Origin of the sequence: Streptomyces sp. NPDC000348, from assembly GCF_042898795.1 — a bacterium.
Lineage (GTDB): Bacteria > Actinomycetota > Actinomycetes > Streptomycetales > Streptomycetaceae > Streptomyces.
In genome coordinates this window covers 1-111,942 of the sequence record NZ_JBIAZD010000011.1, presented here as the reverse complement: position 1 = coordinate 111,942, position 111,942 = coordinate 1, and the positions used below count along the sequence as shown (strand labels likewise).

The window sequence follows — 111,942 nt, the reverse complement described above, 5'->3', positions numbered from 1 at the left end:
CGCCGGCGATCCCGGCGGAGACGACCAGGCCGTAGGGCCGGCCGTCCAGGGCGGCGGCGGTGAGCGCGCCGGCCGTGGAGGCGGCGGCGAGCGCCGGGCCGACCCCGGCGGCGAGCAGGTCGGGTCCGCCGGGGACCCGGAGCACGGTCGCCCCGGGAAGGGACAGTTCCCGTACGGGTCCCGGGAACGCCCCGGCCACCGCGTCCCGTTCGACGGGGACCGCGGTGGCGACGAGGGCGCGTGCCGACGACGTGATCAGTCGTCCTTCTTCTTCAGCCGGAAGGACCACAGGCCCGTGGTCTCGCTCTCGCCCTCCTTGATCGACACCAGGGTCGAGTCGCCCTGGGCGCCGTACTGGGCGTTGAAGAACACGCTGCCCGGGATGGCCTGGTAGGTCTTCTTGCTGGACTCGACCAGCGGCTGACCGTTCATCAGGATGGTCCAGCCCTTGTCGGCGATGTCCGGGTCGACACCGAAGCGCACGGTCTCGGTGGGGTCGACGGAGATCTCGTCGATGCCCTTGTCCTTCAGGCACTCGTTGAGCGTCTTGGTGTTCAGGGCCTCGCCCTCGCCACCGCAGGTGGCCTCCGCGCTCACCGAGTCGCTGCCCACCGTGATGGTGGCCATCGACGTCGGCTTGTCACAGGCGGCCAGGACGAGCAGTCCGGCGGATACGGCGCCGACGGCGGCGACGGCACGGCGGCGTCGCACAGCGCGGTGTGTCAGAGCGGCTGCGCCGCGGGGCAACGTGGTCATGGGGCGAAGGCTATCTGGCGCGTCCCCCGCACTTCCCATGCGGGGGTACGGCGTGGCCGCGCTGTTACGCCACTCGCGTCCGCCCCGCGTTCCCCTGCCTGGCCGAACGGATCAGCCCGCGGACCGTGGTCAGCCAGCCCGCGGCGACGATCGCCGCGCCCACCGCCAGCCCCAGCGAGCCGATCAGCGGCATCGCGATGCCGACCGCGCCGCCCAGCACCCACGACATCTGCAACAGCGTCTCCGAACGCGCGAACGCCGACGTCCGCACCAGCTCCGGCACGTCCCGCTGGATCAGCGCGTCCAGCGACAGCTTGGCCAGCGCCTGCGCGAACCCGGCGACCGCGGCGAGGCACGCCACCAGGACCGCGCCGAAGAACGCGGCGGCCAGGATCGCCGCGCTCACCACGCACGCCACCACCGTCACGATGATGATCTCCGGGGCGCGCGACCGCAGCCACGCCCCGACCGCCGTGCCGATCGCGTTGCCGGTGCCGGCCGCCACGCCCACTATGCCGAGCGACACCGCGGCGCTCTGCCCCGTCATCGGGTGCTCGCGCAGGAGGAAGGCGAGGAAGAAGATCAGGAAGCCGGTGAGGCAGCGGATGGAGGCGTTGGCGGCGAGGGCGTGGGTGACGGCCGGGCCGACCGTGCGCAGCCCGGGGCGCTTCTCCGTCCTGCGGTGCGGGCCGTGCAGGTGCTGTTCGTCGGCGGCGAGCAGCGCCACGTCCTCGCCCTTCGCGGAGTCCACCTTCGGCGGCAGCCGGAAGGACAGGAACATCCCCGTCACGAAGATCACGAACGCCCCGTACAGCGGCCAGCGCGGTCCGATCTGCTGGAGGCCCGCGCCGATCGGCGCGGCGATCCCGGTCGCCAGCAGTCCGCCGAGCGTCACCCGTGAGTTCGCCTTCACCAGGGAGAAGGCGGGCGGGAGCAGCCGCGGTACGACCGCGCTCCTGACCACCCCGTACGCCTTGGACGAGACCAGTACGCCCAGCGCCGCCGGGTACAGCTCCAGTCCGCCGGTGACGACCGCGCCGGACAGGACCAGCGCGAGCAGCGCCCGGGCGAGCATCGCACCGGCCATGGCGGCGCGGCGGCCGTGCGGGAGGCGGTCGAGGAGCGGGCCGATCACCGGGGCGAGGAGGGTGAACGGCGCCATGGTGATGGCGAGGTAGAGGGCGACCCGTCCGCGCGCCTCGTCGGTCGGCACCGAGAAGAACACCGTGGACGCCAGCGCGACCGTGATCATGACGTCGCCGGCGCCGTTCACGCCGTGCAGTTCGATCAGCTTGCCGAGCCCGGACTCCCCGGCGCCGTGCGCGTGGGTCACCCGGCGGATGCCCCGCGCGGTTCCGGTCACCGGCAGGTGCAGGGCCCGTCCGAACGCGCGGAGGCGGCCGCCCGCCCGGCCCGTCCCGAAGCGTCGGCCGCTGCCCCTGACCCCTTTCGGCCCACCGGTCCCGGTGGCGCCCTGGGGTGTCCTCGCGGTAGCCACGACGCCATAGTGCCCCGAGAAGGGGGTGTGTAATGCCGTATCACCGCGGACTCCGCCCGGGGTGCGGCTGTACGGCGGAACGCGGGAGGCCCGTCGGAACCCGTCCCCGGGGCCGGTCGGCCACCACCGGAAACCGGCGCGCGGGACTCCGTAACAACCGTCGGTGTAGGCCCAGCGCACGCGAGAAGGTAGCGTGCGTATCTCAGCCATCCCGCAGAATGGATGGAGGCGCGCCCGAGCACGTTGCGGCGCGGACGTCGACGCGGTCCCGCTGTCCGCTCCGTCCGCCCCCCGCGCTGGGAGTGGCGCACTCGTGAGACGGCGTAGGAGAGAAGCGATACCTGTGAGCGCAGCGACAACGCGAAGCCGCACCCCCGACCGCCTGTGCGCCGAGGCCGTCGACCTCGCCCGCGCCGCAGCCGAGGAGGCCGCCGCGCCCGGGGTCGTGGGCGAGCACGAAGGCGTGGTCTCCGAGGGCGACCGCGTCGTCACGCACTTCTTCGGGTGCCACGAGCTCGGCTACCGGGGCTGGCGCTGGGCCGTCACCGTCGCCCGCGCCTCCCGCGCCAAGGTCGTCACGGTCGACGAGGCGGTGCTGCTGCCCGGCCCCGACGCGGTCCTCGCACCGGAGTGGGTGCCGTGGAGCGAGCGGCTGCGCCCCGGTGACATGGGCCCCGGCGACCTCCTCCCCACCGACGCCGAGGACCTGCGCCTGGAGCCCGGCTTCTCCGGCGAGGACGAGCCGCCGCCGAGCTCCGCGGTGTCCGGCGAGATGGCCGACCTGGTGGAGGCGGAGGACGCCGAGGTCACCGAGGGCACCCCGGCCCACCTGGCGGTGGCCCCGTCCCGCGGCACGATCGCGGCGGTCGCCGAGGAACTCGGCATGCGCCGCGCCCGGGTCCTGTCCCGCTACGGCCTGCACACCGCCGCCGACCGCTGGGAGGAGGCGTTCGGCGCGAAGACCCCGATGGCGCAGGCGGCCCCCGCGTCGTGCGTCTCCTGCGGTTTCCTCACTCCGATCGGCGGCTCGCTGGGCCAGGCGTTCGGGGTGTGCGCCAACGAGTTCTCCCCGGCCGACGGCCGCGTCGTCTCCCTGGCCTACGGCTGCGGCGGCCACTCCGAGGCCGCGGTCATGCCGAAGCCCCCGCAGCCGGCCCCGCCGGTCATCGACGAGACCCGCGTCGACCCGTTCCCCCTCCGCCCGTCCCCCGACTCCGGCTCGGTCCCGGCGACGGAGGACACGTCGGCGGCGGACCTCGGGCACTCCTAGCGCCGCCCGGGGGCGGCACGGCTCGGACGCGTACCGCCCTCAGGGCCTAGCCCGGGGCGGTACTCGGCTCCCGCAGGGCTTCGGGCGCCTGCTCGGGGCGTGGAACGGGTTCGGTCACGCGTCCTCGAAGACCTCTTCGGCCTTCGGGGCGGTGAGGGCGCGGGCGAGCCAGAGGCGGAGGAGCTCGGGGTCGGTGCAGTCCGTGATGCGGCTGCGGACGTCGTCGGAGATGTCGAGGCCGCGCTGCTCCAGGACGAACAGGATGTCCTCGGCACGGTCCTTGACGCGGGCCTCCTGCCGGACTTCGCGCTGGACTTCCTCGCGGACTTCCTGCCGGACTTCGCGCTGGACTTCCTCGCGGACTTCCTGCCGGACTTCGCGCTGGACTTCCTCGCGGACTTCTTTTCGGACTTCTTCCCGAACCTCTTCGGCGAGGTAGGACTTGTAGAAGGAGAGGTCCACGGCCACCAGATTCCTCCAGAGGTTCTTGGCCGGGCGCTTGGCCAGGCCCTGTGCGGTGAATTCGACGAGGGGCTTCGCGATGTCTTCGGGTGCGTCCCGGAGTGCTGTGGACAGGGCCTTCAGTATCGCATCGACGTCCGGTTCGGCAGCGTGTGTGATGGCCGCCAGACTGGCCAGGACCAGGTCGGCGCGGGCTTCTTCCGGGTCGGTGATCACGGGCATGTTGTGCGGTCCGGCGACCAACGGCTGCACGGTGAGGGTGGGCAGCTGGGGCGGTCCGCAGCTCACCGGCTGCTGGGCCCACCTGGCCGTGGTGTGGTCCTGGCAGACGACCAGGAGGGCCGTGGGCAGCCGGTACTTCGTCCACAGGTACGCGGTGTAGTACGCCCAGCTCGCCGGCTTGTCCGGGTGTTTCCTGCCCTGGGCCTCGACGGCCAGGAGGAACGGGCCCTGCTCGGCGGTTTCCAGCCGGAGGAGCGTGTCGACCCGGCGTTCGACGGGGTTGGTCTCCGTCAGGTCGGTCGGCAGGGCTGTGGCCTTCACCGGGGTGGGGATGTCGACTCCGAGGAAGCGCGAGACGCGGCTGAAGAGTCCGGGGTCGTGCTGGAAGATGCGGTGCATCGCCTCGTGGGGCGGGCTGACCATGGGTTTCCTTGTGGCGTCAGGGGTGGGTGGCGGCTGCTGTGCGGCAGTCGCGGCAGTGGGTTTCGGTTTCCGGGGCGCGGAAGGCGCGGTCGCAGCCGTCGCAGGTGCGGAGGCCGTGACGGGCGGGTGGCGGGTCGGCCGGGGCGCGGTACGGGGGAGGGGGCGGCAGCTGCGCCGTGAGGCGGTGGGCGAGGAGGGCCGCCGGGCGGCGCAGGGGTGCGTCGGGCAGGTCGGTGGTGAGGGCGTGGCGTACGGCGGTGGGGGTGGCCTCGCGTTCCAGCCAGGCGGCGACTCCGGGGGCCAGGTGCTCGGTGTCGGTGGCGGAGAGCAGGAGGCGGGGGTCGTGGCGGCGCAGGCCGGTGAGGAAGTCGGTGGCCTGCTGGAGGAGCGCGGGGGCTGCGGCGCGGGTGGGCTGGGGGACGGTGGGGAGGGCCTTGCGGGGGCGGGGGCCGTGCGGGTGGGGCGTGCGCTCCGGCGCGGGTCGGGGCTGCGGGGCGGGGCAGCCGGTGTCGGCTGTCCGTCGCCGGTGGCCGGGCTGGTTGCAGGAGATCGTGCGGGTGACGATGCGGCCGGTGGGGGTGCGGACGCGTTCGCGGCGCAGGTAGCCGTGGGTCTCCAGCTCGCGCAGGGCGTCGCTGATGCGTTTGGTGCCTTCCTTGAAGCGGGCGGCCAGGCTCTTGATGTCCACGGGGGTGCCGGTGGGCAGGGACTGGATGTGGCAGCCGAGGCCGATCGCGAGGAGCGAGAGGTCCGGGTGCTGGGTGAGGTGGTTGCCGATCACCACGAAGCGGGTGGTGTGGCGGGTGTTGTCGTGGATGACGCCGCCGGTGCGGTGACGCGGACGGGTCGGATTGCCGGCGGGGGCTGACTGGGCGCGCGGGGGCGCGCTAGGGTTTTGGGTATCCATCGGGAAGGTGCTTCTTCCTTGGTGGTCAGGCCCTCGCACCGGGATGCCAGTCCCGGCGGGGGCCGAAGTCTTTTTCGGTCGTGTGCGCTGAGCGTAGGGGTGCCGGGGGGCCGGAAATCCAGCTGAGCCGGTGATGTTCACCCGCCCGAGTGATCGCGTGCCTCGGGCGGGAAAGGGTGGGGCTTGGTGGGGTTCTTTCCCCCAGGTTCTTGAAGGGGTAAGGCGCCGACGGCGCCGGAGCCTCAGATACCGGGTTCCGGTGGCGTAAGGGGTGATCCGGGTCCGCGCGGTGGCCGGCAAGTGGGTGTCTTGCTGAAAACCGTGAACAGTCGGCGAGGGAATGTCACGTGGGTGCTCGGATGAGCGGCGTGTGGACAGTGGCGGCCGGAGTGTGTACGGATCGGGGAACGCGTGGTGTCCAGAGACGGGCCGGCCGTCACCTTCCCGCGCCCCGCACCGGGGCGCGGGGCGCTGACGGTTCCGGCGGGGTGAGACGCAGTTCGGCCCAGACGGTCTTGCGCGGGAAGCGCTCCTCGGACACGCCCCAGCGGTCCGCGAGCGCGTCCACGAGAAGGAGGCCGCGGCCCGATTCGGCGTCGGGGGAGGGCGGTCGGTTCTGGGGCAGTCGGTCGCCCCGCGTATCGGTGACCTCGATACGGAGCGTGTGGTCCACCACGTAGAACTCGAGACGGAAGTCCCGGCCCGGCACGCGACCGTGGGTGACGGCGTTGGCGGCCAGTTCGGCCACGACGTGGCGTGCGGCCTCCGAGTCGTAACCCCAGTCGCGGAGGTGGGCGTCCGTGAGGAGACGGGCGAGGCGGGCACTGCGCGGGGTGGCGGACAGCAGGACGCTGAAGTGGAGGAAGTGCGCGGCGGGTTCGGCGGTTCGTTGGTTCACATCACTCAGCGTGGCCGGATCCGCATACCGTGGAATGTCACTTGGCGCGTACGTACAGTCACTGTCCGGTGGTTGTCCGGTGCTGTCGGGGCTGTGCCGACGGTTGGTACGGGTAGGGCGCCGGGTGCGTCACGGACGGTTCCGAGGGAGAGGTGCGGCATGACGGCGGTCGAGGCGGAGGCGGGTCGGCTCAAGGAAGAGGCGGACGAACCCGGTTGGGAGGTGGACCCGGACGACGAGTGGGGCGTCGCGGTCATCACGACCGTCGGGCGGCAGCTGAAGCTGCGGCGCGAGGCGGCGGGGATGCGGGCCGCCGAGTTCGGCAGGGTCGTCGGGTACGGCGAGGACATGGTCTACAAGATCGAGGGCGGCAAGCGGATCCCTCGCCAGGAGTTCCTGGACAAGGCGGACGAGGTCCTGGGCGCGGGTGGGCTGATCGCGGCGGCCTGGGAGGACGTGAAGAAGGTCCGGTATCCGAAGAAGGTTCGGGCGCTGGGGAAGTTGGAGGCGAAGGCGGTCGAGATCGGGCTGTACGAGTGCAACAGCATCCACGGCCTATTGCAGACGCCCGAGCACGCGCGAGCACTGTTCGAGGCCTGTCAGCCGCCGTACTCGCCGGACGACGTGGAACGTATGGTGACTGCGCGCATGGACCGGCAGTCCGTTTTCGAGCGAGACCCGGCGCCTGCGATCCACTTCGTGATGGAAGAGGCACCGCTGCGACGTGAGGTCGGGGGCACAATGGTGTGGCACCGACAGCTCGAACGTCTGCTGGAGCTGGGACGGTTGTGGAACGTCACGCTTCAGGTGATGCCGACCAAGAGTGACGCCCATCCGGGACTGGACGGCAGGATCGAACTGCTGAAGTTTGTAGACGGTACAGCCGTGGGACGTGGCGATGGGGCGTTCAACGGTCGTCCCGTCTCCGAGCCCCGGCAGCTCCGGATTCTCGAGCTGCAATTCAGCGCCATCCGGGCGCAGGCTCTCACTCCCCGGGAGTCACTGGCCTTCCTCGAGCATCTGCTGGGAGAAACATGATTCGCAAGGCATCTACCGGTGACGCCTCCGACCTGGTGTGGTTCAAGAGCAGTTACAGCAGCGGCACCAACGGTGAGTCCTGCGTCGAACTCGCCCTCACCCCCGGCACCGTGCACGTCCGCGACTCCAAGGACACCGAGGGCCCCCGCCTCGCCTTCACCCCCGACACCTGGTCCCGCTTCGTCCCGTACGCGTCCGAGGGCTGATCGCCGAAAGCGACCCCGAGGGCCGGCGCGGGGCCGTTCTCGGGGTCGCTCGGGTGGTGCTGGGGGACCGGGGTCAGACCGTCACGCCGTTGGCGCGCAGGAACTTCGCCGGGTCCACGGCGGAGCCGTAGTTCGGGGTGGTGCGTATCTCGAAGTGCAGGTGCGGGCCGCTGGAGTTGCCGGTGTTGCCGGACAGGGCGATCCTCTGGCCGGTCTTGACGATCTGGCCGGGCTTCACGTGGACCTGCGACAGGTGGGCGTACTGGGAGTACGTCCCGTTGCCGTGCCTGACCACGATCGCATTGCCGTACGCGGGGCCGTCGCCGGCGCCGTTGCCGCCGGCCTTGACGACGGTGCCGCCGTGCGCGGCCATCACCGGGGTGCCGGTGGGGACGGCGTAGTCCTGGCCGCTGTGCTTGGAGGCCCACATGCCGCCGTTCTGGGCGAAGCTCGCGGACAGCTTGTAGCTCTTCACCGGGGAGACCCAGGACGCGGCCTTCTTGGCGGCGGCGGCCTGCGCCTGCACGGCGGTGGTGGTGCCGGACGCGGCCGTGGCGTCGGCGGCGACCGCGACCCCGGCTCCCAGGACGACCGTGGTGCCCAGACCGGCGGCCAGCACGGCCGCGCGGGTGCGGGTCAGGGACGTACGGGGGAGACGGGACGTGACGCGCTGAAGCATGGAAACCTCGTGGGTGAGGGGACGGGGGAGCCATCGGCGGAACGGGTCCGTGCCGTGCTGGCCGTTCCTTGGTAACGGCTCCCGCCCAAAAGCCGCAAAGGTGTGACCTACGACGAAAGGTCGTACTTCGGGCGTGAGATGTGCGTCTCTTGACGGGTGGCTCCGGATGGGGCGAAACCCGCCATTTCAAGCCGATCGGTCAGCTCTGCGCACTAAATGTCCCTTTTGAGTTCAACCACTTTTGCACTATCCCGGGTAGTACCGCATGTTTCCCCTGTGCCGCTTGTCACGGGGAGGCCGGCCCGGGGGCCCGGCGGATGTGGCGTGCGTCTCCGGTCCCTTCCTCCCGATGCCGACGGGCGGCGGGACGTGGACGCCTCGTCCCCGGGGTGTCGCGGAGCGGTACCTTCGACCTCACGCCGATGTGGGCCGATGAGGAGAGTCAACGTGAGCAAGTTCGTGCGGCCCGCCGCCGAGGGCGCCGACCCGTTCGGTACGGCGCGCCTGCGGCGCGGGGTCCTGGACGCCTGGGTCACCAGCCCCGCCCGCTTCCGTGAGGACGCCAACGCCGAGGAGGACCTCGTCCTCGGCGGCTACCGGGACCGCCTCGTCGTCGAACTCGCCCAGAACGCCGCCGACGCCGCCGCCCGCGCCGGCGTACCGGGACGGCTGCGGCTCACCCTGCGCGACGGGGTCCTCGTCGCCGCCAACACCGGGGCCCCGCTGGACGCGGCCGGCGTCGAGTCGCTGTCCACCCTGCGGGCCTCCGCCAAGCGGGACGCGCCGGAGCGGGCCGTGGGCCGGTTCGGCGTCGGCTTCGCCGCCGTCCTCGCCGTCACCGACGAGCCCGCCGTCGTCGGCCGGCACGGCGGAGTGCGCTGGTCGCTGGCCGAGGCCCGCGAGCTCGCGGACGGCACCGCCCGGCACAGCCCCGGTCTGGGGGACGAGATCCGCCGCCGGGACGGCCACGTGCCGCTGCTCCGGCTCCCGTTCGCCGCCGAGGGCACCGCACCCGCTCCGTACGACACCGCCGTCATCCTCCCGCTGCGCGACGCCGCCGCCGACCTCGCCGAGCGGCTGCTGCACGCCGTCGACGACGCCCTGCTGCTCGCCCTGCCCGGCCTGGAGGAGGTGGTCGTCGAGATCGGGGACGCCGAGCCCCGCACCGTGAGCCGCCGCGACGAGGACGGTCTCGTCGTGGTCGAGGACGGCAGGGAGGGCACCACCCGCTGGCGCACCGCCGTCGCGCACGGCCCGCTCACCCCCGACCTGCTCGCCGACCGGCCGGTCGAGGAGCGGCTGCGCCCGCACTGGTCGGTCACCTGGGCCGTCCCGGTGGACCCCGACGGCGGCCCCGCCCGGCCGCGCACCGCCGCCGTCGTGCACGCGCCCACCCCGAGCGACGAGCCCCTCGGCGTGCCCGCGCTGCTCATCGCCTCCCTCCCGCTGGACTCCACCCGCCGGCACGCCGCCCCCGGCCCGCTCACCGACTTCCTCGTGCAGCGCGCCGCCGACGCCTACGCCGGGCTCCTCGCCGACTGGCGCCCGGTGGCCGCCGGGATCATCGACCTCGTGCCGGGCCCGCTCGGCAAGGGCGAACTGGACGGCGCCCTGCGCCGGGCGATCCTCGAACGGCTGCCCCGTACGTCCTTCCTGCCCCCGGCCGCGCCGGGTGACCCGGAGACCGACGAGCTCCCCGAGTCCCTGCGGCCCCGGGACGCCGAGGTCGTCGAGGGCGCGGGCGCCGACACCGTACGGGTGCTCGCCGAAGTCCTCCCCACCCTCCTGCCCGCCGGTCTCGAACGCCGCGCGGAGCTGCGCACGCTGGGCGTGGCACGGGTCCCGCTCGCCGACGCGATCGACCGGCTGGCCGGTCTGGAGAAGTCCCCCGACTGGTGGCGGCGGCTGTACGACAGCCTCGCCGGGGTCGACCCGGACCGGCTGTCCGGGCTGCCCGTGCCGCTGGCCGACGGCAGGACGACGATCGGGCCCCGGCAGGTGCTGCTGCCCACCCCCGACTCGGCCTCCCCGGACGCGGAGCTCCTCGCCCGGCTCGGGCTCAAGGTCGCCCACCCGGACGCCGCCCACCCCCTCCTGGAGAAGCTCGGCGCGCTCCCCGCCACCCCGCGCGCCGTCCTCACCACCCCGCAGGTGCGGGCCGCCGTCGCCGCCTCGCTCGACGACGAGGGCGGGGTGAACTGGGAGGAGGACGCCCCGGACGCCGAGGAGCTCGCCGACACCGTGCTCGGCCTGGTGCGCGACGCCGGGCTCGAACCCGGCGACGAGCCCTGGCTGGGCGCCCTCGCCCTGCCCGACGAGGACGGCGAACTCTCCCCGGCCTGCGAGCTGGTCTTCCCCGGCGGTCCGTTCGCCCAGGTCATGCGCGAGGGCGAACTCGCCGCCGTGGACGGCGAACTGGCCGACCGGTGGGGCGGACAGCCGCTGGCCGCCTGCGGGGTGCTGGTGGACTTCGCGCTGATCCGCGCCACCGACGTCGTCCTCGACCCCGACGAACTGGAGCCCCGCGAAGGGGACTTCGCCGAACCCGACGACGCCGGTCTGCTGGACGCCGTGGACGTGTGGAGCGAGGACGTCCTCGACCGCTTCCCGGACAGCCCCGTCCCGCCCGTCGCCACCGAGATCGTCGCCGTGCGCGACCTGGACCTCGTGGACGACGACCGCTGGCCGCAGGCCCTCGCCCTGCTGTCACGGCCCCCGCTGCGCGACGCGCTCGTCCAGCCGGTGCGGATCCTGCTGCACGACGGCACCCACGAGACCGTACGGCCGTACACCGCCTGGTGGCTGCGCGGGCACCCGGTGATCGGCGGGCGGCGTCCCGCCGGACTCCGCGCGGCCGGCGGCGACCCGCTGCTGCGGGGCCTGTACGACGAGGCCGACGCGACCGGGTTCGAGGACGAGCAGGTGCTGCGGGCGCTGGGCGTACGGACCTCGGTGGCCGCCCTCCTCGACGAGCCCGGCGGCGCGGCGGAGCTGCTGGACCGCCTCGCCGACCCCGACCGCCCCGTCACGGCCGCCCAGCTGCACGCCCTGTACGGCGCGCTGGCCGAACTGGACCCCGAGCAGGTGACCCTGCCGGACGATCTGCGGGCCGTGGTCGACGGCCGGGTCGAGGTGGTGGACGCCGCCGACGCGGTGGTCGTCGACTCGCCCGACCTGCTGCCGTTCACGTCCGGTGTGCCGCTGCTGCCGGTGCGTCCGGCGCGGGCCGCCGAGCTGGCCGAGCTGTTCCAGGTGCGGCGGCTGAGCGAGTCCGTCACCGGCGAGGTGGACTCCGAGGGCACGGAGCACGACGTACCTGAGCCGGTGCGGGTGCTGCTGGGGCCGCGCACCCCGGCCGCGTACGTCGAGCACGAGGAGCTCGTCGTCGACGGCGTGGAGATCGACTGGCGGCTGACCGACGACGGGGTGCTGCACGCCTCGACCCTGGAGGGCGTGGCCGCGGGCCTCGCCTGGGCGGCGGGCCAGTGGCCCCGCCGCTTCGAGGTGGCGGCACTGCTGGAAGACCCGTCCCGCACCGAGGAGTTGGCGCGGGACCGGTGGTTCGACTGAGCCCCGGAGATTGCCGCACGAATTTTCCACCTCTCGTACAACCATGTGATCGAGTGGTGCATCTGATCATGTGAGTCAACAGACTCCGCGATCATTCGGGGCCCCGGCCGACGACGAGCCGTACGAAACGACCAGCGCCGGGGCCTCCATCTCCAACGTGGGGAACACATGCGTATACGCGCCACCGTGGCCGCCGTCTCCGGCGCCCTGGCCCTGTCCGCCCTCGCCGTCCCGGCCGCCCAGGCCGACGACTCCGAAGGCGACACGAAGATCTCCAACGTGGTGGTCAACGGCGGCAAGTCCGTCGTCGTCGGCGCCACCACCGCCAAGAAGGTCACCGTCTCCTTCACCGTCACCGACAACTCCGGCGCCGACTGGGCGCAGGCCATCCTGTACCACGGCCCGAGCATCGAGGAGTCCGACAGCGGAGCCGTCGCCGACAGCAGCGACGGCGAGGCCACGTGCAGCAAGGTCAACGCCACGACGTCGACCTGCAAGTCCACCTTCACTCTGAAGCCGAACTACAACCTGGTCAACTCGGTCGCCGGCACCTGGAAGGTGTGGGCCCTCGCCGCGGCCAAGGACGCCGACTTCACGCAGAAGGACAACGCCAAGAGCTTCAAGGTCCAGCGCGCCTCCAAGCTCACCGCCAACGCCTCCCCCGAGCCGGTGAAGAAGGGCAAGACCATCACCGTCACGGGCAAGCTGTCCCGCGCCAACTGGGAGACCGGCAAGTACGCCGGCTACAGCGGCCAGTCGGTGAAGCTGCAGTTCCGCAAGAAGGGCTCCAGCAGCTACAGCACGGTCAAGACCATCAAGACCGACTCCAAGGGCGAGCTGAAGACCACGGTCAAGGCCTCCGCCGACGGCTACTACCGCTACTCCTTCGCGGGCACCTCGACCACCCCGGCGGTCAACGCGACCGGCGACTTCATCGACGTGAAGTAAGCGAGTAGCAGCGTTCCCCGCGCCCTCGGCGTGCGGCCGCCCGCGCCTTCCAGGCGTGCGGCACCCGCACTCCGGGGGCGCGGGGCCGCGTCGACGGGCGGCTCCGCAGCGCGGGCGCGAGCGGCCACGACGGACCCGCAGCCGCCCCGCTACGCGGGGACCCGCCGGTCCACCCACCGCCACAGCACTTCCAGCACCCCGGCCGCGAGGACCGCGATGCCGGTCGCGGCCCACGGCATCGCCATGCCGACCAGCCTCAGCGCGAAGAACTCCTGGAGCCACGGCACCACCAGCACCACCAGGAACGCCCCGCCCATCGCCGCCACCAGACCGACCCGCCACCAGGTGTACGGCCGGGCGATGATCGCCAGCACCCAGATCGAGATCAGGAACAGCGTCAGCGTCGCCGCGCTCGTCTCCGCCTCCAGCGCACCCTCCCCGGTGTAGTAGTCCCGCGCGACCAGGTACGACGCGAAGGTCGCCAGCGCCGCCAGCACCCCGCCCGGGATCGCGTACCGCATGACCCGCCGCACGAAGTGCGGCCGCGCGCGCTCCCTGTTGGGGGCGAGGGCCAGGAAGAACGCCGGGACGCCGATGGTCAGCGTGGACAGCAGCGTCAGATGGCGCGGCAGGAACGGGTACTCCACCTGCGAGATCACCACCAGCACCGCCAGCAGCACCGAGTACACCGTCTTCACCAGGAACAGCGTCGCGACCCGGGTGATGTTGCCGATCACCCGGCGCCCCTCCGCCACCACCGACGGCAGCGTGGCGAAGCTGTTGTTCAGCAGCACGATCTGCGCGACCGCCCGGGTGGCCTCCGAACCGGAGCCCATCGCCACGCCGATGTCCGCGTCCTTCAGCGCCAGCACGTCGTTCACGCCGTCCCCGGTCATCGCGACCGTGTGGCCGTTCGACTGGAGCGCGCCCACCATGGTCCGCTTCTGCTGCGGGGTGACCCGCCCGAACACCGTGCTTTTGTCCAGCGCGTCGGCCATGGCGTCCCGGTCGGCGGGCAGCCGGCGCGCGTCCACCGCCGTGCCGGACAGGCCCAGCTTGGACGCGACCGCCCCGACCGACACCGCGTTGTCCCCGGAGATGACCTTGGCGCGGACGTTCTGCTCGGCGAAGTAGCGCAGGGTGTCGGCCGCGTCGGGGCGCAGCCGCTGCTCCAGCACCACCAGCGCGGCCGGCCGTACGCCCTCGGCGGCCTCGGGGGCGTCGACGTCCACGCCGTCGCGGGCGCGGGCGAGCAGCAGCACCCGCAGCCCCTGCTCGTTCATCCGCCCGGTCTCGGCCAGCGCCGGGTCGCCGGGGTCCAGCAGCACGTCGGGCGCGCCCAGCAGCCAGGTGACGGACCCGTCGGGGCCCTCGTCGAACGTCGCGCCGCTGTACTTGCGGGCGGAGGAGAAGGGGAGGGTGTCGGTGAGGCGCCAGTCCTCGGTGTCCGGGTACGCGTCGATGAGCGCCTGCAGGGAGGCGTTCGGGCGGGGGTCCGCCGCGCCGAGCTCGCCCAGCACCTTGCGGATGTACGTCTCGTCGCCGTCCCCCAGCACCCGCAGCTCGGTGACGTCCATGCCGCCCTCGGTGAGCGTGCCGGTCTTGTCCAGGCAGACCGTGTCGACGCGGGCCAGCCCCTCGATCGCCGGCAGCTCCTGCACCAGGCACTGCTTGCGCCCCAGCCGGATCACCCCGATCGCGAAGGCGACGGAGGTGAGCAGCACCAGCCCCTCGGGGACCATCGGCACGATCCCGCCGACCGTGCGGGCGATCGAGTCCTTCAGCTCGTTGTCCTTGACCACCAGCTGGCTGATCACCAGACCGGTCGCGGTCGGGACCATCATCCACGTCACGTACTTGAGGATCGTGGAGATGCCCGAGCGCAGCTCGGAGTGGACCAGCGTGAACCGGGACGCCTCCTCGGCGAGCTGCGCCGCGTACGCCTCGCGTCCCACCCGGGTCGCCTGAAAGGAGCCGCCGCCCGCGACGACGAAGCTGCCGGACATGACCCGGTCCCCGGGCCGCTTCACCACGGGGTCGGCCTCGCCGGTGAGCAGCGACTCGTCGATCTCCAGGCCGTCCGCCCCGACGCACACCCCGTCGACGACGACCTTGTCCCCCGGCCCGACCTCGATCAGGTCGTCCAGCACGATCCCGGAGGTGCCGATCTGCGCCGCCGCCCCGTCCCTGCGCACCGTGGGCCGTACCTCGCCGATCACCGCGAGGGAGTCCAGGGTCTTCTTCGCCCGCCACTCCTGGACGATGCCGATGCCGGTGTTGGCGAGGATCACGAAGCCGAACAGGCTGTCCTGGACGGGCGCGACCACCAGCATGATCACCCAGAGCACGCCGATGATCGCGTTGAACCGGGTGAACACGTTCGCGCGGACGATCTCGGCCAGGGACCGGCTGCTGCGCACCGGCACGTCGTTGACCTGCCCGCGCGCCACCCGTTCGGCCACTTCCGCGGCCGTCAGCCCGGTCACCGGTGAGGTGGTCCTGGTGGGTGGCACGGCATCGATCCGGTCGCCCGCCTCGAGATGCGTCATGCAGTCGACGGTACGTGCGGAATTGGCGGTCCACCCACCCGATGGGGTGAAGATCCGACCTGGGGAGGACGGCCGTGGTGCCGTGGTCGTACGGCGGTGGCCGCGGGGGCGGTTGGCCTCAGTCGGCCGACGGGGCGGGGGAGCGGCCCGGCTCCGGCGCCCCGGCCGCCCGCTTGATCGCGGCGTCGCGCCTGCGGACGTACCAGATGCCGATGAAGCCGAGCCCGCCGCCGGCCAGGCAGGTCCACAGCCACCAGGTGTGGCCGTGGTCGTCGAACCAGCCGTAGAACGGCAGCTGGACCAGGAACAGGGCGAACCAGACGATCGTGCCGCCGATGATGGTGGCGACCACGGGGCCCTCCAGGGGCTCCGGCGCCTCGTGCTTGGGGGATCCCGAAAAAAGCCCGGCCATGCGGACAGCTTACGAGGGACCCGGCGCGTGACGGGGACCGCACGGGCCACGTGATGGAGACCGCACGGGCCACGTGACGGGGACCGCACCGGGCCACACGGGTCTACGCGCGGAGATAGCGTGGACGACGTTATATGTTCATACTGAATCCGTTTGTCTCTGACCGCTTTCATTCGTAGAAAACACCAAAGGGCTTCGGGGGGCGCCCGCCGGTGATGAGGTCCCGCATGTCCCCGTCGGCCACCACCAAGGCCCCCACCCCCGAGCAGCCGGGGTCCGGTGCCGGATCCGGCGCCCTCGACCGCTACTTCCGGATCACCGAGCGCGGCAGCACCCTGTCCCGCGAGGTCCGCGGAGGTTTCGCCACCTTCTTCGCGATGGCGTACATCATCGTGCTGAACCCGATCATCCTGGGCAGCGCGAAGGACATGTACGGCAACCAGCTCGACAACGGTCAGCTGGTCACCGCGACCGCCCTGACCGCGGCGTTCACCACGCTGCTCATGGGTGTCATCGGCAACGTCCCGATCGCGCTGGCCGCCGGTCTCGGCGTGAACTCGGTCGTCGCGCTCCAGCTCGCGCCGCGCATGTCGTGGCCGGACGCCATGGGCATGGTGGTGCTGGCCGGCTTCGTCGTGATGCTGCTGGTCGCCACCGGTCTGCGCGAGCGCGTGATGAACGCCGTGCCGCACGGTCTGCGCAAGGCCATCGCCATCGGCATCGGCCTGTTCATCATGCTGATCGGCCTGGTCGACTCCGGGTTCGTCACCCGTATGCCGGACGCCGCCCAGACCACCGTCCCGCTCCAGCTCGGCACCGGCGGTCACCTCACCGGCTGGCCGGTCCTCGTCTTCATCCTCGGCGCGCTGCTGACGCTGGCGCTGATCGTGCGCCGGGTGCCCGGCGCGATCCTCATCTCGATCGTCGCGATGACGGTCCTCGCGGTGATCGTCAACGCCGTCGCCGACGTCCCCTCCTGGGGCCTGACCACGCCCACCTGGCCCGGCAACCCGGTCGCCACCCCCGACTTCAGCCTGATCGGCGAGGTCAGCCTGTTCGGCGGCTTCGGCAAGGTCGGCGTGCTGACCGGCGTGCTGTTCGTCTTCACCGTGCTGCTGTCGTGCTTCTTCGACGCGATGGGCACGATCATGGGCGTCTCGGACGAGGCCAGGCTGACCGACGCGCAGGGCCAGATGCCCGGCATCAACAAGGTCCTGTTCATCGACGGTGTCGCGGTCGCCGCGGGCGGTGCCAGCTCCTCCTCGGCCACCACCGCCTTCGTGGAGTCCACGGCGGGGGTCGGCGAGGGCGCGCGGACCGGCTTCGCCAACGTCGTCACCGGCGGCCTGTTCGCGGTGGCGCTGTTCCTCACGCCCGTCGCCACGATGGTCCCGTCCCAGGCGGCCACCCCGGCGCTGCTCGCGGTGGGCTTCCTGATCCTGGCCGGTTCGGTCAAGGAGATCGACTGGGCGGACCACACGATCGCCATCCCGGCCTTCGTGACGATGGTGATGATGCCGTTCACCTACTCGATCACCAACGGCATCGGCATGGGCTTCATCGCCTTCGTGGTGATGCGGCTGGCGGCCGGCCGCGGCCGGGAGGTCCCGCCGGCGATGTACGTGGTGGCGGCGGTGTTCGCCTTCTACTACCTGATGCCGGCGCTGGGCCTGACCTGATCCCGCGCCAGGGGCTCACGGAGCCCCGTGGGACTCCCGGGTCCCACGGGGCTCAGGTGGCCTCGTAGAACCTCTCCGTCTCCTCGACGGCGGTCCGGAACCGCTGGTCGAAGTCATCGCGCATGAGCGTCCGGACGACATAGTCCTGGACGCTCATGCCGCTTTTGGCGGCATGTCCACGGAGTCGTTCGAGCAGGTCGTGGTCGATGCGCAGGCTGAACACGTCGGTTCCCATGCGCACGAGGGTCGCTGCACACCATGGTGAGGCACGCCACGTTTCGCGGATGGATCACTCGTACGGGTGATCCGGTATGACAGTGGCGGGAGTCACGGACGCGCACGCGTCCTCCGGGTGGTCCTTAGCGAGAGTAATGAGTTACGCTAAAGAACATGCCGGACTTCAGCCATGGCGACGACGCAGCCGCCGTGAACGCCCTCCGATCCGCCGTGATGCGGCTGTCCCGTCGGCTCAAGCACCAGCGCGTCGACGAGTCCCTCAGCCCCACCGAGATGTCGGTGCTGGGCACCCTGGCCCGCTGCGGCCGGGCCACCCCGGGCGAGCTCGCCCGCAAGGAGCACGTCCAGCCGCCGTCGATGACCCGCATCGTGGCCCTGCTGGAGGCCAAGGGACTGGTCCGCCTGGAGCCGCACCCCGACGACCGGCGGCAGAAGGTCGTCACGCAGACCGAGCGCGCCGAGGCGATGCTCGAGGAGAGCCGCCGCAAGCGGAACGCGTTCCTGGCCTCGCTGGCCGGGGAACTGGACGACGACGAGTGGGCGAAACTGCGCGCCGCCGCCCCCGTGCTGGAGAAACTGGCGCACGTCTGAGCACACGGCACAGCAGCAGCTAGGAGGCGAACGCTTTTGAGTACGGGATCCGGAGCAGCTTCCGCCCCCGCACCTGACCCCCACGACACCCAGGCCGCCCCCGACACCCCCGCCCGCAGGACCTCGATGTTCGCCTCGCTGCGGATCAGGAACTACCGCCTGTTCTTCGTCGGCCAGGTCGTCTCCAACATAGGCACCTGGATGCAGCGCATCGCCCAGGACTGGCTGGTGCTCAGCCTCACCGGCTCCTCGGCCGCCGTCGGCATCACCACGGCCCTGCAGTTCCTGCCGATGCTGCTGTTCGGCCTGTACGGCGGTGTCCTCGTCGACCGCCTGCGCAAGCGCCCCACGCTGCTCGTCACGCAGACCGCGATGGCCCTCACCTCCCTCGCGCTCGCCGCCCTCACCCTCACGGGACGGGTCGAGGTCTGGCACATCTACCTCGCCGCCTTCGCCCTCGGTCTCGCGACCGTCGTCGACAACCCGGCCCGCCAGTCCTTCGTCTCCGAACTCGTCGGCCCCGGCCAGCTGCAGAACGCGGTCAGCCTGAACTCCGCGAACTTCCAGTCCGCCCGGCTGGTCGGCCCCGCCGTCGCGGGCCTGCTGATCACCGGCGTCGGCACCGGCTGGGCGTTCCTCCTCAACGGCCTGTCCTTCATCGCGCCGCTGGCCGGCCTGACGATGATGCGCGCCCGTGAGCTGCACGCCGTGGAGCGCGCCCCGCGCGGCAAGGGACAGCTGCGGGAGGGCCTGCGCTACGTCGCCGGGCGGCCCGAGCTGGTCTGGCCGATCGTCCTGGTCGGCTTCATCGGCACCTTCGCCTTCAACTTCCCCGTCTACCTCTCGGCCTTCGCCGACGACGTCTTCCACGGGGGCGCGGGCGTCTACAGCATGTTCAACACCCTGATGGCGGTCGGCTCGGTCTCCGGCGCCCTGCTCGCCGCCCGGCGCGGCACGGCCCGGCTGCGGCTGCTGATCCTGGCCGCGCTGGCCTTCGGCACGCTGGAGATCCTCGCCGCCGCGTCACCGCGGCTCTGGATGTTCGCCCTGATCATGGTGCCGCTGGGCCTGTTCTCGATGACGGTCAACGTCACCACCAACACCAGCCTCCAGATGGCCACCGACCCGGCGATGCGCGGCCGCGTCATGGCCCTCTACATGATGGTCTTCCTCGGCGGCTCCCCGGTCGGCGCCCCGATCGTCGGCTGGATCACCGACACCTACGGCGCCCGCGTCGGCTTCGCGGCCGGCGGCGCGGTCGCGGTGGCCGCGGCGGCCGTCATCGGCGTGATCCTGGCCAGGGTCGGCGGACTGCGCCTGTCGGTGGGCTGGCACCGCGGCCACCCGCGGGTGCGGTTCGTGCCGAGGGAGCGGCAGGAGGCGCTGACGCCGGTGGCGTGAGCGCCGCCGGGCCGCGCCCCGGCCGCGGTCAGTCCCGGGGGAACTCGTCGGTCTTGAGGACGAGACCGACGGCCGTTCCGGTCAGGTCGATCTCCTCACCGAAGCCGAAGCTGATGTCGCTGTGGTACATGCCGTCCTTCGGCAGGGTGTGCAGGTGCCACTCACCGGTGTACGGATTCACGATCAGGTACACCGGCACGCCTGCGGTGGCGTACGTGTCCTTCTTCGGGCCGTAGTCGTTGGCCGCGGTGTCCTTGGAGATGACCTCGGCGACGAACTCGACGTCCTGGTAGCGCCAGAGACCTCGGCCGTCCTTCACCGAGCGATCGGCGAACGCCGCGACATCGCAGGCGAAGCCGTTCAGTCGCCCGGGGAAGTCGATCCGTACGTCCGAAGCCAGCCGCTTGCGCGGGTACGTGGCACGCAACTGTTCCAGGATGTCGAAGATGATCTGGAAGTGGGTGTGCCGCTGCGGCGACATGAAGATGTGCCCCCCGACGATCTCGGTCTTGTAACCCTCGGGGATGGGCATCTTCTCCAGCCACTCGAACATCGTGTCGAGCGTGAGCTCGTCGCCGCTCTCGGCCATCTCGATCCTGTCTTCGAGGACGGTCATCGTGGCGCTCCTCCCCGGCCGCCGCTCGATGCGTACAGCCGCGCGGTACAACGATACGCACGGCGACCGGGACACGCGTGAGTGTACGCGCGTCCCCCTGTGAGACTGGATCCATGAGACTCTTCGCCGCCGTGCTGCCCCCCGAGGACGTGGTCCAGGAGCTCGCCGCCGAGGTGGGCCGGCTGAAGGAGCTGCCCGGGGCGGACGGGCTGCGGTGGACCGAGCGGGCCGGGTGGCACTTCACGCTCGCCTTCTACGGCGAGGTCGACGACGAGCTCGTACCGGAGCTGACCGCGCGGCTGGGGCGGGCCGCGTCCCGGACCGAGCCGTTCCGGCTCGCTCTCGCCGGCGGCGGGCAGTTCGGGCACGGCAGGGCCCTGTGGACCGGGGCGGAGGGGGACCTGCGCACGATGCGGCTGCTGGCCGAGCGGGCCGAGGCCGCGGCGCGCAAGGCCGGGGTGGCGATGGGGGAGCACCGGCGCTACAAGGCCCACCTGACGGTGGCCCGCAGCCGGGACACCGTCGACGTACGGCCGTACGTGACGGCCCTGCACGCGTTCCGCAGCCACGGCTGGACCGTGGACGAGCTGGTGCTGGTGCGCAGCAACCTGCCGACGTCGGGGGTGCCGGGCGAGCAGCCCCGCTACGAGGCGGTCGCCCGCCGGGCACTGGGCGCGTCCGGTTAGGCTCGACGGCGTGGACCCGAAGACCCGTAACCGGATCATGGCCGGTGCGCTCGTGCTGATGTTCGTCGTGGTGGTGCTGGCGGCGGCGCTGGGCAAGTAGCGCCGCCGCCCGCCGCCGTACCCGGTGCTACCAGGCGAAGGCCTCCGGCGACGGCCCCGGACCCGGGAAGATCTCGTCCAGCGAGGACAGCAGCTCCTCGCTCGGCTCCAGCTCCAGAGCGCGCAGCGCCGAGTCCAGCTGCTCCTGCGTGCGCGGACCGACGATCGGGCCGGTCACGCCCGGCCGGGTGAGCAGCCAGGCCAGCGCGGCCTCGCCGGGCTCGACGCCGTGCTTGTCGAGCAGGTCCTCGTACGCCTGGATCTGCTCGCGTGTCCGGGGGTCCTTGAGCGCGTCCGCGGCGCGGCCGCTCGCCCGGCGCCCCTGCGTGGCCTCCTTCTTGAGCACACCGCCCAGCAGCCCGCCGTGCAGCGGAGACCAGGGGATGACCCCGAGCCCGTACTCCTGCGCGGCCGGGATCACCTCCATCTCGGCGCGGCGCTCGGCGAGGTTGTACAGGCACTGCTCGCTGACCAGGCCGATGGTGCCGCCGCGCCGGGCGGCGGTCTCGTTGGCCTGGACGATCTTGTAGCCGGGGAAGTTCGAGGACCCGGCGTAGAGGACCTTGCCCTGCTGGACCAGGACGTCGATCGCCTGCCAGATCTCATCGAACGGCGTGTTCCGGTCGACGTGGTGGAACTGGTAGACGTCGATGTAGTCGGTCCCCAGCCGCTTCAGCGAGGCGTCGACGGCCCGGCGGATGTTCACCGCGGACAGCTTGTCGTGGTTGGGCCACGCCTCGCCGTCGGGGCCCATGTTGCCGTACACCTTGGTGGCGAGCACCACCTTGTCGCGGCGGTCGCCGCCCTTCGCGAACCAGCTCCCGATGATGCTCTCGGTACGGCCCTTGTTCTCGCCCCAGCCGTACACGTTGGCCGTGTCGAAGAAATTCACTCCCGCGTCCAGCGCGGCGTCCATGATGGCGTGGCTGTCGGCCTCGTCGGTCTGCGGACCGAAGTTCATCGTCCCGAGGACGAGCCGGCTGACCTTGAGTCCCGTGCGTCCGAGCTGCGTGTACTTCATGGTCGTCAAGCCAACGGCTTGGAGTGTGCTCTATGCAAGAGGGCTCAGTCGTGGGGGAAGTCGTCGGTCTTGAGAACGAGACCCACATGGGTGGTCGTCATGTCGACCTCCCCGCCGTAGTCGATGGACGTGTCGCTCACATAGGTGCCGTTCTTGGGGTGGGTGAACAGGCGGCACTTGCGGACATAGGGATCGGCGATCAGATAGACCGGCACCTCTGCGAGGGCGTACGCGGTCTTCTTGGGGTCGTAGTCGTTCTGCGCCGTGTCCTTCGAAATGACTTCGGCGACGAACTCCACGTCCTGGTAGCGCCACTTGCCCTTGTCGTCCTTCTGCGCTCCGTCCCTGATCTTCGCCACGTCCGGACAGAACCCGTTCCGGTAGCCGGGGAAGTCGATGCGGACATCCGAGAACAGTCTGGCCTGTCGTCCGAATCGGTCTTCCAGGGCCCAGAGGATCATGCGAATGGTTTCCCAGTGGATGTCCCGCTGCGGCGCCATGTAGACAGCCCCCCCGACGATTTCGACCTTGTATCCCTCGGGGACGGGCATGTTCTCGAGTCGCTCGAACATTTCATCGAGTTGGCGCGTGTTGTCGCTCTCGGCCATCGCGATCCTGTCGTCGAGGACGGTCATCGTGGCGCTCCTCCCCGGCCGCCCACGGACGAGTGCGGCCGCGCGGTACAACGATACGCACGGCGCGCGGGACACGGAGCCGGGCGCATATGCCAGAGCTCCCCGGCCGCTACGCCGCCGCGTACGGCCCGCCCAGCCCCCACCCCCGCCACATCGCCTCCGCGAAGGCCCCGGCGATCCGGTGCTCGCCGCTCTCGTTGGGGTGCGTGCCGTCGTACGTGTCCGTGTGGAAGTCGTACGACGCCGGCGGCGGGACCAGCAGCAGGGGGGAGCCCGGGTCGTCCAGGTCGGCGACGGTCTTCGCCAGGAGTTCGTTGAAGTGGGCGACCTGCCCGGCGAAGGCCGGGTCGGCCTCCACCCGGACGTTCCGGATCACCGGCATGACGGCCATGCGGACGCGCGGCCCGGCGGCCCTCGCCTCCGCGACGAAGGCGCGGACGTTCTCCGCCGTCTGCTCGGCGTTCGTGTAGAAGCCCAGGTCGATCAGGCCCAGCGACACCAGCAGCACGTCCGCGCGGCAGGAGCGCACGGACTCGCCGATCAGCGGGACCATGTGCTGCCAGCCCTCGCCCCAGCCGGCCAGGTGGGCGCGGGGGAAGTCCGGGTCGGCGTACGCGTACGACGTGGGCGCGTCCGTCGACGGGTCGTGGAGCGTCTCGCGCGGACCCACCAGCGTGAAGGGGCCGCCGTACGCCGTGCACAGGTGCTGCCACAGCCGGTAGCGCCAGGTGTGTTCACCCGCGCTCCCGATCGTCATCGAGTCACCTACGGGCATGAACCTGAGCACCCGATCATCATGGACGATCACCCCCGCCGCCGCGATGTGAGTCCGGACACCCGCCGTGAAGTGCGCTGAACAATGGCACTCTTGGCACATGCGCCGACCCTTCGCCCTGATCGCCGCGGCCCTCCTCACGGGCGCGCTCGCCGTGCCCGCCTCCGCAGCCGACGGCGACGAGGGCTTCACCATCGAGGACCCGCGCATCACCGAGTCCAGCGGACTCGCCGCCTCCCGCCTCCACCCCGGCGTCTACTGGACCCACAACGACCAGGACGACGGGCCCTACCTGTACGCCGTCGACGGCGGCACCGGCGAGACGGTCGCACGCGTCGCGCTCTCCGGCGTCGGCACGCCCCGCGACGTCGAGGCGATCGCCGTCGGACCGGGCAACCGGATCATCGTCGGTGACATCGGGGACAACCTCGGCGGCACCTGGCCCCACGTGTGGATCTACGAGCTGCCCGAGCCGGCGGAGCTGAAGGACCAGACGGTCCGGGCGACGCAGTACGTCGTGACGTACGCGGACGGCGCCCGCGACGCGGAGTCGATGGTGGTCCACCCGAAGACCGGACGGGTCTACCTCATCGACAAGAACGAGGAGGGCGGACACCTGTACCAGGGCCCGGCGAAGCTCTCCGCCTCCGGGACGAACGTCTTCCGGCCCACCGTCCCCGTCGACCTCTGGGCCACCGACGCCGCGTTCTCCCCGGACGGCGAGCGGCTCGTCGTGCGCGGCTACCTCGGAGGCATCTGGTACGACTGGAACGGCGGCGAGATCCGGCGCGGCGGACGGATCAGCGTGCCCCTGGGGCAGGGTGAGTCCGTCACCTACACCACCGACGGCAGGAAGCTGCTGCTCGGGATGGAGGGCGCCGGGAGCCGCGTCGAGGCCGAGGACGCGCCCGGGGACGGCGGGGAGCCGGGCGCGGGCGCCGAGGGCGAGGAGAGCGGCGCCGCCGCCACGGGCGACGGGACCGGGGGCGGCGTCAGGATCGGGGGCGCCGTGGTGGTGGCCCTCGTCGGTGTCGTCCTCTTCCGGCTGGTGCGGCGTCGCGGTCGGCGGTGAGCCGGGGTCGACCGGTTCGACGAGCCTCGGCTTCGGGGGAGCGCCCGGCGGCGGGGGCGTGCCGAGCGTGACGTGCACGGCGACGTGAGCGACGGACAGGCGGTGAGTGGAGCGAATCTCCCGGCGACACGCCGTCGCCGGGCCGTTTTGCCAGGAGATTCGCTCCACTCTGCATTGTGCCGCTGGATTCACCCCGGTCGCCGGGCGTGGTGGGCGTGGACACCGTTCACCTCTGTGGGGTGTCAAGGTCCGAGGACGTACGGGCGTACCACGTCGTCGGCGGTGTGCCAGGTGGCGGTCGGCGGTCTGCGCTCCGGGAGCTTCCAGCACTCCTCCTCGCGAGGAAACGGCAGGTAACGCCCTGCGATGTGGCAGCGTTTGGACCAGCGGCGCCAGCGGGCGTCGTGCGGGTTCGGGAGGCGCCAGACGTACGGGTCCGGTGTCCGGACCTCGCCGGTCAGGTCCCGGGCTGCCACCCGGGTGGTGCGGGAGCGCCGCCGGGCCGGCGTCTCAAGAAGCCGTCGGAGCATGTGCCCTCACCGTCTCCGTGAGTGTGAACCTGGCCCACACGCACTTCGCGTACGGCTCCTGCCGGCAGCCCCACGCGTCGGCGAGGGCCGCCACGAGGGCGAGCCCGCGTCCACCCTCGTCGTCGGGGCCGGAGTCGTGGAGCCGGGGGAGCCGGTCCCGGTCCGGGTCGGAGACCTCCAGCACCAACTCCGTTCCGTCCAGGGTGAGGGTGACCCTGACCTGGGCGTAGGAGACGCGGCAGTGGAGCACGGCGTTGGTGACGAGCTCGCTCGCCAGCAGGGTCACCGGGTCGGCGAGTTCCTCGGTGAGTCCCCAGTCCGCGAGGGCTTCGCGTAAACGACGCCGGGCCGTTGACACGTGCCGCCTGTGCTTGGGGATGCGGAAGGTCTCGGTTGTGGGCATGGGGCGAAGCTAGGGATGGATTTGGGATCGGTGCAATGGAAATCGAGGAATACATGCATGGATGTCGCTCAATCGTGTGATGTGGGCCTTTGGTTGGGCTGCGATGTGACATCGTCTCTGCCGGAGAGGGGAGGCCCGCATGCCCACAGGTGGACGGCCGACGGTGCGCAGCAGGCGACTGGGTACGGCACTCAGGCAGTACCGGCAGGCCGCCAAGCTGGACCAGCCGCAGGCCGCCGAGGTCATCGCGTCGAGCCAGGCCAGGATCAGCCGCGTGGAGAGTGGGCGGGCCACGCCTCGCGTCATCGAGGTGCGACTCCTGCTGGACGCGTACGGCGTCACGGATGCGGAAGTGCGGAACAAACTGGAGGACCTGGCCAAGCACTCCAAGAACCGGGGCTGGTGGCTGGAGCACGCCACGCACCTCCGCTCGGACTACCTCGACCACATCGCGCTGGAAGACGATGCGGTGCACATCCGGCAATGGCAGCCGGCCCTGGTTCCAGGGCTGTTGCAGACTCCGGCCTACGCGGAGGCGGTCATCGCGGGCGGTCCTGCCCGGCTCGCCCCTGAGCAGGTCGCCCGGCTGGTGGGAGTGCGCACGCGACGGCAGAAGAAGATCGCGGAGGGCGGGGCCCGGTACACCGCTGTCATCTGGGAAGCGGTCGTCATGTACCCCCTGGTGGGCGCGGACGTTCACCGGGAGCAGTTGTCGGCGCTCCTTGAAGCCGGGGAGCGGGAGCACATCAGCGTGCAGGTTCTGCCGTTCAGCGCCGGAACACTGGCGGCTGCCGCCTCGGCCTTCTCCGCCTTCAGCTTCGATTCGGATGCGGCGATCGAGGCGGTGACCATGGACGACCTGATGAGTACGTCTGTTATCGAGTCCCCGGAGGACCTGGCTGTTTACGCGAGTTCGTTCGAACTCCTACGATCGACGGCGCTGGCACCGGACGCGAGCGCGAAGTTCATCCAGGACGTACTGCAGAACATCTAGGGGAGTCGGTCGTGACCGAGACAGTGGGCCTCTTCCGGAAGTCGTCGTACTCCAGCCAGCAGGGCGAATGCGTCGAGGTCGCCGCAACGGCCCCCGGCGGCCGGGCCGTCCGTGACAGCAAGCAGTGCGAGGGCGGCCCCCTCCTCACCGTCTCCCGCGAGAGCTGGCGGGCGTTCCTGCGCCAGTTCGGGTAGGCGCCGCACGCGCGAAGGGCGCCCGGTGGATCATCCACCGGGCGCCCTTCGGCGTCGTACGGGTACGGCTACAGCTGCTCGATCACGTAGTCGACGCACTTCGTCAGGGCCTCGACGTCCGCCGGGTCGATCGCCGGGAACATCGCGACGCGGAGCTGGTTGCGGCCGAGCTTGCGGTAGGGCTCGGTGTCGACGATGCCGTTGGCGCGCAGGACCTTGGCGACGGCGGCGGCGTCGACCTCGTCGGTGAAGTCGATCGTGCCGATGACCTGGGAGCGCTTGGCCGGGTCGGTGACGAACGGGGTGGCGTACTTGGACTCGTCCGCCCAGGCGTACAGGCGGGTCGAGGAGTCCTTGGTGCGGGCCGTGGACCAGTCGAGTCCGCCCTGGCCGTTGATCCACTCCAGCTGCTCGTTGAGCAGGAACAGGGTGGCCAGCGCCGGGGTGTTGTACGTCTGGTTCTTGCGGGAGTTGTCGATCGCCGTGGGGAGGGAGAAGAACTCCGGGACGTGGCGGCCGGAGGCGTGGATCCGCTCGGCGCGCTCGATCGCGGCCGGGGAGAACACGCCGATCCACAGGCCGCCGTCGGAGGCGAAGGACTTCTGCGGGGCGAAGTAGTAGACGTCCGTCTCGGCGATGTCGACCGGGAGGCCGCCCGCGCCGGAGGTGGCGTCCACCAGGACGAGGGCGCCCTCGTCGGCGCCGGCCACCCGCTCGATCGGCATGGCGACGCCGGTGGAGGTCTCGTTGTGGGTGAAGGCGTAGACGTCCACGCCGGCCTCGGCGGCCGCCTCGGGGTGCGTGCCGGGGTCGGCGGAAACGACGGACGGGTCGGCCAGCCACGGGGCGAGCTTCGCGGCCTTGGCGAACTTGGAGCTGAACTCGCCGAAGGTGAGGTGCTGCGACTTGTTCTCGATCAGTCCGTGGGTCGCGATGTCCCAGAACGCGGTGGAGCCGCCGTTGCCGAGGACCACCTCGTAGCCGTCGGGGAGCCGGAACAGCTCGCCGATGCCCTCGCGCACCTTGCCGACCAGGTTCTTCACCGGGGCCTGGCGGTGGGAGGTGCCGAGCAGGGACGTGCCGGTCGCGGCCAGGGCGTCCAGCGCCTCCGTCCGTACCTTGGAGGGGCCCGCGCCGAAACGACCGTCGGCGGGCTTGATGTCAGCAGGAATCCGGATCTCAGCCACGAACCGGAGCCTATCGGCTGCGGGAAACCCCGGCGAAACATCGTCCGTCCGCTGAGACGGGCGGCGGACGGACCGGCGGACGGGCCGGGGGACGGGCGGCGAACGGACCGGCGGACGGGCGGCGGACGAACTGGCGGACGGGCGGCGAACGAACCGGCGGACGGGCCGGGGGACGGACCGGCGGACGGACCGGGGAGGTCCGTCCGCCGTCCGCGCCGGTCAGCCGCCGAGCCTCACCGGGAGCTCGAACAGGTCGTTCTGGGTGACCACCGGCTTGTTGCGCAGCTCGCCCGCCGGGACCGCCAGGTCCAGCTTGGGGAAGCGGGCGTACAGGGCCGGGAGGGCCACGCCCGCCTCCAGGCGGGACAGGGCGGCGCCGGGGCACACGTGCGGGCCATGGCCGAAGGAGATGTGCCGGCCGGCACTCTCCCGGGTGATGTCGAAGACGCCGGCCGTCGGGCCGTGCGCCCGCTCGTCCCGGCCGATCGCGGCGTACGACACGATCAGCGCGTCACCCGCCGGAAGGACCTTGTCGCCCACCGGTACGTCCTCGGTCGCGAACCGGATCAACACGTGGGACGTCGGCGTGGCGTACCGCAGCGTCTCCTCGACCACCGCCGACCAGTCCGCCCCGCCGGAGAGCACCAGCTCCCGCTGCTCGGGGTGGAGGGACAGGTTGACCACCGCGTTGACGATGAGGGAGATCGTCGTCTCGTGGCCGGCCGCGACCATCAGCTGGAGCGTGGCGACGATCTCCTGGTCGGTGAGACGGTCGCCGTCCTCCGACGCCCGGACGAGCGCGGAGGTCAGGTCGTCGCCCGGGTTCTCGCGCTTGTCCGCGACCGTCTCGGCCATGATCCGGGCCAGCTCGGTCAGCGTCGCGACGACCTCCTCGGGCGGGGTCTGCGTGGAGAAGAACTTCTCGAAGAGCTCCTTCAGGCGCGGCAGCCGCTCCTCGGCCAGCCCCATCAGGTCGGCGACGACGTACATCGGCAGCGGGTAGGCGAACGCCGCCTTCAGGTCGACCGTGTCGCCGGGCAGGGCGGCCACCTGGTCCAGCAGGCCCTCGGTCAGCTCCGTGATCCGCTCCCGCATCCGCTCCACCCGGCGCGGGGTGAGCGCCTGCGCGACCAGGGAGCGCAGCCGGCGGTGGTCGGCGCCGTCCACGGTGAGCATGGAGCGGGGCGGGTTGGCCAGCCCGATCAGGGGCCAGTCGGGGGCGATCTCGCCGCGCCGCCAGGCGCCCCAGACGTTGATGTCCTTCACCACGCGCGGGTCGGTGAGCAGCTTCTTCGCCTCGGCGTGGTGGGTGACCGCCCACACCGGTACGCCGCCCGGCAGCGTCACGGCGGCCAGTGGCCCGGCGGCCCGTAACGCGGCGCTCTCCCCGTCCAGGTCGGAGACTAAGGGGTCGAGGAGGATGCGGGGCTGCTCGGTGTCGTTCGCCGTGGTGTCCGTGCCGGCCGTCATGCGGGTGAGCCTCCAAGGGCGGGAGTGGGGGTGAACGTGACCGGGAGCTCGGACAGTCCGCGCAGCCACGGTGACGGGCGGCGGGTCAGCCGCGCGGCCGGCACCGCGAGGTCGATGTCCGGCAGCCGGTCCAGGACGACCTCGATGCCGGTCCGGGCGATCACCTCGGCGATCTCCTGCGCCGGGAACGGGCAGCGGTGCTCCCCGTGACCGAAGGAGAAGTGGGCGCCGTTGCCGCCGGTCAGCGCCGAGCCGTCGGTGCGCACCTGCGGGTCGGAGTTGGCGCCCTGCAGACCGAGCAGCACCATGTCGCCGGCGCGGATCCGGCGGCCGCCGAGCTGGGTGTCGCGGGACGCCCAGCGCGCGGCCACGTTCTGCGTCGGCGCGTCCTCCCACAGCACCTCGTTCATCGCCTCGGCGATGCTGTTGCGGCCCCCGAAGAGGGAGGCGGCGAACCGGGCGTCGGTGAGCATCAGGTGCAGCGAGTTGCCGATCCAGTCGGCGGTCGGCTGGTGCCCGGCCGCCAGCATCACCATCAGGTCCTGGAGGACCTCCTCCTCGGTGAAGCCCGAGGGGTCGGCGAGCATCCGGGAGGCGACGTCCTCGGCGGGCGAGCTCCTGCGGGCGGCCACCAGCTCCGTCATCGACGTGAACAGGTGGGTCTGGCCCGCGAGGGCCCGCTCCCGCCCGTCGATCATGTCGTTGAGGGCGGTGACCAGGCCCGGGCCCTCCTGGTCGGAGAAGCCGAAGAGCCGGGCCAGCACCCGCACCGGCAGCAGCATCGCGAACTCGCCGATCAGGTCGGCGGTGCCCTGGGGGCAGATGCCGTCGATCAGCTCGTCCGCGAACTTCTCGGCGTAACCGCGCAGTTCGAACGGGTCGACCGCCTCCAGCGCGTTCACCAGCATCCCGGCCCGCTCGCGGTGCCGCTCGCCGACGGTGTAGAGGATCGACGGCTGCCTGCGGCCGATCATCGGCAGCAGCGGCCAGTCGTCCGGGATGTTCTCCCACTGGTTCCACAGTTCGGAGTCGCGGCTGAACAGCACCGGGTCGCCGGTGATCTGGTGCAGCTCGCGGTAGCCGAGCACCAGCCAGGCCGGCGCGTCCCCGTCCAGCACCACCGGGACGACGCTGCCGTGCTCGCGGCGCATCTCCCGGTACACACGGGCCGGGTCGTCCTGGAGCAGATCGCCGCCGAAGCGGACGGCGTCGGGGACGGAGGCGGGACTCACACCAGCTCCTGACGGGGGGCTCGGGTCCGGTCGGCGTACAGGTCCCGGATGTGTTCCACCAGGGTGATCAGCACGATCTTGCTGGACTCCCGGGACCGGGCGTCGCAGTTGACCAGGGGGACGTGCGGGTCGAGGTCGAGGGCCTCGCGGATCTGCCGGGGCGTGAAGGCGGGGCCGCCGAAGTCGTTGCAGGCCACGATGAACGGCGTGCCGTGCTTCTCCAGCCGGTCGATGGCGTACCAGGAGTCGTCGATGCGCCGGGTGTCGACCAGCACGACCGCGCCGAGCGTGCCGGAGAACAGCCGGTCCCACAGGAACCAGAAGCGCTCCTGGCCGGGTGCGCCGAACAGGTACAGCACGTTGTGCGCGTCGAGGCTGATGCGGCCGAAGTCGAAGGCGACGGTGGTCGCGGTCTTGCCGCGCACCCCGCTGATGTCGTCGACGGCCTCCCCGGCCTGGGTCATCGTCTCCTCGGTGTTGAGGGGACGGATCTCGCTGACCGAGCGGACCATCGTCGTCTTGCCGGCGCCGAAGCCGCCCACGACCACGATCTTCAGGCCGTTGTCGGCCGACGCGCCGAGCGGCGTGCGCGTCTCAGAGGTTGCGGAGTCCAACGAGCACCTGCTCCAGGATGTCGGGGTCGGGTACGGCGGCCTTGCGGGGGTGGCGTGCGCTGACCCGGCCCGCCGCCTGCAGGTCGGAGAGCAGGATCCGGGTGATGCTCACGGGCAGCTTCAGCTCGGCCGCGATCTCCACGACCGCCGTGGGGCGTTCGGTCAGCCGCAGGATCGCCGCGTGCTCGGACTGCATGCCGGGTACCGGGTCGCACTCGGCGACGACCAGGGTCACCAGGTCGAAGGGGTTGTCGGGACCGGACCGGCTGCGTCCCTGGGTGAGGGTGTAGAGCCGGTCCGGGGCGTCGTCCCTGCCGGGCCTGCTCATGAGGTGCGCGGCTGCGCGGTCAGGTGTTCGCCGAGTTGCTCCACCAGCTCGCTCATGTTGTGCCCGACGAGCCCGGCGTCCGCGTCCTCGGCGGTGACGACGGCCAGGTGCGCGCCCTCGCCCGCCTCCACGATGAACAGCACGCCGCCGTAGAACTCGGTCATCGCCGAACGCACGCCGCCGCTGCCGTCCCCGAACTCCACGGAGGCGCCGTGCGACAGCGACTGGATGCCGGCGGCGATGGCGGCGAGCTGGTCGGCCTGGTCGGCGGAGAGCTCCGGGGTGCGGCACAGTTTCAGGCCGTCACGGGAGAGCACGAGCGCGTGCCGTGCGCCCGGCGTGCGCTCCAGCAGGCCCTCTATCAGCCAGGTGAGCTTGTCGTCGGCGGTCGTCGGGGCGGTCATGAGGTGGTGTCGCCTTTCGGGGTCACGGGGGTGTGCGGTGCTTCGGTGTCCGGGCCGGCGGTGGCGCCGGTGTCCGGGTCGGCCGTGTCGTCCGGGGTGGGAGGCCGGACGGCCTGACGGAAGCTGCTGAAGCGGGCGGTGCGCGCCTTGGTCTCCTCGGCGGTCGGCGCGGGCCGGGACGTGGTGTCACGGACGCCCGGTCGCGTGCGCTCGGCCTCGGCGAGGGTGCGGCCCCGGCGGCGGCGGGGCAGCACGAGGGGCGGGGGGTCGGTGTCCCGCTCCGGGGACTCGTGGGTCGGCACCGGGTCGGGATCGAGGTCGGCGCCGGCCCGGGAGGCCGCGTAGGAGGGGGCGGGGCGGGCGCTCCCGGAGGGCGCCGGCCGGTCCGCCGGGGCGGTGCCGGTGCCGTTGCCGTCCGAGCTGCCGTTCGCGGTGCCGCCTGCGGTGTTGCCGTCGCGTGCGGTGACGTGGCCGGTCTCCGCGCGGTGGTCGCGGCGGTGGGGGAGGGCGCGGGCCGCCGCGTCCGCCGGGGACTCCGGGGCCTCGGAGCCGAGCGCTCCGGTGAGTGCGGCGGGGGTCGCGGGGACGGACGGGGTACGGGCCGAAGCGGTGGCGCGGGGAGCCGACGCGGTGGCGCCGCCGGCCGTCACCGGGGCCGCGGGCGCCGCGTCCGGCGGTACGAGGATGTCCTGCGGGACGAGGACCAGGACGCCCGTGCCGCCGCGGGCCGAGGGACGGTAGGAGACCCGGAGCCCGTACCGCTGGGACAGCCGGCCGACCACGGCGAGGCCGAGCCGGGTGCCGGTCAGGCCTCCGAGTCCGGCCAGCTCGCCGGAGACCGCGCGCTCGGCGCGGCGCAGCTGGGTCTCGCCCATGACGAGTCCGCTGTCCTCGACGGACACGATGACCCCGGCCGGGACCTCCTCGACGTAGACGTGGACCTCGGCGGTCGGTGGCGAGAAGTTCGCGGCGTTGTCGAGGAGTTCGGCGAGCGCGTGCATCACGCCCTCGGCGGCGTGCCCGGCGACCGCGGCGTCGCTGGTGGAGTGGACCCTGACCCGCTGGTAGCCGCTGATCCGGCCCATGGCGCCGCGCAGGATCGACTCCATGGAGATGGGCCGGGCCCAGCGACGGCCGGAGCGGGCGCCGGTGAGGACGGCGACGGAGTCGGCGAGCCGGCCCGCCTGCGCGGTGCGGTGGTCGAGGTGGAGCAGGTCGGCGAGGACCTCCTCGTCGTGGTGCTTCTCCTCCATCGCGCGCAGGTCGGCGAGCATGCCGGTGGAGAGGGCCTGCATGCGTCCGGCCGCGTTGGCGGTCGCGGACAGCGCGGCGGCCCGGGCGGTCTCGGCCTTGCGCAGCCGGGCGGTCAGCCGCGCGTTCTCCGCGGTGAGCCGGTCCTGCTCCCGCGCCAGCCGGGTGCGCTCCTCGCTCAACCGGTCGCGTTCCGCGGTGTGTTCCCGCGTCAGCCGGGCGACCTCGGCGGCGTGCCGGTCGGCGAGACCCCGCAGTTCCCCGGTGTGCTCCTCGCGGATCCGCTCGATCCCGGCGGCGTGTTCCCCGGTCAGCCGGGCCAGTTCGTCGGCGTGCTCCCGCGCCGAGCGTGCGGTGTCGGCGGCGTGCCGCTCGGTGAGGCGGTCGCGTTCGGCGGCCAGGGTCTCGGCGAGGTGGTTGCGCTCCTGGTCCAGCTCGGCGGACAACCGGGCGCGCTCGCGGGTGAGTTCGCCGGTCAGCCGCTCGTGTTGGCGGCGGGACTCCTCCGTCAGCCGGGCGCGTTCCTGGAGCAGCCGGCCGACGTCCTGGGTGACGGCGTCCAGCCGGGCCCGGGCGGCCCGCGCCGACCGGACGGTGTACGCGGTCACCGTGACGGCCGCGCACAGCAGCACGGCGGCGACCGCCCCGGTCACCGCGACGGCGGTGACCGCGGGGTCCGGCACCAGGAAGACGGCGGCGACGACGGCGACCGCGGCGAGTGCCGCGGTGAGCAGGGGGGCGGGCAGCAGGCCGCGGAGGGCGGGGCGGTCGCCGGGGAGCGGGGGAGAGGTCATCAATCAGGGTCCTCGGTCAGGTCCTCGGTCGGGTCCTCGGTCCGTCCGCGGGCGTGCACCGTCGTTCCTGCGCGGCCCTCGGGCGGTTCCACGGGAATGCCGGACCCGGTGACGAGGTCACTTTCGAACGGGGCCGACAACTGCGTGCAACTCGCGGTCACTATATGTGAATCGATGTTCGACTTGGGAAGATCCTGCTTCCGTTTTTCTTTGTCCGACCGAGACCGGGTACCCGACCGGTTTTCCCGTCGTGCAGCGGGACGCGGGGACGCCGTCGCCCGCTCCCGGCCCCGGCGGAGGCATCCTGAGGGCATGACGGATCACCGGGAACTGTCGGCCGGACTGCGGGCGGCCGTGCGCGGCGAGGTCGACTTCACCGCGACCGCACGGGCGCTGACCACGATGGACGCCTCCAACTACCGCCGGGTGCCGTTCGGGGTGGTGGCCCCGCGGGACGCCGACGACGTGGCGGCGGCGCTGTCGGTGTGCCGGACGTACGGCGTGCCCGTGGTGCCGCGCGGCGGCGGCACGTCGATCGCGGGGCAGGCGACCGGCACCGGTGTGGTCCTCGACTTCACACGCCACATGAACCGTCTGCTGTCCCTCGATCCTCAGGCGCGCACGGCCGTCGTCCAGCCCGGCCTCGTCCTCGACCGCCTCCAGGAGGCCGCCGCCCCGCACGGCCTGCGCTTCGGACCGGACCCCTCCACCCACAGCCGCTGCACCCTCGGCGGCATGATCGGCAACAACTCCTGCGGCTCCCACTCGGTGGCCTGGGGCACGACGGCCGACAGCGTGCGCGAACTGTCGGTCCTCACCCCGCGCGGGGAGCGGCTGCGGCCGGGCCGGGCGTGGGCGGGCGCCCCGGCGGGACTGCGCGAGCTGGCCGACGGCGAACTGGCCCGCCTGCGCACCGGCTTCCCGGAGCTGCCCCGCCGCATCTCCGGATACGCCGTGGACGCCCTGCTGCCCGAGAAGGGCGCCGACGTCGCCCGCTCCCTCTGCGGCTCGGAGGGCACGCTGGGCGTGCTCACGGAGGCGGTCGTGGACCTCGTACGGGCGCCCCGCGCGCGTGCGCTCGCCGTGCTGGCGTACGCGGACGAGAGCGGGGCCGCGGAGGCCGCGGCGGGGCTGCTGCCGTTCGGGCCGCTGACCGTGGAGGGCATGGCGGCGGACCTCGTGCCGTCCGCGGCGGACCTCCCGCGCGGCGGGGCCTGGCTGTTCGTGGAGACCGGCGGGGACACGGAGGCGGAGGCACGCGCGCGTGCCGGGACGGTCGTCCGCGCGGCGGACGTCGTGGACGCGCTGGTGGTCACCGACCCGGCCCGGCAGCGCGCGCTGTGGCGGATCCGGGAGGACGCCAGCGGGACCGCGACCCGGATGCCGGACGGCACGGAGGCGTGGCCCGGCTGGGAGGACTGCGCGGTACCGCCGGCCCGGCTCGGCGCGTACCTGCGCGACTTCCGGGTCCTCCTGGGGGAGCACGGGCTGCGCGGCACCCCGTACGGGCACTTCGGGGACGGCTGCATCCACGTCCGCATCGACTTCGACCTGCTGACCGGGCCGGGCGTCGCACGCTTCCGGAGCTTCTCCTTCGACCTCGCCGACCTGGTCGTGGCGCACGGCGGCTCCCTCTCCGGCGAGCACGGCGACGGACAGGCCCGCGCCGAGCTGCTGCCGCGCATGTACGGCCCGGACATGGTCGCCCTCTTCGAACGGGTGAAGGCCGTCTGGGACCCGGACGGCCTGCTCAACCCCGGCATGCTGGTCCGCCCGGCGCCGCTCGACTCCCACCTCCGCTTCTCCGTCCTCCCGCGCGAACCGGTGGACGTCGCCTTCGGCTACCCCGCCGACGGCGGCGACTTCTCGGCGGCGGTGCGCCGGTGCGTGGGCGTCGCCACGTGCCGTACGACGTCCGTGTCGGGGCCGGCGGTGATGTGCCCGTCGTTCCGGGCGACGGGGGAGGAGGAGCACTCCACGCGCGGGCGCGCCCGCCTGCTGCACGAGATGCTCGCCGGCGAGCTGGTGACCGGCGGCTGGCGCTCCACGGAGGTGCGGGACGCGCTGGACCTGTGCCTGTCCTGCAAGGGCTGCCGCTCGGACTGCCCGGTCGGGGTCGACATGGCCACGTACAAGGCGGAGTTCCTCCACCACCACTACGCCGGCCGCCGCCGCCCGGCCGCGCACTACGCGATGGGGTGGCTGCCGGTGTGGCTGGGCTGGGTGGGGCGGACGAGGTCGGCGGGCGTGGTGAACGCGCTCGCCTCGGTGGGGCCGCTCGCGCGCGTGGCCAAACGGCTGGGCGGGATCGCGCGGGAGCGGGAGATCCCGCGGGTGGCGGGGGAGACGTTCACGCGGTGGTGGCGGGGGCGGCGGGTGCCACCGCCGGGCGAGGGGACATTGGTGGTCCTCTGGCCGGACACGTTCACGGAGCACCTGTCGCCGTCGGTGGGCCGGGCGGCCGTACGCGTGCTGGAGGCGGCGGGCCTGCGGGTGGCGCTCCCCCCGACGCTGCGGCCCGGCGGCCGCCCGGTGGGCGACGCCCGCTCACGCTCGGCACTGTCGCTGCTGACGGTGCGCAGGGCCCGGGTCTGCTGCGGCCTGACGTACGTCTCCACGGGCCAGCTGGACCGCGCCCGCGCGGTGCTGCGCCGCACGCTGGACCTGCTGGAGCCGGTCCTGGCCACGGACGCCCCGCTGGTGGTCCTGGAACCCGGCTGCGCGGCGGCCCTGCGCACGGACGCCCCGGAGCTGCTGCACGACGACCCGCGCGCGGCGCGGCTCGCCGCACGGGTCCTGACCTTCGCGGAGACCCTGGAGCGGCACGCCCCGGACTGGACCCCGCCGGTCCTGAACCGTCCGGTCACCGGCCAGACCCACTGCCACCAGCACGCGGTCCTGGGCGAGGCGCCCGACCGCGGACTCCGCGCGGCGGCCGGTCTCACCGGTGAACTGGCGGGGGGCTGCTGCGGTCTGGCGGGCGACTTCGGCTTCGCGGCCGGCCACTACGAGGTCTCCGTGGCCTGCGCGGAGGACCGGCTCCTGCCGTCGGTGCGGGAGGCGCCCGAGGGGGCGGTCGTCCTGGCCGACGGCTTCTCCTGCCGGACGCAGCTGGAGCAGCTGGCGGGCGTACGGGGGCGGCATCTGGCGGAGGTGCTGGCGGCCGCTCTGGACCGGGGGTGAGCGGCCGGCTCAGGGAGCCGTTTCGCCCCGTACCAGTACGTGGCACACCGGCTGGACGCCCTCCGGGAGGTCGTCCGGGCGGCACCAGCGGGCCTCCAGGATCTCGAAGGGGTCGAGGCGCTGTTCGCCGCCGAGCAGGCGGGCCTCGTAGGCCACCTCCATACGCGTGCGCAGGCCGCTGTTCAGCATGACCAGGCGGCCCACCTCGACGTCGAGGCCGGTTTCCTCCCTGACCTCCCGCACCACGGTGTCCCGGAAGTCCTCGCCCTTGCGCGCGAAGCCGCTCGGCAGGCCCCACTGGCGGCCCGGCGGCCACATCCGGTGCCGCAGCAGCAGTACCCGCCCCTCGTCGTCGCGCACGACGCCGGTCACGCCCACCACGAACTTGGCGTGCAGCAACCACATGATGCGGCTCTGCGCGGGGCGCAGGAGCCGCCAGAGACGGACCAGGAGTCGTCGCACGGTGCCTCGGACGGTGTGGGAGCGGACGCGGGTGATCACTGGGGGGAACGGTACCCGCTGGGTCCACGTGACGGACGGAGTTGACCCGGGTGGGGTGAGGGCCGCATCGTCAGGCATATAAACGCTTTACGGTGCTGACGTAGTCCAATGCTCTGGACTATACAGTTCACCAAGATGCACAATCGATCCAGGCAAGTGTCCGCTCCGACGTTCTTGGAAGGCCCCGTGACCACCCCCAGCGCCGCCACCCCGTCCATCGCGTCCGGAACAGGGCCGGGCCGTGCGCCCGCGCCGGCGGGCGCCCCGCGCGGGCGGCGCGGTGCCCTGGGGCCGGTGGGGCTGGTGCTCGCCGGCGGGGTCTCGGTGCAGTTCGGCGGGGCGCTGGCGGTGACGCTGATGCCGCGGGCCGGTGCGCTCGGGGTCGTGACGCTGCGGCTGCTGGTGGCGGCGGTGGTGCTCATGGTGCTGTGCCGGCCCCGGCTGCGCGGGCACTCGCGCACCGACTGGGGCACGGTGATCGTCTTCGGTGTCGCCATGGCCGCGATGAACGGCCTCTTCTACCAGTCCGTCGCGCGGATCCCGCTGGGGCCGGCGGTGACGCTGGAGGTGCTCGGCCCGCTCGCCCTGTCCGTCCTGGCCTCACGGCGTGCGGTCAACCTCGTGTGGGCCGGGCTGGCCCTCGCCGGTGTGTTCCTGCTCGGCGGCGGGGGCTTCGCCGGCCTCGACCCGCTGGGTGTGGTCTTCGCACTGGGCGCCGGCGCCATGTGGGCGGCGTACATCGTCTTCAGCGCGCGTACGGGGCGCCGCTTCCCGCAGGCCGACGGGCTCGCCCTGGCGATGGCGGTGGCGGCGGTGCTGTTCCTGCCGCTGGGCGTCATCGAGTCCGGCGCGAAACTCCTCGACCCGACGACGTTCGCGCTGGGCGCGGCGGTCGCGGTGCTCTCCTCCGTGCTCCCGTACACCCTCGAGCTCCTCGCCCTGCGCCGCCTGCCCGCGTCCACCTTCGCGATCCTGATGAGCCTGGAACCGGCCCTCGCGGCCACCGCCGGCTTCCTGATCCTCGACCAGGCCCTCTCCGCCGTGGAGGCCGCCGCCATCGCCCTGGTCATCGCGGCGAGCATGGGGGCGGTGCGGACGCAGGTGGGGCGGCGGGGGGCGAAAGGGCCGCGGGCCGGCGTCTGACGATCGCCGGGCGCGGCGAGGTGTGTCAGGACTAGAGTCACTCTCGTCTCTCGAATCAACCGGGCCTCGTCACGTTGCCTGCCCGTCCCCGGAGGGTACGAAGGGAACCGCACCATGAGCGTGCAGCACAGTGAGACCGTCGGCGATCGTCCGCTGATCCCTCGGCCGGAGCGGACACCGGGCGCTCTGCGTGCTGCCTGCACGGTCGTTGCCCCCGACCTCCTGGCGGCGTACGACCAGGCGAAGGACCAAGCGCTGGCGGAGGCGGTGGAGCACGGTTCGCTCAAGCCGGTCCACGCCTACCTCAGTCATTGGGCTGCTCTGATCGAGATCGAGCGCCATCCGGCGATGGCCAAGGCGTACCACCGCGCGGAGTACCTCGCCCGGATCGCCACTACGGCCGAGGAGGCGCGCGGGCACCTGGCCACGGCGAGTTCCCTGTACCGCGACGCCGCCAAGGCGGTGCGTGCCGAGTGACCTGGCGCTAGGAGTACGTCCCCGACGAGGAGACGGTCGCGGCAGGCGCTCCGGAGGGTTTCCTCGCCGAGGTGGAGAAGACGGCCGACGAACTGGTCAGGGCGGCGGAAGCGCTCCACATTCACGCGCCCGCATACCAGGGGGTGGACGAAGGGGCGAAGCACGCGTTCGTCGCCGGAGGGTTCTTCGTCTACATGGTCACGCCCCGCTCGGAACTCGTCACCATCTGGCAGGTCACGCCCGATCCGCTCTTCTGACGGCTCCTGCTGAAGGGGTGCGCAGGGCTGCGCCCGGGATCGGATCACCTTGATTCCGGGTACCTGAAAAAATCATGCAAGCATGCTTGCTTGTTTCCCGGGCCCCTGCCATGCTCCACGCAGCCGCGCCGCACATCGCCGTGTCCGTGCCCCGAGGGGAGCGCCTCGTGTCCGATCCGACGCCCGTGATCGACGATCTGCGGGAGGAGAGCGAAGAGCTCGACCGGCTGGTGGCCGGGCTGAGCGCCGGGCAGTGGGCGCGGGAGACGCCCGCCGTCGGCTGGACCGTCGCCCACCAGATCGCCCACCTCGCCTGGACCGACCGTTCCGCGCTGCTCGCCGTCACCGACGCGGACGGGTTCCGGGAGCTGGTGGAACAGGCCCTCGCCGCCCCGCACACCTTCGCCGACGACGGCGCCGAGGAGTACGCCCGGTCCGCGCCCGCCGAACTCCTCGTGCGCTGGCGCGAGGGGCGTGCGGCACTGGAGAAGGCGCTGCGGGAGGCCCCGGCCGGGGCGCGGTTCCCCTGGTATGGGCCGCCCATGTCCGCCGCCTCCATGGCCACCGCCCGTCTCATGGAGACCTGGGCCCATGGACTGGACGTGGCGGACACGATCGGTGTGACGCGGCCACCCAGTCAACGGCTCCGGCATGTGGCCCGGCTCGGGGTGCGCACCCGGGACTTCGCCTACGGGGTGCACGGACTCACCCCGCCGGCCGACCCCTTCCGCGTCGAACTGGCCGGACCGAACGGCGAGCTGTGGGCCCACGGACCCGAGGACGCGCCCCAGCGGGTCACCGGACCCGCGCTCGACTTCTGCCTCCTGGTCACCCGGCGCGCCCACCGCGCCGACCTCGCCCTCACCGCCGACGGCCCCGACGCCGACCGCTGGCTGGACATCGCCCAGGCCTTCGCCGGGCCGCCCGGCGGCGGGCGGGAGCCGAAGGGGGACACCGCGCGGTGACGCCGACGACCCTGCGCATCGGCAACTTCTCCGGCTTCTACGGGGACCGCTTCGACGCCCTGCGCGAGATGCTCGCCGGCGGCGGGGTCGACGTCCTCACCGGTGACTACCTCGCCGAGCTGACCATGCTCATCCTCGCCCGCGACCGGCTGAAGGACCCGTCCGCCGGATACGCCCGCACCTTCCTGCGGCAGCTCGAGGACACCCTCGGGACCGCCCACGAGCGGGGCGTCAGGATCGTCACCAACGCGGGCGGACTCCATCCGGCCGGGCTCGCCGACGCCGTGCGCGCCCTGGCCGGCCGGCTCGGCATCCCCGTACGGGTCGCGCACGTCGAGGGCGACGACCTCACCGCGCGGTACCCCGGCAGCCTCGCCGCCCACGCCTACCTCGGCGGCTTCGGGATCGCGGAGTGCCTGCGCGCGGGCGCCGACGTGGTCGTCACCGGGCGGGTCACCGACGCGGCCCTGGTCACCGGGCCGGCCGCCGCCCACTTCGGCTGGGCGGCGACGGACCACGACCGGCTCGCGGGGGCCGTCGTCGCCGGGCACGTGCTGGAGTGCGGGGCGCAGGCCACCGGCGGCAACTACGCCTTCTTCCACGAGCACCGCCCCCGTGATCTGCGGCGGCCCGGGTTCCCGCTCGCCGAGCTCCACGCCGACGGCAGCAGCGTCATCACCAAGCACCCCGGAACCGGCGGCTTCGTCGACGTCGGCACGGTCACCGCGCAGCTGCTCTACGAGACGGCCGGCGCCCGGTACGCCGGGCCGGACGTCACCGCCCGGCTGGACACCGTACGGCTCACCCAGGACGGGCCCGACCGGGTGCGCGTCGAAGGCGTCCGGGGCGAAGCCCCGCCGCCCACGCTCAAGGTCGGGCTCAACCGGCTCGGCGGCTTCCGCAACGAGGTCGTGTTCGTGCTCACCGGACTCGGCGTCGAGGCCAAGGCGGACCTCGTGAAGGAGCAGATGGGCGACGCGCTCGCCACGTCGCCGCCCGCCGAGGTGCGCTGGGAGCTGGTGCGCACCGACCGGTCCGACGCCGGCACCGAGGAGACCGCGAGCGCCCTGCTGCGGCTCGTCGTACGGGATCCCGCCCGGGAAACGGTCGGGCGGGTGCTGAGCGGGGCCGCCGTCGAACTGGCGCTGGCCAGCTACCCCGGGTTCCATGTGATGGCACCACCGGGGAAGGGCTCCCCCTATGGTGTCTTCGAGGATGTGTACGTCCCCCAGGGTGACGTCGGCCATGTGGCCGTCCTCCACGACGGACGACGTGTCCCTGTGGCCGCACCCCACGACACCGCCGTACCCGACGGCTTACCGGAACCCGCGCTCCCCGAACCGCTGCCCGCGGGAGCCACCACGAGAGCCCCGCTGGGCCTCGTCGCCGGCGCCCGCAGCGGCGACAAGGGCGGCAACGCCAACGTCGGCGTCTGGGCCCGCTCCGACGACGCCTGGCGGTGGCTCGCGCACGAGCTGACCGTCGAGCGGTTCCGGGAGCTGATCCCCGAGGCCCGCGACCTGCCCGTCACCCGGCACGCACTGCCCCGCCTGCGCGCCCTGAACTTCCTCGTCGAGGGGATCCTCGGCGAGGGCGTCGCCGCGCAGGCCCGTTTCGACCCGCAGGCCAAGGCGCTCGGCGAATGGCTGCGCTCCCGGCACCTCGACATCCCGGAGGCACTCCTGTGACGGTCCTCGCATCCGCCCTGGACACGACCGGCCCCGAGTACCGGGAGCACCGCGAGGCCATGCTCGCCAAGCTGGCCGCACTCGACGCCGAACACGCCAAGGCCCTCGCGGGCGGCGGCGAGAAGTACGTCGAGCGGCACCGGGGGCGCGGCAAGCTGCTCGCCCGCGAGCGCGTCGAACTGCTCCTCGACCCCGACACGCCCTTCCTGGAACTGTCCCCGCTGGCGGCCTGGGGGAGCGACTGGACCGTCGGCGCCTCGCTCGTCACCGGCATCGGTGTCGTCGAGGGCGTGGAGTGCCTGATCACCGCCAACGACCCGACCGTGCGCGGCGGCGCCAGCAACCCCTGGAGCCTGCGGAAGGCCCTGCGCGCCAACGAGATCGCGCTCGCCAACCGGCTGCCCTGCATCAGCCTCGTCGAGTCCGGCGGCGCCGACCTCCCCTCCCAGAAGGAGATCTTCGTCCCCGGCGGAGCGATCTTCCGGGACCTGACCCGCCTGTCGGCGGCCGGCATCCCCACCGTCGCCGTCGTCTTCGGCAACTCCACCGCCGGAGGCGCGTACATCCCCGGCATGTCCGATCACGTGATCATGGTCAAGGAGCGGGCGAAGGTGTTCCTCGGCGGGCCGCCGCTGGTGAAGATGGCCACCGGGGAGGAGAGCGACGACGAGTCCCTGGGCGGCGCCGGGATGCACGCCCGCGTGTCGGGCCTCGCCGACCACTTCGCGGTCGACGAACCGGACGCGCTCCGCCGGGCCCGCCGGATCGTGGCCCGCCTCAACCACCGCAAGGCGTACGGCGATCCGGGACCGGCCGCGCCGCCCGCGTACGACGAGGACGAACTCCTCGGCATCGTCCCCGGCGACCTCAGGATCCCCTTCGACCCGCGCGAGGTCGTCGCGCGGATCGTCGACTCCTCCGACTTCGACGAGTTCAAACCGCTCTACGGGACCAGCCTCGCCACCGGCTGGGCCACCCTCCACGGCTATCCCCTCGGCATCCTCGCCAACGCCCGGGGCGTCCTGTTCAGCGAGGAGTCCCAGAAGGCCGCCCAGTTCATCCAGCTCGCCAACCAGCGCGACATCCCGCTGCTCTTCCTGCACAACACCACCGGCTACATGGTCGGCAAGGAGTACGAGCAGGGCGGCATCATCAAGCACGGCGCGATGATGATCAACGCGGTCGCCAACTCGAAGGTCCCCCACCTGTCCGTCCTCATGGGCGCCTCCTACGGCGCCGGCCACTACGGCATGTGCGGCCGCGCCTACGACCCCCGCTTCCTGTTCGCCTGGCCCAGCGCCAAGTCCGCCGTCATGGGCCCGCAGCAGCTCGCCGGCGTGCTGTCCATCGTCGCCCGGCAGTCCGCCGCGGCGAAGGGACGGCCGTACGACGACGAGGCGGACGCGGCGCTGCGCGCCATGGTGGAGCAGCAGGTCGAGTCCGAGTCCCTGCCGATGTTCCTGTCCGGGCGGCTGTACGACGACGGCGTCATCGACCCGCGCGACACCCGCACCGTCCTCGGCCTGTGCCTGTCGGCCATCCACACCGCGCCCTACGAGGGCGCGCGCGGTGGCTTCGGCGTCTTCCGGATGTGAGGCCCGTGATTACTTCCGTGCTCGTGGCGAACCGGGGCGAGATCGCCTGCCGCATCATGCGCACCTGCGCCGAACTGGGAATCCGGACGGTCGCCGTGCACTCGGACGCCGACGGCCACGCCCGCCACGCGCGCGTGGCCGACCTGGCGGTACGGCTGCCGGGGGCGGCGCCCGCCGACACGTACCTGCGCGGCGACCTGATCGTGAAGGCGGCCCTCGCGTCCGGCGCGGACGCCGTCCACCCCGGCTACGGCTTCCTCTCCGAGAACGCCGGCTTCGCGCGGGCCGTACGGGACGCGGGCCTGGTGTGGATCGGGCCGCCCCCGGAGGCGATCGAGGCGATGGCGTCCAAGACGCGCGCCAAGGAGCTGATGGGCGTCGAGCCGCTGCGCGAGGTCACCGAGGCCGACCTGCCGGTGCTGGTGAAGGCCGCGGCGGGCGGCGGCGGACGCGGGATGCGCGTCGTACGGCGCCTCGCGGACCTGGACGGTGAACTGGCCGCCGCCCGCGCGGAGGCCGCGAGCGCCTTCGGCGACGGCGAGGTGTTCGTCGAGCCGTACCTCGGGGGCGACGCGGGCGGCCGGCACGTCGAGGTGCAGGTGCTCGCCGACGCGCACGGCACGGTGTGGGCGCTCGGCACCCGGGACTGCTCCCTCCAGCGCCGCCACCAGAAGGTGATCGAGGAGGCTCCGGCACCCGGGCTGACCGCACGGCTCACCGAGGAACTGCACGCCCTCGCCGTGCACGCCGCGCGTGCCGTCTCCTACGCCGGGGCCGGGACCGTCGAGTTCCTCGTCGCGGGGGAACGGGCGCACTTCCTGGAGATGAACACCCGCCTCCAGGTGGAACACCCGGTGACGGAGGCCGTGTTCGGCGTCGACCTCGTCGCCGAGCAGATCCGCGTCGCCGAGGGCCACGCCCTCCCGGACGACCCGCCACGCGCGCGCGGGCACGCCGTCGAGGCCCGCCTCTACGCCGAGGACCCCGCCAGGGACTGGGCCCCGCAGACCGGCCGCCTGCACCGCCTCGCCGTCCCCGGCACCGTGCGCCTGGACACCGGCTACACGGACGGCGACACCATCGGCGTCCACTACGACCCCCTGCTCGCCAAGGCCGTCGCCCACGCCCCCACCCGCGCGGAGGCGATCCGCAAGCTGGCCTCGGCGCTGGACCGCGCGGTGATCCACGGCCCCGTCACCAACCGGGACCTCCTCGTCCGCTCCCTGCGGCACGAGGAGTTCGCGCAAGGCCGTACGAACACCGGCTTCTACGACCGCCACCTGCCCGAACTGACCGTCCCGACCCCCGACCCGCACGCCCCGCTCGCCGCCGCCCTCGCCGACGCCCACGGCCGCTCCCGCTTCGGCGGCTGGCGCAACCTGCCCGCGCAGCCGCAGGTCAAGCGGTACGCGATGGCGGGCGAGGAGCACGAGGTCCGCTACCGGCACACGCGCGACGGCCTCGCAGCCGACGGGGTGCAGGTCGTGCACGCCGACGCGGGACTCGTGATCCTGGACGTGGACGGCGTACGACGCCGCTACGAGGTCGGCCGCTACGGCGACCGGGTGTACGTGGGCGCCACCACCCTCACCGCCCTGCCCCGCTTCCCCGAGCCCACCGCCCAGCACGCCCCGGGCTCCCTCCTGGCCCCCATGCCGGGCACGGTCGTCCGCGTCGCCGAGGGCCTGACCGAGGGAGCCCGGGTGGAGGCCGGACAGCCCCTGCTGTGGCTGGAGGCGATGAAGATGCAGCACAGGATCACGGCCCCGGTCACGGGGACCCTCAGCGCCCTCCGCGCGACGCCGGGACGACAAGTGGAGGTGGGCGCCCTCCTGGCGGTCGTGGAGGCCGCTCCCCAGGGGCGCGGGGAACCGCGCGACCAGCCACGACAACCCGCAGCCGAAGGAGCCGCATGACCGCCCTCATCGAATCCGAAGAGCACCGGGCCCTGCGCGAGGCGGTCGCCTCGTTCGCGAGGAACCACCCCCGCACCTCCGGCACCGACAACCGGCCGTTCTGGCAGGAGGCCGCCAAGCTCGGCTACATCGGCGTCAACCTGCCGGAGGAGTACGGCGGCGGCGGTGGCGGCATCACCGAACTCTCCCTCGTGCTCGAGGAGATGGGCGCCGCCGGCCACCCCCTGCTGATGATGATCGTCTCCCCGGCGATCTGCGGCACCGTCATCTCCCGCTTCGGCACCGGGGCCCAGAAACGGGAGTGGCTGCCCGCCCTGGCCGACGGCAGCCGCCTGATGGCCTTCGGCATCACCGAACCCGACGCCGGGTCCAACAGCCACCGCATCACCACCACGGCACGCCGGGACGGCACCGACTGGCTCCTCACCGGCCGCAAGGTGTTCGTCTCCGGCGTCGACATCGCCGACGCCACCCTGATCGTGGGCCGCACCGAGGACGCCCGCACGGGCAGGCTCAAGCCCTGCCTGTTCGTCGTCCCGCGCGACACACCCGGCTTCGGGCGCCGGAGGATCGACATGGAACTCGACTCCGTCGAGAAGCAGTTCGAGCTGACCCTCGACGACGTGCGCCTGCCCGCCGACGCGCTGGTCGGTGGGGGCCCCTCCCACGCTTTCGGCAGTGGGGGAGAGGACGCCGGTCTGCTCCAGCTCTTCGCCGGTCTCAACCCCGAACGCATCATGACGGCCGCGTTCGCGATCGGCATGGGCCGTCACGCGCTCGCCCGCGCCGTCGCGTACGCGCGTGAGCGCACGGTGTGGAACGCCCCCATCGGTTCCCACCAGGCGATCGCCCACCCCCTCGCCCAGGCGCACATCGATCTCGAACTGGCCCGCCTGATGACGCGGAAGGCCGCCCGCCTCTACGACACCGGTGACGACGCGGGCGCGGGCGAGGCCGCCAACATGGCCAAGTACGCGGCCGCCGAGGCCTGTGTGAAGGCCGTCGACCAGGCCGTGCACACCCTCGGCGGGAACGGCCTCACGCGCGAGTTCGGGCTCGCCTCGCTGATCACCGCCGCGCGCGTGTCCCGCATCGCCCCGGTGAGCCGGGAGATGATCCTCAACTACGTCTCCCACCAGACCCTGGGCCTCCCCAAGTCGTACTAGGCCCCCTCGGCCGTCCTGGAGGAACCGTGTTCCGAAGCGAGTACGCAGACGTCCCGCCCGTAGAACTCCCCATCCACGACGCGGTGCTCGCCCGGGCCGCCGAGCGGGGGAGCACCCCGGCACTGATCGACGGCACCGACGGCACCACCCTCACGTACGAACAGGTCGACCGCTTCCACCGGCGGATCGCCGCCGCCCTCGCCGAGGCGGGCGTGCGCAAGGGGGACGTGGTCGCCCTGCACAGCCCCAACACGGTCGCCTTCCCCCTCGCGTTCTACGCGGCCACCCGCGCGGGCGCCTCCGTCACCACCGTGCACCCCCTGGCGACCGCCGAGGAGTTCGGCAGACAGCTCGAGGACTGCGCGGCCCGCTGGATCGTCACCGTCTCACCGCTGCTGGACACCGCGCGCAGGGCCGCCGGACTGGCCGGCGGGATCGAGGAGATCCTCGTCTGCGACAGCGCGCCCGGACACCGGTCCCTGATCGACATGCTGGCCTCCACCGCGCCCGAGCCGGTGGTCGGCATCGACCCGGCCGAGGACGTCGCCGCCCTGCCGTACTCCTCCGGCACCACCGGCGTCCCCAAGGGCGTGATGCTCACCCACCGGCAGATCGCCACCAACCTCGCGCAGCTCCGGCCGCTGATCACGGTGGACCCCGGCGACCGCGTCCTCGCCGTGCTCCCGTTCTTCCACATCTACGGGCTCACCGCCCTGATGAACGCCCCCTTACAGCAGGGCGCCACCGTCGTCGTGCTGCCGCGCTTCGACCTGGAGACGTTCCTCGCGGCCGTCCAGGACCACCGCATCACCGGCCTGTACGTGGCCCCGCCGATCGTGCTGGCCCTCGCCAAGCACCCCCTGGTCGACCGGTACGACCTGAGCTCCCTGCGGCACGTCGTCAGCGCCGCCGCACCGCTGGACGCGAACCTCGCCGCCGCCTGCGCGCGGCGGCTCGGACTGTCGTCCGTCGGCCAGGCGTACGGCATGACGGAACTGTCGCCGGGCACCCACGTCGTCCCCCTGGACGCCATGGGCGAGGCGCCCCCCGGCACCGTCGGCAAGCTCGTCGCCGGCACCGAGATGCGCATCGTCTCCCTCGACGACCCCGGCCGGGACCTCGGTCCCGGCGAGTCCGGCGAGATCCTCATCCGGGGCCCGCAGGTCATGAAGGGCTACCTCGGCCGCCCCGACGCCACCGCCGCGATGATCGACGGTGGGGGAGGCTGGCTGCACACCGGGGACGTCGGCCGGGTGGACGAGGACGGCTGGCTCTTCGTCGTCGACCGCGTGAAGGAACTCATCAAGTACAAGGGCTTCCAGGTCGCCCCCGCCGAACTCGAGGCGCTGCTCCTCACCCACCCCGGCATCGCCGACGCCGCCGTCGTCGGCGCCCACGACGAGAACGGCAACGAGATCCCGCACGCCCACGTCGTCCGTCATCCGTCGGCCCCGGCGCTCTCCGCGGGCGAGGTCATGACGTACGTCGCCGAGCGCGTCGCCCCGTACAAGCGGGTCCGGCGCGTCACCTTCATCGACGGCGTCCCCCGCGCCGCCTCCGGAAAGATCCTGCGCCGCGAGCTCCGCGCGGCGCACGAGGAGCCCTCGTGACCCTGATCGGCCGCACCCGCGCGCGGGGCGTCGAAACGCTCTCCCTCGACGCCCCGGAGCGCCGCAACGCCCTGTCCGCCGCCCTCGTCGGCGAACTGGCCGACGCGCTGGGCGACGCGGGCGGGGACACCGGCGTCCGCGCGGTGGTCCTCACCCACACCGGCAACACCTTCAGCGCGGGCGCGGACCTGCGCGACCCGCCCGCCCCCGAGGCGCTGGTGGGCCTGGTGCGGCAGATCGTCGAGCTGCCCGCACCGGTCCTCGCGCGGGTCACCGGACACGTCCGCGCGGGCGGCCTCGGCCTGCTCGCCGCCTGTGACGTCGCCGTCGCCTCCCGCGCGGCGACGTTCGCCTTCACCGAGGTCCGCATCGGGGTCGCGCCCGCCGTGATCTCACTGCCCCTGCTGCCCCGCGCCGATCCGCGTGCCCTGACCCGCTACTACCTCACCGGCGAACGCCTCGACGCCGACGAGGCCGTCCGCACCGGTCTGCTCACCGCCGCCGGCGACGACGTGGACGAGGTCCTCGCGCCGATCCTCGACGGGCTGCGCAGATCCGCCCCCGAAGCCCTGGCCGAGACGAAACGACTGCTCACGGCTAGGGTGCTGGAGACCTTCGACCGGGACGCGGCCGACCTGACCGCGCTCTCGGCCCGCCTCTTCGCCTCCGCCCACGCGCGCGAGGGAATGACGGCCTTCCTCGAACGACGGGATCCGGAATGGGTGGTGTGAGCACGGCCGACCGTGCGGAACGAGTCCCCAAGCAGGACCGCAGCCGGGCCACCCGGCAGCGGCTCCTGGAGGCCGCCGTGGCCTGCCTGGCGGAACACGGCTGGGCGGGCTCCACGGTCTCCGTCGTCGCCGAACGCGCGGGCGTCTCCCGGGGAGCCGCCCAGCACCACTTCCCGACCCGTGAGGACCTCTTCACGGCCGCCGTCGAGTACGTCGCCGAGGAGCGCTCCACCGCCCTGCGCGCCCTCTTCCCGGAGGGCGCCGCGGCCGGCGACCGCCGCGCGGTGATCGCGGCGCTGGTCGACCTCTACACCGGCCCCGTCTTCCGCGCGGCGCTCCACCTCTGGGTCGCCGCCTCCAACGAGGAACAGCTGCGCCCGCGCGTGACCGAGCTGGAGCTGCGCGTCGGCCGCGAGTCCCACCGCACCGCCGTCGAACTCCTCGGCGCCGACGAGTCCCGCCCCGGCGTCCGCGAAACCGTCCAGGGCCTCCTCGACATGGCCCGGGGCCTGGGCCTCGCCAACCTCCTCACCGACGACGGGGCCCGCCGGGAACGGGTGGTGGCGCAGTGGGCGCTGCTGCTGGAGGAGGCGCTGGGCTGAGCCGCCCCCGGATCAGGGGCTCAGCCTCTCCACCCGCCAGGCCCCGTCCGCCCCGGCGACGTACCGGAGGCGGTCGTGCAGCCGGTTCTCCCTGCCCTGCCAGAACTCCACCGCCTCCGGGACCACCCGGAAGCCGCCCCAGTGCGGTGGCACCGGCACCTGCTCGTGCTCCGGGTAGCGGGCCGCCAGGTCGGCGTAGGAGGCGTCGAGCTCCGCGCGGCCGGCGATCACCGAGGACTGGCCGCTGGCCCACGCGCCCAGCTGGGAGCCGTGCGGGCGGGTGCGGAAGTAGGCGGCCGTCTCGTCGCGGCCGGTGCGGCGCGCGGTGCCGGTGACGATGACCTGCCGGGCCATCGGATGCCAGGGGAACAGCAGCGAGACGTGCGGGTTCTCGGCCAGGTCACGGCCCTTGCGGGAGTCGTAGTTCGTGTAGAAGACGAACCCGTCGTCGTCGAAGTGCTTCAGCAGCACCGTGCGCGAGCTGGGCCGCCCCGCCGCGTCCGCCGTGGAGACGATCATGGCGTTCGGCTCGAACAGCCCGCCGTCCGTCGCGGCCTGTTTGAACCAGCGCGCGAACTGCTCGACGGGAGTGGCGGCCAGGTCGGTCTCGGAGAGCCCCTCGGTCCGGTACTGCTTGCGCATCGAGGCGAGAGCGAAGGGGACGGCGTCTCGATCGGTCACGCCGTCATCCTGCCGTATGCGCGCGGCCGCCGGGAGGGAGGTGTCCCGCATCACGTGGTGGCACTGAGTGCCGCGAACCCTCCCCAAAGATGGCACTCGGGGATATCGTGCTGCCACTGATCCGGTTGGGTGACCGCCAGCCGGGCATCACAGGGGTGACGTCCCGGACCGCGAGTCCGTTCGAACGGACCGCGGATCCACCGGACGCGCCCCGCTCCCCCCGACTGCCGGCACAGGGTCGTCCCACCCCACAACCCCATCCGTCACCCACCTCACAAGGAGCCGCCAGATGTCCGACTTCGTACCCGGGCTCGAAGGAGTCGTCGCGTTCGAGACGGAGATCGCCGAACCGGACAAGGAGGGCGGCGCCCTGCGGTACCGGGGCGTCGACATCGAGGATCTGGTCGGGCACGTCTCCTTCGGCAACGTCTGGGGGCTGCTCGTCGACGGGGCGTTCAACCCCGGACTGCCGCCCGCCGAGCCGTTCCCGATCCCCGTGCACTCCGGCGACATCCGCGTCGACGTGCAGTCCGCGCTGGCCATGCTGGCGCCCGTGTGGGGCCTGAAACCGCTCCTCGACATCGATGCCGAGCAGGCCCGCGACGACCTCGCCCGCGCCGCCGTCATGGCCCTGTCCTACGTCGCCCAGTCCGCACGCGGCCAGGGCCTGCCCATGGTGCCGCAGCGCGAGATAGACAAGGCCGAGTCCGTCGTCGAGCGCTTCATGATCCGCTGGCGCGGCGAACCCGACCCCAGGCACGTCGCGGCCGTGGACGCGTACTGGACGTCGGCCGCCGAGCACGGCATGAACGCCTCCACGTTCACCGCGCGGGTCATCGCGTCGACGGGGGCGGACGTCGCGGCGGCCCTCTCGGGAGCCGTCGGCGCCATGTCCGGCCCGCTGCACGGCGGCGCGCCCTCGCGCGTGCTGGGCATGATCGAGGAGATCGAGCGCACCGGGGACGCCGGGGCGTACGTCAGGCAGGCCCTCGACAAGGGCGAACGCCTCATGGGCTTCGGCCACCGCGTCTACCGCGCGGAGGATCCCCGCGCCCGCGTCCTGCGCCGCACCGCCCGCGAACTGGGCGCCCCGCGCTTCGAGGTCGCCGAGGCGCTGGAGAAGGCGGCCCTGGCCGAGCTCCACGCCCGCCGCCCCGACCGGGTGCTGGCCACCAACGTCGAGTTCTGGGCGGCCATCGTGCTGGACTTCGCCGAGGTCCCGGCACACATGTTCACCTCGATGTTCACCTGCGCCCGCACGGCGGGCTGGTCGGCGCACATCCTGGAGCAGAAGCGCACGGGCCGTCTGGTCCGGCCCTCGGCCCGCTACGTCGGCCCGGGCACCCGCGACCCGCGCGAGATCGAGGGGTACGCGGACATCGTCCACTGAGCGGGGCCCCGGAAAAGCAGGCGACCCGCGAGTCTGGTTCCTCCCTCGGGAGGAGCCGGCCGGACGCTACCGGCGACTCGCGGGTCGGGTGACTGCGTTGGATTGGGCCGGTTGCGTGTATCTCGCACACGCCGGTCCGGCGCCGAACCGAGTACGACGGCGGGCCACTAGCCCGCAGCCACCTCTTCCGTCCGGTTGTCATACATCTGCCGAACCACCTCCCTTCTGAAGTACCGCCCACCTTAAGAACTGGCTCCCGTCCTATCAACCACTTTTTTCGTTGACCCCCCGCGCGGGAGCGCGATTGGCTTGCGGGATGAGCGGTCTCCGTATCGAAGCCGTGGCCGGCGACGCCGTGCTGGAGCAGTGGCGGCACGTCCACAACGTGATCGTGCCGCCCGCCGCGATGACCCTCGACGAGGTGCGGGAGCGCGTCACGCGCGGGTACCGGCTGGAGAACGCGTACGCCGGTGACGTGCTGGTCGGCTGCTCGACGGTGCGGCCCCCGCAGGGGGCGGACGCCGTGGTGACGGTCATCGCGCGGGTGCTGCCCGAGCACCGGCGCAGGGGGTACGGGGCGGCGCTCTGCGCGTCGGGGATCGGGCACGCGCGCGGCGGGCGCCGGGGCCGTCGAGACCGTGGTCCTGGCCGCCGACGAGGACGGCGTCCGGTTCGCTCGCGCGCGCGGGGCTTCGACGAGGTCGAGCGGTATGTCCTGCCGGGGGAGAGCGAGCTGTGGCTGACGCTGCGGCCGGCGCCTTTCCCCTCGTGGACGGGCGGATGGGGCGGCGCCGCACAACGATTTCCTCAATCTTGCGGGAACCCGATGTGCGCTGTGTCACGTTCAAGTTGAATGATTGCAAGTGAGCGAACCGTCGTGCCGTACGTGCGGACGCAGCCTGCAGGGGGTCCAGGTGAGTGCTTCCCGGCGTAGTGGGACCACCGACGAGCTGGGGCCGGACGAGCCCGAGCCCGCGCGGGAGGGATCGGACGGCTCCGACCTCCTCGCCGCGCTGCTCGACGGCATGGACGCCGCCCTGTGCGCCTTCGACGCGGACGGGATCGTCACGCACTGGAACCGTGAGGCGGAGCGGATCCTCGGCTGGACCGCCGCCGAGGCGGTGGGCCGGGCCGGCTTCGCCGGGTGGGCCGTGCGCAGCGCGGACGCCGAGGAGGTCGAGGCGCGGCTGATGTCGGCCATGGACGCGCCGGGCCGGCAGGTGAACGAGTTCGCGCTGCTGACGAAGGACGGCGGCCGGGTGCTGGTGCGGACGCAGTCCGCGGCGGTGCGCGGGCCGGACGGGAAGCCGGCCGGGGTGTACTGCGCGTTCAGCGAGGTGCACGCGCAGATCGACCTGGAGCGGTCGATCGCGCTGAGCGAGGCGTTGCTGGAGGACGCGAGCTGGGGTGTCGTCCTGGTCGACGCCGATCTGCGGCCCGCGGTGGTGAACGCGCACGCCGCGCGGGCGCTGGGCAGGGGGCGGGCGTCCGTCCTCGGGCGGCCGCTGGGGGAGCTGCTGGCGCAGGGCGTGGAGGAGCTGGAGAGCGCGCTCACCCATGTGCTCGCCGAGGGCGCCCCGCCCGCGCCGGCCGACCTGTGGGTGAGTGTGCGCACGCCGGAGGGCGAGCGGCGGCGGTGCTGGCGGAGCGGGTTCGTGCGGCTGTCGTCACCGCTGGCGGAGGAACCCGTTCCGATGGGGGTCGGCTGGCTGTTCCAGGACGTGACCGAGTCCCGGCAGGGTGAGCAGGAGGCGTCGCTGCTGCGGTTCCGCGCGCAGCAGCTGCACCGCGCGGCGCGGGCGGCGGCGGAGTGCGAGGACCCGGCGGAGGCGGCCACGGTCCATCTGGACTTCGCGCTCGCCGGGTTCGCCGACCACGCGCTGATCGACCGGGTGGCCGACGGCGGCCGGGACGCCGACCGGGTGCGGCTGGTACGGATCGCCGCCACCCCGTCCGGCGCACCGGGACCGAGCCGGCTCGCCGGGCGGGCGGGGCTGCCGGTGCGGTACGGCGAGGGGCATCCGGCGGTGCAGTGCGTGGAGCGGGCCGGGACGGTGCGGGCCGACGCCGGCTCCCTGGGCGCCGAGGAGGCGCGGGCGTGGGCGCTGTCCCGGCAGTGGCCGGGGGACGCGGTGCACGCCCTGTGCACGGTGCTGCGGAGCCGGGGGCGCACGCTTGGTGCTGTGACGTTTCTGCGGGGTGCGGGCCGTACCGCGTTCGAACGTTCCGACGCGATGTACGCGGAGGACGTGGCGGTCCGCATCGCCACGGCCCTGGACCTGGCGGCCCTCCTCGGCGACGACCGCTGACACCTTTTCCGCCCCCGCCGCCCCTTCCCGTCCCGGGGTTCCGCCCCGGACCCCGCTCCTCGAACTCCCCCGGAGAGGCTGAATTCCAGGCCGAAGGGGTCTGGGGGCACGGCCCCCGGGCCGGGGCGGGAATCAGTGGCGGTAGAAGATGCGGTCGGCGTACTCCTCGAAGACGCGGGCGTTCCATTCGTGGCCGCCGTCCACGTTGCCGGAGCGCAGCAGCGGCGGTTCGATCCCGCGGTCGGCGAGCACCGCCGCCGCGGTGGCCATGACGGCCTGGAGGAGCGCCGAGGTGACCACCGTCGACGCGGGGGCGAAGGGCGCGGGCACGTTGTCGAGGGTGAGCTCCGCGTCACCGACCGCGATCCGGGAGTCGAGGACGAGGTCGCAGTGGTCCTTCAGGAACGTCCCGGAGGAGTGCCGGGACGTCGTCTGCGCCGCGTACGCCACCGACGTCACGCCGATCACCCGCACGCCCCGGTCGCGGGCCTTCATGGCCATCTCCACGGGCAGCGCGTTGCGCCCGGACAGCGAGACGACGATCAGCGCGTCGCCCGCGCGCAGCGGAGAGGCGTCGAGCACGACGCCCGCGAGCCCGTCGACGCGTTCCAGGGCGGAGCCCAGCGTGGCCGGCATCACGTCGACGCCGACGACCCCCGGGACGGCGAGCAGGTTCATCAGGGCGAGTCCGCCGGCCCGGTAGACGAGGTCCTGCGCGGCGAGCGAGGAATGCCCGGCGCCGAAGGCGAAGAGCCGGCCGCCGTCCGCGACCGTGTCGGCGAGCAGCGCGCCCGCCGCCGCGACGGACCCGGCCTCCTCGTCGCGGATCCGCTGCAGCAGGTCGATCGCGGCGTCGAGGAACCGGTCGGCCGGCGTGCGGTCGCTCATGCGGCGTCCCTTCGGGCAGGAGTGTTGCGGATCACCGTGCGGTCTGGACCAGTGCCGTGTCAATACGGTGGCCGACGGCACGGTTTCCCTCCGTGAAGCCCCTCGTTTTCACAGCGCGGCCCGGTTGTCGTTCCCATGCGCAAGAATTGACTCCTGGGCCAGCGCACGCGCCGGTGAGCCGTCCAGCCTCCGGCAGAGCCATCCGCAGATCTCATCGAGGGGCATGTATGTCCGGACTGATCGACACCACGGAGATGTATCTCCGCACCATCCTCGAGCTGGAGGAGGAAGGTGTGGTCCCCATGCGCGCCCGGATCGCCGAGCGGCTCGACCAGAGCGGACCGACGGTCAGCCAGACGGTGGCGCGGATGGAGCGCGACGGCCTGGTGTCCGTCGCCCCCGACCGGCACCTGGAGCTCACCGAGGAGGGCCGCCGGCTCGCCACGCGCGTGATGCGCAAGCACCGCCTGGCCGAGTGTCTCCTGGTCGACGTGATCGGCCTGGAGTGGGAGCAGGTCCACGCCGAGGCCTGCCGCTGGGAGCACGTGATGAGCGAGGCCGTCGAGCGCCGTGTGCTGGAGCTGCTGAGGCACCCCACCGAGTCGCCGTACGGCAACCCCATCCCCGGCCTGGAGGAGCTGGGCGAGAAGGACGTGGCCGACCCGTTCCTGGACGAGGGCATGGTGTCCCTGGCCGACCTCGACCCGGGCGCCGGGGGCAAGACGGTCGTGGTGCGCCGGATCGGCGAGCCCATCCAGACGGACGCCCAGCTGATGTACACGCTGCGCCGGGCGGGTGTGCAGCCCGGTTCGGTGGTCAGCGTGACGGAGTCGGCGGGCGGGGTGCTGGTGGGCAGCAGCGGCGAGGCGGCCGAGCTGGAGGCGGAGGTGGCCTCGCACGTGTTCGTCGCCAAGCCCTGACCGGCCGGGGGACGGGGACGGGACGCGGGGCGGACGAGCGGTGCGCGTCCGCCGGTGCGAACGCGCCGAATCCGTGATCCACTGCGTCGAATCGCAGCGCTCGCCGGATCCGCGTGCGAGGCTGTCGCGTGAGGCATATGACCTGAGTGGCTCTGGCCGGGCCCGACAGCGATGTCACCCCGGCAGGGGAGGGGCGGGACGATGTGCCGTGACCACGTGAGGAGCCCCGGCGCCGCACGGCGCCGGGGCCCGTCCTCCCCTGTGCTGACCCGGAGCCCCGAGCTCTCAGGGTCATTCCCCTCGGACCGATTTCCCCGAGCGGTCCGCCTCCCGTTGAAGATCTCCCCCGGGCTGCGGCGATCAATCCCCGCAGGGGGTCACTCGAACGAGGGGTGTTGGCGGGCGAGAGGCCGTCTTCGAATGAGCATTCGATAATCTGCGGACAGTGGCAACGGGCAGGGCCAGCACGACGGGCAGCGGGCAGGCAGCGAGCTTGGGGGGTGCCAGGAGCATGGCGCGACGCATCGATGTGACCGGGGCGGACGGCGTACGGCTCGCCGCCTGGGAGTTCGGCGACCCGCCCAAGGACGGGGCCGACCCGGCGGAGGGCACCGCGCGGGGCGCCCCCGGTGTGCTGTTGCTGCACGGTCTGATGGGCCGCGCCTCGCACTGGGCGTCCACCGCCCGCCGGCTCTCCGGGCGGTACCGCGCGGTCGCCCTCGACCAGCGCGGCCACGGCCGCAGCGACAAGCCCCCGCATGCCTCCTTCACCCGCGACGCCTACGTCGACGACGCCGAGGCCGCCCTGGAGCAGCTCGGCCTCGGCCCCACCGTCCTCATCGGCCACGCGATGGGCGCGCTGACCGCCTGGCAGCTCGCCGCCAAACGCCCCGACCTGGTGCGCGGACTGGTCATCTGCGACATGCGGGCCTCCGCCCTCGGGGCCGCCTCGCAGCGCGAGTGGGCGGAGTGGTTCAAGGCCTGGCCGGTCCCGTTCGCCACGCTCGCCGACGTGCGCAAGTGGTTCGGCGAGGACGACCCCTGGGTGGAGCGGCCCCACCCGGCCCGCGGCGCGTTCTACGCCGAGGTGATGGCCGAGTCCCCGGACGGCTGGCGTCCGGTGTTCGACCCGGACCAGATGCTCCGCTCCCGCGAGACCTGGGTGTTCGACGCGCACTGGGAGGACCTGGCCCAGGTGCGCTGCCCCGCCCTGGTGGTCCGCGGCCTCGACGGCGAACTCGGCCGCGCGGAGGCCCAGGAAATGGTCCGCGTCCTCCCGCACGGCCGGTACGCGGAGATCGCCGACGCCGGCCACCTGGTCCACTACGACCAGCCGGAGGCCTGGCTCGCGGCGATCGAACCCTTCCTGGAATCGCTGGGCGAGGGCTGACGCCGGCTCGGCCCCCGCCCACCGCCGTCAGGATCCCCGGCGGCCGGCGGGCCGTCCGCGGGGCCGCCGGCCGCGGGCCGAGGAAGGCCAGGACCGCGCCGTACACCGTGCCCACCGGCAGCAGCGGTCATTGCGGGCCGGCGCCGTCCGCGCCGGTGTCCGGCTGCTCCAGGCCGGAGGAACCCGGCCGCTGCGCCCCGAGGTCGACCACCTGCGCTCCGAGGCGATCACCAGCCCGCTGAGCACCGCGGGATCCCGGCCCCTGTGGCTGGTGAGCAGCCGTACGCCGGCGGCGGCCACCGCCCGCGCGAGCGCCACGGACCCGCGGTCGCGCGGCACCACCGGCCGCGCGGGACGACAGGCGCCCTACCGGTCACGGCCGCAGGCGTAGGCCAGCGGCGAGATCAGCTCCTCCACGTCCGGCAGCCACCGGTTCGCGGCCGTGGGCCGGCAGGCCCACTGCACGGCCCCCCGGCACCCGACCCGCGTGGGCGGCCCGGCGACGAAGTCGCCCTCCCCCCGCACCACCAGGTCGAGCGACGACACCGACCACCCCAGCCTGCGCAGCGAATCCGGCAGCTTCGCCGACGCCCCCGGCAGCACGAAGAACTCCATCCGCCGGTCCGGCGTCACCGTGACCGGCCCCAGCGTCAGCTCCATCCGCTCCATCCGCGCGAGCGCCAGGAACCCCGCCGTCTCCGGGACGGAGACCGCGTCGAACGTCCGCCCGGTGGGCAGCAGGATCGACGCGGCCGGCTGCCTCTGCCACAGCCGGCGGACGACGGTCGCGCTGCCGGTCGCCTGGGCCGCCCAGTCCGGGCGGGCCGGGTGCGCGCCGGGCGCGGAACACGCGGCGTCACCGCACGAGCAGCGCTGCACCCCCTCGACGGCCTCCAGCCAGGTGCCCGGGAACACGTCCCAGTGCCGCTCCTCGGCGTAGCGGACTGCGGTGTCCAGCAGCGATTCCCCGCGCTGCGTCGGGATCTGTACGGCGTCGGCGCCCGCGATCGTCTCTTCCACGATGAACACAACTACGGCCGTCACCAGGGGTTACGCCCGCGCGCATGCGCGGGGGAGGAGCATCGGTTCCGTGTTCGGGGCGCATGGGTGCATCCACGGGGGCGCGCGGGAGGATCCGCGTCCCCGGTGGGTAACCAGGAGGGGGGTCGGTAACTGCCGTTACCCCGGCAATCCTCACATGTCCCGCATTGTCAGTACTTCGGCGGGGCATTGATCTTCCCGGCCGCACTTCCCGCCGGGACGCGAGACGTACGGCCACGGAAGACACGTCAACTCGGTGCGTGGGCAGGGCACCGCAGTCTCAGGGGGTACGCCATGGCCGCAAGGCCTCTCGTCGCGCGGCAGCCGAACGAACGGCTGCAGGCGCTCATCCAGGAAGCCGGATGCTCCAACGCCGGACTGGCCCGCAGGGTCAACATGTGCGGCGCCGAGCACGGCCTCGACCTGCGCTACGACAAGACGTCGGTGGCCCGCTGGCTGCGCGGACAGCAGCCGCGGGGCCGGGCGCCGGCGATCATCGCGGAGGCCCTGGGCCGCAAGCTGGGCCGTACGGTCACGATCGACGAGATCGGCATGTCCAACGGCAAGAACCTTGCGTCGGGCGTCGGCCTCCAGTTCTCGCCGACGGTACTGGGGGCCATCGAGCAGGTCTGCGAGCTGTGGCGCAGCGACGTGGGCCGGCGGGACTTCCTGTCCGGCTCCTCCGTGGCCGCCTCCGCGCTGGTGGAGCCGAGCCGCGACTGGCTGATCTCCGCGCCCGACGGGCAGGTGGCGCGCTCCGCCGGGCCCCGCGTGGGCCAGTCCGACGTGGCGGCCGTACGGTCCATGACCCAGGCGCTGGTGGACCTGGACCACCAGTACGGCAGCGGGCACGTGCGCCCGGTCGTGGTCCACTACCTCAACAGCGTCGTCTCGGGGCTGCTGGCGGGGTCGTACCGCGAGGCCGTGGGGCGCGACCTGTTCGCGGCGGTCGCGCGGCTGACCGAACTCGCCGGGTACATGGCCGTCGACACCGGGCAGCCGGGCCTCGCCCAGCGCTACTACATCCAGGCGCTGCGGCTGGCGCAGGCGGCCGGGGACCGCGGATACGGCGGATACGTGCTCGCCGCCTCCATGAGCCACCTGGCCGCGCAGCTCGGGAACCCGCGTGAGATCGCGCAGTTGGCGCGTGCGGCGCAGGAGGGCGCGCGGGGGCGCGTGACACCCCGCGCGGAGTCGATGTTCCACGCGGCGGAGGCGCGCGGGCACGCGCTGATGGGCGACGTGCACGCCGCGCAGACGGCGGCGGGGCGCGCGGTGAGCGCCATGGAGGCCGTCGATCCGGCCTCGGGCGACGACCCGGTGTGGATCGCGCACTTCGACGAGGCCTACCTGGCCGACGAGTTGGCACACTGCCACCGGGACCTCGGCCAGGCGGAGGCCGCCGCGCGGTGCGCCCGGCAGGCGCTGGAGGGGCATCCGGCGTCGCGGGCGCGGCGGCGGGCGATCGGCCATGTGCTGCTGGCCACCGCGCAGGTGCAGCAGCGCGAGATCGAACAGGCCTGCAGTACGGGCCTGAAGGCGATGGAACTGCTCGACGGACTCCGGTCCAACCGGGGCGCCGAGTACCTGGAGGACCTCCAGCAGCGCCTGGAGCCGTACCGGGAGGAGTCGGTGGTACGGGAGTTCGGGGCGCGGATGGAACTCCAGACGGCGGCGTGACGTCCACGACGTGACGGGCAGGGGTGGGGGAGGTGACGCAAAGGGCTTGTGGTGAACCGGTTTTGTTACCGCGCTCACAGGGCAGGAGGCCGGGTTCCGTGCTGCGTGGCACCGGGCTCCGGGGACCCGGTAGCGTGAGCCGACGATTCACAAGGTCCCCCATTGGTAGGAGTCCCGGTGACGCAGAGTGGACAGGGCGAGGAGCCCTCGGCGCGCCCCGCGCGCGAAGGCATCGTGCTGCCCTCCGACGGTGGTGAACCCCTGCTGCCGGGCATGACGACCGGACCGGTCGCCCCCGGCGGCGGCGCGGACGGCCGGAGCTCCGGCGGCGCCTTCCCCGCCTCGGCCCCGCCCGGAGGCCAGACCTGGGGCACGCCGTGGGGCCCCGGGCAGCAGAGCCCGGCCCCACCGCCCGGCCAGGACTGGCAGCCCTCGTCCGACGGCCGGTGGGGCACCCCGGAGCCGTCCCCCTGGGGCGCGCAGAACCCGCCCGCCCCGGCCCACGGCGGCGGTCCCGGCCCGCTCCCGCCCGAGGGAGCGCAGACCCACGGCGGCCACCCGCCGTACGACGCGCACGGCGCCGGATACGACGGGAACACCCCGCCCGACCCGTACGGAAATGTTCCGCACGGCGCCGCGGACCCGTACGCCGCCGGAGCCCCGCTGCCGCCCGCGGACGCCGGCCCCTACGGCGCCCCCGCCCAGAACGGCTACGGCGCCCCCCACTACCCGCCGGCCGCCGCGCCCGACGGGTCGGAAGGCGTCACCCAGTACATGCCGCCGGTGCCCGCCGGCGCCGACGAGGGCGCGACGCAGTTCATATCCCCGGTGCCCGCCGGCGCCGACGAGGGGGCGACACAGCTCATACCCCCGGTGGGCCCGGGTGCGCTGCCCCCCGAGATGCCCGCCCACGGCTCCGAGGCGGGCGGGTACCCGGGCGTGTCCCCGCAGCACGCGCCCGGCGCGGGATCCCCGCCGCCCGCCGGCAACCCCGACGCCGAGGCCACCCAGTACATCGCCCCCGTCACCGACCACTCCCCCGGGCAGTCCTACGGCGCCCCGCCGCCCGGTGACGGCAACCGGCAGCCGCCGGCCGAGTTCGACAGCCTCTTCCGCAGCGACGCCGCCGGCGGCCCGGCCGGATCCACCCAGCAGCTCCCGCGCGTCGACCACGGCCGGCCCGCCCCCGCCCCGCCCGGCGGCCCGGCCGGCCCCACCGCCCCGACCGGTGGCCGGGGCGGCCGGGGCGGCCGCGGTGGTGGCCGTACCGGCTCCCGCGTGCCGCTCATCGCGGCGGTCGGCGTCGGCATCGCCCTCCTCGGCGTCGGCGCGGGCGCGCTGCTCGGCAGCCCGGGCGGCGACGACGACGGCGGCGACAACCAGACCGTGTCCGCCACCGCGCCCGCGAGTGGGGAGGCCTCCGCCTCGCCGTCCGCCGACCCGGCCCGTCAGCAGGCCGTCGCACTGGACAAGCTGCTGGCCGACAGCGGCGACAGCCGGACCACCGTGATCAACGCGGTCGCCGATGTGAGGGCCTGCCGCGACCTCGGCCGGGCGGCCGAGGACCTGCGCGAGGCGGCCGGGCAGCGCAACCAGCTGGTGACCGACCTCTCCGGCCTGTCCGTGGACGAGCTGCCGGAGCACGAGGCGCTGACCACCGCGCTCACCAAGGCGTGGAAGGCGTCGGCGTCGGCCGACGACCACTACGCCGCCTGGGCCGACCAGACCGCCGGCAAGAAGGGCTGCAAGAAGGGCCAGGCCCGGTCGACCGACCAGACCCTGGCCGGCAACCGGGCCAGCGGCACCGCGACCACCGAGAAGAAGAAGGCCGCCACGCTGTGGAACGCGATCGCCAGGCAGTACGGCCTGACCGAGCGCCAGCCGACCCAGCTGTGACCGGGCACCACCGACCCGCGGTTCCGCCCGGCCGGGCGGAACCGCGGATCAGCCCAGATCCGCTTCCCGCAGCGTCTCCGTCACGTCGGTAAAGCCCTTGCGGGCCGCGACCAGCCGGCCGTCCTCGACCACCTGCAGGGTCACGTTCGCGTTGACCAGGCGGGGGAAGCCGACGGCGGCGAGGTCATCCTGGAAGTCCCACCACAGGGTGGGGGTGAGCCCGCCCGTGGTGACCTTCAGCCCGCCGTCCAGCGCCCCGCTCACCGTGTCGGCGCTCACCTCGCCGTCCCCCAGCGACTCGACGACCTGCTTGAACACGGTGTAGGCGATCCAGGTGGTCTGCACCCCGGCGTCCGCGGCGTCGATCCGGTTGTCGCCGAACGCCTCCTCCTCGATCACCTTCTTCATCGGGTCCCAGCGGGCGTCGCCCGCCGCCGGGTACCAGCCGGTGACGTACGACCCCTCGTACGGCCCCGACGCCCCGCCGGACGCGTCGATCGTCGACTGGTCGACGCTGCCCAGCACGGTCGCGGTGCGCACCTCGGGGTAGTCGGCGCGGGCCCGCCGGAAGGAGTCCATGAAGGTGTTCGTGCGGTCGCCGAGGGCGGGCACCACACAGCCCCGCTCGGCCGCGTCCGCGGTGGCGCGCCCCAGGGCCTGCTCCGCCTGGCTGCCGTACGAGGTGGCGTCCTCCGCCGCCCGCCGGTCCTCGGACCGCGCGTGCCCGCCCGCCTCCAGGCCCGAGTCGATCAGCGGGGGCAGCTGGTCGCCCGCGATGGTGTCGGGACGGATCAGGACGACCGGCCCGCAGGCGCCGGCCAGGGTGCGGCCGAGACCGGCCAGCAGCGTCGGCTGGCCGCCGTTGACGGGATAGGACAGGGGGCTGGTGAACTCGTGGTTGGTGATGCCGTAACCGCCGATGTACGGGATGCCGGCGCCCTCCAGGGTCGGCATGAAGGAGTCGGCGTGCTGGCTGTAGGAGCCGACGACCGCGACGGCGTCCTCCTGGACCGCGCGCCGGGCGCACCGTGCGGCGGTCACCGTGTCGTTCCGGTCGTTGCAGGTCAGCACGTTGAGCCGGCGGCCGTCGATACCGCCCTGGGAGTTGACCCAGCGGGCGTAGGCCTCGGCGAACGCGGGCATCCCGGGCTTGTTGGTGGCCTTGGTGTCCTGGGGCGCCCACGTCATCACGGTGATGGGGCCGTCGTCCCCGGAGCCCCCCGTGGCACCGGGGACGATCCCGCACCCGGCGACGAGCGACGCGCACGCCACCAGCGCGCCCGTGGTCAGGGCGCCGGCTCTGGCGGGCCGGTGGAGGAGCCGGGGGAGGAGAATGCTGCGGATGCGTCGCCTGCCGGTCATGCTCAGGCACGATTCCGCCACACAGCCAACCCCGGAGTGATCCTCGGTCGACGGAAAGTGACGGCGAGGTGAATTGCGGGGCCCCGTACCGCCCGTGCGGGGCGGAAACGTACGATCGACGATCGTGCAAGGTTCGGAGAACTCTTCCCGTCGCGGCCGTCGCTCCTCCACCATGGGCGGCATGCCACTCAACGACATGCCGTGGTGGCGCTGGCGCAGCAATGTGCGCTCCGCGCTGCACATGCTCTCCGATCCCGCCTTCCAGCGGGACGTCTGGCTGGCCGGGGTCGACGGCTACGGCGACGTCACCGACGCCGTCTACCGGCTGGTCGAGGACACCTGGCTGGACAACTGGTCCGCCGAGAAGTACGTCGGCACGATCTTCCGCGACTCCCAGGAGGCGGCGCTCGTCGACACCGCGGTGCTGCGCGTCCTGCGGATCATGCACCAGGTCGGTCCGGACGCGCCGGTGACCGCCTACCTCGAGCACGAGGGGTGGCCGGAGGCGGTGCGGGCCGCGCGGGACGCGCACGTGCGGATGGCGGCGAGCGACGGCGACGACCCCGAGGCGCCGCCGAGCACCCTCGAGGTGCTGCGGATCCTGACGCGGTCCGCGTAGCGGAACGGCAGGCCGGCCGTGCCCGCGCGTGTGGGACCCTTTTCTGCATGAGCGAGCAGTCCACCCGAGCCGCGGCCCCGGCCGACCAGTACGTCCTCACCCTGTCCTGCCCCGACAAGCAGGGCATCGTGCACGCGGTGTCGAGCTACCTCTTCATGACCGGCTGCAACATCGAGGACAGCCAGCAGTTCGGTGACCACGACACGGGGCTGTTCTTCATGCGCGTCCACTTCTCGGCGGACGCCCCCGTGACCGTGGACAAGCTGCGGGCGAGCTTCACGGCGATCGGTGACGCCTTCCACATGGACTGGCAGATCAACCGGGCCGACGAGAAGATGCGCATCCTGCTCATGGTCAGCAGGTTCGGGCACTGCCTGAACGACCTGCTGTTCCGCGCGCAGACCGGCGCGCTGCCGGTGGAGATCGCCGGGGTGGTGTCCAATCACACCGACTTCGCCGAACTGGTGGCTTCGTACAACATCCCCTTCCACCACATCCCGGTGACGAGGGACACCAAGCCGCAGGCCGAGGCCCGGCTGCTGGAGATCGTGCGCGAGGACGACGTCGAGCTCGTGGTCCTCGCCCGCTACATGCAGGTCCTCTCGGACGACCTCTGCAAGCAGCTCTCCGGGCGGATCATCAACATCCACCACTCCTTCCTGCCGAGCTTCAAGGGCGCGAAGCCGTACCACCAGGCGCACGCGCGGGGCGTGAAGCTCATCGGCGCCACGGCGCACTACGTCACCGCCGATCTCGACGAGGGGCCGATCATCGAGCAGGAGGTCGAGCGGGTGGGGCACGACGTCACGCCCGAGGGGCTCGTCGCGATCGGCCGGGACGTGGAGTGCCAGGCGCTGGCGCGGGCGGTGAAGTGGCACGCGGAGCGGCGCATTCTGCTCAATGGGCGGCGGACGGTCGTTTTCGCCTGACGGCTCGGCTCCGTCCGCTCCGCCGGCGGCCGCGGATGGTCCGTGGCCGGTCGCGCCCACGCGGCGGAACCGCATGTCGATACGGGCCCGCGCCCCTTTCGGGCGGGTTCACCGAACCCGCCCGAAAGGGGCTCGGGCGGCCACGGACCACCCGCACCCGTCCGGGACACCGCGCCCCGCCCCTACATCCGGCTCATGCTCGCCGCGGCGAGCAGCACGTCCTTGATCGCCTCGCGGTCCCCGACCTGCCCCACCGCGGCCTCCCGCGGCGGCACGTGTCCCGCCGCCAGCCGGCAGAACTCCGCCCCGTCCAGCGCCACGTGCGCCACCTCGTGCTCCGCGGAGCCCTTCGCCGCGGGGGAGTCCAGCGGGATCAGCCACTCGCCCCCGCCGGACCCCTCGATCTCCAGCCGCAGGCTGCGCCCCGGCTCCCCGGCGGCGACCAGGCGCCGCTCCACGGGGGAGGCCAGCCCGTGCAGCCGGCGGTGCTCGAGGACGGCCGGCAGCATCCGCGCGGCCAGGTCGACGATGCGGTGCAGATGCCGTCCGGAGGGCGGGTCGTACGGGTAGTCCACGGCCTCGGCGATGTCCTCCGCGTGCACCCAGCACTCGAAGGCCCGGTCCAGCATCGCGTCGTGCAGCGGCAGTGCGTAGTCGCCGTACGAGACCGGCAGGCGTCCGGTGCCGCCGCCCGTGAGGGACACCGTCCGCACGAGGTCGTGGCTCTGCTCCCGCCAGGGCGTCCGTACGGAGCGGGTGGGCGGGAGGCGGGCGGCCCGCCAGTACGCCTCGGTGCGGTCCGACGGGGTGGACCGGACGGCCGTGGCGTCGCCGAGCGGGTCGTCGAGGCCGAGCGCGACCGCGACCAGCCCGTCGACCGTCAGCAGGTGCGCGATGACCCCGGCGACGGTGGTGCGGCGGCTGCTCGCCTCGTCGGACTCGTACCAGCGCAGCCGCACCGGCGCGTGCCACTCGGAGTTGCCGAAGTCCTGGAGCAGCGCGTCCAGCCGCGCGGTCTCGGCGTCGTAGGCGGTGGCCCACTCCGGCACGGGGAGGCGGGGCGGGCGCCGCTCCAGGCAGGACTCCAGGACGCGGGTGCGCAGGCCGGGGTCCAGGTCCAGGTTCTCGGGCCGCTGGAGCAGGCCGACCGCCCCGCGCAGCCGCAGCGCCTCGTCCGCGCAGGACCCGCAGGCGCCGAGGTGCTCCTCGACGGCGGCCGCCTCCGCCGGCGTGCAGGCGGCCAGTGCCCAGGCACCCAGCAGCGACGTCAGCACGTGGTGTTCCAGCACGAGCGGTCCGGCGTCCTTCTCCCGGTCGTCGTACGGCCCGGCGCGGTGCCCGCTCACGCGGCACCCCCGGTCCCGGGCGGGGCGCCCGGGGCCCCGGTGTCGTACGCGGTGGCCAGCAGTTGCAGGCCCAGGCGGAGCCGGCGCCGGGCCTCGTCATCGGTGACGCCCAGGTCCGCGGCGGTCCGGCGGTAGTCCCGGCGCTGGAGGTACGCCAGCTCCAGGGCGGCCCGCAGCGGCGCCGGCATGGACTGGACGATGTAGTCGGCGCGGGCCGCCACCGAGGCGTGCCGCACCGTGCGCTCCAGGTCCTCCGCGGTGCCGGGGCCGCCGCGGGCGAGCGCCGCGGTCCTCGTGGTGCGCAGCCGTCGTACGGCCAGCCGGCCGGTCAGCGCGGCGAGCCAGGTGCGCAGGGGCTCCTGCGCGGGGTCGTAGGAGTCCGGGTGCTCCCAGAGGTGGGCGAAGACGTCGCGGGTGACGGCGTCGGCTGCGCGTTCGTCGCCGACGACGCGGTGGGCGAGGCCGTGCACGAGCGAGGCGAACCGGTCGTAGAGCTCGCCGAGGGCGGCCGCCTCCCCGCGCGCGAGGCGCTGCTGCATCCTGCGGTCCCAGCGGGGCGATACGTCCGTTGTCGGCATGCGGCCCCTCACCCCCTTTTCCTCCCCCGGCCCCGGGGTGGTCGGCTCCCGGGTCCGGCGTGTGGCCGGCGACTCCAGGAATGTAGTCGGCACGGAGGAGGGCGCACGCCCCTTTATGGCAATGTGCGCCCCTGGAGGAGCCACAGGTGGTAAGGGACCGCCCGCCCACGTCGGACGCCGTTCGGATGGCATCTACCCCTCTCCCCGGTGATCGGAATCGATCGAGTCAGATCGAAAGCGACTTAAAGGCGACTGGAATAAGCCCTTTCTGTTCGGTACCCGTTTTTCGGCCCACGTTTCGGGGAACGGCCGGTGGGCAGCCGCGCTGCAAGGAAGCGTAGGGACTGCTTCCGTTCCGGTGAGCGAGGGGCGTGGTGGTGACCTTCAAAGTGACCGACAAGGAGCACGGCGGGTGGGCCGTGCTCCGGGTGTCGGGCGAGCTGGACCTGGTGACGTCCCCGGTGCTGCGCCAGCGGGTGCACGACGTGGTGGCCGAAGGCAGGCACAGCCTCGTCCTCGACCTCTCCGAGGTGTGGTTCTGCGACTCCAGCGGGGTCGGCGTGCTCATCGCCTCCCGCCGGCTGCTCCGCTCCTGCCGGGGCAGCCTGCGGCTGATCCTCCCCGCGCGGGGGGCCGCCGACGGCAGTCACGTCAACAGGGTGCTCGGCGCCCTCGGGGTCCGCCGGCTCTTCGACATCCACCCGGACGTCCCCTCCGCGGTCGACGAGGACTCCCGCCCGCTGCCGGCGTGACGCCCCGTGCGCGCGCTCACACGTGTCACACGCGTGTCCCGTTATTCCCCCGGTCTTGGTCCAGGCGTCGTTTTCCGGCTCCCCGGCGACCCTCCACCACGTACGCTCCCAGCGAGACGACCCCACTGACCTAAGGCGGCCCGAGAGAGACATGGTCACCAGCGAGTACGAGCGCAGGATCGCGGCCCGCTTCGCCGGCTTCGACCAGGACGGCAACGGCTACATCGACCGCGAGGACTTCAGCGGAGCGGCCAAGGCGCTGCTCGCCGAGTTCGGCACCGCGGCCCGCTCCGACCGGGGCCAGGCCCTGTACGTCGGCGCCGAGGCGTTCTGGCAGGGCATGGCGGGGATCGCCGACCGCGACGGCGACCAGCGCATCACGCGCGAGGAGTTCGTGAACGGCGCGGTCAAGCGGCTGCGGGACACCCCGGACCGGTTCGCCGAGATCGCCCGCCCCTTCCTGCACGCGGCGCTCGCCGTCGCCGACACCGACGGCGACGGGACGGCCACCGTCGAGGACACCGCGCGGGTGCTGAAGGCGCTCGGCGTCCCCGGGGACCTCGCCCGCACGGCCGCCGCCGCGCTGGACTCCGACGGCGACGGCAGGATCGGCGAGGAGGAGGTCGTCCGCTCCTTCGCCCGCTACTTCACCGTCGCCGAGTAGGACGCCTCCGCGCGGATGTCACGGATCGTGGCATTGGCCGTGATCACGGAGGGTCGGCACCGGCCCGTGCCCCGTACGGCGCCCGTCACGGCCCGGAGTCGGACGTCCGCTCCGGTACCTTGTGGGGGATGCGAGTGGTCCCGGGCACGCACCGCGCCGGAGTCGCCCCCGAGGCGACTCCGTACCGGCCGGTGCCTGCGGCTCTCCGCCGGGTGGCCGGGCGGAACGCCGGCCCCCGTTCGACCTCCCGGGGCGGGCGTCGCACAGTATGCCGCACGTGTACTCCTTCGCGCTGGAATATGCCCGAAGCGCTTGGTGGGGTGACTGTACGTCAACCATGCTGTCCCGTGGGGGATTCACGTTCCGTGACCCCCGTCCCGGCCGTTGTCCCGGCCATGCAGGAAATGGCTACGATCGTGGCCCCCGTGAGGCGCGCGTCCAAGTGTCCGCCGGTTCGGATGGTGTGAGCGGTGCAGGTGCTTCAAGTGCAGCTGGAGATCCGGCCCGACCCCGCTGAGGTGGGACGGGCCCGGCGGTGGGCCCGCTCGCGGCTGGCCGGCTCGGGCATAGGGGCCGACGAACCGCTCGCCGAGACCCTGATCCTGCTCGTCTCGGAACTCGTCACCAACGCCGTGGTGCACACCGGCCGTCCGGCCGTGCTGCGGCTCTCCCTGCCGGGGGCGGACGTCCAGGAGGCCACCGTCCGCCTGGAGGTGACCGACCGCAGCGAACGGGCGCCGGTGCCGCGCTGTGTGGACGGCGAGGCGACGGGCGGACGCGGACTCGCCCTCGTGGACGGGCTGGCCGACCGGTGGGGCTGGAGCGCGGAGGGGGCCGGCAAGCGGATCTGGTGCGAACTCGACCGCTGCGTCGGCGCCCTGGAGGTCGGGCCGGCCTGTGACGGCGGGACGACCGCGTACGGCGGACTGGCCTACGAAGCGGTGTGAGCGCACACGGGTGGTGCGGCGGGTGGGGGCCGGCCGCGCCCGCGCGGCGGAGCCGCGCCCCGGCACGGTCCCGCGCCCTTCGGGGAGTTGCCCGCCCCCTCTTGTCGTCGCGCGGTGCCCGGGCCGGGGCACGGGAGCACGGCGGGCCGGTCGTGCGGGTCGGGGCGTGATCCGGTGCGCCGGGTGTGCTCCCGTGCGCGGTACCGACGAACAGGGCATATGCCCCAACCCGCCCACTGTCACCCGAACCGGTGTTGACGCGCCGTGGCGGTTTGATCACTCTGTTCGTCAGCGATTCGCCGCGAGGGGACGGCGAGGGCCCGACGACGGGGGCCCTCGACGAGCGTGGGTCGTGATTCGGCGTCGGTTCCCCGGGGACGAGGGGGACCAGGGGAGGGAGCGCCGAAGCCGAAGAGCGGTGCGGCGCTGCCGTGCTCGGGGCGGACAGCGCCGCACCGCCACCGCCGGCGCGGTTTCCCACAGCCTGTGGACGGCCCCCGCTCACCCCCCGGTCGGCACGGCCGCCTCCGGCCGCCGCCCGCCGGCCCGGAAGGTCCTCCGGTACGCGGTCGGCGTCACCCCCAGCGCCGCCTGGAGGTGCTGCCGCATCGACTGGGCCGTGCCGAAACCGGCGTCGCGGGCCACCTGGTCCACGGACAGACCGGTGGACTCCAGCAGGTGCCGGGCCCGTTCCACCCGCTGCCGGGTCAGCCACTGCCCCGGACTGACCCCGGTCTCCTCCCGGAAGCGGCGCGTGAAGGTGCGTACCGACATCGACTCCCGCACGGCCATGTCGCGCAGCTGGATCGGCTCGTGCAGCCGGCCCAGCGCCCACGCGCGGGCACCGCTCGTGGAGGACTGCTGCGGATCGGGCACCGGCCGCTCGATGTACTGCGCCTGCCCGCCGTCCCGGTGCGGCGGTACGACCGTGCGGCGGGCCACCTCGTTGGCCACGACGGCGCCGTGGTCGCGCCGCACCATGTGCAGGCACAGGTCGATCCCGGCCGCGACGCCCGCCGAGGTCAGGACGTCGCCGTCGTCGACGAACAGCACGTCCGGGTCGACGTCGATCCGGGGGAACAGCCGCTGGAGGCGCTCGGAGTCGGCCCAGTGGGTGGTGGCGGGCCGGCCGTCGAGGTATCCGGCGGCGGCGAGGACGTACACACCGGTGCAGATGGAGGCGAGCCGGGTGCCGGGCCGGATGCGGGCGAGGGCGGCGGCCAGCTCGTCGGTCAGTTCGCCCCGCTCGAACACCGGGCCGAGCTCGTAGGACGCCGGGACGATCACCGTGTCGGCGGTGGCGAGGGCCTCGGGTCCGTGGGCGACGTGGACGGTGAAGTCGGCGTCGGTCTCCACCGGTCCGGGCGGCCGGACCGAGCAGGTGACCACCTCGTACAGGTGCCGCCCCCGCGCGTCCTTCGGGCGGCCGAAGATGCGGTGCGGGATGCCCAGTTCGAAGGGGAGCAGCCCGTCGAGGGCGAGGACGACGACGCGGTGGGGCCGGAAGGCGGCGGACGCGGGAAGGGGCTCGGCCGGATCCATGGCCCGATCCTAGCGAACGCTGTCCTCCGGGCCACTCGTCGCGGCGGCCCCGATCGCGGAAGCTCTACGGCGTGACCCGGACAAGCGAGACAGCCGCCGTCGTGGAGCCGCCCGTGAGCGGCCCGAAGCCGACCCGCGCCCGCGTGCACCGCGCGTGGTTCGTCGCCGCCGTCACGTTCGTGACGATCATCGGCGCCGCCGCCTTCCGCTCCGTACCGGGCCTGTTCATCGACCCGTTGCACGACGAGTTCGGCTGGTCGCGCGGGACCATCGGCGCGGCGGTCTCCGTGAACCTCGCGCTGTACGGCCTCACCGCGCCGTTCGCGGCGGCGCTGATGGACCGCTACGGCATCCGGAAGGTGGTCGCGGTCGCCCTCGGCGTGATCGCGCTCGGCTCGGGCCTGACGGTGTGGATGACGGCGGCCTGGCAACTGCTGCTCTGCTGGGGCCTGCTGGTGGGGCTCGGCTCCGGTTCCATGGCGCTGGCCTTCGCCGCGACCGTCACCGATCGCTGGTTCACCGAGCGCCGGGGCCTGGTCAGCGGCATCCTCACCGCCGCGTCCGCCTCCGGTCAACTGATCTTCCTGCCTCTGCTGTCCTGGATCGTCTCGCGGCACGACTGGCGGCCGGCGGCCGTCACCGTGGCGCTCGCCGCGCTCGCGGTGGTCCCGTTCGTCTGGCTGCTGCTGCACGACCATCCGACCGACGTGGGGCGGAAGCCGTACGGCGCGAAGGAGTTCGTGCCGAAGCCGGCCCCCGTCCCGGGCGCCGCGCGGCGTGCGCTGACCGTACTGTTCTCGGCGGTGCGGACGGGGCCGTTCTGGCTGCTCGCCGGGACCTTCGCGATCTGCGGCGCCTCGACCAACGGACTGATCCAGACCCACTTCGTGCCCGCGTCGCACGACCACGGGATGCCGGTCACGACCGCCGCGTCCCTGCTGGCCGTGATCGGCGTCTTCGACGTCGTCGGGACGGTGGCGTCCGGCTGGTTCACCGACCGCTTCGACGCGCGCCGGCTGCTCGCGGTGTACTACGCGCTGCGGGGGATCTCGCTGCTGTTCCTGCCGGTCCTGCTGGCGCCGGGCGTGCATCCGCCGATGCTGTTCTTCATCGTCTTCTACGGGCTGGACTGGGTGGCCACCGTGCCGCCGACGCTCGCCCTGTGCCGTGAGCACTACGGCGAGGACAGCCCGATCGTGTTCGGGTGGGTGCTCGCCTCGCACCAGGTGGGCGCGGCCGTCGTCGCCTTCCTCGGGGGTGTCGCGCGGGACGCGTTCGGGTCGTACGACGTGGTCTGGTACGCGTCGGGGGCGCTGTGCGCCGCGGCGGCGCTGATGGCGCTGGTGATCCGGCGGCGGGCGGGCACTTCGCTCGCAGCGGCGGCCTGACAACCGCCGCGGCCGCGGGCGGTCGTGCCTCCCCCGCTCGAGCGAAGCCGGGAGTGGGTGAGGGTGGGCGCTGGGGTACCCCCTCCGGGGGAGGCACCCCGCGAACGCCGGGCTGCGCGGCATTCCCCGCCCGGTCCGGACCGCCCGCGGTCACGCGGGGAGCCGGGACGCTCCCCCCGTACGGGCCACCGCCCTCGCGATCCGCTGGGCGTCCCGTGCCAGTTCGCGGAGGTTGCCGCTGATCGGGTTGGTGAAACCCGTGAAGTAGAGGCCGGGCGCGCCGGCCGGGGTGCGGGCGCCGTGCACGACCGGCCTGCCGCAGCCGTCGAGGACGCCGAGCCCGCCGACCAGACCCTCCAGACCGCGTGCGTAGCCCGTGGCCGCCACGACCGCGTCCGGGCCGATGCGGTCGCCGTCCGCCAGGACGACCTCGCCCCCCTCGAACCCCTCCACCGCGGCCACGACCTCCACCGCCCCCGTGCGCACGGCGTCGACCAGGCCGACGTCCTGCACGGGTATGGCCCCCTCCCGCACCCGGCTGTACAGACCGGAGTCGGGGCGCGGGAGGCCCTGGGCCGACAGGTCCGGCAGCGCCACCCTCGCCTGGACCCGGCCCAGCCGGTCGACGAGGCCGACCGGCAGCCGGCGCACCAGGACGGCCGAGTACTGCGCGGGCCAGCCCGCGGTCGAGCGGCGCACGATGTGCGGAGGGGTGCGCACCGCGAGGCGCACCCGGGAGGCGCCCCCCTCCACCAGGTCCACGGCGATCTCGGCGCCCGTGTTGCCGACGCCCACGACCAGCACGTCCCGGCCGGCGAAGGGCTTCGCGTCGCGGTACTCGGACGCGTGCAGGAACTCGCCGGTGTACGTGTCCCGGCCGGGCCAGTCGGGGACGCGGGGCGTGTGGTTGTAGCCGGTGGCGACGACGACCGCCGCGCCGGTCAGTTCGCGGCCCCCGGTGGCGTGCAGCAGCCAGCCGGTGCCGTCGGGGGTGCGCTCGACCCGGGAGACCTCGACCCCGGTGACGATCTCCAGCCGGTGGTGCTCGGCGTACTTCTCCAGGTACCGGACCACGTCGTCCCGGGCCGGCCACCGTCCGAACCGGCGCGGCATCGGCAGTCCGGGCAGCGCGGACAGGCGCCGGGTGGTGTGCAGACGCAGCCGGTCGTAGTGGCGCCGCCAGGAGTCCCCCACGCGGTCCGACCGCTCCAGGACGACGGCCCGCACCCCCCGGGCCCGCAGGGCGTACGCGGCGGCGAGTCCGCCCGGGCCGCCGCCGATGACGTAGACGGGGCGGTCCGCCCGGTTCTGCGCGGTCGGTTGCGCGGACGTGAAGGGTCTGGGGGAGTCGGGGGAGTCGGCCATGAGCGCGAGCGTAATCACGCCCCTGGTTGATGGGTATCGGTCAAGACCGGAATTGGTTGCGGATTGATCACGTCCGTGGGGATCGCGCGCTTGAATGCCTCCATGTCCCCCTCATCCGCACACACTTCGTCCCGGCCGCTCCCCGAAGTCCGCGGCCACGGTCTGCACCTGCGCGCCTGGGACCCGGATTCCCCGGCCGACGTGGAGGCGTGGCCGCGCGGTCACGCGGACCCCGAGTTCCGGCGCTGGAACACTCCGCTCCAGCCGGTCACCGACGGGGACGGTGCCCGGGAGTCGCCGCGCCACGCCCGCCCCGCCGGCGACCCGGAGCCGGTGCTCACGGCCAGAGCGATTCCCTGACCCAGCCCTCCGCCGTGCGCCGGTAGCGGAGTCGTGCGTGCCGGCGTCGGGTCTCGCCCTGGAAGAACTCCACCTCGTCCGCCCGCAGCCGGTACAGGGTCCAGGACGGGACCGGGGTGTCCGGCGCGTGCCGGGCCCGCTCCCACGCCGCCTCCGAGGCCCGCGCCAGTTCCTCCGCCGACCCGAGGACCTCGCTCTGCCTGCCGGTCAGCGCGGCCGCCAGCGCCCCGGTGGAACGGGCGTGCAGATCCGCCTGCGCCTCCTCGGCCGGGGCCGCCGAGACGGGACCGCGCACCCGCACCTGGCGGCCCAGCACCGGCCAGTAGAAGGCCAGCGCGGCGTACGGGCGCGCGGCGAGGTGGCCGCCCTTGCGGCTGTGCGCGTGGGTGGCGAAGGACCAGCCGTCGTCGTCCGCGCCGTGCAGCACCACGATCCGTACGTCCGGCAGCCCCCGCGCGTCCGCCGTGGCCAGGGACATGGTGTGCGGCTCGGCCTGACCGGCCGCCACGGCCTCGGCGAACCACCGCGTGAACAGCGGCAGCGGCTCGGCGGGCGCGGCGGCCGGGTCGAACTCCGGCAGGTCGGTGGCCCGCGGGTCCCACACCCGCAGCGACCTCAGCAGCTCGTGAAGATCGGGTTCCATGCACCGATTGTCCGGCCTCCGGCGGGCTCACACCGACCCGAGGTCCGACGACACCCACCGCTCCGGCCGCATCCGCACGACGACCTGCTCGCCGTGGTTCCTCCAGGCGAAGTCGACGTACCCCTCGACCTTGTCGGCCGGCAGGTAGCGCGCGGAGATCTCCCGCAGCTGCTCGATCGTGGCCGGAGTGGTGTCGAGCACCGGCCCCTCGACCGAGACGTAACGGATGGTGGGTTCGAGGCGGTCGACCATGAGCGAGAACCGTCCCGCCGCGCCGATCAGCAGGTTCTTGCGCGAGTCCCGGCCGGTCATGATCCATACGTCGCCGCCGGGCGCGTACTGGTACCAGATCGGCACGGTGAGCGGGGCGCGGCCGTCCCCCGCGTCGACCGCCAGTGCCGCGACGTGCGGTTCGGCCAGGAACTGTTCGCGCTCTTCGCGGGTCAGGGCCATTCCGGGTTCCTCCTGCGACATGGGTGCCGGGCGTTCACTCGGGTCTGCGATCGGCTCACCGGGGCACAACACCGCCCGGGGGGAGCCGTGTTCCCCGTTCCCGCCCCGCACCGTTCGGAAAGCGACGGGCGGCGGCCCACCGGAGTGAACCGCCGCCCGTCTGACAGGACTCGCGAGACCGCGCCTCGGTGGGGCCGCCGGGCGCCTACTTCGAGGGCTTCTTGCCGGTGACCCCCAGGTGCACCAACAGGGCCAGGTTCGGCTTGAGTTCCGCCTGCTTCACGCCCCAGGAGGAGAAACCTTTCTGGTGGGAGGCGACGGCCGCGAGCATGGCCACCAGGGAGCCGGCGACCGCCGCGGGGTTCACGTCCTTGTCGATCCGTCCCTTGGCCTGCAGCTCGGCGACGGAGTCCGCCAGCGAGCTGTTCACGGAGTTCAGGATCTTCATACGGATCTTGTAGAAACGTTTATCCCCCTCGGCCGCGCCGAGGTCCACGACCCGCAGGATCGCCTCGTTGTCCCGCCAGAACTCCAGGAAACCGTCGACGAGTTCCTGTGCCGTCCGCCAGGCGGCCTTCCCCGTCCAGGAGCGGCCCTCCAGCAGCTCGCCCAGCCCGCTGCTCTCGGCGGCCATGCGCTCGGCGATCTCCAGGACGGCGCCCTCGACGTCCGGGAAGTACTGGTAGAAGGTCGCGGGCGAGGTGCCCGCCTTCCGTGCGACATCGATGACTTTGACGTCCCGGTAGGGGGACGAGCTGAGCATCTCGCTGAGGCAGTCGAGCAGTTTCTGCCGGGTCGCCTGCCCACGCCGGCCGGCCACACGGCCGTCGACGGTACGCACTTGTCCTGTCATGCCGTCAGCTTACCGACGGGTGATCCCGGCGCGATTCGGCCGACTGCAAATGGGGTGTGCGGGTCCGCGGCGGCTGGTGTGCCTGGTCTGCGGCCTGCGGGCGGCGCGGTTACTTTGGCGGCATGGCCGAAAACAGGGCATCGGAGTACACGGAGGGCACCCCCTGCTGGGTGGACGCGCAGCTGCCCGACGTGGAGGCGGGCAAGCGGTTCTACGGCGAGCTCTTCGGATGGGCCTTCGAGGACCGGCCCCGGGGCATCGTGCGGGCGCTGAAGGACGGGGACCCCGTCGCCTCCCTCGCGCAGAAGACGGACGGCCGGCTGCCGACCGTGTGGACGGTGTCCTTCGCCACCCCGGACGCCGGGGCGCTGTGCCGGCGGATCCGCGCGGCCGGCGGGCAGATCGTCTCCCCGCCGGGCCCCTTCGGCGACCTGGGCGTCACCGCGCTCGTCACCGACCCCGAGGGGGCGGTGTTCTCCCTCTGGCAGGGCGTGCGGAGCACCGGCTTCGGGCGCCGGTACACGCCGGGCACCTTCGCCTGGGTGCAGCTGTACACGCGGGACGCGCTGGCGGCCGACACCTTCTACGGCGGTCTCTTCCACCACGCCCTGTTCGGCCCGGACGCCGACCCCGACTTCGGGCGGGCGCCGGTCTCCGACGTCTTCCCCGCCGAGATGCCGCCGCACTTCCTGGTCCACTTCGCCGTCGAGGACCCCGGGGCCGCCATGGAGGAGGTGGTCCGGCTCGGCGGCCGGGTCCAGGTTCCGCCCTTCGAGACGTCCTACGGCACGGCGGCCGTGGTCACCGACAATCAGGGGGCGTCCTTCGCACTGCTGCGCCGCTGAGCCGTTTCCACCCCCTGTGTCGTATGAAAACCTGGACACCCTATTTGTCGGCCGGTTCGCAACCCGGGGCGCGGACAGGAAGAATCGGGGGGCGTGCCGCCACGGCGGTGCGGTGGTGAGACGCTGCACTACGGTCGCGGGCACAGGTGGTGGCGCGACTCGTACGGGGAGGTGGCAGGCAAGTGGTGGATCAGCTGACGCAGCACGATCCGCGGCGTATCGGGCCGTTCGAGGTGCTGGGACGGCTGGGAGCCGGCGGCATGGGGCTGGTCTATCTCGCGCGCTCGGCGTCCGGGCGGCGGGTGGCGATCAAGACGGTCCGGACCGAACTGGCCGAGGACCAGCTGTTCCGGGTCCGCTTCACACGCGAGGTCGAGGCGGCCCGCGCGGTCTCCGGTTTCTACACGGCGGCCGTCGTGGACGCCGATCCGCGCGCCGCCGTGCCGTGGCTGGCCACCGCGTACGTTCCCGCGCCCTCCCTCGAGGAGATAGTGAACGAGTGCGGGCCGCTCCCGGCCCAGGCGGTGCGCTGGCTCGCGGCGGGCGTCGCGGAGGCGCTCCAGTCGATCCACGGCGCCGGACTGGTCCACCGCGACCTGAAGCCCTCCAACGTCCTCGTCGTCGAGGACGGCCCCCGGGTGATCGACTTCGGTATCGCCTCCGGCGTCTCGAACACCCGCCTGACGATGACGAACGTCGCCGTCGGCACCCCCGCCTACATGTCCCCGGAGCAGGCCAAGGACTCCCGCAGCGTCACCGGCGCGAGCGACGTGTTCTCGCTCGGCTCGATGCTGGTCTTCGCCGCCACGGGACATCCGCCGTTCCACGGCGCCAACCCCGTCGAGACCGTCTTCATGCTGCTGCGCGAGGGCCCGGACCTCGAAGGCCTCCCGGACGAGCTGCGCCCGCTCATCGAGGCCTGCATGCAGATGGAGGCGACGGCCCGGCCCAACCCCGCCGACCTCCAGGCCCAGCTCGCCCCGCACCTGTTCGGCTCCGGCTCCGACGACAGCGGCACGGCGTCGGCGTGGCTGCCCGAGCGGGCGGTGAGCCTGATCGAGACGCGCCGGGGCGGCCGGACGGCGGTCAGGCCCGCGGGGGGCGGCCGCAGCGCGGGCGGGGCCCGCCCCCACGTTCCCCCGCCGCCCCCGCACGACCCGGTCGTCCCGCCGCCGCCCCCGTCCATGCCCGCGCCGGTGGGCGCGCCGGTGGCCGCCCCGGTGGGCACCCCCGACGCCGGCCCCGTACGGCTGGCGGGTCTGCCGGTGCCCATCGGACCCGGCCCGCGCGTCGCCGACACGCGCGCGGCCGCCGTCAAGGCACCCCCGCCGGCCGCCGCCCTGGCCGCCACCTGGTCCAAGCCCCGCCCCGGCGTCAACGGCGCCGACCCGGCCGTACCGGCGCCCGCCGCGCCCACCGTGCCGCCGGAGCAGCCCGGCGGCTGGCGCCCGTGGCGCTTCCGCATGTCCAACGACGTCTGGGGCACCCCGGCCGTCGACGGCGACCTCGTCTACGTCACCTCCTTCGAGGTGCACGCCCTCGACGTCGCCACCGGCCGGCGCCGCTTCAAGACCCGCGACGTCGCCTGGTCGATGGCGGTCGCCGACGGCCGTATCCACGCCTCCGACGGACCCACCCTGTTCGCCCTCGACGCCCGCGAGGGCGGCGACCTGTGGCGGCTGTCCACGGACGCCTGGGTGTACTCCCTCAAGACCGACCGCGGCACCGTCGTCACCGGCACGCGCGGCGGCGGCGTCCAGGCGTGGGAGGCGTCCACCGGCCGGAAGCTGTGGGAGGTCACCGGCTGCCAGAGCGACTTCGAGACCCCCGAGGCCGGCCCCGCCGTCCACGAGGGCACGGTCTACGTCTGGCAGGACGCCCGCCTGCGCGCCCTCGACGCCCGCACCGGCGACGAGCGCTGGTCGTACCCCATCGGCGACGCGGCCTCCTGCGGCGGGGTGCCGGTCCGGGTGACGCACGCCCCCGACGGCCACGTCTACGTCTGCGCCGGCACCCGCGTCCTCGCCCTGGAGGTCGCCACCGGCCACGTCCGCTGGCACTTCGAGGCCCCGGCGGTCTTCCTCGCCCCGCCCGCGTTCGTCCCCGGCCCGGCGGTCACCGGCGGCGGCCTCTACCTCGCCGACTACCTCGGCACGGTCTACGCCCTCGACGCCACCGACGGCCGCGACCGCTGGCGCATCGCCACCGAGTCCCGCGCCTCCGTCGAACCGGTCCTGGTCGCCGCGGGCCACGTCCACGTGGGCAGCGGCAAGGGCCTGTACACCCTGGACGCGGTCACCGGCACGCCCAAGTGGCGCTTCCAGTCCGGCGGCGAGATCGTGGGCGCGCCCGCGGTCGCGGAGGGCCGCATCCACTTCGGCTCCAGCGACCACCTGCTCTACACCCTGAAGGCCGACGACGGCCGCCTGAGGTGGAAGCTGGCGACCGGCGGCGAGATCACCGGCTCCCCGGTGGTCCGGGACGGCGTGGTGTACGCGTGCAGCAAGGACCGCTGCGTGTACGCGCTAGACGCGGAGAAGGGCACGGGGACGGCGCGGACGGCGTAGGGCGCGGGTCCTCGGGGGGACGCGTACCGCGGACGGCCGTCGCGCCGGGGTGTACGGAAGGGGTGTCGGACGGCGGCCGTCGCTGCGGGGAGCGGCGGCCAGCCGCTCCCACCGCAGACGCTACGCCGGGTACGCGACGGTCGCCAGGCGGTGACATGTTCGTGACACGAAGATCGATAGCCTGACGGCCATGCATCCCCGGGGGAACACACTCAGGCTCACCGCGGTCTCGGCACTCGTCGTCCTCACCCTCACCGGCTTCTCGACCGGCCGAGGCCACGGCGGCGGCGACGGGGGAGGCGGCGGATGCAGCAGCTCCGGCCAGAACCACGACTCGTCGAGCTCGGGCGGCGGCTCGCACCGGGACTACGACGATGACGACGACTACGGCTCCGGCTCCGGCGGCGACCACGGTTCCGACGGGGACGCGGGGGACAGCGGCGGAAGCGCCTCCTCGTCCGAGCAGGGCGCCCTGGTGAGCCTGGTGGACTGCGCCTCGAAGGAGACCCCGTACGCCACGGTCGAGGTCACCAACCAGAACACCGCGGACGGCGTCTTCACCGTCACCGTGAGGTTCGAGGACGAGACCGGCGCGGAGGTCCTCACCCGCTCCCAGGACGTCGCCGTACCCGGGACCGGGACGGTGCCGATCCGGGTGGAGATCGGCGACGAGGACGTGACCCGGATCGCCGCATGCGAACCCGACATGATCGCCGAGCCGGCCGGCTGACCCGACCGGGGACCACAAGCGGCCGTCGGGCCACTCGCTTCTTCGTCAGTGTCGTGCTTCCGCGACCCGCGTCAAGGGCGCCGCGTTCCGCTGCGCTCCACTCCGCGTCGCCTTCGGCGATGGCCCTCCGGGCCACCCTTGACCCGGCCCGCTCCAGCACGAGGGAGAAGCGAGCGAGCGGCCGGAGGAAAGCGGGGGCCGGGCACGTCGGCGACCTGCCGTCGGTTACGGGGTGGGCGGGGTCCGCGGTCGCGCTCGCGCCTCGCCTGCACGCCGGGCCGGTTCAGCGGCGAGCGGCGGGTGGGGGTGGGCGGCGAGCGGCGGGTGGGCGGTGGGCAGGCGGTGCGGGCACACTCCGGCGGGGCGGGGGCGGGGGCGGGGCGGGGGCGGTGCGGGCGCACTCCGGCGACCCTGCGGTAGCCGAGCGCGGACTCCACGGCCACCAACGCGTTGTCCCTCCCGCCGCTCCGCAGCAGGTCGGCGAGGGTCCGGGGTACGTCGGTGACGCGCAGCCCGCCCCGGTATTCGACATCCGTCCCGACGAGGGGCAGGCGATGCACGCGGACTCCCGTGAGCCTGCCCCGGAAGCTGAGGCCGGGATCCGTGAACTCGACCCGCTCCGCCGAGCCCGCACCCAGCGTCTCGATCTGCCAGAGCCGAGCAGCCGAGTGGTGACTCACGACGAGCCGGGGAGTGAGGAGTTGGGTCACCCTCAGCCGCACGCCGAGGTCGATCACCTTCCCCGGCACGACCCACGCCCCGTTCTGCACGCGGGTCCATCCCTCCGCGTGCAGTCGCGCGGTGAGCGAACTCTGCGGCCACCCGGCGTTCAGCGCCCGCGCGGTGAGCAGCACGCCTCCCTGCGCCAGCGCCCGCAGATCGGCCCTGGGCCCCACCTGTTCCACGACGGCAGTCTCGCCGATACGGGGCAGGAACCTCCCGCGCCTGTGGATAACCCAGTGGCCGCCCCGCCCCCGACCCGACCTCAGTGCCGCATCCCGTCCACGAACGCGCCCCACGCGGCCGCCCGGAAGAGCAGCACGAGCCCGGCCCCGGCCTCGGCCCCGGACTGCTTCGAGTCGCGTACGGGAACCACATCCGGGAGGCCGACGGCGACCTCGCCGCAGTCACCGCCGCTGCCGTTGCTGTAGCTGCTCGCCCGCCGGCGGACGCTGCTCAAGTCCCGGCCCGCACACGCTGCGCGCACTCCGCCGAGCTGAACACGGTGCGGTGTGAGCTGGACGGTGCGTAGATCAGGGCGGGGCGTACGACGATGGGGCCGAGGTTTCCCTCGGCCCCATCGGTGGTCGGGCGATGCGTCAGGGCATGTGGCTGTCGAGCGGCGCCACGACACCGTCCTGAGGGCTCACCGGCGCGTGGTTGTCGGCCAGCGCCGGGCTCGCGACGGCCCCGGTGATACCGAGGACCAGGGCGATGGTGGCGAGAACCTTCTTGGTGCGGGTCATTGGTACTCCTGTCGTGGAAGAGTAGATCCGTACGGAAAGTGACATGAGGGCGAGCGCGACCAGTTATTCGAGTAATTCGAACAGTTCGCGTCAAAGGCTGACCAGAAACCTGTGCGGACACACGTCGGCCGCGACGGCTCCCCCTCCGCGCCGCCGCGGCCGATCCCCCGTCGGGATGGACGTGCCCTCGACCCCTTACCGGCCGTCCAGGTCCAGGGCGGGCGGGGCCGGTGCGTGCTGGTCGAGCGTGGTGACCTCGCCGATGCTCGGCGGCGCGGGGGCGTGCTGGTCGAGCGTGGTGATCTCGGAGTCCTTGCTCGGCGGCGCGGGCGCGTGCTGGTCGAGCGTGGTGATCTCCGGGTCCTTCTTGGCTTCGCTCATGGCATGTACCCCCTAGAGGTAGACAGGGTTGTGCGGTCCGAAACGCCCGTTCGGCAACTCCCCCGAGGGCTACCGAACGGGCGGTCCAGCGGGTCTCAGACTAGAGGTGAGACCCCGTGGAACCGCCTGCCCCCCGACGCGACGGATCCGTTCCATGAGAGTCGCAGGCAGGCATAAACATTCGATGAACGCGGTTCCCGGCGTCAGGCGGCGGAGAGCGGAGTGAGCAGGCGGCGTACCTGGACCGCTTCGGTGGAGCCCGCCTCGTCGTAGATGGTCAGGGCCTCGCGCCAGCACGCACGGGCCCGGTCCGCCTGACCGAGGGCGTCCAGCGCCCTGCCGAGCACGGTCAGGGCGTTGGCCCGCATCCAGTCGCCCCCGATGCAGCCGATCGCCAGGGCCTGTTCGGCGTGCTGGGCGGCCCGTGCCGGGCGGTCGGCCCTCAGGTGGACCTCCGCGATGCGGTAGTGGGTCGTGCCCTGCCAGAGGGACTGCCGGTTCTCCGCGAAGATGCGCAGCGCCTCGTCGAGCTGGACGAGTGCCTCGGCCGACCGCCCCGCCTGGGTGAGCACGATGCCGGAGGCGTACCTGGCGTTCGCCAGGCGTACGGACAACCCCAGCTCGTCGTAGATCTCGATGCCCCGCTGCGCCAGTTCAACGGCTTCGGGACTGCGGTCCATCGAGGCCAGGGTGCGGGAGAGGTTGCAGACCGCGCTCGCCTCACCCGGCGTGTTGTCGTCGGCGCGGAAGGCGTCGATCGCCCTGAGGAAGTACTCCTCGGCGTCCGCGTAACGGGCCGTGCACAGGGCGATGATGCCCAGCTGGTTGGGGGCGGTGCTCCTCGCCCACGGGTCGTCCGCGCCGCGCAGCAGCGCGTCGGCGCGCCGGGCCTCTTCTTCGGCGGCTTCGAACCGGCCCGCCTGACTGAGCACTTGAGCCAGGGTGATACGCGCCCGCATTTCGGCTTGTGCCTCTCCCAGAGCGGCGGCGGCGTCACACGCGGCGATCGCTGTCTTCTGGTACTGGCGGGAGTCGGCCCCGGATTCCGCCAGGTCGATGGTGACCACTAGCAGGTCGACGGCGCGCCGCAGCATGGGGGCCTCGAGGGACTGTTGCACGCAGGCCAGGAGCGGCCCGGCTTCCGCGTGCAACCAGTCCAGCGCCTTCGAGGCGTCGGCGAACTCCTCGCCCGTGAACCGGCCCTTCTCCAGGTGCGCGACGGTCCGGTCGCCCGGCCGCTCGATGGCGTACACCTGTACCGCCGTCGCCAGGTAGAAGTCCAGCACCCGCGACAGCGCCGACTCCCGCTCGCCCGGCGGCTGTTCGTCCCTCTCCGCGCACGCACGCGCGTAGAGCCGCACCAGGTCGTGGAACCGGTACCGCCCCGGCGCCGCCGACTCCAGCAGGGACGTGTCCACCAGGGACTCCAGCAGGTCCTCCGTGTCCTCCGCCGGGAGGTCCAGGACCGCCGCTGCCGCCGCCAGCGAGATGTCTGGGCCGTCCGCCAGCCCCAGCAGCCGGAACGCCCGGGCCTGGGCGGGCTCCAGTTGCCCGTAGCCCAGCTCGAAGGTCGCCTTCACGGCCAGGTCGCCCGCCTGGAGTTCGTCGAGCCTGCGGCGTTCGTCGGCGAGCTTCGCCGCCAGGACCGAGACCGTCCACGTGCGCCGTGCCGCCAGCCTGGACGCCGCGATGCGGATCGCCAGCGGCAGGAAGCCGCACGCCGCCACCACGTCCAGGGCGGCCTCGCGCTCCGCCGCCACGCGCTCCTCGCCCACGATCCTCGTGAAGAGCGCCAGCGCCTCCTCCGGCGACATCACGTCCAGGTCGACCAGGTGCGCGCCGGCCAGGCCCACCATCCGCACCCGCGACGTCACCAGCGCCGCGCAGCCCGCCGTTCCCGGCAGCAGGGGTCTCACCTGCGCCGCGTCCCGCGCGTTGTCCAGCAGGACCAGGACCTTGCGGCCGTCCAGGACCGAGCGGTACAGCGCCGCACGTTCCTCCAGCGAGTCCGGGATCGCCGAGTCCGCCGTGCCGAGGGCGCGCAGGAAGGAGCCGAGGACGGTTTCGGGCTCCGCGGACCGTGCTCCCGCGCCCTGGAGGTCCACGTACAGCTGGCCGTCCGGGAAGGAGGAGCGGGCCGCATGGGCCACGTGCACCGCCAGCGTCGTCTTGCCGACGCCGCCGATGCCCGCCAGCGCCGACACCGCCATCACCCGGCCCTCGTCGCCGGACGCCGACGTGAGGACCTCGCTCAGCTCCCGTACGAAGGACGTGCGCCCCGTGAAGTCCGGCACCGTCGCCGGGAGCTGGGCCGGGCGGACGGGGACGGCTCCCGGTTCCGCCACGGGGGCCGACGGCTCCGCCAGGTTCGGGTCGGCCCGGAGGATGCGCTGCTGGAGTTCCTGGAGGCCGGGGCCCGGGTCCACGCCGAGCTCGTCGGCGAGGAGGCGGCGGGTGTCCGCGTACACCGCGAGCGCCTCCGCCTGGCGGCCGCTGCGGTACAGGGCCAGCATCAGCAGTTCGCGCAACCGCTCCCGCAGCGGGTGCGCCGCCGTCAGCGCGGTCAGCTCCGAGACCGCCTCCGCGTGGCAGCCCTGCTCCAGGTCCATGTCCAGCCGGGATTCCAGGAGTTGGAGCCGCCATTCCTCCAGGCGGACCCGCTGGGCCTCCGCGTACGGGCCCGGCACCCCGGCCAGCGTCTCGCCGTCCCACAGGGACAGGGCGCGGGTCAGCACGTCCCGCGCGTGGCACAGGTCCCCGGTGTTCCGCGCCTTCTCCGCCTCCGCCGCCAGCTCCTGCGCCGCCGCGAGGTCCAGCGCCCCCTCGCCGAGTCCGCGCACCGCGTAGCCGCCGGACTCGCTGACCAGGACCCCGGGGTCCAGCACCTTCCGCAGCCGGGAGGCGTAGGTGCGCACCGCCGCCAGCGCCTGGGACGGGGGCTCCTCGCCCCACAGGGCGTCGATGAGTTCGGCCGCCGTGGCCGTACGGCCCTCGCGCAGCAACAGGGCGGCGAGCAGCGCCCGTTGCTGAGGGCTTCCGGTGGCGACGGGCTCGTCGTCGCGCCAGGCGCGCACCGGACCGAGCACGCCGAAGCGCAGTGACCCGGGCTCCGTCGAGGAGCCGGGACGCCGCTGCTCCGGTCCCCGCGGCACACCGTCCATCCAGTCCCCCTCTGCATCCTGAGCAACTACGCCAGTTTGCCTTGTTCATGGCGGAAGCGGCAGTCGTGCGAGACGGCGATCACACGGGGAACGGCGGGCCGTCACCGGGCCCACACAGTTCGTCCTCAGTCGTCCGGATCCCCCGCACCGTCGGCGGCCCCGCCCCGAAGGCCCGTACGGCGGCGCTGCCGTCCGGACGCGGTGCGCGTGCGCGGTGCCGACCGGTCGGTATGGACAGACGGGGGCCGTGCGGGTATGGATGGGTCCGTCGTCCGCGTACGAAAGGCCGTCCATGCGCATCGCCGTCACGATCTTCCTCACCGACGAGACGATCACCCCGGTCCGGCTCGCCCGTGAGCTGGAGCAGCGCGGGTTCGCCGGGCTGTACCTGCCGGAGCACACGCACATCCCCGTCGAGCGGACCAGCCCGTATCCGGCGGGCGGGGAGCTGCCGCGGGAGTACGGCCGCACGCTCGACCCCTTCGTCGCGCTCGGCCAGGCCGCCGCCGTCACCGAGCGGCTGGGGCTCGGCACCGGCATCACGCTCGCCGCCCAGCACGACCCGATCGACCTGGCCAAGCAGGTCGCGACCCTGGACCACCTCTCCGGCGGCCGGTTCACGCTGGGCCTCGGCTTCGGCTGGAACGTCGAGGAGGCCGCCGACCACGGGGTGCAGTGGCGCACCCGGCGCGAGCTGGTGCGGGACCGGATGGGGCTGATGCGGGCGCTGTGGGCGGAGGAACCGACGGCGTACGAGGGGGAGTTCGGGAGCGTACGGGCGAGCTTCGCGCACCCCAAGCCGGCGCAGAAGCCGCGCGGGCCGGTGGTCGGACCGCGGACGCTGGTGGGCGGGGCGGCGGGGCCGAAGCTGTTCGCGCACATCTGCGAGTACGCCGACGGCTGGCTGCCGATCGGCGGGCGGGGCCTGACGGAGGCGCTGCCCGCGCTGCGTACCGCCTGGGCCGACGCGGGCCGCGACCCCGGCGCCCTCCAGGTGGTGCCGTACGCCGTGCGTCCCGGCGCGGGCAAGCTGGCCCACTTCGCGGAGCTGGGCATCGAGGAGGTCGTGGTGCAGCTGCCCCCGGAGGGGGAGGCGGAGGTGCTGCGGGCGCTCGACGCGTTCCAGCCGTTCGTGGACGGGCGGGGGAGCCGGTGAGGACGGGCAGGGGGCCTGATCAGTCCGAACGTATGCTCAAAGGATGACGACTTCCGTGACCACCGGAACCGGCGGCCCCACCGAGAACTCCCTGCGGCGCGCCCTCAGACGCGCCCGGGACGGCGTCTCCCTGGACGTCTCCGAGGCGGCGGTCCTGCTCCAGGCGCGCGGTGAGCACCTGAAGGACCTCTCCGCCTCGGCCGCCCGGGTGCGGGACGCGGGGCTGGAGGCGGCGGGACGGCCCGGGGTCATCACGTACTCGAAGAGCGTCTTCGTTCCGCTGACCCGGCTGTGCCGGGACACGTGCCACTACTGCACCTTCGTCACCGTGCCCGGCAAGCTGCGCCGGGCCGGGCACGGGATGTTCATGTCGCCGGACGAGGTGCTGGACATCGCCCGCAAGGGCGCCGCGCTCGGCTGCAAGGAAGCCCTCATCACCCTCGGCGACAAGCCGGAGGACCGCTGGCCCGAGGCGCGCGAGTGGCTCGACGCGCACGGCTACGACGACACGATCGCGTACGTGCGGGCGATCTCCATCCGCATCCTGGAGGAGACGGGACTCCTCCCGCACCTCAACCCGGGCGTCCTGACCTGGACGGACTTCCAGCGGCTCAAGCCGGTCGCGCCCTCCATGGGCATGATGCTGGAGACCACCGCCACCCGTCTGTGGTCCGAGCCCGGCGGCCCGCACCACGGCTCCCCGGACAAGGAACCGGCCGTGCGGCTGCGGGTCCTGGAGGACGCGGGCCGCTCCTCGGTCCCCTTCACCTCCGGCATCCTCCTCGGCATCGGCGAGACGTACGAGGAGCGGGCCGAGTCGCTGTTCGCGCTGCGGAAGGTCTCCCGCGCCCACCACGGCATCCAGGAACTGATCATCCAGAACTTCCGCGCCAAGCCGGACACCGCGATGCGCTCCATGCCGGACGCGGAACTCGACGAGCTGGTCGCCGCGGTCGCCGTCGCCCGGCTGGTCCTCGGCCCCTCCGCCTGTCTCCAGGCCCCGCCGAACCTGGTCGACGCCGAGTACGGGCGGCTGATCGCGGCCGGGATCGACGACTGGGGCGGCGTCTCCCCGCTCACCATCGACCACGTCAACCCCGAGCGCCCCTGGCCGCGGATCGACGAACTGGCCGCACACTCCGCGGCCGCCGGCTTCGAACTACGCGAACGGCTCTGCGTCTACCCGGAGTTCGTACGGCGCGGTGAGCCCTGGCTGGACCCGCGGCTGCGCCCGCACGTGACCGCGCTCGCCGACCCGGCCACGGGTCTGGCACGCCCCGACGCCCTCCCGCGGGGGCTGCCCTGGCAGGAGCCGGACGAGGCGTTCACCGCGACCGGCCGCACCGACCTGCACCGCACCATCGACACCGAGGGCCGCACCGCCGACCGCCGCGACGACTTCGACGAGGTGTACGGCGACTGGGACGCCCTGCGCGAGGCCGCCGCCCCCGGCATGGTCCCCGAGCGCATCGACACCGACGTGCGCGAGGCGCTGCGCACGGCGGCCGACGACCCGACGAAGCTGACCGACGCGGAGGCCCTGGCGCTGCTGCACGCGGACGGACCCGCCCTGGACGCCCTGTGCGAGGTGGCGGACGACGTGCGCACATCGGCCGTCGGCGACGACGTGACGTACATCGTCACCCGCAACATCAACTTCACCAACGTCTGCTACACCGGCTGCCGCTTCTGCGCCTTCGCGCAGCGCCGCACGGACGCCGACGCCTACACGCTCTCGCTCGACCAGGTCGCCGACCGCGCCCAGCAGGCGTGGGACGTGGGCGCGGTGGAGGTCTGCATGCAGGGCGGCATCCACCCCGACCTGCCCGGCACCGCGTACTTCGACATCGCGAAGGCGGTGAAGGAACGCGTCCCCGGCCTGCACGTGCACGCCTTCTCCCCGATGGAGGTCGTCAACGGCGCGAGCCGCACCGGCCTGTCGATCCGGGAGTGGCTCACGGCGGCGAAGGAGGCCGGCCTGGACACCATCCCCGGCACGGCCGCCGAGATCCTCGACGACGAGGTCCGCTGGATCCTGACCAAGGGCAAACTGCCGGCGGCGACCTGGACCGAGGTCATCACCACCGCCCACGAGCTGGGCATCCGCTCCTCCTCGACGATGATGTACGGCCACGTCGACCAGCCCCGCCACTGGCTCGGCCACCTGCGCACCCTGGCCGGCATCCAGCAGCGGACCGGCGGCTTCACCGAGTTCGTGACCCTGCCCTTCGTGCACACCAACGCCCCCGTCTACCTGGCGGGCATCGCCCGCCCCGGCCCGACGGTCCGCGACAACCGCGCGGTCACGGCGATGGCCCGCCTCCTCCTCCACCCGCACATCCCCAACATCCAGACGAGCTGGGTGAAACTGGGCGCGGAGGGCGCGGCCCAGATGCTCCGCTCCGGCGCCAACGACCTCGGCGGCACGCTGATGGAGGAGACGATCTCGCGGATGGCGGGCTCCTCCTACGGTTCCTACAAGTCGGTCAAGGACCTGATCGCGGTCGCGGAGGCCGCGGGCCGCCCGGCGAAGCCCCGCACCACCCTGTACGGCGAGGTCCCCGAGGAGCGCCGCCGCGCGGCGGAGGCCTCCGACGGCCACCTGCCGGAGCTGCTGCCGGTCCTGGACTGAGACGGGCCGGGGAAGCGCCGGTGCTGGCAGTAGGATGATCCGAACCGTGTTCGATCGGGTGCCGTGGGCTTCGATCGGGACCCGTAGCTGAGGAGATGCGTACCGGTGCCTGCCCGTCTTCCTTCGTGGGCCTGGGTGACCGGGCTGACCACGGGGGCGATTGCCGCGGTGGTGGTCCTGGCGGTCCAGGCGGACCAGGGGACGAAGCCCACCGCCGCCACGACCCGGCCGAGCGCGTCGGCGACGGCGGACGCGAAACCCTCCGCCAAGCCGGAGGAGAAGAAACCGGCGGCGGTGCCGGCCGACTCGGGCACCGGCCGCCGGATCGTCTACTCCCTCGGTGAGAAGCGGGTCTGGCTGGTCGACGCCAGCGACACCCCCCGCCGCTCCTTCGCGGTCTGGCCGGGCACGGTCGCCCCGGACCCCGGCACGTACGCGATCGGCAAGCGCACCGAGGCCACCACCGGCAGCGACGGCGTCCCGGTCGAGCACATCATGTACTTCGCCCAGAAGTCCGGTGTCTTCGTCGCCTTCTCCAACGCGGTGGACGGCTCCTCGCCCCCGCCCGCCGACCCGGGCGCGCAGACGGGCGGCATCCGCGTCGCCAAGCCCGACGGCAAGGCCCTGTGGACCTTCGGCGCGGCGGGCACGACGGTCCGGGTCGTCGAGTAGCCGCGGCGGGCGCGTGGCGGGGGCCGCGGTGACGTGCGGCTACTCGGTGTCCCCCGACGGCAGCTGGTCGACCAGCAGGACCACGCCGCTGAGGACGAAGACGCGCAGGGCCGCGTCCAGGCCGTTCCAGTCCTCCGACTGCCACATCGCGAACCACTCGCCGCCGATCGCCATGAAGCCCGCGCCGAAGAGGAGCATCACCATCAGCAGGCCGTAGGTGGAGACGCGGCGGGCGCGCGGGTGGTCGTGGCGGGCCCAGAGCCAGGTGCCGTACGTCAGGACCAGCGCGGCGGCCGTCTCCCAGACGATGATCGCGACGTACGCGGCGTCCTGCACGCTTCTGTCGGTGATCGCGCGCCACATCAGGTCGTCGTCCTCGAACGTGGTGTCCATGGCGAGCACGTGCCGTACGAATTCCCGGTTCGTCCCGAAGTCCGTGATGTTGCCGAAGGCGACCAGTGCCATGTAGAGGGCGACGGAGGCGGTGAGCAGCGTCGCGGTGAGGGACAGCGCGCCGCGTGAGGTTGTGGTGGACATGGCGGTTTCATTCCCCGTCCGCCGGGCCCTACCCGGGAGGATTCGAGCCGGGGTGTCCGTCGGGCGCGTGCCGTCGTCGCCGCCGGGCGGGCGGAGCCGCGGAACGCCCCGTGGCGTGCCCGCCGGACCGGGACGGATGTCCCGGCGCGGCGCGGTGAAACGGGAGGTCTCCGGAAGAGGCGGCCAACTCGCTCCGGGATTCCTGGACTTCGGGCCGGGTAGTACGTCAAAGTGCTGCGCGTCGTACGTATGAACGGTACCCGGGAGGTCTTTGGTGAGCGGTACCGCCGGGGCCGTGTGGGGGCGTCGCGAGCAGCAGGACTTCCGCAGCCGGGTGCGCGGGACGCTGCTCGGGGTCGCCCTCGGGGACGCGCTGGGCGCGCCCGTGGACGGGGTGACGGCCGACGGGATCCGGCAGGCGCACGGCGCGGAGGGCCTCGCCGACCTCGCCCCCGCCTACGGCCGGCGCGGTGCCGTCACCCACCACACCCAGCTCACCCTCTTCTCGGTGGACGGCCTGATCCGCGCCCAGGTGCGGCGCGACACCGGCGCCTGGCACCCGCCGACCGACCTGCACCGGGCGTATCTGCGCTGGGCCGTCACCCAGCGGGACTGGGGCCCGGACGAGCGGCGCGAGGAGGACGGCTGGCTGGCGCGCGAGGAGTGGCTGTACGCCCGCCGGGACCCCGTCCGCGCGCTGCTGCTCGGGCTCGGGGACGAGACCATGGGGACGCTCGAGGCGCCCAAGAACCCCGGTGCCGCGGGACCCGAGGCCGCCGCCCGGTCCGCGCCGTTCGGGCTGCTCGTCGGCTGGGAGCCGCAGCTCGTCGCACAGCTCGCCGTGGAGTGCGCGGCGCAGACCCACGGCCACCCGGTGGCCCGTCTCGCCGCGGGCGCGTACGCCGTGACCGTGCACGCGCTGGCCCGGGGCGAGAGCCTGGACACGGCGGTGCAGCGCGCGCTCGCGCTGCTGGCCGCCCTGCCCGGTCATCAGCCGGTGTCGGACGCGCTCCAGCACGCGCTGGGCGCCGTACGGCAGGGGATGCCCACGTCGCGGCGGGTCACCGGGCTGGTCGGGGACGCCACCGCCGAGGGGCTGCTCGCCGCCGCCGTGTACTGCGCCCTGGTGGGGGAGGACGTACGGCAGGGGCTGTGCCTGGCCGTGAACCACGACGGGCCCAGCGCCGCCGCCGGGGCGCTGGCCGGCGGGCTGCTCGGGGCGCTGCACGGCGAGACGGCCCTCCCGCCGGCCTGGCTGGCCGAGCTGGAGGGCCGTCCCACGATCCTGGAACTCGCCGACGACTTCGCGATGGAGATGACCCAGGGGCCCGCGCTGCACGGGCCCGCCGGCGCGTCCCCCGCCTGGCTGGCGAGGTACCCGCGGGGCGCCTGAGGGGCCGCTAGTCCTTCAGCCGGGCGGCCCCCTCCGCCGGAGCGGGGACCGGGACCGCCGCCGCGGCCGAGTCGTCGTCGCCGTCGGTGTTGACGCGTTCGATGATCGCCATCCGCTCCGGGGTGTCCTCCGGCTTCACGAAGCCGATCAGGACGTAGAGGACCAGCGAGACCGCCAGCGGGACGGAGACCTGGTACTCCAGCGGCACGCCGCCGTCGACGGCCCAGTGGATCGGGTAGTTCACCAGCCAGAAGGCCAGCAGGCCCAGACCCCAGCTGGTGAGCGCCGCGGTCGGGCCGGAGCGGCGGAACGGCCGCAGCAGGCCCAGCATCATCGGGATGGCGATCGGGCCCATCAGTCCGGCCACCCACTTGATGACGACCGTGATGATGTCCTTGAACGTCGGCGAGTTGACCTGGGTCGCCACCGCCATGGACAGGCCGAGGAAGACCACCGTCGTGATGCGGGCGGTGAGCAGGCCGGACCGCTCGCCCCACGTCCGCGCCCTCGCCGACAGCACCGGCGCCACGTCCCGGGTGAAGACGGCCGCGATGGCGTTGGCGTCCGAGGAGCACATGGCCATCGTGTGGGAGAAGAAGCCGACGATGACCAGGCCCAGCAGACCGTGCGGCAGCAGCTGCTCGGTCATCAGGGCGTAGGAGTCGGAGCCGTCCGTCTTCTGGGACTCCACCAGCAGCGGCGACATCCACATCGGGAAGAACAGCACCACCGGCCAGACCAGCCACAGCACCGCCGACAGCCGCGCCGAGCGCTCCGCCTCGCGGGCGTTGGGGGTGGCCATGTAGCGCTGGGCCTGGTTGAGCATGCCGCCGTTGTACTCGAACAGCTTGATGAACAGGAACGCCAGCAGGAAGATCGTGCCGTACGGTCCGACCAGCGGCTCCCCGTGGCCCTGGAGCTCCGGCTCGTCCCAGGCCCCGAAGAAGCCGCCGTGGTCGCCGAGTTCGACCACCACCGCGACGAACATCGCGATGCCGGCCAGCAACTGGATGACGAACTGCCCGAGTTCGGTCAGCGCGTCCGCCCACAGGCCGCCGATGGTGCAGTAGATCGCCGTGACCGCGCCGGTGATGAGGATGCCCTGGTTGAGCGAGACGCCGGTGAACACCGACAGCAGGGTGGCGATCGCCGCCCACTTCGCGCCCACGTCCACGATCTTCAGCAGCATGCCGGACCAGGCCAGCGCCTGCTGGGTCTTCAGGTCGTAGCGGTTCTTCAGGTACTCCAGCGGTGAGGCCACGTGGAGCCGGGAGCGCAGCCGGTTGATCCGCGGGGCGAACAGCTTCGACCCGATGGCGATGCCGAAGGCGATGGGGAACGACCAGGTGACGAAGGACGTCACGCCGTAGGTGTAGGCGATGCCGGCGTAGCCGGTGAACATCACCGCGCTGTACCCCGACATGTGGTGGGAGATGCCGGAGAGCCACCACGGCATCTTGCCGCCGGCCGTGAAGAAGTCGCTGACGTTGTCCACCCGCTTGTGCGACCAGACACCGATGCCGACCATCACGGCGAAGTAGCCGATGAGAACCGCCCAGTCGAGACTGTTCATGTCCCCCCTTCCAGGGTCTTCCTTGTGAACTCCGCCCAGCTGGTTGGCACTTCGCCTGAGCGGGGTAGGGACGAGGAAGGCCGCGAAGTGCCCGCTCATCGTGGGCGTTATGGCGCGATCATGACAAGAAAGCGTCAGGTCAAGAGCAAGTAAAAATGTTCGACTTGCTGACCTTGGTTCATATCCGTGAATGAGGTCGGAGGGCCGGGACCCCCGGGGTCAGCGCAGCTCCTCCGGGCAGGGGGTGCCCCGGTCCCACTGGTACGGAGCCGCCAGGCGGTACGTCCCCGGCTCCGGCGCGAGCAGCATCGTCCACTTGTCGCCGTGCGCGTCCTCCTCCGTCTCCATCAGACAGCCGTTGACGTTCTCGTACGTCTTCGGCTCGCCCTCCGGACGGTCCTCGGACCCCTCCGTCTCCTGCGGCGGCTCCAGCGCCCTGCCCTCGGCGTCGACCAGGCCCAGCCACGGCGAGTAGGGGACCCGGATCAGGATCCGGCCCGCCTTCTCCACCCGCAGCGTCCACTCGCCCTGCTCGGCCCGCTCCACGACCGTGTCCGGCTCCGCCAGCGGCGTCGGCTCGTCCACCGCGAAGAGCTGCCAGTTGGCGTCGCCCCAGATCTGCTTCAGATACGGCAGCCCGCGCTGCACCAGCTCCCGCTCCCGCTGGCCGCCGTCGCCGTCCGGCTCGTCCTTGGGCAGCACCACGAAGTGCACGCCCCAGCGCTTCAGCCACTCGCGGTAGTTCGCCGAGTTGAGGGTGTCGTCGTAGAAGAGCGGATTGCGCTCCATGTCGGCCTGCCGGTTCCAGCCGCGGGCCAGATTGACGTACGGGGCGAGGGCGGACGCCTCACGGTGCGAACGGGCCGGGACGACCTCCACCCGGCCCCGCCCGGCGCCGACCTCCTGGAGCTCGTTCACCAGCGGCGCCAGCTCGCGCGCCCAGGACGCGCGCGGCGTGGTGTGCACGACGTCGTCGACCGACTTGAAGCCGATCCAGCCGGTGAAGCCGACGAACGCGACGACGATCGCGTACCACTTGACGGACCTCGGCGCCGCGAACGGCAGCGCCGCCAGCAGCACCACCCCGCCGAACAGCATCGCCAGCCGGGTCATGTTCGACCCGATCTGCGAGCTGATCAGCCAGACCAGCACGATCCCCAGCCCGTACACCGCGGACGTGATCCGTACGGTCCTCCAGTCCGCGGGGACCAGGACGCACACCAGGACCGAGTACAGCAGCGGCAGGATCACCGAGCCGATGCCCATCGGCTGGGTCCCCGAGAACGGGAACAGCCAGGCCGACACCGCCACCACCGCGGTGGGCGCGAGTCCCAGCGCCCACGCCCCCGGCCGGCGCCTCTGCAGGAACAGCGCCACCGCCACCAGGCCCACGAACAGGCCCGCGACCGGCGAGGCCATGGTCGCCAGCGCCGCCAAAGGGGCCGCGCACAGGGCCTTCGCCCAGCGCTTGTAACGCCACCGGTGCGGCCAGCAGAAGACGACGGCGACCGCGCCGAGCGCGAACATCGTGCCCAGCCCGTACGTCACCCGCCCCGAGGCCGCGTTGCACAGCAGGGCGAACACGCCCGCGAGCGCGGACCACAGGGGGTTGCGCACCACCCGGCCGCGCATCAGCACCAGCGTCAGCAGCCCCGCCGACACCGTGCCCGCGACCATCATCGTCGTCCGCACGCCGAGCACCGACATCAGGTACGGCGACACCACGCTGTACGACACCGGGTGCATACCGCCGTACCAGGCGAGGTTGTACGCGGAGTCCGGGTGCCGGCCGACGAACTCGGCCCACGCGTCCTGCGCGGCGAGATCGCCGCCGCTGTTGGCGAAGGTGAAGAACCAGACGATGTGCAGCAGGCCGGCGAGCGCGGTGACGGACAGCACCGGGTGCCGCAGCATGCGGGCGCGCACGGCGAGGACGGCGGTCCTGAGGGCGCCGGGGGTGCGCTCGGCGCCCCCGGCGCCCCCGGCGCCGTCAGCGCCCTCGGTGCCCTCGGGGGGCCGTGGTGTCCCGGTCGGCGGTATTCGCGGGCCGGAACCCGGGTCCGGATCGGCGTCGTCGGCGCGTGTCGGCTCCGCTGTGGCCACCTGAAGGCACTCCCCGTGTCCCGTCTGCTTGCCCGTTTCGTGACGCTAGCACGCAGCCCGGCGGCCGTCGCCCGGGGTGGGCGGCGGCCGCCGGCTCCGTACGCTCCCGGATCAGGTGAGGCGCGTCAGCCTGTCCGTGAAGCCGGGCTCCACCAGGTCTTCCCGCAGCGCGACCGGCACCTTGACCGCACCGCTCGTGCCGTCGCCCACGGTGAGCGTGCCCACCTCGGTGCCGGCCTTCGCGATGTGCGGCAGCTCGCCCCCGGCGAACGTCAGCTTCACCGACAGGCCCGCCCAGCCGACGGCCTTGACGTCCTCGGTGACGGCGACGGGCGTACGGCCGCCGAGACCGTCGTCCGCGTATCCGACGACGGTGCCCTTCTTCAGGATCGTCGCCGAGGTCAGCGCCTCCTGGGCGGCGCGCAGCGCGGGCTTGCTGACCTCGTTGACCGTCTTCAGGATCGACGGGCCCTTGTGCTGGCCGAGGATCGCGCCGACGACGATGACCGTCTGATCGCCCACCTCCTTGCGGGCGGCGAAGAGCAGGTTGCCGCCGGCCTTGGTGGTGGAGCCGGTCTTGATGCCGATCGCGCCCATGGTGTAGGGCAGCTCGTTGTAGTTGGTCCAGTACTTCCCGGTCGGGTCCGTCCAGCTGGCCGCGCTGGTGATGGCCACCATGGCCGGAATCCTCATGGCCGCGATGCCGAGCTTCGTCTGGTCCTCGGCGGTGGAGACGGTGGTCTCCTTCAGCCCCGAGGGGTCGGTGTACGTCGTGTTGGTCATCCCGAGCTCCTTGGCGGTGTCGTTCATCTTCTTGACGAACGCCTCCTCGGAGCCCGCGTCCCAGCGCGCCAGCAGACGCGCGATGTTGTTCGCGGAGGGGACCATGACGGCCGACAGCGCCTGCTTCTCGGTGAGGAAGTCGCCGGCCTTGACGGTGTTGAGCGTGGACTCGCCGTCCTTGTCGTAGCCGCCCTCCTCCTCGGCCCTCGCGTCGACCTCGATCTTCGGGCCTTCTTCACCGGGCTTCAGCGGGTGCTCGCGCAGGATGATGTACGCGGTCATGGTCTTGGCGACCGAGCCGATGGCGACCGGCTTCTGCTCACCGAAGTGGTCCATCGCCCCGATGCCGTCGCCGCTCATCCAGCCCTGGCCCTCGTCCGGCCAGGGCAGCTTCACCTGATCACCGTCGAAGGTGTGGGTGTCCTCCGCGGTGAGCACCAGGGTGGGATTCGGCAGCGGGCGTACGGCCTGCACGATCGCAAAGACGATCACGAGGAGCACGACCAGCGGCGCCCAGATCTTGACCCGCCGCACGGCCGTCCGCAGCGGGGTCTGCGGGGGCGGCGGGGTGTTGGTCAGCTCGGCCAGCAGGTCCAGCGGCGGCTTGGGCGGCAGCGGCTGCTGCGTGGTCCGCTCGGGGCCGACCTGCGGGAGCGAGGTGGTGGCCCCGGCGGGAGCGGCGGGAGCGGCGGGCGGCTTGCGCACGCCGAGGTCCTCGTCCCGCTTGAGCGCCACGAACTTGCTGGTCCGCTCGGCCTCGGTCTCGGCCGCGCGGCCCGCGGCGCCCAGCTTGAGCATGGTGGTGGGCTGGTCCACGGCCGGCGCGGAGGGCCGCCCGGTCCGGAAGACGGCGGTGGGCTGATCGACGGGCCCCCCGGCCTTCGGACGGCCGCCCCGGCCCTCGCCCTTCGCACCGCCGGTCCCGGGGGCGTCGTCCGCCGCCGGCCCGTCCCCGGGCTCGTCCTCGTCGTGCCGGTCGTCCTCGGTGTCCTCGTCGTCCTCGGCGGAGGCGCCGTCGGCCGCCCCCCGGGCCCCCGGGACCGGCCCCGCGGCCGGCACGTCCCGCGCGGCGTCCCCGTCCCGTGACGGGGAGCCCGCGGACCCGGGCACGTTCGTGTCCTTCCCGCTGTCCCCGGGCCCGCCCCCGTCGCGGGGAGTCCCGCCCGGGGAGGCGGTGGTCCCGGACGCATTCGCGTCCTTTCCGTTGTCCCCGGTCCCGTCCCCGTCGCGGGGCGTCCCGCCCGCGGAGGCGGCGGTCCCGGGCGCGTCCGTGTCCGTACCGGCGTCCTCGGGGCCCTTCCCGGCGCGGGGGGCGCTGTGGGCGGAGGCGGCGGGCTGCGGCGCGTCCGCGTCCGCGTCGGCCTCGGAGACGGCCTTCCCGGCCTCCTCGGGCCCGTCCTGGCCGCGGGACGCGTCGACCGCGGGCTCCGGCGCGTGCGTGTCCGTGCCGGCGCCGGGCCCGTCGTCGGTGCGGGACGCGCCGGCCGTGGCGGTGGGCGTCCCGCTCCCGGCGTCCTCGGGGCCGTCCTGGCCGGTGGAGGCGTCCGTCGCGTCCCCGGGAGCGCCCTCGGCCTCGTCCTCCGGCCCCGCGGCGGCAGCCGTCCGCCCGGAGGCGTCCTCGTCCGCGGTGTCCGCCCGGCCGGACTCCGGCTCCGCCCCGGGCCCGTCCTGGGCGCCGGAGGCGCCGGACTCCGGCGCCTTTGCGGCCGTACCGGCCCCGGAGGCGTCCTCCGCCCCGTCCGTGTCCTCGTCCGCCTCCGCCGGGCGGACCCACGCGGCCGCCGCCTCGCGCAGGCGGCCGGACTCCTCGCCCCCGCCGGCGGGCGCGTCGTCGCGCGCCGACAGCACACGGGTGGCCGCGTCGACGTTCCCGCGGTCCTGCGAGGGCCCGGCCCCGCGGCTCACCGCCCACCGGGGATCCCGCTTCCCGGGAACCGGACCCGCGCTCCCCGACGTCGGTTCTTCCGACGACTCGCGCTGCTTCGACCTGTCGGGGGACTCGCCCGCCACCGATGCCTCCTCCATGTGCCGCACGCCCCGCGTGCGCCAACCGAACCGTGAACCGCCCGCCCGTGACGACGCTCCGCAGCGCTGTCCGAACCATGTACCAGTGTCCTGTGTGCGGGCCCGCCCCACGTGGTAGACGAGAACGACATACTCACTGGTTCCACTACGAACCGGTCACGCACTCTCGACAGACCAATGTGAGAGGGGTCACCCTGTCATTCATCCACGCGGGGAGGCATGGATGGGCAGGAGCCGCAGAACACTTCCGGAGGAGCTTCTGCTGCTGGCACTGGACCCGACCACGGGTACCACTGCACAGCCGCAGTCGCTCGACCTGGGTCTGGCCGGAGCACAGCTAGTGGAGCTGGCGATGGCCGGACGGATAGCCCCAGACGGGGATCGTATCGCCGTGGTGGTGCCACGGCCGACTGGAGACCCAACACTGGACTGCGCGTTGGAGTTGCTGCGAAGGCGCGGCGCTCCGGTACGGGCGGTCCACTGGATCGGCGGGCCGCGTCTCGGGCTGCGCCAGACCTACCTCTCGCATCTGGAGCGGTGCGGCATGGTGCACGCCGTGGCCGGACAGATGTGCGGGGTGCTGCCGACGACTCGCTACCAGGCGACGGACACCGAGATCAGCCGGGAGATCAGGGCCCGGCTGGACTCCGCGATCCGCACCGGCGTCCCGCCGGACCCGCGGACCGCGGCGCTCGCCGCACTGGCGCACGCGGTCGGCCTCGGCAAGCACCTGTACCCGGGGAACGAGGGACGCTCCTCGCGTTCCCGGTTGCGGGACCTGATCCGGCACGACCCGATGGGCGGACTCGTCGCGCACGCCGTGATGGACGTCCAGAACGGCGTGGCGGCCCAGCCGCGCCGCAGCCCCGCTCCGGCAGGCCGGCAGGCCCCCGCCGGCGGCCGGGGCGCACCGGAACCCGCCCGAGGCGTTCCGGCGCAACCGCACCGCGGATCCATGGCACGCGCCGCGGTCCACTGAGCCGTACGTCCCCCGGCACCAGCGGCACGGCACGGCCGACGGATCCACGGCCCACAGACCCGGTCACGGGAGCCGCAGTCCGAGCGGGGGGGGGGGGGGGCCCCCCGGCGGGCCCCCCCCCCCCCCCCCCCCCCCCCCCCCCCCCCCCGCCGCCCCCCCCCCCCCCCCCCCCCCCCCCCCCCCCCCCCCCCCCCCCCCCCCCCGGCCGGGGGGGGCGGCCGCCGGGGGGGGGGGGGCCCCCCCCGGGGCCCCCCCCCCCCCCGCTCGGCGCACCCGCGGCCGGCCCCGGCGCGCGCCCACACCCGCCACCACACCGCGAAGCGGCGTGTGCCCGTCGTATATCCACCATTTCCCAGCGACGGGAAGCGCCTTGGTGGCAGTCTGCTCCACAGCAGACACGCAAAGTGGCAAGTACGAGGCACGCAGCCGGAGGTGCACGTCCCGTGGCGTCCAATGTCAATCCCACCGTCAGGCGACGCCGGCTGGGCCAGGAACTGCGCCGGCTCCGCGAGGTCAAGGGCATGACCGCCGAGGAAGTGGCGGAACGGCTGCTGGTGTCGCAGTCGAAGATCAGCCGCCTGGAGAACGGCAGGCGCAGCATCAGCCAGCGTGACGTCCGCGATCTGTGCGGGGTCTACGAGGTGGAGGACCAGCGGGTCGTCGAGTCGCTGATGCAGATGGCCAAGGACTCGCGCCAGCAGGGCTGGTGGCACGCCTTCGGCGACATCCCGTACAGCGTCTACATCGGTCTGGAGACGGACGCGGAGTCGCTCCGCGTCTACGAACCCCAGATCATCACCGGCCTGCTGCAGACCCGCGCGTACGCCGAGGCGATCGTCCAGGGCGGTTCGCCGGAGTCGTCCGGGCAGGACAACGACAAGCGGGTCGAGGTCCGGCTGCGCAGGCAGGGCCGGATCACCGCCGAGAAGGACCCGCTGCGGCTGTGGGTGGTGCTGGACGAGGCGTCGCTGCACCGGGTCGTCGGGAGCCGGCAGGTGATGCGGGAACAGCTGGAGCACGTCATGGAGCTCTCCCGACTGCCGCACATCACCGTGCAGGTGCTGCCGTTCGAGGTCGGCGCGCACGCCGGCATCAACGGCCAGTACTCGATCCTGGAGTTCGCCGACGCGGCCGACTCCAGCGTCGTCTACATCGAGGGCGTCACCAGCGACCTGTACCTGGAGAAGCCGCACGACGTGCAGAAGTACACAGTGATGTACGAGCACCTGCGGGCCCAGTCACTGAACGTGGACCAGTCCCGGCAGCTCGTCGAGCGCCTCGCGAAGGACTACGCGCGCTGAGCACCGACCGGGAGGCGGCGGGATGTTACACCGCTGATATGTCGGGCTGGAAGTCTCACCTGGTATATGCCACTCGGTCGAGTGAACGATTGCTCCGAAGCACGATGAGGGCGAGTAGCGTCGATCACGCCAACCACCAGCGGGGGTCGGCGACATCCGTTCTGCGGGTCCACGCCGGAACGCGCAGGCCGGTGACAGCAACTCAGCATCTGGCTACGGAGCGAACATGGCAATTCGTCTGGGCGCCACGGAAACGTGGACGACGTCCTCCTACACCAACAACAACGGCGCGTGCGTGATGGTCAGGTCGACCAGCGAGGCGGCGCTGGAACTCGGGGACACCAAGGTCCCCGAGGGTCCGAAGCTGGCCTTCCCCGCGGACGCGTGGAGCGCCTTCGTGGCCTCGGTCAAGAGCTGACCGGTCCGGCGACCGCCCCCGGGCGTCACCGGACCGCCGTGCGCACCGCCGACGGGGCCCTCTCGACCGGTTCGCCGTCCCCGCCGAGAGGGCCCGGCCCGCGCCCTCTCGGCTCCACCCGCACCGCCGTCCCCGGGCCCCGGGGGCAAGGCCGACGGTCAGCCGATCGCCTTCTCCACCGCCGCCACGACCTCGGCCGACTCCGGCTCGGTCTGCGGCGCGAACCGGGCGACGACCTCGCCGTCCCGCCCGATCAGGAACTTCTCGAAGTTCCAGCGGATGTCCCCGCTGTGCCCCTCCGCGTCGGCGAAGCCGGTCAGCCGCTCGTACAGGGCGTGCCGCCCCTCCCCGTTGACCTCGATCTTCTCGGTCATCGGGAAGGTCACGCCGTACGTCGCCGAGCAGAACTCGGCGATCTCCTCCGCGCTGCCCGGCTCCTGCCCGAGGAACTGGTTGCAGGGCACGCCGAGCACGGTGAAGCCCTGCTCCGCGTACCGCTCGTGCAGCCGCTCGAGACCGGCGTACTGCGGGGTCAGCCCGCACTTGGAGGCCACGTTCACCACGAGCACGGCCCGCCCCGCGTACTGGGCGAGCCCGGCGGAGCCGCCGTTCAGCGCGCCGATCTCGACGTCGAGGGGAGAGGCGCCGTTGTTCTCCGAAATCGTCATGGACGGGAGCCTAGTCCCGGGGCGCCCGGGTTCCCCGCCGTGCCGCCCGGTGGTCAGGGCTTGCGGCCCACACCGCAGTACGCGTCCACGGACGCCGCGTCGCCGCCGTCCCCGTCCGGCCGCCACCGGGGTACCCGCACGACGCCCGGCTCGACCGGTTCCGGCCCGTCGAAGAACCCGGCGATCTCCTCGACGCCGCGCACGTGGTACGGCACGGCGCCACTGGAGTCGTACGCCTCGGACGCGGCGATCGTGCCCTCGCTGGTGACCGTACGGTCACCGATCACCGGATGGCTGCCCGGGGGAGCCCCGCCATGAGCCGGCGCACCAGATCGCGGGCCTGTCCGTGGTCGGCCACGTGGCCGCGCGGGCCTGCCGGGTGCCCGGCCCGGAGACGGCCGGGGCGACGGCCCCGACGTGCGGCGCCCCGGCCGGCACGAGCTATGCGGGTGGGTACCCGGTACCCACCCGCACGCCGCGCTCGTCCTCCCGCCGGGCCACTAGCCGCCCACGTACCAGCCGAACCCGCCGTTGTTCGCGGCGACGAGCAGCAGCACGAGCCACAGGACCACGTCGACGACGCCGAGGACGATGCCCGCCTTCGCCATCCCGGCGCCGTTCCCGGCCGCCTGGCGGCGCGCGACGGCACCGAAGACGATGGCCAGCGGGCCCAGGATGATGTTCAGGACGAACAGGCCGACGACGCCGCAGCACAGGCTCGCGATCGCCAGGCCGTTGGTGCGCGAGCCGGAGGACGCGGCGGAAGAGCTGCCGTAACTCGTCATGGGATACTCCCGGTTGTCGGTTGCACGGACCGAACGGGCCGCAGTTTCCTTACTCTTGACTTGCTTGTCCGAATGCCCCCTCGCGGGGCTCTCATGTCGGCCGGCCGTGCGGTCCGTGTCCCGCCGGATTCCCGTCGAGCCCCCCGAGGGGAACGACCGGCGGGCAAGATGGCCTCATGACGAAGTCACTCGCACAGAAGGTCCGTCGTCCGTCCTCCGGTTCGGTGCTGTCGCTGTGGTCGCAGGACTCCGTGCTGTCGATCGGCTCGGTGGGTTCGGTGCTGTCCGTGGGATCCGTCGGGTCGGCCCTGTCGGTCGCCTCGATCGGAAGCGCCCTGTCGGTCGGATCGATCGGGTCCTCCCTGTCGCTGATCTCCACCGGCTCATGGATGAGCACGGGATCGCTGTTCTCCGCACACTCCCGGTGGTCGGTGCTGTCCTGGCGTTCCAAGCACGGTTTCCTGACGGTGGGAGCGGTGGGGGCGGCGGCCGGGGGCGTCCTGCTGCTGGCCCACGCGCTGCACAAGGCGGACACCGGCACCGCGTGACCCGGGCCGGGCAATCACCGACTTCGTCCGCGGGATCGGCCCGCGGACACGGGAACGCCTGGAGGAACTCTCGGACCAGGAGCCGCAGGGCATCGTCGCGGTCTGCGACGACCTGGACCCGAGATCCTGCGCACCGGCCTCTCCCCGGACGGGACCGAGGCCGACGCCGAACTGTGGCTCCCGGTGGAACGGGACCGCGGCTGAGGCCCGTTGGGGAGGTGAGTCGGTGATACTGGGCCGATGCCGGGGCAGCGCGGAAGAAGACGACAGCAGCGGGACGAGGGACGGCGGGCCGCTGCCCGCTTCGCGCCCGAAGCGGGTCACTGGGAGGTGCTCTTCGAGACCCGGGACGAGTCGGAATGGCACGCCCACCTCCGCCGTCTCCGCGCGTCGGACACGCGGATCGACTGGTCGGCGACGCGGGTGGACCGGCTCTGCGGGCGCCTGACCCGACCGACCACCTTCCGCCTGAGCCTCTTCGTCCCGAAGTCCGCGCCCGACCCGGACCAGGACTCCTCCCTCTAGCGGCACGCCTGTGCCACGCCCCGGACGGGTCAGCCGAAGAGGGCGATCAGCCCGTTCACCCAGATCCCCAGCATCGCGAGGAACACCACCAGGCAGCCGGCTCCCGCCAGGAAGCCGGTGAACCCGCCTGCTCCGGTGCCCGGTCCGTCGTCCGGGGCGGAAGGCCCCGAGTCCCAGTCCACCGGGTGCCCCAGGGCCTCGGAGCAGGCGGTGCGCACCGCAGCCAGCTGCTCCACGGCGAACCCGGACGGGGCGAGGGACTCGGGACCACGCCACGCGAGCGCCCTCATGCGCTGCTGGGGGGTCCGGTACCTCGCTTCGAAGGCGGAGGTCTCGTCCGCGTCCCGGTCCTCCTCGAGGTACATCCAGCGCCCCGCTTCCGCGGGCTCACCGTACAGCCGATACACCTCCGCCAGGCGACGGCGGAGCGTCAGGTCACGCGGGTAGGAGGAGACCAGTCCGCGCAGACGCTGACGCGCCACGGGCACGCGACCGGCCGCCAGGTCCGCGTCGACCCGGGCGAGGGTGGCTGTCAGGGGCATGAACACATGATCGACCAGGAGAGAGGGACGTCTCGACTCCTTTTCGCCGGCTTCATCGGCTTCGCAGTCTTCGTGGCCTTCGCAGGCTTCGCCGACCGAGCGGTCGGCCTCGGACCGGTGAGGCAGGGGACCGAGCACGCGGTACGGCAGTGTCACCGCGCGGCCGGGTGCCTGCGGCCGGCGCCGTTGAGGTCACACGCGGACGTCAGCCCGCCGCCCCGCCCGCGAGAGCGGTGGTCTCCTCGGCCGGCGGGGTCTCGATGGACACGGGCCGATCGACGGCGAGGAAGGTGACGGTCAGGTCGAGCGGCCCGCCGCCGGTGCCGGCCTGCCCCTCGGCGGGCTCGGATCGCATGCGGAACTGCTTGGCGTGGTCGTCACCGTCGATCCACAGATCCATGGTGAGCGTGTCGGAGACGCCCAGCCCCATGAACTGATCGAGGCCCTCGATCAGGCGTTCCCGGGTCGCTTCGTCCACGGCGCCCCTACGGGCGGCAAGCAGCCCGCCGCCGGTGACCGTTCCCTTGTAGTGCCTGGTCCTGGTGCCGTCGACCGTCTCGGTCCCGATCATCGCCAGGTCCTTGGACCCGGTCAGGAGCGTGGACTGCACGAGAGGGCTTCCCTCGATCTGACGGGGCAGTACGCCATGGGACTCGTTGTCCACCGCGCCGCGTCCCCAAGCGGCAGGGGAGGCTCTGAACCAGCGCTTGCCGTCCGGCTTCCCGGAGCCGACCGCACCCCCGCCGACGTACATCACCTCGTCGACGAACCGGACCTCCAGCCGGCCGCCCCCGTCCTGGCCGGCAGCGCTCGTCCTCATCTGCATACGCATGGCCGGCGGTTCCGTGCTCATGGACGCCTCGGCCTCCAGACGACCCTTCTCCGGCACGGTCCCGGTGATCCGGTAGTGGAGCGACCTGATGTCCTCGGAGTTCGCCGCCGCCTTCGCCACGGCCGTCGCGGGTGTCCCTTTGGACGGGTCTCCACCCGAGGAGTCACTTTCGGCGCCTCCTCCGCAGGCAACCGTTCCCCCGGCGAGCAGCACGGCGACGAACGCCACGCCCGCGACCCCGCGCGGCAGGCAACCACGCACTGAAGTTCTCACGATTCCCCCGGAATCAGATGGCCGGCCCATGACCGACCCGTACCAGGACCGCGAGCGTATCCCGGCACGTGCCCTGTGATCCGCCGGATCCCTCTCAAGGCGCCGAGCTGACGAAATGCGCCGTGATGCTTCTCAGGTGCGCGCAGGGTTCCCCGGCCTCATGTGTGCCGGATCCGTTCCGGGCGGCAACCGGGCCGATGACGAGCAGCCGGACGCCGAGTGATCTGCCTGCTCGACACCAACGCCGTCGCCGAACTCACCACCCGGGCGAAAGCGTGATCACCATAGACGGAACGCCGTGCGCACGGTGGAATCCCCCATGGGGGCCATCCTGGCGTTCCCTGTGGGCCTGCGGTAGATCGTTGCTCGTCCTTGCCCGCTGCCCGCTGCCCGCTGCCCGCCGCCCGGCTGCCCGCCGCCCGGCTGCCCGCAGCGCGCAGCCGGGCGAGGCCGCCACCGGCGGAGCCAAGACGGCGGCCCCGCCGACAAGGCCGCGCGCACCCGCGCCGTGCGCGGGCTTGACGCGGTCGCGCACCACCTGGAGCACTTGGACGAGACCTTCGATCACGCCGTCGTCCACCACGGATACACCAGCCACCTGCGCGACTACGAGGTCATCGTCTACATGACGGCGGATCCCCGCACCGACGTCGAGCCGGCGTATCCGCGGTATCTCTTCCGGTACTGCGTCGAGTCCTGGTGCGAATCGTCCGTGCTGCCGGAGACCTGGCGTGTCTCTTCGAACGACCGCCTCACCGACCATGAGACCGGTGTCGACCTCGACGGAAGGGAAGGAAGACGTAACGCACCGGCCGGACAGGGATGCTGAGGTACGACTCCGTCCGGCTTCGCTGATGTCAGCCGTGGACGTCGAAGTGCCGGAGTGCTTCAGGCCTTCGGCTGGGTGAAGCGGATGCGGTTGCCGAAGGGGTCACGCAGACCGCAGTCGATCCCGTACGGACGCTCGGTGGGCTCCTCGGTGAACTCCACCCCCTTCTCGAGCAGCGTCTCGTAGGTCTTGCGGCAGTCGTCCGTGGTGAGGATGAGCCAGCCGCCCATGGCCCCCTTGGTCACCAGCTCGCGCACCTGCTCCGCCGTCTCCTCCGACATCGCCGGCGCACCCGGCTTCTCCAGAAGGATCTGTCGCTCGGGGCGACCCGGTACGCCGACGGTCAACCACCGCATGAAACCCATGTCGACGTCTGCGGTGATTTCCAGGCCGAGCTTGCCGACGTAGAAGTCGATGGCCTCGTTCTGGTCGAGGACGTATATCTGTGACTGCGTGATGGCGTTGAACATGACACTGACACTAGTGATCGGCCAGGACGAAAACTTATCCAAAACTGCTCAGCGGACAAGACGTTCTGTCGATCGGTCAGGCATGCGGCCGGGTCCACGCCATCGTGAAGCACGTCGGCACGCCCACGGCAACCGCTTCCTTGCGGTACGTCCGGGGCGACCGGCCGACGATGTCGCGGAACGTCCGGCTGAAGGTGCCCGGGCTGGTGAAGCCGACCTCGAAACTGATGTCCGTCACGCTGTGGTCGGTCTCCCGCAGCAGGAACATCGCCCGTTCCACGCGGCGACGCTGCAGGTAGCGGTGGGGTGTCTCACCGAACGTGGCCCGGAAGGTACGCGTGAAGTGGGCCTGCGACACGTGTGCGACGCGGGCCAGGGCGGGGACGTCCAGCGGCTGCGCGTAGTCGCGGTCCATCACGTCACGCGCTCGGAGCATACGGCGATTGGTCTCTTCTGCAGCGCGGCTCACGGCACCATCTCATCACGGTCCACCCGAACAGGACCCAGGACGACGGAGCTTCCAGGACTTCCCAGGCCACCACTCACCCCAGCCCCCATTCACCCCAGCCCCCATTCACCCCAGCCCTCATTCACCCCAGCCCCCATCCCGTCCGCCTGGGTCGACGGCAGACGGGATGGGAGCTCCCCGCGCCCGCCACACTCGGCCGGCACCCGCGAGCGGCGCCCCCGCCATTTCGGAGCCTGAGCGCCCCCGCCGGAGGCATGTCCTTCACCGCGGCCCCGGCCGCGCGGTACTCGCCTTGCAGCCCGGCCCCATCTCGTCGTGGGCGCGCGTCGGCGTAGCGTGCGCGGAGCGGGCCGGATGCAGGAGCGCAGCCGGGCTCGACGGCTGGGGCCAGCACGCGGGAGCTGATGACTCGCATGGGGCACAGCAGTTCCCGGGCCGCACCGGTCTACCAGCAGATGACCAGCGACCGGGCCATCGCCGATCGGCTCGGGACCATGATCCGCAGCAGTGGAGGAAACGCCCCTGTTGAGTAAGGGGGACGCACACACCATGGCCTTCTCTATCGGTCAGGCACCACCCATCTACGGCGAGACGGCGGGCTGCAGGGTCCGCCAGAGGCGGAATCATGGCTGATCGCGGCTGGTACGACGACAGTGACTGCACAAAGCAGTCCAGCGAGCCGGACGAGCGACACGGTCCGGCCGGTCAGCGATCGCCTGGACTGCAGGAGCGCTCGGCTGTGTGCTGATCACCATCGCCGTTCCCTGTGTGGTCGCGGTCGTCGCGTGCCTCTTCGATGTAGTGGCGAGCGATTACTGAGTAGCCACCAGGCACGGGTGCGGTCACTGGTCCTCCGAACGCTCCTCGGGGATGTGGACTCCAGTGGCACGCGTGTGGCACGACCCCGGACACGACGAAGGGCCGGCCCGGGAGGAACCCCCTCCTGAGCCGGCCCTTCTGGCTGTGCCCCCGGCAGGATTCGAACCTGCGACACCCGCTTTAGGAGAGAGGCTGGGTGATCTCGGGCCTGAGCTGCGGATTCGTCGGCCGGGGAAGCAGACGGCTACTCGACCGCAAGGCACCGGTGTTGACCGTGGCTGCCCCCTGCATCTGGCACGGTTGTGGCACGAACCTCAGCCGACGACAGTCAGCCCCGACGCCGGGCGCGCCGATTGGCCAGGCGCGCGTATGCCTCGCTGCACTCCCACCGAGCTCAGCCATGTTGTCGGGTGCCGTCGGTCAGTCCTTCCAGACGCATTGAAGCGTGCAGCACCCGAGGCAGGGGCTAGCAAGCGCGCACCCTTCGGGCCTCAACGATTCAGACAGGCCAAAGCGACACTCCGAAGCCAAGCCGGCGCCTACTGCCGACAGCACCTGCCGTAGGGGCTGGCCTGTATGCGACGGACCGCATGACCGTGCCAGCCGGGCTCTGACCTGCCGCTTCGTGCCCGTGCCAGGGCAGGAGAGGCAGACCGACCGAGTGAACTTCAGTCAATCGGGGACGTTACCCCAGAGCGGCTTGCGTTCGCTTCGTCTGTTGCGAATAATGCGAATAGGGTAATGGAGGGACGCTATGGGTACTGCCATGGGCAGGAAGATCGAACCGGGCGTGGTCGATGCGCGCGACGCACAGCGGGCACTCCGACGCATCAACGACTACCTGTCGCGCACAGCTCACAGTAACGAGGACATCCAGGTCCACCTGGAAACCGGCGCAACCGACGAAGCTCTCGTGCTGCCGCGACCGGTGGCAGAGATGTTCGCGTCGATGCTGGCTGCTCTTGCCAACGGGCAGGGCGTGCAGATCATGCCTGTCGACGCGGTGCTGACGACTCAGCAGGCCGCCGACATGCTGAACGTTTCCCGTCCGTACTTGATCGGGCTCCTGGAGTCTGGCGAGATCCCTTACAAGCTCGTGGGACGTCATCGCCGCATCCGTTTCGCAGACTTGCGCCAGTACTTGCGTGAAGACGACGCAAAGCGCAAGGAGGCAGCCGACGAGCTGATGGAGCTGGACCAGGAGCTGGGACTTCTCTGACATGGCATTTGTCGTGATCTACGACGCGTGTGTCCTGTACCCGAACACGCTGCGTGATCTGTTGATCCGTGTCAGTTTGAATGGTTTTGTGCGGGCCAGATGGACTGACATGATCCTCGATGAGGTCGATCGGAACATCGCACAGGACTACGGCATCAGTCCCGCCAAGTTGCAGCGTCGGAGGGCTCTCATGAACGGGGCCATCCGCGACTGCCTGGTTACGGGCTTTGAGCCCCTTATAGAGGGGCTCAAGCTCCCAGACCCGGACGACCGCCACGTGTTAGCTGCGGCCATCCAAGCCGGCGCCCAGGTGATCGTCACGAACAATCGCAAGGACTTCCCGCCGGACTACCTCAACAACTGGGGTATCGAACGGAAAGAGGCCGATGAGTTCATAATGGACCTCATAGGGCTGGACGATCGTGTCGTGTACGCCTGTGTCCAGGAGATTGCCACTTCTCGGCGCCGTCCGCCGCAGACCTTCGAGGACGTGTTGGGTCAGCTGGAGAGATCGGGTCTCACCGAGTCCGTGGCTGCTCTACGCCTCGGACCGGGAGCTGTGAGCTAGCGGCTTTGATGTTCGGAGCCGAGCACTCGGCCATCGTGCTAACGGGCTGGGTGCTTCGCTGTGCAACCTACCGTCACTGGTCGCTTCCAGCGCGCCGCCTCCACGTAGTGACACGCCTGTGGCACGACCCCTGAAACACCGAAGGGCCAGCCTGGGAGGAAATCCCTCCTGAGCTGGCCCTTCTCGTTGTGCCCCCGGCAGGATTCGAACCTGCGACACCCGCTTCAGGATTTCGATCACCTTGGCGCACGACGTGCCGAAACGGGGCTCAGCGGTCGCTCGTGGGCCCGATCGTGGCCGCTTCGGTGCGCCATCGTCCGTTGTCGTTGATGTCGGCTGGTGATGTCAGGCGGGTCGAGGAACGATGTTCACGGCACGGTAGCTGTACCCGTCCTGTTTGAAGCCAGGGGCTTCCCACTGGAGATCTACTTGCTGTCCCGGCGACAGCGTTCGGAAGCCCTTCACTTGGATGTGGGAGAAGTGGCCCCAACATCCGCCGGGAGTCTCGGGGGAGTCGAGCACGCCCCACCCTTCCTCGTCGTGCCACTCGCGGACAGTCGCAGTCACCATGAGGGAACCTTACGGCTCCGTCTGCGCCGGCATACCGGGGACCTCAGCTTGGGAAGCTCAGAGCTGCACGACCCCGGACACGACGAAGGGCCGACCCGGGAGGAAACCCTTCCTGAGCCGGCCCTTCTCTCTGTGCCCCCGGCAGGATTCGAACCTGCGACACCCGCTTCAGGAGTTCGGTCACTGCCCGCTTTGGACGCCGTACTCGACTGGTGCGATGGCCGGACAGGGTTGTTGGTGTACGTCCCCGTCCGGTGTCGTTGATGTCAGCCGTGGATGTCAGAAGCCTTCTGATCCGTAGCTCTATGTGGATCGGTCGGTCAGGGGGCATGTCAGCCGCCCTATGGTTCACAGGGTCTGCCGCACAGGCCAGGTCAGTTGAAGGCTGTGGCCACCGCGTCCGCGAGCTGGTTCAGTACGTCCCGCGAGAGTTGCACCGAGCCGGTGAACGAGAGGAAGCCGTGAACGGCTCCCTCGACCGGGAGGTGCTGGACCGGCACGCCGGCGTCGGCCAGCTTGCGGGCATAGTGGGCGCTCTGGTCGCGCAGGGGGTCGTTCTCGGCGGTGGCGATGACGGCAGGAGCAAGTCCGGCCAGTTCCTGGGAGCGTGCCGGCGAGACCCGCGGGTCGGCGCCCTGGTCCGGGGTGCTGAGGTAGGCACCCCAGAACCACTCGAGGTAGGAACGGGAGAGGACCGGGCCCGCCATGTTCTCGTACATCGAGGGGCTGTCGTCGAACCGGTCGACCGCCGGGTAGGCGAGCACCTGAAGCATGATGCGAGGTCCCCCGCGGCGCAGGGATTCCTGTGCGAGAACCGCGGCAAGGTTCCCGCCGGCGCTCTCGCCGAACACGGCGATGCGCTCTCCGTCGCCCCCGAAGCCGGGGGCGTTGTCCGCAACCCAGGTCAGCGCGGCGCAGGCGTCGTCGACCGCGGCCGGGAAGCGGTGCTCGGGTGCCAGCCGGTAGTCAACGGAGACCACGATCGTGCCGGAGCGGCTGGTCACGGTGCGGGCGATGTTGTCCTGAGTGTCCAGGTCACCGAAGACCCATCCGCCGCCGTGGAAGAAGAGCGTTATGGGCAGTGGCCCGGCGCCCGGCTGAGTGAAGGGCCGGTAGATGCGGACGGGTATGTCGCGGCCGTCGGCAGGCACCGTGGTGTCCCGGACGTCGGCGACCGGTACGGGATAGCCGGCCAGGGCGCCGAAGGCGCGCCCGAACGCCCGGTTCTCCGCCACCGTCAGGGTTTCGGGGGCCGGTCCGCCTTCTGCGGCCACTTTCTTGAGCAGGGTCTCGATCTGGGGGTCGAGGGGCATGGCACTCACCTGTCCGAAGAGACGGCCACCCGGGATGGAATGACCTTTCCAGGATCATTGGTGGAGCGTAGTTGGAATGTCAATTCCAACTTGGGTAGCGTGGGCATATGAGCGCACCAGCGAAGGCCGGAGAGTCGAAGGGGCAGCGGCTCACCAAGGGCGGCCGCAAGACCCGCGAACGCATCATCGAGGCCGCCGCGGAACTGATGTTCCACCGCGGCGTGGGAGGCACGAGCATCCCGGACATCCAGGCGGCCGCCGGGGTCAGCGCGTCGCAGATCTACCACTACTTCGGCGACAAGCAGGGCCTGGTCCTGGCGGTCATCGACCACCAGACGGACACCCGGCTCGCCCAGCAGCGTCCGCTGCTGGACAACCTGGACAGCATCGAGGCCCTGCGCGAGTGGTGCGACAGGGCAGGGAGTCGGCAAGACGCAAGAGGATGCGAAGGCGGCTGCGAGATCGGCTCGCTCGCCGGCGAACTCGCCGACAGCGATCAGTCGGCGCGGACCAGACTCGTCTCCGCCTTCGACCGGTGGGAAGGCCCCATCAGGTCCGGACTCGCACGCATGCAGGCGCGGGGCGAGCTGAGCGAGCGCGCCGATACCGCCGCGCTCGCCACCGCTCTGCTGGCCGCCATCCAGGGCGGCATGCTGCTGTCCCAGGTCCGCCGGTCGAGCACCGCCTACCGGCAGGCCGTGTCAGCGGTGATCGACCATATCGAGAGCTACCTCGTCCGGTAGCGGCTCGCGGGCGCCAGCTCACCACTAACACCCTTTGACCTGCTGATGCAGCGTCCAGAAACAGGCACTAACCTCGGGCTTTCGCGAGGTGGAGTGTCCGAGGCTTGATCAAATAAGCGGAGAGTGCTCCTGACCTGCAACGATGGGACTTGTCTAGGGTCCTGTT

General features: G+C 72.7%; 106 protein-coding genes and 2 pseudogenes (1 of these 108 only partly in view). 54 read left to right on the top strand and 54 right to left on the bottom strand.

Going from position 1 to position 111,942, the window contains the following annotated elements; all coding sequences use genetic code 11:
• The 3 genes from ACFY3N_RS22255 to ACFY3N_RS22245 all read right to left on the bottom strand — a co-directional run.
• Positions 1-289: the start of a futalosine hydrolase gene (locus tag ACFY3N_RS22255; protein WP_390818435.1), read on the bottom strand. It extends 476 nt beyond the left edge of the window; 289 of the gene's 765 nt are visible here — the first part of the coding sequence; its start codon is at positions 287-289; its stop codon lies beyond the left edge, outside the window.
• A complete protein-coding gene (locus tag ACFY3N_RS22250) occupies positions 256-711 on the bottom strand; it encodes a DUF2771 domain-containing protein (RefSeq protein WP_390818434.1) in 456 nt (151 codons plus the stop codon). Before ACFY3N_RS22250 ends, ACFY3N_RS22255 begins: the two co-directional genes overlap by 34 nt.
• A gap of 109 nt (positions 712-820) precedes the next feature.
• A complete protein-coding gene (locus ACFY3N_RS22245) occupies positions 821-2,254 on the bottom strand; it encodes an MFS transporter (RefSeq protein ID WP_390818433.1) in 1,434 nt (477 codons plus the stop codon).
• A 343-nt stretch (positions 2,255-2,597) separates the two neighbouring features.
• Between ACFY3N_RS22245 and ACFY3N_RS22240 the strand changes: the two genes are divergently transcribed.
• Positions 2,598-3,524 carry a DUF3027 domain-containing protein gene (locus ACFY3N_RS22240; RefSeq protein WP_390818432.1) on the top strand — a complete coding sequence of 309 codons (927 nt, stop codon included), beginning with the start codon at positions 2,598-2,600 and terminating at the stop codon, positions 3,522-3,524.
• Positions 3,525-3,638: 114 nt separating this feature from the next.
• On the opposite strand, the gene ACFY3N_RS22235 is transcribed toward ACFY3N_RS22240, so the two are convergent.
• The 3 genes from ACFY3N_RS22235 to ACFY3N_RS22225 form a co-directional block, all read right to left on the bottom strand.
• Positions 3,639-4,631: a hypothetical protein gene (locus tag ACFY3N_RS22235; protein WP_390818431.1), complete on the bottom strand. Its 993-nt coding sequence runs from the start codon at positions 4,629-4,631 to the stop codon at positions 3,639-3,641.
• A gap of 16 nt (positions 4,632-4,647) precedes the next feature.
• Positions 4,648-5,538 carry a helix-turn-helix domain-containing protein gene (locus ACFY3N_RS22230; protein ID WP_390818430.1) on the bottom strand — a complete coding sequence of 297 codons (891 nt, stop codon included), beginning with the start codon at positions 5,536-5,538 and terminating at the stop codon, positions 4,648-4,650.
• A 436-nt stretch (positions 5,539-5,974) separates the two neighbouring features.
• On the bottom strand, positions 5,975-6,445 hold the full coding sequence (locus ACFY3N_RS22225) for an ATP-binding protein (RefSeq protein ID WP_390818588.1): 471 nt from the start codon (positions 6,443-6,445) through the stop codon (positions 5,975-5,977).
• A gap of 150 nt (positions 6,446-6,595) precedes the next feature.
• Here ACFY3N_RS22225 and ACFY3N_RS22220 point away from each other — a divergent pair, with 150 nt between their 5' ends.
• Both ACFY3N_RS22220 and ACFY3N_RS22215 read left to right on the top strand, forming a co-directional pair.
• The gene (locus tag ACFY3N_RS22220; RefSeq protein ID WP_390818429.1) at positions 6,596-7,474 is read left to right on the top strand and encodes a helix-turn-helix transcriptional regulator; all 879 of its coding nucleotides are present in this window, start codon (positions 6,596-6,598) and stop codon (positions 7,472-7,474) included.
• Complete coding sequence (locus tag ACFY3N_RS22215; protein ID WP_390818428.1) at positions 7,471-7,680, top strand: DUF397 domain-containing protein; 210 nt, start codon at positions 7,471-7,473, stop codon at positions 7,678-7,680. Before ACFY3N_RS22220 ends, ACFY3N_RS22215 begins: the two co-directional genes overlap by 4 nt.
• Positions 7,681-7,753: 73 nt before the next feature.
• Here ACFY3N_RS22215 and ACFY3N_RS22210 read toward each other — a convergent pair whose 3' ends face one another.
• Positions 7,754-8,359, bottom strand: coding sequence for a M23 family metallopeptidase (locus ACFY3N_RS22210; RefSeq protein ID WP_390818427.1), 606 nt, complete (start codon positions 8,357-8,359; stop codon positions 7,754-7,756).
• A gap of 432 nt (positions 8,360-8,791) precedes the next feature.
• Between ACFY3N_RS22210 and ACFY3N_RS22205 the strand changes: the two genes are divergently transcribed.
• Both ACFY3N_RS22205 and ACFY3N_RS22200 read left to right on the top strand, forming a co-directional pair.
• Complete coding sequence (locus tag ACFY3N_RS22205; RefSeq protein WP_390818426.1) at positions 8,792-11,929, top strand: sacsin N-terminal ATP-binding-like domain-containing protein; 3,138 nt, start codon at positions 8,792-8,794, stop codon at positions 11,927-11,929.
• Positions 11,930-12,097: 168 nt separating this feature from the next.
• Positions 12,098-12,877 carry a DUF5707 domain-containing protein gene (locus ACFY3N_RS22200; protein WP_390818425.1) on the top strand — a complete coding sequence of 260 codons (780 nt, stop codon included), beginning with the start codon at positions 12,098-12,100 and terminating at the stop codon, positions 12,875-12,877.
• A gap of 149 nt (positions 12,878-13,026) precedes the next feature.
• Here ACFY3N_RS22200 and ACFY3N_RS22195 read toward each other — a convergent pair whose 3' ends face one another.
• Positions 13,027-15,426, bottom strand: a complete 2,400-nt coding sequence (locus ACFY3N_RS22195) for a cation-translocating P-type ATPase (RefSeq protein ID WP_390818424.1) — start codon at positions 15,424-15,426, stop codon at positions 13,027-13,029.
• A 118-nt stretch (positions 15,427-15,544) separates the two neighbouring features.
• Entirely contained in the window at positions 15,545-15,838 is a 294-nt protein-coding gene (locus ACFY3N_RS22190; RefSeq protein ID WP_390818423.1) for a DUF2530 domain-containing protein, read from the bottom strand.
• A 227-nt stretch (positions 15,839-16,065) separates the two neighbouring features.
• Here ACFY3N_RS22190 and ACFY3N_RS22185 point away from each other — a divergent pair, with 227 nt between their 5' ends.
• Entirely contained in the window at positions 16,066-17,517 is a 1,452-nt protein-coding gene (locus ACFY3N_RS22185; protein WP_390818422.1) for an NCS2 family permease, read from the top strand.
• A gap of 52 nt (positions 17,518-17,569) precedes the next feature.
• Here ACFY3N_RS22185 and ACFY3N_RS22180 read toward each other — a convergent pair whose 3' ends face one another.
• On the bottom strand, positions 17,570-17,752 hold the full coding sequence (locus ACFY3N_RS22180; protein ID WP_390818421.1) for a ribbon-helix-helix protein, CopG family: 183 nt from the start codon (positions 17,750-17,752) through the stop codon (positions 17,570-17,572).
• A gap of 155 nt (positions 17,753-17,907) precedes the next feature.
• Between ACFY3N_RS22180 and ACFY3N_RS22175 the strand changes: the two genes are divergently transcribed.
• Positions 17,908-18,345 carry a MarR family winged helix-turn-helix transcriptional regulator gene (locus tag ACFY3N_RS22175; RefSeq protein WP_390818420.1) on the top strand — a complete coding sequence of 146 codons (438 nt, stop codon included), beginning with the start codon at positions 17,908-17,910 and terminating at the stop codon, positions 18,343-18,345.
• 36 nt (positions 18,346-18,381) lie between these two features.
• The gene (locus tag ACFY3N_RS22170; RefSeq protein WP_390818419.1) at positions 18,382-19,746 is read left to right on the top strand and encodes an MFS transporter; all 1,365 of its coding nucleotides are present in this window, start codon (positions 18,382-18,384) and stop codon (positions 19,744-19,746) included.
• Positions 19,747-19,774: 28 nt separating this feature from the next.
• Here the strand turns inward: ACFY3N_RS22170 and ACFY3N_RS22165 are convergent, their stop codons facing one another.
• Positions 19,775-20,362 carry a Uma2 family endonuclease gene (locus ACFY3N_RS22165; protein WP_390818418.1) on the bottom strand — a complete coding sequence of 196 codons (588 nt, stop codon included), beginning with the start codon at positions 20,360-20,362 and terminating at the stop codon, positions 19,775-19,777.
• Between the two features lie 113 nt (positions 20,363-20,475).
• Here ACFY3N_RS22165 and thpR point away from each other — a divergent pair, with 113 nt between their 5' ends.
• Positions 20,476-21,048, top strand: coding sequence for an RNA 2',3'-cyclic phosphodiesterase (gene thpR, locus ACFY3N_RS22160; RefSeq protein ID WP_390818417.1), 573 nt, complete (start codon positions 20,476-20,478; stop codon positions 21,046-21,048).
• Positions 21,049-21,175: 127 nt separating this feature from the next.
• On the opposite strand, the gene ACFY3N_RS22155 is transcribed toward thpR, so the two are convergent.
• The 3 genes from ACFY3N_RS22155 to ACFY3N_RS22145 form a co-directional block, all read right to left on the bottom strand.
• On the bottom strand, positions 21,176-22,168 hold the full coding sequence (locus ACFY3N_RS22155) for an aldo/keto reductase (protein WP_390818416.1): 993 nt from the start codon (positions 22,166-22,168) through the stop codon (positions 21,176-21,178).
• 44 nt (positions 22,169-22,212) lie between these two features.
• The gene (locus ACFY3N_RS22150; RefSeq protein ID WP_390818415.1) at positions 22,213-22,803 is read right to left on the bottom strand and encodes a Uma2 family endonuclease; all 591 of its coding nucleotides are present in this window, start codon (positions 22,801-22,803) and stop codon (positions 22,213-22,215) included.
• Between the two features lie 109 nt (positions 22,804-22,912).
• Complete coding sequence (locus ACFY3N_RS22145) at positions 22,913-23,590, bottom strand: SGNH/GDSL hydrolase family protein (RefSeq protein WP_390818414.1); 678 nt, start codon at positions 23,588-23,590, stop codon at positions 22,913-22,915.
• 88 nt (positions 23,591-23,678) lie between these two features.
• Here ACFY3N_RS22145 and ACFY3N_RS22140 point away from each other — a divergent pair, with 88 nt between their 5' ends.
• Positions 23,679-24,650, top strand: a complete 972-nt coding sequence (locus ACFY3N_RS22140) for a WD40 repeat domain-containing protein (RefSeq protein ID WP_390818413.1) — start codon at positions 23,679-23,681, stop codon at positions 24,648-24,650.
• 242 nt (positions 24,651-24,892) lie between these two features.
• On the opposite strand, the gene ACFY3N_RS22135 is transcribed toward ACFY3N_RS22140, so the two are convergent.
• Positions 24,893-25,180 carry a hypothetical protein gene (locus ACFY3N_RS22135; RefSeq protein WP_390818412.1) on the bottom strand — a complete coding sequence of 96 codons (288 nt, stop codon included), beginning with the start codon at positions 25,178-25,180 and terminating at the stop codon, positions 24,893-24,895.
• On the bottom strand, positions 25,161-25,583 hold the full coding sequence (locus ACFY3N_RS22130) for an ATP-binding protein (RefSeq protein ID WP_390818411.1): 423 nt from the start codon (positions 25,581-25,583) through the stop codon (positions 25,161-25,163). Before ACFY3N_RS22130 ends, ACFY3N_RS22135 begins: the two co-directional genes overlap by 20 nt.
• Before the next feature lie 139 nt (positions 25,584-25,722).
• On the opposite strand from ACFY3N_RS22130, the gene ACFY3N_RS22125 reads away from it, so the two are divergent.
• Positions 25,723-26,577 carry a helix-turn-helix domain-containing protein gene (locus tag ACFY3N_RS22125; RefSeq protein WP_390818410.1) on the top strand — a complete coding sequence of 285 codons (855 nt, stop codon included), beginning with the start codon at positions 25,723-25,725 and terminating at the stop codon, positions 26,575-26,577.
• 11 nt (positions 26,578-26,588) lie between these two features.
• Entirely contained in the window at positions 26,589-26,771 is a 183-nt protein-coding gene (locus ACFY3N_RS22120) for a DUF397 domain-containing protein (RefSeq protein WP_390818409.1), read from the top strand.
• Between the two features lie 68 nt (positions 26,772-26,839).
• On the opposite strand, the gene serC is transcribed toward ACFY3N_RS22120, so the two are convergent.
• From serC to ACFY3N_RS22085, 7 genes are all read right to left on the bottom strand, one after another.
• Positions 26,840-27,958: a phosphoserine transaminase gene (gene serC, locus ACFY3N_RS22115; protein WP_390818408.1), complete on the bottom strand. Its 1,119-nt coding sequence runs from the start codon at positions 27,956-27,958 to the stop codon at positions 26,840-26,842.
• Between the two features lie 219 nt (positions 27,959-28,177).
• Positions 28,178-29,428 (bottom strand): cytochrome P450, encoded by a 1,251-nt coding sequence (locus ACFY3N_RS22110; RefSeq protein ID WP_390818407.1) that lies wholly within the window; start codon positions 29,426-29,428, stop codon positions 28,178-28,180.
• Positions 29,425-30,660 carry a cytochrome P450 gene (locus tag ACFY3N_RS22105; protein WP_390818406.1) on the bottom strand — a complete coding sequence of 412 codons (1,236 nt, stop codon included), beginning with the start codon at positions 30,658-30,660 and terminating at the stop codon, positions 29,425-29,427. Before ACFY3N_RS22105 ends, ACFY3N_RS22110 begins: the two co-directional genes overlap by 4 nt.
• Positions 30,657-31,274, bottom strand: coding sequence for an ATP/GTP-binding protein (locus tag ACFY3N_RS22100; protein WP_390818405.1), 618 nt, complete (start codon positions 31,272-31,274; stop codon positions 30,657-30,659). Before ACFY3N_RS22100 ends, ACFY3N_RS22105 begins: the two co-directional genes overlap by 4 nt.
• Positions 31,255-31,602 (bottom strand): DUF742 domain-containing protein, encoded by a 348-nt coding sequence (locus ACFY3N_RS22095; RefSeq protein WP_390818404.1) that lies wholly within the window; start codon positions 31,600-31,602, stop codon positions 31,255-31,257. The genes ACFY3N_RS22100 and ACFY3N_RS22095 overlap by 20 nt, the downstream gene beginning before the upstream one ends.
• Entirely contained in the window at positions 31,599-32,006 is a 408-nt protein-coding gene (locus ACFY3N_RS22090; protein ID WP_390818403.1) for a roadblock/LC7 domain-containing protein, read from the bottom strand. The genes ACFY3N_RS22095 and ACFY3N_RS22090 overlap by 4 nt, the downstream gene beginning before the upstream one ends.
• Positions 32,003-34,051, bottom strand: coding sequence for an ATP-binding protein (locus tag ACFY3N_RS22085; protein ID WP_390818402.1), 2,049 nt, complete (start codon positions 34,049-34,051; stop codon positions 32,003-32,005). Before ACFY3N_RS22085 ends, ACFY3N_RS22090 begins: the two co-directional genes overlap by 4 nt.
• Before the next feature lie 312 nt (positions 34,052-34,363).
• On the opposite strand from ACFY3N_RS22085, the gene ACFY3N_RS22080 reads away from it, so the two are divergent.
• The gene (locus tag ACFY3N_RS22080; RefSeq protein ID WP_390818401.1) at positions 34,364-37,234 is read left to right on the top strand and encodes an FAD-linked oxidase C-terminal domain-containing protein; all 2,871 of its coding nucleotides are present in this window, start codon (positions 34,364-34,366) and stop codon (positions 37,232-37,234) included.
• Positions 37,235-37,243: 9 nt separating this feature from the next.
• Here the strand turns inward: ACFY3N_RS22080 and ACFY3N_RS22075 are convergent, their stop codons facing one another.
• Positions 37,244-37,696: an NUDIX hydrolase gene (locus ACFY3N_RS22075; RefSeq protein ID WP_390818587.1), complete on the bottom strand. Its 453-nt coding sequence runs from the start codon at positions 37,694-37,696 to the stop codon at positions 37,244-37,246.
• A gap of 225 nt (positions 37,697-37,921) precedes the next feature.
• Here ACFY3N_RS22075 and ACFY3N_RS22070 point away from each other — a divergent pair, with 225 nt between their 5' ends.
• From ACFY3N_RS22070 to ACFY3N_RS22020, 11 genes are all read left to right on the top strand, one after another.
• Positions 37,922-38,878 carry a DMT family transporter gene (locus tag ACFY3N_RS22070; protein WP_390818400.1) on the top strand — a complete coding sequence of 319 codons (957 nt, stop codon included), beginning with the start codon at positions 37,922-37,924 and terminating at the stop codon, positions 38,876-38,878.
• Positions 38,879-38,992: 114 nt separating this feature from the next.
• Entirely contained in the window at positions 38,993-39,355 is a 363-nt protein-coding gene (locus tag ACFY3N_RS22065; protein ID WP_390818399.1) for a DUF6247 family protein, read from the top strand.
• A 71-nt stretch (positions 39,356-39,426) separates the two neighbouring features.
• A complete protein-coding gene (locus tag ACFY3N_RS22060; RefSeq protein ID WP_390818398.1) occupies positions 39,427-39,612 on the top strand; it encodes a hypothetical protein in 186 nt (61 codons plus the stop codon).
• Between the two features lie 167 nt (positions 39,613-39,779).
• Positions 39,780-40,577 carry a TIGR03084 family metal-binding protein gene (locus ACFY3N_RS22055; protein WP_390818397.1) on the top strand — a complete coding sequence of 266 codons (798 nt, stop codon included), beginning with the start codon at positions 39,780-39,782 and terminating at the stop codon, positions 40,575-40,577.
• A complete protein-coding gene (locus tag ACFY3N_RS22050; RefSeq protein ID WP_390818396.1) occupies positions 40,574-42,265 on the top strand; it encodes an acyclic terpene utilization AtuA family protein in 1,692 nt (563 codons plus the stop codon). The genes ACFY3N_RS22055 and ACFY3N_RS22050 overlap by 4 nt, the downstream gene beginning before the upstream one ends.
• Positions 42,262-43,860 (top strand): acyl-CoA carboxylase subunit beta, encoded by a 1,599-nt coding sequence (locus ACFY3N_RS22045; protein WP_390818395.1) that lies wholly within the window; start codon positions 42,262-42,264, stop codon positions 43,858-43,860. The genes ACFY3N_RS22050 and ACFY3N_RS22045 overlap by 4 nt, the downstream gene beginning before the upstream one ends.
• Before the next feature lie 5 nt (positions 43,861-43,865).
• On the top strand, positions 43,866-45,776 hold the full coding sequence (locus tag ACFY3N_RS22040) for an acetyl/propionyl/methylcrotonyl-CoA carboxylase subunit alpha (RefSeq protein ID WP_390818394.1): 1,911 nt from the start codon (positions 43,866-43,868) through the stop codon (positions 45,774-45,776).
• Positions 45,773-46,942 carry an acyl-CoA dehydrogenase family protein gene (locus ACFY3N_RS22035; protein ID WP_390818393.1) on the top strand — a complete coding sequence of 390 codons (1,170 nt, stop codon included), beginning with the start codon at positions 45,773-45,775 and terminating at the stop codon, positions 46,940-46,942. Before ACFY3N_RS22040 ends, ACFY3N_RS22035 begins: the two co-directional genes overlap by 4 nt.
• 26 nt (positions 46,943-46,968) lie before the next feature.
• Positions 46,969-48,552: a 4-coumarate--CoA ligase family protein gene (locus ACFY3N_RS22030; protein WP_390818392.1), complete on the top strand. Its 1,584-nt coding sequence runs from the start codon at positions 46,969-46,971 to the stop codon at positions 48,550-48,552.
• Positions 48,549-49,283, top strand: a complete 735-nt coding sequence (locus tag ACFY3N_RS22025) for an enoyl-CoA hydratase family protein (protein WP_390818391.1) — start codon at positions 48,549-48,551, stop codon at positions 49,281-49,283. The genes ACFY3N_RS22030 and ACFY3N_RS22025 overlap by 4 nt, the downstream gene beginning before the upstream one ends.
• Entirely contained in the window at positions 49,271-49,885 is a 615-nt protein-coding gene (locus ACFY3N_RS22020; protein ID WP_390818390.1) for a TetR/AcrR family transcriptional regulator, read from the top strand. Before ACFY3N_RS22025 ends, ACFY3N_RS22020 begins: the two co-directional genes overlap by 13 nt.
• Positions 49,886-49,897: 12 nt before the next feature.
• Here the strand turns inward: ACFY3N_RS22020 and pdxH are convergent, their stop codons facing one another.
• Entirely contained in the window at positions 49,898-50,566 is a 669-nt protein-coding gene (gene pdxH / locus ACFY3N_RS22015; protein ID WP_390818389.1) for a pyridoxamine 5'-phosphate oxidase, read from the bottom strand.
• Positions 50,567-50,855: 289 nt separating this feature from the next.
• Between pdxH and ACFY3N_RS22010 the strand changes: the two genes are divergently transcribed.
• The 3 genes from ACFY3N_RS22010 to ACFY3N_RS22000 all read left to right on the top strand — a co-directional run bounded on the left by ACFY3N_RS22010 (position 50,856) and on the right by ACFY3N_RS22000 (position 54,265).
• Positions 50,856-51,956 carry a citrate synthase 2 gene (locus ACFY3N_RS22010; protein WP_390818388.1) on the top strand — a complete coding sequence of 367 codons (1,101 nt, stop codon included), beginning with the start codon at positions 50,856-50,858 and terminating at the stop codon, positions 51,954-51,956.
• 316 nt (positions 51,957-52,272) lie between these two features.
• Positions 52,273-52,809 (top strand): GNAT family N-acetyltransferase, encoded by a 537-nt coding sequence (locus ACFY3N_RS22005; RefSeq protein ID WP_390818387.1) that lies wholly within the window; start codon positions 52,273-52,275, stop codon positions 52,807-52,809.
• Positions 52,810-52,870: 61 nt separating this feature from the next.
• Entirely contained in the window at positions 52,871-54,265 is a 1,395-nt protein-coding gene (locus ACFY3N_RS22000; protein WP_390818386.1) for a PAS domain-containing protein, read from the top strand.
• A 132-nt stretch (positions 54,266-54,397) separates the two neighbouring features.
• Here ACFY3N_RS22000 and ACFY3N_RS21995 read toward each other — a convergent pair whose 3' ends face one another.
• On the bottom strand, positions 54,398-55,153 hold the full coding sequence (locus tag ACFY3N_RS21995) for an SIS domain-containing protein (protein ID WP_390818385.1): 756 nt from the start codon (positions 55,151-55,153) through the stop codon (positions 54,398-54,400).
• A 227-nt stretch (positions 55,154-55,380) separates the two neighbouring features.
• Between ACFY3N_RS21995 and ACFY3N_RS21990 the strand changes: the two genes are divergently transcribed.
• Positions 55,381-56,073 carry a metal-dependent transcriptional regulator gene (locus ACFY3N_RS21990; RefSeq protein WP_390818384.1) on the top strand — a complete coding sequence of 231 codons (693 nt, stop codon included), beginning with the start codon at positions 55,381-55,383 and terminating at the stop codon, positions 56,071-56,073.
• Positions 56,074-56,584: 511 nt separating this feature from the next.
• Positions 56,585-57,463, top strand: coding sequence for an alpha/beta fold hydrolase (locus ACFY3N_RS21985; RefSeq protein WP_390818383.1), 879 nt, complete (start codon positions 56,585-56,587; stop codon positions 57,461-57,463).
• Between the two features lie 145 nt (positions 57,464-57,608).
• On the opposite strand, the pseudogene ACFY3N_RS21980 reads toward ACFY3N_RS21985, so the two are convergent.
• A pseudogene (locus ACFY3N_RS21980) lies at positions 57,609-57,781 on the bottom strand (transporter); the annotation flags it as partial.
• Between the two features lie 48 nt (positions 57,782-57,829).
• On the bottom strand, positions 57,830-58,492 hold the full coding sequence (locus ACFY3N_RS21975) for a bifunctional DNA primase/polymerase (RefSeq protein ID WP_390818382.1): 663 nt from the start codon (positions 58,490-58,492) through the stop codon (positions 57,830-57,832).
• Positions 58,493-58,798: 306 nt separating this feature from the next.
• Here ACFY3N_RS21975 and ACFY3N_RS21970 point away from each other — a divergent pair, with 306 nt between their 5' ends.
• Positions 58,799-60,184 (top strand): transcriptional regulator, encoded by a 1,386-nt coding sequence (locus ACFY3N_RS21970; RefSeq protein WP_390818381.1) that lies wholly within the window; start codon positions 58,799-58,801, stop codon positions 60,182-60,184.
• A 177-nt stretch (positions 60,185-60,361) separates the two neighbouring features.
• Positions 60,362-62,080, top strand: coding sequence for a hypothetical protein (locus ACFY3N_RS21965; RefSeq protein WP_390818380.1), 1,719 nt, complete (start codon positions 60,362-60,364; stop codon positions 62,078-62,080).
• Between the two features lie 48 nt (positions 62,081-62,128).
• Here ACFY3N_RS21965 and ACFY3N_RS21960 read toward each other — a convergent pair whose 3' ends face one another.
• Positions 62,129-63,442, bottom strand: a complete 1,314-nt coding sequence (locus ACFY3N_RS21960; RefSeq protein WP_390818379.1) for an ABC transporter substrate-binding protein — start codon at positions 63,440-63,442, stop codon at positions 62,129-62,131.
• A 172-nt stretch (positions 63,443-63,614) separates the two neighbouring features.
• On the opposite strand from ACFY3N_RS21960, the gene ACFY3N_RS21955 reads away from it, so the two are divergent.
• Positions 63,615-64,061, top strand: coding sequence for a hypothetical protein (locus ACFY3N_RS21955; RefSeq protein ID WP_390818378.1), 447 nt, complete (start codon positions 63,615-63,617; stop codon positions 64,059-64,061).
• 47 nt (positions 64,062-64,108) lie between these two features.
• A complete protein-coding gene (gene purU / locus ACFY3N_RS21950) occupies positions 64,109-64,990 on the top strand; it encodes a formyltetrahydrofolate deformylase (RefSeq protein ID WP_390818377.1) in 882 nt (293 codons plus the stop codon).
• 182 nt (positions 64,991-65,172) lie between these two features.
• Here purU and ACFY3N_RS21945 read toward each other — a convergent pair whose 3' ends face one another.
• A complete protein-coding gene (locus ACFY3N_RS21945) occupies positions 65,173-66,336 on the bottom strand; it encodes a maleylpyruvate isomerase N-terminal domain-containing protein (protein WP_390818376.1) in 1,164 nt (387 codons plus the stop codon).
• On the bottom strand, positions 66,333-66,914 hold the full coding sequence (locus ACFY3N_RS21940; protein WP_390818375.1) for a sigma-70 family RNA polymerase sigma factor: 582 nt from the start codon (positions 66,912-66,914) through the stop codon (positions 66,333-66,335). The genes ACFY3N_RS21945 and ACFY3N_RS21940 overlap by 4 nt, the downstream gene beginning before the upstream one ends.
• 371 nt (positions 66,915-67,285) lie before the next feature.
• Here ACFY3N_RS21940 and ACFY3N_RS21935 point away from each other — a divergent pair, with 371 nt between their 5' ends.
• The 3 genes from ACFY3N_RS21935 (at position 67,286) to ACFY3N_RS21925 (ending at position 69,277) form a co-directional block, all read left to right on the top strand.
• On the top strand, positions 67,286-67,666 hold the full coding sequence (locus tag ACFY3N_RS21935; RefSeq protein ID WP_390818374.1) for an STAS domain-containing protein: 381 nt from the start codon (positions 67,286-67,288) through the stop codon (positions 67,664-67,666).
• A 151-nt stretch (positions 67,667-67,817) separates the two neighbouring features.
• The gene (locus ACFY3N_RS21930) at positions 67,818-68,330 is read left to right on the top strand and encodes an EF-hand domain-containing protein (protein ID WP_390818373.1); all 513 of its coding nucleotides are present in this window, start codon (positions 67,818-67,820) and stop codon (positions 68,328-68,330) included.
• A 485-nt stretch (positions 68,331-68,815) separates the two neighbouring features.
• Positions 68,816-69,277: an ATP-binding protein gene (locus tag ACFY3N_RS21925; protein ID WP_390818586.1), complete on the top strand. Its 462-nt coding sequence runs from the start codon at positions 68,816-68,818 to the stop codon at positions 69,275-69,277.
• 501 nt (positions 69,278-69,778) lie between these two features.
• Here the strand turns inward: ACFY3N_RS21925 and ACFY3N_RS21920 are convergent.
• Positions 69,779-70,819, bottom strand: coding sequence for a GlxA family transcriptional regulator (locus tag ACFY3N_RS21920; protein ID WP_390818372.1), 1,041 nt, complete (start codon positions 70,817-70,819; stop codon positions 69,779-69,781).
• Between the two features lie 71 nt (positions 70,820-70,890).
• Here ACFY3N_RS21920 and ACFY3N_RS21915 point away from each other — a divergent pair, with 71 nt between their 5' ends.
• Positions 70,891-72,207, top strand: a complete 1,317-nt coding sequence (locus ACFY3N_RS21915; protein WP_390818371.1) for an MFS transporter — start codon at positions 70,891-70,893, stop codon at positions 72,205-72,207.
• A 150-nt stretch (positions 72,208-72,357) separates the two neighbouring features.
• Here ACFY3N_RS21915 and ACFY3N_RS21910 read toward each other — a convergent pair whose 3' ends face one another.
• Positions 72,358-73,572, bottom strand: coding sequence for a flavin-containing monooxygenase (locus ACFY3N_RS21910; protein WP_390818370.1), 1,215 nt, complete (start codon positions 73,570-73,572; stop codon positions 72,358-72,360).
• Between the two features lie 102 nt (positions 73,573-73,674).
• Here ACFY3N_RS21910 and ACFY3N_RS21905 point away from each other — a divergent pair, with 102 nt between their 5' ends.
• The gene (locus tag ACFY3N_RS21905) at positions 73,675-73,932 is read left to right on the top strand and encodes a hypothetical protein (RefSeq protein ID WP_390818369.1); all 258 of its coding nucleotides are present in this window, start codon (positions 73,675-73,677) and stop codon (positions 73,930-73,932) included.
• Here the strand turns inward: ACFY3N_RS21905 and ACFY3N_RS21900 are convergent.
• The 3 genes from ACFY3N_RS21900 to ACFY3N_RS21890 all read right to left on the bottom strand — a co-directional run bounded on the left by ACFY3N_RS21900 (position 73,910) and on the right by ACFY3N_RS21890 (position 75,881).
• Complete coding sequence (locus ACFY3N_RS21900) at positions 73,910-74,575, bottom strand: pyridoxal 5'-phosphate synthase (protein ID WP_390818368.1); 666 nt, start codon at positions 74,573-74,575, stop codon at positions 73,910-73,912. The two genes, ACFY3N_RS21905 and ACFY3N_RS21900, sit on opposite strands and share 23 nt — an antisense overlap.
• A 27-nt stretch (positions 74,576-74,602) precedes the next feature.
• The gene (locus tag ACFY3N_RS21895) at positions 74,603-75,028 is read right to left on the bottom strand and encodes a pyridoxamine 5'-phosphate oxidase family protein (RefSeq protein WP_390818367.1); all 426 of its coding nucleotides are present in this window, start codon (positions 75,026-75,028) and stop codon (positions 74,603-74,605) included.
• 205 nt (positions 75,029-75,233) lie between these two features.
• Entirely contained in the window at positions 75,234-75,881 is a 648-nt protein-coding gene (locus ACFY3N_RS21890; RefSeq protein WP_390818366.1) for a TetR family transcriptional regulator, read from the bottom strand.
• 122 nt (positions 75,882-76,003) lie between these two features.
• On the opposite strand from ACFY3N_RS21890, the gene ACFY3N_RS21885 reads away from it, so the two are divergent.
• The 3 genes from ACFY3N_RS21885 to ACFY3N_RS21875 all read left to right on the top strand — a co-directional run bounded on the left by ACFY3N_RS21885 (position 76,004) and on the right by ACFY3N_RS21875 (position 80,023).
• Positions 76,004-76,726, top strand: a complete 723-nt coding sequence (locus tag ACFY3N_RS21885) for a VOC family protein (protein ID WP_390818365.1) — start codon at positions 76,004-76,006, stop codon at positions 76,724-76,726.
• Positions 76,727-76,908: 182 nt separating this feature from the next.
• Positions 76,909-79,293, top strand: coding sequence for a PQQ-binding-like beta-propeller repeat protein (locus ACFY3N_RS21880; RefSeq protein ID WP_390818364.1), 2,385 nt, complete (start codon positions 76,909-76,911; stop codon positions 79,291-79,293).
• A gap of 190 nt (positions 79,294-79,483) precedes the next feature.
• Entirely contained in the window at positions 79,484-80,023 is a 540-nt protein-coding gene (locus ACFY3N_RS21875; protein ID WP_390818363.1) for a hypothetical protein, read from the top strand.
• A 71-nt stretch (positions 80,024-80,094) separates the two neighbouring features.
• On the opposite strand, the gene ACFY3N_RS21870 is transcribed toward ACFY3N_RS21875, so the two are convergent.
• From ACFY3N_RS21870 to ACFY3N_RS21850, 5 genes are all read right to left on the bottom strand, one after another.
• Positions 80,095-80,928, bottom strand: a complete 834-nt coding sequence (locus ACFY3N_RS21870) for a hypothetical protein (RefSeq protein WP_390818362.1) — start codon at positions 80,926-80,928, stop codon at positions 80,095-80,097.
• An 80-nt stretch (positions 80,929-81,008) separates the two neighbouring features.
• Positions 81,009-81,203, bottom strand: a complete 195-nt coding sequence (locus ACFY3N_RS21865) for a DUF397 domain-containing protein (protein WP_390818361.1) — start codon at positions 81,201-81,203, stop codon at positions 81,009-81,011.
• A gap of 139 nt (positions 81,204-81,342) precedes the next feature.
• Complete coding sequence (locus ACFY3N_RS21860) at positions 81,343-81,489, bottom strand: hypothetical protein (protein ID WP_390818360.1); 147 nt, start codon at positions 81,487-81,489, stop codon at positions 81,343-81,345.
• 195 nt (positions 81,490-81,684) lie between these two features.
• Positions 81,685-81,870, bottom strand: a complete 186-nt coding sequence (locus ACFY3N_RS21855) for a sigma-like protein (RefSeq protein WP_390818359.1) — start codon at positions 81,868-81,870, stop codon at positions 81,685-81,687.
• 203 nt (positions 81,871-82,073) lie between these two features.
• Positions 82,074-85,031, bottom strand: coding sequence for a BTAD domain-containing putative transcriptional regulator (locus ACFY3N_RS21850; protein ID WP_390818358.1), 2,958 nt, complete (start codon positions 85,029-85,031; stop codon positions 82,074-82,076).
• Between the two features lie 292 nt (positions 85,032-85,323).
• Here ACFY3N_RS21850 and ACFY3N_RS21845 point away from each other — a divergent pair, with 292 nt between their 5' ends.
• The 3 genes from ACFY3N_RS21845 to ACFY3N_RS21835 all read left to right on the top strand — a co-directional run bounded on the left by ACFY3N_RS21845 (position 85,324) and on the right by ACFY3N_RS21835 (position 89,491).
• Positions 85,324-86,187, top strand: a complete 864-nt coding sequence (locus ACFY3N_RS21845; protein WP_390818357.1) for an LLM class F420-dependent oxidoreductase — start codon at positions 85,324-85,326, stop codon at positions 86,185-86,187.
• Between the two features lie 43 nt (positions 86,188-86,230).
• A complete protein-coding gene (locus ACFY3N_RS21840; RefSeq protein ID WP_390818356.1) occupies positions 86,231-88,819 on the top strand; it encodes a bifunctional FO biosynthesis protein CofGH in 2,589 nt (862 codons plus the stop codon).
• A 105-nt stretch (positions 88,820-88,924) separates the two neighbouring features.
• Entirely contained in the window at positions 88,925-89,491 is a 567-nt protein-coding gene (locus ACFY3N_RS21835) for a hypothetical protein (protein ID WP_390818355.1), read from the top strand.
• 39 nt (positions 89,492-89,530) lie between these two features.
• Here the strand turns inward: ACFY3N_RS21835 and ACFY3N_RS21830 are convergent, their stop codons facing one another.
• Positions 89,531-90,028: a DUF2165 domain-containing protein gene (locus tag ACFY3N_RS21830; protein ID WP_390818354.1), complete on the bottom strand. Its 498-nt coding sequence runs from the start codon at positions 90,026-90,028 to the stop codon at positions 89,531-89,533.
• A gap of 274 nt (positions 90,029-90,302) precedes the next feature.
• Between ACFY3N_RS21830 and ACFY3N_RS21825 the strand changes: the two genes are divergently transcribed.
• Entirely contained in the window at positions 90,303-91,421 is a 1,119-nt protein-coding gene (locus ACFY3N_RS21825) for an ADP-ribosylglycohydrolase family protein (RefSeq protein WP_390818353.1), read from the top strand.
• Positions 91,422-91,428: 7 nt separating this feature from the next.
• Here the strand turns inward: ACFY3N_RS21825 and ACFY3N_RS21820 are convergent, their stop codons facing one another.
• The 3 genes from ACFY3N_RS21820 to ACFY3N_RS21810 all read right to left on the bottom strand — a co-directional run bounded on the left by ACFY3N_RS21820 (position 91,429) and on the right by ACFY3N_RS21810 (position 97,785).
• A complete protein-coding gene (locus tag ACFY3N_RS21820) occupies positions 91,429-92,994 on the bottom strand; it encodes a sodium:solute symporter family protein (protein ID WP_390818352.1) in 1,566 nt (521 codons plus the stop codon).
• A 219-nt stretch (positions 92,995-93,213) separates the two neighbouring features.
• Positions 93,214-95,097 carry an MFS transporter gene (locus ACFY3N_RS21815; protein WP_390818351.1) on the bottom strand — a complete coding sequence of 628 codons (1,884 nt, stop codon included), beginning with the start codon at positions 95,095-95,097 and terminating at the stop codon, positions 93,214-93,216.
• Between the two features lie 111 nt (positions 95,098-95,208).
• Complete coding sequence (locus ACFY3N_RS21810; protein ID WP_390818350.1) at positions 95,209-97,785, bottom strand: D-alanyl-D-alanine carboxypeptidase; 2,577 nt, start codon at positions 97,783-97,785, stop codon at positions 95,209-95,211.
• 343 nt (positions 97,786-98,128) lie between these two features.
• Between ACFY3N_RS21810 and ACFY3N_RS21805 the strand changes: the two genes are divergently transcribed.
• The 3 genes from ACFY3N_RS21805 (at position 98,129) to ACFY3N_RS21795 (ending at position 100,603) form a co-directional block, all read left to right on the top strand.
• Entirely contained in the window at positions 98,129-98,884 is a 756-nt protein-coding gene (locus tag ACFY3N_RS21805; protein WP_390818349.1) for a GPP34 family phosphoprotein, read from the top strand.
• Between the two features lie 443 nt (positions 98,885-99,327).
• Positions 99,328-100,185 carry a helix-turn-helix domain-containing protein gene (locus ACFY3N_RS21800; protein ID WP_390818348.1) on the top strand — a complete coding sequence of 286 codons (858 nt, stop codon included), beginning with the start codon at positions 99,328-99,330 and terminating at the stop codon, positions 100,183-100,185.
• A gap of 226 nt (positions 100,186-100,411) precedes the next feature.
• Positions 100,412-100,603: a DUF397 domain-containing protein gene (locus ACFY3N_RS21795; protein WP_390818347.1), complete on the top strand. Its 192-nt coding sequence runs from the start codon at positions 100,412-100,414 to the stop codon at positions 100,601-100,603.
• Between the two features lie 158 nt (positions 100,604-100,761).
• On the opposite strand, the gene ACFY3N_RS21790 is transcribed toward ACFY3N_RS21795, so the two are convergent.
• From ACFY3N_RS21790 to ACFY3N_RS21780, 3 genes and pseudogenes are all read right to left on the bottom strand, one after another.
• Positions 100,762-101,271, bottom strand: a complete 510-nt coding sequence (locus ACFY3N_RS21790) for a glutathione peroxidase (RefSeq protein WP_390818346.1) — start codon at positions 101,269-101,271, stop codon at positions 100,762-100,764.
• Positions 101,272-101,324: 53 nt separating this feature from the next.
• Positions 101,325-101,635 (bottom strand): annotated as a pseudogene (locus tag ACFY3N_RS21785) (SAM-dependent methyltransferase); the annotation flags it as partial.
• Between the two features lie 136 nt (positions 101,636-101,771).
• Complete coding sequence (locus ACFY3N_RS21780) at positions 101,772-102,056, bottom strand: DUF4190 domain-containing protein (protein WP_390818345.1); 285 nt, start codon at positions 102,054-102,056, stop codon at positions 101,772-101,774.
• Between the two features lie 176 nt (positions 102,057-102,232).
• Between ACFY3N_RS21780 and ACFY3N_RS21775 the strand changes: the two genes are divergently transcribed.
• Positions 102,233-102,604, top strand: coding sequence for a hypothetical protein (locus ACFY3N_RS21775; RefSeq protein WP_390818344.1), 372 nt, complete (start codon positions 102,233-102,235; stop codon positions 102,602-102,604).
• A 240-nt stretch (positions 102,605-102,844) separates the two neighbouring features.
• A complete protein-coding gene (locus ACFY3N_RS21770) occupies positions 102,845-103,129 on the top strand; it encodes a hypothetical protein (protein WP_390818343.1) in 285 nt (94 codons plus the stop codon).
• A 29-nt stretch (positions 103,130-103,158) separates the two neighbouring features.
• On the opposite strand, the gene ACFY3N_RS21765 is transcribed toward ACFY3N_RS21770, so the two are convergent.
• Both ACFY3N_RS21765 and ACFY3N_RS21760 read right to left on the bottom strand, forming a co-directional pair.
• On the bottom strand, positions 103,159-103,671 hold the full coding sequence (locus ACFY3N_RS21765) for a DUF6584 family protein (protein ID WP_390818342.1): 513 nt from the start codon (positions 103,669-103,671) through the stop codon (positions 103,159-103,161).
• A gap of 205 nt (positions 103,672-103,876) precedes the next feature.
• Entirely contained in the window at positions 103,877-104,623 is a 747-nt protein-coding gene (locus tag ACFY3N_RS21760; RefSeq protein WP_390818341.1) for a hypothetical protein, read from the bottom strand.
• A gap of 661 nt (positions 104,624-105,284) precedes the next feature.
• On the opposite strand from ACFY3N_RS21760, the gene ACFY3N_RS21755 reads away from it, so the two are divergent.
• Positions 105,285-105,605, top strand: coding sequence for a hypothetical protein (locus tag ACFY3N_RS21755; protein WP_390818340.1), 321 nt, complete (start codon positions 105,285-105,287; stop codon positions 105,603-105,605).
• A gap of 59 nt (positions 105,606-105,664) precedes the next feature.
• On the opposite strand, the gene ACFY3N_RS21750 is transcribed toward ACFY3N_RS21755, so the two are convergent.
• A complete protein-coding gene (locus ACFY3N_RS21750; RefSeq protein ID WP_166025966.1) occupies positions 105,665-106,075 on the bottom strand; it encodes a VOC family protein in 411 nt (136 codons plus the stop codon).
• A gap of 76 nt (positions 106,076-106,151) precedes the next feature.
• Complete coding sequence (locus ACFY3N_RS21745; RefSeq protein WP_390818339.1) at positions 106,152-106,511, bottom strand: helix-turn-helix domain-containing protein; 360 nt, start codon at positions 106,509-106,511, stop codon at positions 106,152-106,154.
• A 1,606-nt stretch (positions 106,512-108,117) separates the two neighbouring features.
• On the opposite strand from ACFY3N_RS21745, the gene ACFY3N_RS21740 reads away from it, so the two are divergent.
• Positions 108,118-108,582: a helix-turn-helix domain-containing protein gene (locus ACFY3N_RS21740; protein ID WP_390818338.1), complete on the top strand. Its 465-nt coding sequence runs from the start codon at positions 108,118-108,120 to the stop codon at positions 108,580-108,582.
• Between the two features lie 13 nt (positions 108,583-108,595).
• Entirely contained in the window at positions 108,596-109,150 is a 555-nt protein-coding gene (locus ACFY3N_RS21735) for a PIN domain-containing protein (RefSeq protein ID WP_390818337.1), read from the top strand.
• A 345-nt stretch (positions 109,151-109,495) separates the two neighbouring features.
• On the opposite strand, the gene ACFY3N_RS21730 is transcribed toward ACFY3N_RS21735, so the two are convergent.
• Together ACFY3N_RS21730 and ACFY3N_RS21725 are read right to left on the bottom strand one after the other, a co-directional pair.
• Positions 109,496-109,720 (bottom strand): cold shock domain-containing protein, encoded by a 225-nt coding sequence (locus ACFY3N_RS21730; protein ID WP_081236054.1) that lies wholly within the window; start codon positions 109,718-109,720, stop codon positions 109,496-109,498.
• A gap of 374 nt (positions 109,721-110,094) precedes the next feature.
• A complete protein-coding gene (locus ACFY3N_RS21725) occupies positions 110,095-111,033 on the bottom strand; it encodes an alpha/beta hydrolase (protein ID WP_390818336.1) in 939 nt (312 codons plus the stop codon).
• Between the two features lie 107 nt (positions 111,034-111,140).
• Between ACFY3N_RS21725 and ACFY3N_RS21720 the strand changes: the two genes are divergently transcribed.
• The gene (locus ACFY3N_RS21720) at positions 111,141-111,776 is read left to right on the top strand and encodes a TetR/AcrR family transcriptional regulator (RefSeq protein WP_390818335.1); all 636 of its coding nucleotides are present in this window, start codon (positions 111,141-111,143) and stop codon (positions 111,774-111,776) included.
• Positions 111,777-111,942: the final 166 nt, after the last annotated feature.

Bases quoted from the DNA above. Each gene is read 5' to 3' on its own strand.
- ACFY3N_RS22235 (WP_390818431.1), bottom strand. From the start codon at position 4,631: ATGGTCAGCCCGCCCCACGAGGCGATGCACCGCATCTTCCAGCACGAC.
- ACFY3N_RS22230 (WP_390818430.1), bottom strand. From the start codon at position 5,538: ATGGATACCCAAAACCCTAGCGCGCCCCCGCGCGCCCAGTCAGCCCCC.
- ACFY3N_RS22220 (WP_390818429.1), top strand. From the start codon at position 6,596: ATGACGGCGGTCGAGGCGGAGGCGGGTCGGCTCAAGGAAGAGGCGGAC.
- ACFY3N_RS22215 (WP_390818428.1), top strand. From the start codon at position 7,471: ATGATTCGCAAGGCATCTACCGGTGACGCCTCCGACCTGGTGTGGTTC.
- ACFY3N_RS22210 (WP_390818427.1), bottom strand. From the start codon at position 8,359: ATGCTTCAGCGCGTCACGTCCCGTCTCCCCCGTACGTCCCTGACCCGC.
- ACFY3N_RS22205 (WP_390818426.1), top strand. From the start codon at position 8,792: ATGAGGAGAGTCAACGTGAGCAAGTTCGTGCGGCCCGCCGCCGAGGGC.
- ACFY3N_RS22200 (WP_390818425.1), top strand. From the start codon at position 12,098: ATGCGTATACGCGCCACCGTGGCCGCCGTCTCCGGCGCCCTGGCCCTG.
- ACFY3N_RS22195 (WP_390818424.1), bottom strand. From the start codon at position 15,426: ATGACGCATCTCGAGGCGGGCGACCGGATCGATGCCGTGCCACCCACC.
- ACFY3N_RS22190 (WP_390818423.1), bottom strand. From the start codon at position 15,838: ATGGCCGGGCTTTTTTCGGGATCCCCCAAGCACGAGGCGCCGGAGCCC.
- ACFY3N_RS22185 (WP_390818422.1), top strand. From the start codon at position 16,066: ATGTCCCCGTCGGCCACCACCAAGGCCCCCACCCCCGAGCAGCCGGGG.
- ACFY3N_RS22180 (WP_390818421.1), bottom strand. From the start codon at position 17,752: ATGGGAACCGACGTGTTCAGCCTGCGCATCGACCACGACCTGCTCGAA.
- ACFY3N_RS22175 (WP_390818420.1), top strand. From the start codon at position 17,908: ATGCCGGACTTCAGCCATGGCGACGACGCAGCCGCCGTGAACGCCCTC.
- ACFY3N_RS22165 (WP_390818418.1), bottom strand. From the start codon at position 20,362: ATGACCGTCCTCGAAGACAGGATCGAGATGGCCGAGAGCGGCGACGAG.
- thpR (WP_390818417.1), top strand. From the start codon at position 20,476: ATGAGACTCTTCGCCGCCGTGCTGCCCCCCGAGGACGTGGTCCAGGAG.
- ACFY3N_RS22155 (WP_390818416.1), bottom strand. From the start codon at position 22,168: ATGAAGTACACGCAGCTCGGACGCACGGGACTCAAGGTCAGCCGGCTC.
- ACFY3N_RS22150 (WP_390818415.1), bottom strand. From the start codon at position 22,803: ATGACCGTCCTCGACGACAGGATCGCGATGGCCGAGAGCGACAACACG.
- ACFY3N_RS22140 (WP_390818413.1), top strand. From the start codon at position 23,679: ATGCGCCGACCCTTCGCCCTGATCGCCGCGGCCCTCCTCACGGGCGCG.
- ACFY3N_RS22135 (WP_390818412.1), bottom strand. From the start codon at position 25,180: ATGCTCCGACGGCTTCTTGAGACGCCGGCCCGGCGGCGCTCCCGCACC.
- ACFY3N_RS22130 (WP_390818411.1), bottom strand. From the start codon at position 25,583: ATGCCCACAACCGAGACCTTCCGCATCCCCAAGCACAGGCGGCACGTG.
- ACFY3N_RS22125 (WP_390818410.1), top strand. From the start codon at position 25,723: ATGCCCACAGGTGGACGGCCGACGGTGCGCAGCAGGCGACTGGGTACG.
- ACFY3N_RS22110 (WP_390818407.1), bottom strand. From the start codon at position 29,428: ATGACGGCCGGCACGGACACCACGGCGAACGACACCGAGCAGCCCCGC.
- ACFY3N_RS22095 (WP_390818404.1), bottom strand. From the start codon at position 31,602: ATGAGCAGGCCCGGCAGGGACGACGCCCCGGACCGGCTCTACACCCTC.
- ACFY3N_RS22090 (WP_390818403.1), bottom strand. From the start codon at position 32,006: ATGACCGCCCCGACGACCGCCGACGACAAGCTCACCTGGCTGATAGAG.
- ACFY3N_RS22085 (WP_390818402.1), bottom strand. From the start codon at position 34,051: ATGACCTCTCCCCCGCTCCCCGGCGACCGCCCCGCCCTCCGCGGCCTG.
- ACFY3N_RS22080 (WP_390818401.1), top strand. From the start codon at position 34,364: ATGACGGATCACCGGGAACTGTCGGCCGGACTGCGGGCGGCCGTGCGC.
- ACFY3N_RS22065 (WP_390818399.1), top strand. From the start codon at position 38,993: ATGAGCGTGCAGCACAGTGAGACCGTCGGCGATCGTCCGCTGATCCCT.
- ACFY3N_RS22035 (WP_390818393.1), top strand. From the start codon at position 45,773: ATGACCGCCCTCATCGAATCCGAAGAGCACCGGGCCCTGCGCGAGGCG.
- ACFY3N_RS22020 (WP_390818390.1), top strand. From the start codon at position 49,271: ATGGGTGGTGTGAGCACGGCCGACCGTGCGGAACGAGTCCCCAAGCAG.
- ACFY3N_RS22010 (WP_390818388.1), top strand. From the start codon at position 50,856: ATGTCCGACTTCGTACCCGGGCTCGAAGGAGTCGTCGCGTTCGAGACG.
- ACFY3N_RS22005 (WP_390818387.1), top strand. From the start codon at position 52,273: ATGAGCGGTCTCCGTATCGAAGCCGTGGCCGGCGACGCCGTGCTGGAG.
- ACFY3N_RS21995 (WP_390818385.1), bottom strand. From the start codon at position 55,153: ATGAGCGACCGCACGCCGGCCGACCGGTTCCTCGACGCCGCGATCGAC.
- ACFY3N_RS21990 (WP_390818384.1), top strand. From the start codon at position 55,381: ATGTCCGGACTGATCGACACCACGGAGATGTATCTCCGCACCATCCTC.
- ACFY3N_RS21985 (WP_390818383.1), top strand. From the start codon at position 56,585: ATGGCGCGACGCATCGATGTGACCGGGGCGGACGGCGTACGGCTCGCC.
- ACFY3N_RS21970 (WP_390818381.1), top strand. From the start codon at position 58,799: ATGGCCGCAAGGCCTCTCGTCGCGCGGCAGCCGAACGAACGGCTGCAG.
- ACFY3N_RS21960 (WP_390818379.1), bottom strand. From the start codon at position 63,442: ATGACCGGCAGGCGACGCATCCGCAGCATTCTCCTCCCCCGGCTCCTC.
- ACFY3N_RS21955 (WP_390818378.1), top strand. From the start codon at position 63,615: ATGGGCGGCATGCCACTCAACGACATGCCGTGGTGGCGCTGGCGCAGC.
- purU (WP_390818377.1), top strand. From the start codon at position 64,109: ATGAGCGAGCAGTCCACCCGAGCCGCGGCCCCGGCCGACCAGTACGTC.
- ACFY3N_RS21940 (WP_390818375.1), bottom strand. From the start codon at position 66,914: ATGCCGACAACGGACGTATCGCCCCGCTGGGACCGCAGGATGCAGCAG.
- ACFY3N_RS21930 (WP_390818373.1), top strand. From the start codon at position 67,818: ATGGTCACCAGCGAGTACGAGCGCAGGATCGCGGCCCGCTTCGCCGGC.
- ACFY3N_RS21920 (WP_390818372.1), bottom strand. From the start codon at position 70,819: ATGGATCCGGCCGAGCCCCTTCCCGCGTCCGCCGCCTTCCGGCCCCAC.
- ACFY3N_RS21910 (WP_390818370.1), bottom strand. From the start codon at position 73,572: ATGGCCGACTCCCCCGACTCCCCCAGACCCTTCACGTCCGCGCAACCG.
- ACFY3N_RS21905 (WP_390818369.1), top strand. From the start codon at position 73,675: ATGTCCCCCTCATCCGCACACACTTCGTCCCGGCCGCTCCCCGAAGTC.
- ACFY3N_RS21900 (WP_390818368.1), bottom strand. From the start codon at position 74,575: ATGGAACCCGATCTTCACGAGCTGCTGAGGTCGCTGCGGGTGTGGGAC.
- ACFY3N_RS21895 (WP_390818367.1), bottom strand. From the start codon at position 75,028: ATGGCCCTGACCCGCGAAGAGCGCGAACAGTTCCTGGCCGAACCGCAC.
- ACFY3N_RS21890 (WP_390818366.1), bottom strand. From the start codon at position 75,881: ATGACAGGACAAGTGCGTACCGTCGACGGCCGTGTGGCCGGCCGGCGT.
- ACFY3N_RS21885 (WP_390818365.1), top strand. From the start codon at position 76,004: ATGGCCGAAAACAGGGCATCGGAGTACACGGAGGGCACCCCCTGCTGG.
- ACFY3N_RS21875 (WP_390818363.1), top strand. From the start codon at position 79,484: ATGCATCCCCGGGGGAACACACTCAGGCTCACCGCGGTCTCGGCACTC.
- ACFY3N_RS21860 (WP_390818360.1), bottom strand. From the start codon at position 81,489: ATGACCCGCACCAAGAAGGTTCTCGCCACCATCGCCCTGGTCCTCGGT.
- ACFY3N_RS21855 (WP_390818359.1), bottom strand. From the start codon at position 81,870: ATGAGCGAAGCCAAGAAGGACCCGGAGATCACCACGCTCGACCAGCAC.
- ACFY3N_RS21850 (WP_390818358.1), bottom strand. From the start codon at position 85,031: ATGGACGGTGTGCCGCGGGGACCGGAGCAGCGGCGTCCCGGCTCCTCG.
- ACFY3N_RS21845 (WP_390818357.1), top strand. From the start codon at position 85,324: ATGCGCATCGCCGTCACGATCTTCCTCACCGACGAGACGATCACCCCG.
- ACFY3N_RS21840 (WP_390818356.1), top strand. From the start codon at position 86,231: ATGACGACTTCCGTGACCACCGGAACCGGCGGCCCCACCGAGAACTCC.
- ACFY3N_RS21830 (WP_390818354.1), bottom strand. From the start codon at position 90,028: ATGTCCACCACAACCTCACGCGGCGCGCTGTCCCTCACCGCGACGCTG.
- ACFY3N_RS21820 (WP_390818352.1), bottom strand. From the start codon at position 92,994: ATGAACAGTCTCGACTGGGCGGTTCTCATCGGCTACTTCGCCGTGATG.
- ACFY3N_RS21805 (WP_390818349.1), top strand. From the start codon at position 98,129: ATGGGCAGGAGCCGCAGAACACTTCCGGAGGAGCTTCTGCTGCTGGCA.
- ACFY3N_RS21795 (WP_390818347.1), top strand. From the start codon at position 100,412: ATGGCAATTCGTCTGGGCGCCACGGAAACGTGGACGACGTCCTCCTAC.
- ACFY3N_RS21790 (WP_390818346.1), bottom strand. From the start codon at position 101,271: ATGACGATTTCGGAGAACAACGGCGCCTCTCCCCTCGACGTCGAGATC.
- ACFY3N_RS21780 (WP_390818345.1), bottom strand. From the start codon at position 102,056: ATGACGAGTTACGGCAGCTCTTCCGCCGCGTCCTCCGGCTCGCGCACC.
- ACFY3N_RS21775 (WP_390818344.1), top strand. From the start codon at position 102,233: ATGACGAAGTCACTCGCACAGAAGGTCCGTCGTCCGTCCTCCGGTTCG.
- ACFY3N_RS21770 (WP_390818343.1), top strand. From the start codon at position 102,845: ATGCCGGGGCAGCGCGGAAGAAGACGACAGCAGCGGGACGAGGGACGG.
- ACFY3N_RS21765 (WP_390818342.1), bottom strand. From the start codon at position 103,671: ATGCCCCTGACAGCCACCCTCGCCCGGGTCGACGCGGACCTGGCGGCC.
- ACFY3N_RS21750 (WP_166025966.1), bottom strand. From the start codon at position 106,075: ATGTTCAACGCCATCACGCAGTCACAGATATACGTCCTCGACCAGAAC.
- ACFY3N_RS21745 (WP_390818339.1), bottom strand. From the start codon at position 106,511: ATGCTCCGAGCGCGTGACGTGATGGACCGCGACTACGCGCAGCCGCTG.
- ACFY3N_RS21740 (WP_390818338.1), top strand. From the start codon at position 108,118: ATGGGTACTGCCATGGGCAGGAAGATCGAACCGGGCGTGGTCGATGCG.
- ACFY3N_RS21730 (WP_081236054.1), bottom strand. From the start codon at position 109,720: ATGGTGACTGCGACTGTCCGCGAGTGGCACGACGAGGAAGGGTGGGGC.
- ACFY3N_RS21725 (WP_390818336.1), bottom strand. From the start codon at position 111,033: ATGCCCCTCGACCCCCAGATCGAGACCCTGCTCAAGAAAGTGGCCGCA.
- ACFY3N_RS21720 (WP_390818335.1), top strand. From the start codon at position 111,141: ATGAGCGCACCAGCGAAGGCCGGAGAGTCGAAGGGGCAGCGGCTCACC.